This window comes from Xanthomonas translucens pv. undulosa (assembly GCF_017301775.1).
In the GTDB taxonomy this organism is placed as follows: Bacteria; Pseudomonadota; Gammaproteobacteria; order Xanthomonadales; family Xanthomonadaceae; genus Xanthomonas_A; species Xanthomonas_A translucens.
Genome location: NZ_CP063993.1, coordinates 4,123,805 through 4,237,673 on the forward strand (window position 1 = coordinate 4,123,805; position 113,869 = coordinate 4,237,673).

Sequence of the window (113,869 nt, forward strand, 5' to 3'; positions counted from 1 at the left end):
TGCGCGCCAGCAAGGCCGCATCCAGCGGATCGGTCTTGGCGGTTGTGCCCAAGGCCGTGGCGAAAGCGCGTGCCCGGCGCGGATTGATCCGGGTCACCGGGATCCCTGCCGTGGCCAGTGCCGTCATCACCGCCCGTTCGTAGCCGCCGGTGGCCTCCAGCAGCGCGTTGCCGACGCAGTGCCCGGCAAGGTGGTCGCACAGGCGCTGGTGGCCCTGGGCGGTATTGGGAAAGGACAGCAACTGGTCCAGGGGAAGCACGTGGACGGCCAAGGTGTCCTTGGCCACATCGATACCGATCCAAAGAGGCATAAGCGTTAGGTAGACTAAGGGACAGGAGAGAGCCACCTCGTCGCTGCCCACGCTTGTGAAGTTCGAGCGAACGCTCGTTCAACTGTTCGGGCTAGGCAACGAGGTCGATGTGCGGCCGCCCTGGCTCCTACACGTGCTGGAACACTGCGGCCTGTCGGCGTGCCGCACATCGCTCTCCACTCAAACTGTAAAGCAACCTCTAGACACAAGCGGCTTCAGCCGCGACCGTATCGCCGGGGATTGCATCGAAACCCGGATAGCGCAGTTGCCGGCATGTCTGGCACCCTGCGTTCCTGTCGCGGCTGAAGCCGCTCCTACCGTGATTTCCTGTCATGACCGACGTTGTTGACTTCACCTGCGCATTGATCGCCCGCCCATCGGTCACTCCCGACGACGCCGGCTGCCAGGCGCTGATCGCGCAGCGGCTGGCGCGCGCCGGCTTCGCCATCGAACGGCTGCGCTTCGGCGACGTCGACAACCTGTGGGCCACGCATGGCAGCGGCGCGCCGGTGCTGGCGCTGCTCGGCCATACCGATGTGGTGCCGCCGGGGCCGCGCGAGGCCTGGGCCAGCGATCCGTTCGTGCCGCAGATCCGCGACGGGGTGCTGTACGGCCGCGGCGCCGCCGACATGAAGAGCGGGGTGGCCGCGTTCGTGGTCGCCGCCGAACAGTTCGCCGCCGCGCATCCGGACCATCCCGGCACGCTGGCGCTGCTGCTGACCTCCGACGAGGAAGGCGACGCGTTGGACGGCGTGCGCAAGGTCGCCGAGAGCTTCCGCGCGCGCGGCCAACGCATCGACTGGTGCATCACCGGCGAACCGTCCTCCACCGAACGGCTCGGCGACCTGCTGCGGGTCGGCCGCCGCGGCAGCCTGTCGGCCGCGCTCGTGGTGCAGGGCGTGCAGGGCCACGTGGCGTATCCGCACAAGGCGCGCAACCCGATCCACCTGGCCGCACCGGCGCTGGCGGAGCTGGTCGCACGGCATTGGGACGACGGTTACGAGAGTTTCCCGCCGACCAGCCTGCAGATCTCCAACCTGCATGCCGGTACCGGCGCCAACAACGTGATCCCCGGCGAGCTGCAGGTGGCCTTCAACCTGCGCTACAACCCGCACTGGGACGCGCCGCGGCTGGAAGCGGAGATCGCCGCGCTGCTCGATCGCCACGGCCTGGACTACACGCTGCGCTGGCACCGCAGCGGCGAGCCGTTCTACACCCCGGAAGGGCGCCTGCGCAGCGTCGCGCGCGCGGTGCTGGGGGACTTCGCCGGCGCGGCGCCGGAAGAGAGCACCGGCGGCGGCACCTCCGACGCGCGCTTCATCGCGCCGCTCGGCGCGCAGTGCATCGAGGTCGGCCCGGTCAACGCCAGCATCCACCAGGTGGACGAGCACGTGCGCGTCGCCGACCTGGAGGCGCTGCCAGGGCTGTATCTGGCATTGCTGGAGCAGCTGTTGCAGTGAACCTTCGGGGCGGCCGCCTGGGGCGGCCGCGGTTACCGGTGCGATCGCGCCGGACGCTCGCGGCCGCGACAGGGGGCGCCGCCCGCCTGCGCCTGGCCGCGCTTATTCCTTGGCCATCGGCGTCGGCGTCAAGGTCGTGGCACGGCCGCCCTGGATCGCCGTCACGCGCTGCTCCGCATCGCGCACCTGCGCCCGATCGGCGAGCAGGGTGTAGGTCAGTTCGAAGTCTGCATGCTGTCCTGGCTGCAACTGCTTCACCCGGCCCTGCGCGCGTTCGATCGTCACCGGGTAGGCATAGCTGGTGCCAGGTTCGATTCCGGTGACATAGCCCTGTTTTTCGGTATCGGTGTTCTTCCACAAGGTCAGCGCCGGCAACTGGTGGGTGTCGAAGGCGATGGACACGCCCTTGTCGCCGGCACGATTCACCAAGGCGGCCAAGGTCTTGCCGGCGCTGTCGGCATAGGGGGCGATGTTGAACACCTGCTCGTCGAAGCCGCGGGTCGGCCCCTGGTAGCGTTGCCATGCGCCCAGCCCGGCCTTGGCATAGTCGTTGAACGGCGACACCTCCCGCGCCGGCGCCAGCAGGCGCGCGCCTTGTTCGAGGATCGGCCGCCCGAAGTTGCTGTGGTAGATGATCTGGTAGTCCTGGGCATAGTCGCCGGCGTTGCTCAGCACGTCGTGGATGGTGAACGCGTTGCTGCCCGGGACGTAGCGCAATTCGGTCCAGGTTTCGAGGTTCGACTTCTTGAAGCTGTGCTCCTTGAGCAACCCGCGCACGCTGATCGCATATGGCGCGTGCTCGTCGATGTCCACGATCACCTTGGAGGCGGGCGTATTGCCGGCGCGGCCATGCAGGGTATACAGCATGCCTTGCGCGGTGACCGGATGGCCGGTCCATTCATAGCCGCAACGCACCAGCATCTCGTTGAAGCCTTGCAGCCAGCCCAGGCCGTTGCGGCTTTCCAGGGTGATGCTATTCGGATTGACCACCTCATCCACCGGGGAGTCCCAGCCCAGGCGGATGCCCTTGCCGGTGACGTGCAACAGGCCCATGCCGCGGGTCGGGCTCAGCACGATGACCAGGCCGTCCTCGCTGCGGATGGTGATGATCTTGCTGCCTTCCTGGCGGCCGCCGTGCAGCACGCTCTGTTCGATGCTGAAGTTGTGCTCATGGATTCCCAGCGCCTGGCTGTCGATGCGCCAGTCGCCTTGCGCCTGGTTGGCTTGCGTGTCGGTCAACACGATGCTGCGTGCCGCTGACGTGGTGGGCAGCAGCAGCGCCGCGGCCCAGATCAAACATATTTTCATCTATTGGCTACTCTGGAATTGCGGCGGTGGCATGGGACGCGACGGTCATTGGCCACGGCGTGATAGGGCAGGCAGGCGCGACGTTGCGCACGCGCCTTGCCGGTTGCCAAAAAATGGCGTGCGCTAGTGTAGCAAGCGCAGTGCCGCCAGTTGCTGCGAACCCCATGCGCTCGCTGCATTGGCTACGGCATGCACCGCGCGTCGGCGCTGCTCCTGCCTCGGTCGCCGCTGTGCAGCCGGGCGAGTGTTCATCGTTGCCCTTGAAACAGTTGCGCCATTGCGCCGGCCGGGTTACGTTCGCCGCATGATCTCCATGTCCGCCCTCCGCCCGATCATCGCCAACGGCCGCAATAATGCGCTGGCGAATAATCGTGCGCGGCCGATGCGGGTCTGCGACTAGGCGCTACCGAAACACCACGCCCAGTCTCAAGGAAACCCGCATCGGCCGATGCGGGTTTTTTTATGTGTGAGATTTTTTGTGTGAAATTTTTCGCCGCATCGCGCTGCCAGCCGGCAACCGCTGCAGACCATCGCCGCAACGACCTGTTACCCCCACACACCATCCAGGAGCTTTTCCATGTGTTCGATCTTCGGCATCTTCGGCCTGCAACCCGGCGACGACCTGCAGGCGCTGCGCCGGCAGGCGCTGGACTGCTCGCAGCGGCAGCGCCATCGCGGTCCGGACTGGAGCGGCGTGTATGTCGACGACGGCGCGATCCTGGTGCATGAGCGCCTGGCCATTGTCGATCCGGCCGGCGGCTCGCAGCCGTTGCTGTCCGCAGACGGGCAACTGGCGCTTGCGGTGAACGGCGAGATCTACAACCACCGCGAACTGAAGCAGCAGCTGACCCAGCCCTACGCGTTCCAGACCGGCTCGGATTGCGAAGTGATCAACGCGCTGTACCGCGAGCAGCCGCCGGCCGCGCTGCTCAACCGGCTCAACGGCATCTTCGCCTTCGCGCTGTGGGACAAGGCGGCCGGGCGCGTGCTGATCGCGCGCGATCCGATGGGCGTGTGCCCGCTGTACTGGGGCCACGACCAGCAGGGCCGGCTGCGCGTGGCCTCGGAAATGAAGTCGCTGGCCGACAGCTGCGCCGACGTTACCCAGTTCCCGCCCGGCCATTACTACGACAGCGCCAGCGGCGAACTGCGGCAGTACTACCGCAAGCCGTGGCGCGACTACGCCGCGGTGCAGGGCGTGCAGGTGAGCAAGCAGGAACTGCGCGAAGCCTTCGAGCGCGCCGTGCACCGTCAGCTGATGACCGACGTGCCGTACGGCGTGCTGCTGTCCGGTGGCCTGGATTCGTCGCTGGTCGCAGCGGTGGCGGCGCGTTTCGCGCGCAAGCGCATCGAGGACAACGACGAGGCCGAGGCCTGGTGGCCGCGCCTGCATTCGTTCGCGATCGGCCTGAAGGGGTCGCCCGACCTGGCCGCCGCGGCGATCGCCGCGCAGTCGCTGGGCACCGTGCACCACGGCTTCGAGTACACCTTCGAGGAAGGCCTGGACGCGCTGCCGGAGGTGATCCGGCATATCGAGACCTACGACGTCACCACCATCCGCGCCTCCACGCCGATGTTCCTGCTGGCGCGGCGGATCAAGGCGATGGGGGTGAAGATGGTGCTGTCCGGCGAGGGCAGCGACGAGATCTTCGGCGGCTATCTGTATTTTCACAAGGCGCCTAACGCGCGCGAGTTCCACGAGGAGCTGATCCGCAAGCTCGACGCGCTGCACAACTACGATTGCCTGCGCGCCAACAAGTCGATGATGGCCTGGGGCGTGGAGCCGCGGGTGCCGTTCCTGGACGTGGAATTCCTGGACGTGGCGATGCGCATGGACGCGCAGTACAAGATGATCGACAAGACCAGCAGTGGCGCGATGCGCATGGAAAAAGGCGTGCTGCGCGAGGCGTTCGAAGGCTATCTGCCCGATTCGATCCTGTGGCGGCAGAAGGAGCAGTTCAGCGACGGCGTCGGCTACGGCTGGATCGATGGGTTGAAGGCGCATGCCCAGACGCAGGTCAGCGACCGCGAACTGGCCGCGTCCAACAAGCGTTTCCCGGTCAATCCGCCGCTGACCAAGGAAGCCTATTACTACCGCACGCTGTTCGAGCGCGCGTTCCCCACGCCGGCCGCGGCCGAGACCGTGCCCGGCGGCAAGTCGATCGCCTGTTCCTCGCCGGCGGCGATCGCCTGGGATGCGAGCTTCGCCAACGCCGCCGACCCGTCCGGCCGCGCGGTGGCCGGGGTGCACGAGCAAGCTTTGGCTTCGTGAGCCGGCGCCTCCCGCCGGCAATGGGCCGGCGGGGGCGGGACCGGGGACCCGGAAAAGCCCGATAACGCGATCTGAAGCTCTACCGACTTCCGTTCTTCCGGTCCCGTGTCCCGAATCCCGGCAGCTATTCGAAACGCATGCAGCGCCCGTAACGCTCCGGCTGGATGTCCACGCCGGAGGCGTCGGCCTGGTTGTTCTTGCGCCACACGTTCTGGCGGAAGTCCGGACCGCTGCAGTTGGCGGCGCGGTCCACGCCGATCGTGTAGGTGTAGGGGTTGCCCTGGAAGGTGTTGTTCTCGAAGGTGTTGTCCTGGCTCATGCTGTTGTCCCAGCACAGGATCTCCGGGGTGCGCTGGCGGATCGAGCAGGCCAGGTAGATGCCGGCGCCCTTGTTGCCGGTGAACTGGTTGCCGACGAACAGGTTGCGCCGCGCATCGGCCATGTACACGCCCTGGCTGCCGTTGCGTTCCAGGCGGTTGTTGCGGATCTCGCTGTCTTCCAGGTGCTCGGTGGTGATGCCGGCGGCGACGTTGTCGTGGATGTAGTTGCCGATCAACTTGATCTTGGACGTGCGGTTGAACGACACGCCGTCCCAGATCGCGCCGGAGACGTCGTTGCGCTCGATCAGCAGGTCGCGGCTGTCGTACTCGCTGAGCAGGCAGGCGCTGCGGCACTTGCTCACGCGCAGCCCGGACAGGCGGATGTTCTGGCCGGCGCGCACCACCACCAGACTGTTGCTCAGGTAGGGGCGCTCGGGCATGAACTCCTTGTCGGCACTGCCGCCGACGATCTGCAACTGCTCGACCACGACATCGCGGATCGGCCGCTGCGGGCGTTCGTTCTGGTAGTCGCCGACCACGATCACCGGCTGCTGCACGCCGTCCTGCATGCGCAGCACGGTGGCATCGCCCTGGCCGCGCAGGCGCAGGCCGTCGCGCTGGATCGACAGCAACTTGGTCACGTGGAAATCGCCGGCGGTCAGGCATACCGTGGCCGGTTTGCCGTCGTTGGGCACGCGGTCCACCGCGGCCTGCAGGTCGTCGCCCGGCTCGGCGCGCACGCTGCAGTCGGTAGCGGCAGAGGCGGGGGCGGCGGCCGTGGCGCAGCCGCTCGACAGGCAGGCGGCGAGCGGTAACAGCAGGGCGAGCAGGGGACGGGAGTTCATTGGGGGACAGGCTCCGCTTGGGGGAGGGAAGGGCGCGGCGATCGGCCGCAGGCGCCGCGCGACGCTGGCGCGACAAGGCGTGCAGTGCCGTGCGCGGGTGGCGCGGCAATCGCTCATTGTCGCGCAGGTGGCCGTAGGCTCAGCGTGTAGCGGGCCGGGCCGGGCAGGAACGGCGAGGCCCGGCCTTGCACCCAGTCGTCGTGGCCGGCCCCCCAGAACGGCGACAGCGGATGCTCGCTCTGGCCGCCGGGCATGTGCGCGATGCCGTCGGCCTCGTGGCCGGGCGCGACCACCATGCGCTCGGAGGCGCCGAAGTCCGGACGCTGCACCCGCGGCATGTCGTTGTCGCCGGGCAAGGCCTCGGTCGGCATGCACAACCAGCGCCGCAGCACTCCCGGCAGCGAGCGCGCCAGCGGATGGCAGACCGCGGCGATGTTCTGCTCGCCCCAATGGCGCTGCGGCAACGGCGCGTCCTGGCCGGGTTGGTCGCGCACTTCGGTGGCGGCGTCTTCCAGCAAGGCCTGCCAGCTGGCGTAGCGGCGCGGCAGCAGATGCGACGGCTGCTGTTGCAGCATCGGCCAGGCCACCGCTTCCAGCTGCGGCAACGGCGGCATGGCGTAATCGGTTCCGAGCGCGGCGCGGGCCGGCGCGATCAGGCCGTCGCGGATCCGGCTCAGCAGCGCCAGGCGCCAGGCGCGCACCAGCCGGTAACTCACCGAGTCGGTGCTGGCGCGGCCTTCCCAGTGGTTGCTGGCCTGCGCCAGCGCGTGCAACGCCGGCGTGGCGGCGCCGCCGTCGCGTTGCTGCAGCAACGTCCACCAGCGTTGCAGCAACAAGGCGCGGTCGTCGAGCTGGATCGCCAGCAACTGGCGTTCGTCCAGTTGCGGATGCAGGCGCAGGTCGTCGCGGATCTGCTGCGCGCGTGCGCCCAGCGCGTAGCCGCCGTCGCCGAGCACTGCCAATTCGTCGCCGCCGCCGACGCGCGCATTGGCGGTCCACAGTTGCCCGTCGGCAGGATCGATCCGCTGCGGCGAATGTGCCGTGGAGACCGGCCACGGCGCGCAGCGCTGCGCTGCCGGCACCGCCGCGCTGACGTCGTGGACCAGGGCGTCGCTGAGGCAATTGGGTCCGCGCAGCGGCAGCGCGCCGAGTACGCGCCAGCCGATGTGCCCGGCGCTGTCGGCCAGCAGCATGTTCTGCGCCGGCATGGCGATGCGCTGCGCGCTGGCGAAGGCGCTGGCGAGGGAATCGGCGCGGGCCAGGTCGGCCAGGCCCAGGTTCAGCGCGCCGGGCAGCTGCGCCACCCAGCGTTGCGCCAATGCCGTGCCGTCCGGCTCGTGCTGCAGGATTGGGCCGTAGACGGTGTCTTCCACGTCCAGCGCGACATCCATTCCGCCGGCCACCTTGATCGGCTCGCGGTGGTGGACGACCGCGGTGCAGCCGGGCCGCGGCGTGGCCGCGCACGGCGTCAAACGGTACCAGTCGCTGCTGTCGGCGTAGCTGTTGGTGAAGCCCCAGGCGACGTGGCCGTTGCTGCCGACGATCACCGCCGGCAGACCCGGCAAGGAAAAGCCGGTGATGTCCACGCGGCCGCCAGGCGCTTGCGCGTCGGCGTAGCGCAGCCGCACCCGGAACCACAGGCTGGGCGCGCCCAGCTGCAGGTGCATGTCGTTGGCGACGATGGCGCGGCCGTCGGCACTGCGGCTGCCGGCGATGGCCCAGTTGTTGCTGCCGGGGGCGGCGTGGTCGGCGCTACTGCCGTCGGCGGCGGCATCGGGCAGCGTGCGCAGGTCGACCTGGCTGGCGTCGGGCAGCGTGGCGTCGCCGCGCGCCGGGGCGTCCAGCGCCGCGTCCCAACTGCTGCCGTCGTGACGCAGCAGCGCGAACAGCGGCGCCGGCAGGTGCTGCTGCAGCCGGTACAGCGACAGTTCGCGGCCGAGCTGGCGGCCTTGCAGGTCGAAATACATCGCGTCGCCGGCCAGCACCGAGTCCACCGGTTGCCAGTTGCGCGGCGCCTTGACCAGTAGCAGGTAGGGCCACGGCCGCACCCGCAGCGCATGCAGGCCGCGATTGACGCCAGCGCTGTAGGCCTGCAGCGCCGCGGCATGGCTGCCGCCGAAGCTCGCCAGTTGCGCGGCGGCGTGCGCGCGCAGGCGGTGCATGCGCCGCTGCTTGTCCACCCCGAGCGTGGCGTTGCCGACCAGCTCCGACAGTTCGCCGGCCGCGGCGCGGCGCATCAGGTCCATCTGGAAGTAGCGTTCCTGCGCATGCACGTAGCCGAGCGCGCGCATCGCATCGGCCTCGTTGCCGGCGTCGATGGTGACCGTGCCCAGCGCGTCGCGCTGGATCCGCACCGGCGCCGCCAACCCGTCCAGATCGACTTGGCCGTCGAGCGTGGCCAGACTGCCGCGCAGCAGCAGCCACATCGCCAGCAGCAGGCCGATCGCCAGCGCCGCCAGCCACAGCATCCTTCGTTTCCACTTGCGTTGCATCCAAGCATCTCCGCCGGCCAATCGTGGATTCTAGACGCGACTGCGTGTCGTTCTTGCGTACATCCGGCTGGTGCTCGCGTGCGGTTGGGGCGTGGTCAGCTTCGCCCGCGCCGCTGCGCCGCTGCAATCGGGATGCTAATGATTCCGATTGGAACGTGGGTCGCGCGGCTCGTGCACTATGGTGGCCTCAGTCGAGACGGAGCCTGCCCCATGAAGGGACATCCTGAAGTTGTGCAATGCCTGATCGCGTTGCTGCGCGGCGAACTCGCCGCACGCGACCAGTATTTCATCCACTCGCGGCGCTACGAGGATCAGGGCCTGCAGGCGCTGTACACGCGGATCAACCACGAGATGGAAGAAGAGACCGAGCATGCCGACGCGCTGCTGCGGCGCATCCTGTTCCTGGAAGGCGACCCGGACATGCGCCCGCATGCGTTCGAACCCGGACGCACGGTCGAAGAGATGCTGGAAAAAGACCTGAAGGTCGAATACGAAGTGCGCGCGAATCTGGCCGCCGGCATGAAGCTGTGCGAGCAGCACGGCGACTACGTCAGCCGCGACATCCTGCTCAAGCAGCTGCAGGACACCGAAGAAGACCACGCCTGGTGGCTGGAACAGCAACTGGGCCTGATCAAGCGGCTGGGCATGGCGCTGTATCAGACTTCGAAGATTGGTGGGAGTGTGGTGGGGGAGTAACGGGACTCGGGACTCGGGACTCGGGACTCGGGACTCGGGACTCGGGAGAGCCTCCCGCTGATTGCCGATGTATGGCGAGGCAAAAAAAATCGGCCCGAAAGGGCCGATTTGCTGTTCGCTGTTGCGAGTCCCGAGTCCCGGCCCCACCTCACTCCACCGCCAGATCATCCACCTTCTGCCACCCGCGCGGCAGCAATCCGCCGCGGCTGGCGCGCACGCCGAGGTAGGCGTCCAGGTCCTTGAACGACAGCGACATGGTGCGCTGCCCGCTCTTCACCAGCAGCGTGTTGCCCGGCGCGACCGCGGCGATCGCCACCACCCGCTCGGTGCCGAGCTTGGCCTTGGGGATGTCGATGATCTTGTTGCCCTTGCCCTTGTCCAGCTCGGGCAGGTCGGCGATCGGGAACGCCAGCAGGTGGCCGGCGCTGGTCACCGCGACGATGCGGTCGGTCTGTGCGTTGCCGACCGAGGCCGGCGGCAGCACCTTGGCGTTCGGGGTCAGGTTGAGCATCGCCTTGCCGGCCTTGTTGCGGCTGGTCAGGTTCTCGAAGCGGGTGACGAAGCCGTAGCCGTGCGAGGACGCCAGCACCAGCCGGCTGTCGTTCTCGCCGCTGGCCATGGCCTGAAATGAGGCGCCGGATGCGGGAGAGAAACGCCCGGTCAGCGGCTCGCCGTTGCCGCGCGCCGAGGGCAGCGAATGCGCCAGGGTGGAGTAGGCGCGGCCTTCCGAATCCAGGAACGCCACCTGCTGCGTGCTGCGCCCGCGCACCGCGGCCAATAAGCTGTCGCCGTCGCGGTAGGACAGGCCGGCCGGGTCCACGTCGTGGCCCTTGGCCGCGCGGATCCAGCCCTTCTCCGACATCACGATGGTCATCGGCTCGCTCGGCACCAGTTCGGTCTCGTCGATCGCCTGCGCCGCGCCACGCTGCACCAGCGGCGAGCGCCGCGCGTCGCCGAATTTCTTGGCGTCGGCGACGAGCTCGTCTTTGATCATCTTCTTCAGCCTGGTCTTGCTGGCCAGTACCGCCTGCAGCTGGTCGCGCTCCTTGGCCAGCGCGTCCTGCTCGCCGCGGATCTTCATTTCTTCCAGACGCGCCAGCTGGCGCAGGCGGGTTTCCAGGATGTAGTCGGCCTGTTCCTCGCTGAGCGCGAAGCGCGCGATCAGCGCCGGCTTCGGCTCGTCCTCGCTGCGGATGATGCGGATCACTTCGTCCAGGTTGAGGAACGCGACCAGCAGGCCTTCCAACAGGTGCAGGCGGCGCTCGACCTTCTCCAGCCGATGGTTGAGCCGGCGCACCACGGTGTCGCTGCGGAAGCGCAGCCATTCTTCCAGCAGGGTCTTGAGGTTCTTGACCTGCGGGCGGCCGTCCAGGCCGATCACGTTGAGGTTGACCCGGTAGCTGCGCTCCAGGTCGGTGGTCACGAACAGGTGGCCCATCAGTTGCTCGGCGTCGACCCGGTTGGAGCGCGGCACCAGCACCACCCGCACCGGATTGGCGTGGTCGGATTCGTCGCGGATGTCTTCCAGCCACGGCAGCTTCTTGGCGCGCATCTGCTGCGCGATCTGCTCGATCACCTTCGACGGCGACACCTGGTAGGGCAGCGCGGTGATCACGATGTTGGCGTGTTCCTTCTGGAACGTGGCGCGCGCGCGCACGCTGCCGTGGCCGGTTTCGTAGATCGCGCGCAGGTCGGCGGCGGGAGTGATGATCTCGGCGCTGGTCGGGTAGTCCGGGCCGCGCACGTGTTCGCACAGGTCGTCGACGCTGGCGTCGGGATCGTCGAGCAGGCGGATCAGCGCGCTGACGATCTCGTTGAGGTTGTGCGGCGGCACGTCGGTGGCCATGCCCACGGCGATGCCGGTGGTGCCGTTGAGCAGCAGGTGCGGCAGCCGCGCCGGCATCCAGGTCGGCTCGTCCATGGTGCCGTCGAAGTTCGGCGACCAGTCCACCGTGCCCTGGCCGAGTTCGCCGAGCAGCACCTCGGCGATCGGGGTCAGCTTGGATTCGGTGTAGCGCATCGCCGCGAACGACTTCGGGTCGTCGGTGGAGCCGAAGTTGCCCTGGCCTTCGATCAGCGGGTAGCGGTAGGAGAACGGCTGCGCCATCAGCACCAGCGCCTCGTAGCAGGCGCTGTCGCCATGCGGGTGGTACTTGCCGATCACGTCGCCGACGGTACGCGCGGACTTCTTCGGCTTGGCCCCGGCATTCAGGCCCAGCTCGCTCATGGCGTAGATGATGCGCCGCTGTACCGGTTTCAGGCCGTCGCCGAGGAACGGCAGGGCGCGGTCCAGCACCACGTACATGGAGTAGTCGAGGTAGGCGCGTTCGGCGTATTCGCGCAGCGGCAGCTGTTCGAAACCATGGAAGGCGGGGCGGGCGAGATCGGTCATGCGCGGGGAATACCTGTAGGGGAACGCGGCGGCGGGCGCCGCAGGTCAGCCGGTCGATTATCCGGATGCGGCCGGCGATGCCAAGCTGCGCGTCGCGCCGGCACCGCCGGCAGCGGCCGGATCGCGTGCCGGAGGATGGCCGCAATGGCTGCGCAAGTCGGTGACGAAGGCGTATAGCCGAGGTGGAGTGTGGCATCGGCGGCGCTGGCGCCGTCATTCAGCTGGCGCAGCGTCTCGGCCAGCCGTGCCTGCTATTGGCAGCCGGCGAAGCTGAACCCGGTCTCCTCGCGCAAATGCCGGCTCAGGTTGCTCGAGGACAGTCCGGCCCACTTTGCCCACTGCGACAGGCAGCGGCCATCGGCAGGGGCGAGCAATTGCGTGGTGATCCGCAGCAGGCGCCGGTCGCTGCGGTTCGGCAGGGGCAGGCGATCGAGCGGCGCCTGGCGCAGTGCGTCCAGCAGCACCGCGCAGATCCGCCGTGGTCCGCGTTCAGGGAGAGGGGCGACGCCAGCGTTGCGCGACTGCAACACAGCATTTACTTATTTTCGCGATATTTTCTTGACATATATTTCCAAATGAAAATAATTGGCGTCCATGAACTGCGCTCCCTCCCATCCCGGTCCGCCGTCGTTCGGCCTGCTGCTGCGGCAGGTCCGCGACGGGCTGATGCGCCGCCTGGACGATTCCATGGCCGAACTCGAGCTCGGCCTGGGCTTCAGCCACTACATCGGCATGAAGGCGCTGGCGTACATGTCGCCATGCACCGCCAACGAACTGGCCCAGGCCATCGACCAGAACCCCAGCGCGGTCACCCGCCTGCTGGACAAGCTCCAGGACCTGGGCTGGGTGCGCCGTGAAGTGCATGCGCAGGACCGCCGCGCGCTGCAGATCGTGCTGACCGACGAAGGCCGCGCGCTGTGGCAGCAGCTCAAGCGACGCGGCGACGACGCCATCGCCAGCGCCTTGCGCGATCTCTCCGCCGACGAGCGCGAGCACCTCACGTCGTTGCTGACCCGCGTCCGCGACTCCCTCAATTCGCCATGACTCCGCTTATGAACCTCTCCGCTTCGTCCCATCGCCTGCGCCCGTTCGCGGCCGCGGCCCTCACCCTGGCGCTGGCCGCCTGCGCCAGCAGCCGTGGCCTGGGACCGCAGGGCCGCCGGCTCGACGCCGACCGGCAACTGCAGGCCGGCAAGACCCTGGCCGCCGGCCAGCTGGCGCCGGCCGCCTGGCCGCAGCAGGACTGGTGGAAGGCGCTGGGCGACCCGCAACTGGATGCGCTGATCGCCGAGGCGCTGCAGGGCACGCCGAACCTGGACTTGGCCGACGCGCGGCTGCGCCTGGCCCAGGCCCAGGCCGGCGCGGCCAATGCCGACCGCGGCGCCAAGCTGTCGCTGTCGGCCGGCTATACCGGGCTGCAGTTGCCCAAGGGGCTGGCCGGCGACGAGATCGGCGGCAAGTACATCCATGCCGAGCAGGCAGTGCTGGATTTCAGCTACGGCTTCGACCTGTGGGGCGGCAAGCGCGCTGCCTGGGAAGCGGCGGTGGACCAGGCGCATGCGGCGCAGGTCGATGCGCAGGCCGCGCGCCTGGACCTGTCGGCCGGCGTGGCCCGCGCCTATGCGCAGCTCGGCTACGCCTGGCGCCTGTACGACCTGGCCGGCGAAGAACTGGCGCGCTCGGACAACAGCCTGAAGCTGGTGCGGCAGCGCCGCGACGCCGGCATCGACAGCAACCTGCAACTGCGCCAGGCCGAGGCGCGGGTGCCGGCGGCACGCCAGCAGCAGCAGGCCGCGCAGCAGCAGATCGACGAGGCGCGCACCGCGCTGGCGGCCTTGCTCGGCCGCGGCCCGGATCGCGGCCTGCAGATCGAGCGGCCGCGGCCGTTGGACCCGGTGGCGGTGCAACTGCCGTCGGTGCTGCCCAGCGACCTGCTCGGGCGCCGCCCCGACGTGGTCGCCGCGCGCTGGCGGGTCGAGGCCGCCTCGCAACGTATCGGCGCGGCCAAGGCGCAGTTCTATCCGAGCATCAACCTGCTCGCGCTGGGCGGCGTGGCCGCGGCCAATCCCGCCGACCTGTTCAAGGGCGATGCGCTGCTCGGCCTGTTTGCGCCGAGCGTGAGCCTGCCGCTGTTCGACAGCGGCCGCCTGCGCAGCCAGCTGGCCGAGCGCGACGCGCACTACGACCTGGCGGTGGCCAGCTACAACCAGGCGCTGGTGGCGGCGCTGCGCGAGGTCGCCGACCAGGTCAGCGCCGCGCGTTCGCTGGCGCAGCAGGCGCGGCAGCAGGCGCAGGCGGTGAGCACCGCGCAGGCCGCCTTCGACCTGGCGCAGCAGCGCTACCGCGCCGGTATCGGCAACTACCTGGACGTGCTGAGCGTGCAGCAACCGTTGCTCGAGGCGCAGCAGCGCCTGGCCTCGCTGCAGGCCAACCAGATCCTGGTCTCGGTGCGCCTGAACCAGGCGCTGGGCGGCGGCTACGACGCCACCCCCGCCGCCGACGCAACGTCGACCTCTTCCGCTTCCACGCATTCCTGAGACCGCTGCAATGAATCAGACAACGACTCCCGATTCCTCCGCTCCCGCCACCAGCCGCCGCGGCATGCTGCTGCGCGGCCTGGCCGTGCTGGTGGTGCTGGTGCTGATCGCGCTGGCGATCTGGTACTTCGTCTCCGGCCGCTGGCACGAAGACACCGACGATGCCTACGTGCAGGGCAACCTGGTGCAGATCACGCCGATGGTGACCGGCACCGTGGTCAGCATCGGTGCCGACGACGGCATGCGCGTGCAGCGCGGCCAGTTGCTGATCAAGCTCGACCCGGCCGACACCCAGGTCGCGCTGCAGCAGGCCGAGGCCAATCTGGCGCGCACCGTGCGCCAGGTGCGCGGCCTGTTCCGCAGCGTGGAAGGCGCGCAGGCCGAACTGTCGGCGCAGCAGGTGACCCTGCAGCGCGCGCGTGCCGACGTCGCCCGGCGCAGCAGCCTGGTCGCCACCGGCGCGATCTCCGCCGAGGAACTGGCGCATGCGCGCGACCAGCTGGCCGCCGCCGAGGCCGCGGTCAGCGGTTCGCGCGAGACAGTGGAGCGCAACCGCGCGCTGATCGACGACAACGGCGTGGCCCACCAGCCCGACGTGCAGGCCGCCGCCGCGCAGCTGCGCCAGGCGTTCCTCAACAATGCCCGCAGCGCGATCGTCGCGCCGGTCTCCGGCTACGTGGCGCGGCGCTCGGTGCAGGTCGGCCAGCGCGTGCAGCCCGGCACAGCGCTGATGGCGGTGGTGCCGCTGGAGCAGGTGTGGGTGGAAGCCAACTTCAAGGAAACCCAGCTCAAGCACATGCGCCTGGGCCAGCCGGTGGAACTGCAGTCGGACCTGTACGGCGGCGCGGTGCGCTATCAGGGCACGGTGCAGAGCCTGGGCCTGGGCACCGGCAGCGCGTTCTCGCTGCTGCCGGCGCAGAACGCCAGCGGCAACTGGATCAAGATTGTGCAGCGCGTGCCGGTGCGCATCGCCATCGATGCCAAGCAACTGGCGCAGAACCCGCTGCGCATCGGCCTGTCGATGAAGGTGGACGTGAACCTGCACCAGCAGGGCGGCGGCGTGCTGCCGAGCAAGTTCGCCACCGGCACGCTGCTGGACACCGACGTCTATGCGCAGCAGCTGGGCCAGGCCGACGCGACCATCGCGCAGATCATCCACGCCAACCTGCCCGACGCCGCCAAGGCGAACTGAGTCCGGCCATGTCCAACCAAGCTGCCACTCCTGCCGCGCCCGGAGCCCCGGACGCGGCGATGGGCTTCCGCCCGCCCAGCGTGGCGTTGTGCACGGTGGGCCTGGCGATGGCCTCGTTCATGCAGGTGCTCGACACCACCATCGCCAACGTCTCGCTGCCGACCATCGCCGGCAACCTCGGCGCCAGTTCGCAGCAGGCGACCTGGGTCATCACCTCGTTCGCGGTCAGCAACGCGATCGCGCTGCCGCTGACCGGCTTCCTGAGCCGGCGCTTCGGCGAGACCAAGCTGTTCGTGTGGGCCACGCTGGCCTTCACCATCGCCTCGCTGCTGTGCGGCCTGGCGCAGAGCATGGGCATGCTGGTGGTGTCGCGCGCGGTCCAGGGCTTCGTGTGCGGGCCGATGTACCCGATCACGCAGAGCCTGCTGGTGTCGATCTACCCGCGCGAGAAACGCGGCCAGGCCCTGGCGCTGCTGTCGATGATCACCGTGGTCGCGCCGATCGCCGGCCCGATCCTGGGCGGCTGGATCACCGACAACTACAGCTGGGAGTGGATCTTCCTGATCAACGTGCCGCTGGGCATCATCGCCGCGATCGTGGTCGGCTCGCAGCTGCGCGGCCGTCCGGAACCGACCGAGCGCCCGCGCATGGACTACGTCGGCCTGATCACCCTGATCATCGGCGTCGGCTGCCTGCAACTGGTGCTGGACCTGGGCAACGACGAGGACTGGTTCAGTTCGAACAAGATCGTGGTGCTGGCCGCGATCTCGGCGGTGGCGCTGGCGGTGTTCCTGATCTGGGAACTGACCGACAAGGATCCGATCGTCAACCTGCGCCTGTTCCGCCACCGCAACTTCCGCGCCGGCACGCTGGCGCTGATCGTGGCTTACGCCGCGTTCTTCAGCGTGTCGCTGCTGATCCCGCAGTGGCTGCAGCGCGACATGGGCTATACCGCGATCTGGGCCGGCCTGGCCACCGCGCCGATCGGCATCCTGCCGGTGCTGATGACCCCGTTCGTCGGCAAGTACGCCTCGCGCTTCGACCTGCGCATGCTCGCCAGCATCGCCTTCATCTTCATGGCGGTGACCAGCTTCATGCGCTCGGACTTCAGCGTGCGGGTCGATTTCGCCCACGTGGCCGGGGTGCAGTTGCTGATGGGCGTGGGCGTGGCGCTGTTCTTCATGCCGGTGCTGCAGATCCTGCTGTCGGACCTGGACGGGCGCGAGATCGCGGCCGGTTCCGGCCTGGCCACGTTCTTGCGCACGCTGGGCGGCAGCTTCGCCGCCTCGCTGACCACCTACCTGTGGGCCAAGCGCACGCAGATGCACCACGCGCACCTCACCGAGCATATCTCGGCCTATACGCCGGGCATGCAGGAGCAGGTGCAGGCGATGGGGCGGGGCGACCTGCAGACCGGGGCGGCCTTCCTCAACAACACCATCAACCACCAGGCCTCGCAGATGGGTTTCAACGACATCTTCTATTTGCTGGGCTGGACCTTCCTGGCGATCATCTTCTTCCTGTGGCTGGCCAGGCCGCCGTTCGCGGGCGGTGGCGGCGCGGCGGCCGCCGGCGGTCACTAAGTCCGGGCTGCCGGCTACGACGAAACCCCGCCTGCTGCGGGGGTTCGTTTGTGCGCCACGCTTGCCGCCGCAGCGCGCGGCGGACCAGAATGCGGCTTCCTCGCAGCCCTCGGCAGGTTCGGACATGCAGCGTTTTCTGCGCGCCTTGTGCGCTCGCTCGGACCGCTCGCGGCCGCGCCGCGCTGCTGCACGCACCTGGCCGCGTGCGGCGCTGCTGCTGCTGTGCCTGGGCGCCCTCGGCAGCGCCGCGGCGCAGGCCGATGCGGGCGTGGCCGCAACCACCCCGACCGACCGCCTGCACGAAGCCTGGTGGGCGCAGCGCCACCAGCAGGTGCTGGAGCAGACGCGCGCGCATCCGGACACGCCGCTGCTGCTGATCGGCGACTCGATCACCCACAACTACGACAAGGCGAACGCGCCGGACCAGGATTTCCAGCCGACCTGGCAGACCTTCTACGGCAGCCGCGGCGCGCTCAACCTGGGGTTCAGCGGCGATGCCACCGAGCACGTGCTGTGGCGGCTGCAGCACGGCGAGGTGGACGGCCTGCAGCCCAAGGTGGCGGTGCTGCTGATCGGCACCAACAACACCGGGCACGAGCAGCACAGCGCCGCCGACACCGTGCTCGGCATCGACGCGGTGGTGGCGACTCTGGAACAACGCCTGCCGACCACGCGCATCCTGCTGCTCGGGCTGCTGCCCAGCGCAGGCTTGGCGCAGAAGAACGCGCGCGACGCCGAGGTCAATCGCGCCCTGGCGGTGCGCTACGGCGACAATCCGCGCGTCGCCTATCTCGACATCGGCGCGGCGTTCCGCAAGGACGGCGCGCTCGACCAGCGCCTGTTCTACGATCCGCGGCTGCAGCCGCCCGGCCACGCGCTGCATCCGGACACGCGCGGCCAGCGGCGCATGGCCGAGGCGATCGAGCCGACCCTGGCGCGCCTGCTCGGCGAGCCGCCGCGGGTACCGCTGGCGGCGATGACCGCGGTCAATCCCGCGCTGATTCCGGTGCCGTGGCTGGAGCAGGATGCCTACGACTGGTACGCGCGTCACCACGCGGTGCTGGACGCGGCGCGCCGCGTGCAGCCGGAGGTGGTGATGCTCGGCGACTCGATCACCCATTTCTGGGGCGGGCCGCCGCAGGCCACCCGGGTCGGCGGTGCGCAGGCCTGGCAGCGCACCTTCGGCGCGCGCAAGGTGCTGAACCTGGGGTTCGGCTGGGACCGCACCCAGAACCTGCTGTGGCGGCTGCGCCAGGGCGAAGTGGATGGATTGGCGCCGCGCTGGGTGGTGATCAACATCGGCACCAACAACCTCACCGGCACCGAGCACGCCCGCGCGAGCACACCGCAGGAAGCCGCCGACGGCGTGGCCGCGGTGGTGGCCGAGGTGCGCCAGCGGCTGCCGCGCAGCAGGATCGTGCTGATGGGCATCCTGCCGCGCGGCTTCGCCGCCGACGCACCGCTGCGCGCGCCGATCGCGCAGACCAACCGCCTGCTGGCCGCGCGCTTCGGCCACGATCCTGCGGTGCGCTGGCTGGACATCGGCGCGCGCTTCCTGCAGCCCGACGGCGGCCTGCCGCAGGCGCTGATGCCCGACAGCACCCATCCCAGCGAGGACGGCTACCGGATCTGGGGCGACGCGCTGCGCGAGATCGGCGTAGGCGGTTGAAACGCGCTACCGCATTGATTGCCGTGCCACTGAAGCATCTGTAGAAGCGGCTTCAGCCGCGACAGCCATTTAACGAAGGTACCTGTCGCGGCTGAAGCCGCTCCTACAGGGGGGCCTTGCTGGCGGATGCGGCGCGCTCAGCCCTTGTCCGGCTTGAGCAGTTCCAGCACCGCTTCGCGGCGCCGTGCCGGCAGGTTGCGGTAACGGGTCAGCAGCGCCTGTTCGTGGGGGTCGTGCGCCTGCAGTGCGTAATCGGCCGGCATGTCCTGCAGGCGTGCGCTGCCCTGGCCGCAGATCAGCTCGTCCAGCGAGCGCTTGAGCGTGCCGCGCAGGTTGGGCAGCAGGCGGAAGCTGGGGGTTTCGCGATCGTTCTCCCATGCCGATACCGACGACTTGGTCACTCCCAGCGCGAAACCCAATTGTTCCTGGGTGAGCCCGGCGGCTTTCCTGGCCTCGCGCAATCGGTCGCCGAAGCTTTTCATCGCGGTGGACCTTGCAGAGACGGGGCCTACAAAGATATGGAGCATCCGTAACCTTGTCGTACAGCAACGCTTGACTCTAGATGTTCTGGGATCCGATACTTTGGCGGTGCGGGCCACGCCGACACGTGAGGGCACGCACGCCGGACAAGGACGATCGAGGAGTGCATGGTGTTTGGCCGAGTTTTCATCGCCGTCGCCGCGACGGCGCAATGCAGCGTAGTGGCGTTGCGCCAGGCGGCCGCAGCGGTGGCCAGCGATCGCTGCACGGTTGCAGCACAGGGTGGGGCATGGCCACCTACGAAGTAAAACTCAGGCGCGTGGCGCAGCTGGAGCCGGCGCTGTACGTGCTGGTCCACGCCGCCAATGCGTATCTGGCCGCGCGCGCCGCCGAGCGCCACAACCCGGGCTACCGGGCGTACATGGTGGCGGTGTGGGTGGACGGCGTGCGCGTGGACATCGGCGCGTTCCGGCCGCCGGATCGCTAGGCGAGCGAACGCGGGACGCGCGCACGAGGGCATGCACTGTGCGGTCCTTCTGCTGCACCGGTGGCGCACCGCCGCAGCGTCGCTGCGCCGTGATTTGCGCCGCATGGCCGCGCGGAGCGCTTGCGGCGAATCTGCATCACCACTCGCTGCGGCAGCAGCATCGATGCGCACGTTCTTGCAGGCATCCGCCGTGGCGGCCGCGCCTGCACAACATCGGGACCGATTTCTCCCCGCAAACGCCAGGCAAAAAAAATCCCGCCGAAGCGGGTTTTTTTTTCTGCTTGCTGTATCTGGTGCCCAGGAGAGGACTCGAACCTCCACGAAGTTGCCCCCGCTAGCACCTGAAGCTAGTGCGTCTACCAATTCCGCCACCTGGGCGATACAGTTCGAGAATTCTGTCGGTTGCGCGCACCGCTGTCAAGCGGCGTTTTGCATGCGCGCTTCGGCGGTGCGTGCGCCGTGGCTACAGCGCACGCACCGCCCGCCGGCGCCTCAGCTGGCGGTGAAGCGCAGGCCCTGATTAATCGCGCAGCGATAGCCGAGCGTGACGCCGTTTTGCTGGTAGCCAGGCAGGGCGAACACGGCCATGCTGAAGTCGACGCTGCTGTCCGGGTGCACCTGGTAGCGCAAGAATTGCTGGATCGGCTTGCCGTCGCGGCCCACGGTGAGGTGTTCGTCGGCGAAGGACAGGGTGCCGTCTGCGATCACCCGGTAGGCGCCGATGCGCAGGCCGCCGCGGGTCTGGGTCGGCGTGGCGCCGCCGGTAGTGGGCGTGCACTGGCTCAGGTCGACCGCGACCGCGACCGAGGCGCCGCTGTCCAGCGCGCGTTCGATCTCGGCGAGCGAATCCAGTGGCGTGGCGGCGCCAGGATGGGCGAAGGCGAGCGGCGTGGCGGCGAGCAGCGAAGCGGCGAGCAGCGACAGGGGCAGGGACTTCATGCGGAGCTCCGGAGCATGGGGGAAGGAGGGGCGGTTTGCCGCACGCACGCTAGTCCTTTGCGCTGCGCGGTCAACCGACAAAGTCGCGTTTTCGGGGATGCGTCACAGTGTTTGTTAGAAGCAGTTCCGCTTGCTCTGGCGCAGCTTGCGCGTCGTATCCGGATCCGCATGAAAGATGCGGTTTTTTGCCGAATGCGCCGCGCCTGCGCAGAGCGATCCGCCAGCAGGTGGCCGCTCGCGATCCGGCGCCGCCATGCGTTGCCGGTGGCGCCGTGGCCGAGCCATGCCGCAGCAGCAGGCGCGTCGCCCTGGCTGCCGGTTGGTGATCTGCGCGCCGCGCACTGCGCGCTGTGCCGGACGCCGCGTTGCGCGGAGGCATTGACAAGGCCGCGCGCTGCCCGCAGAATTCGCGGCCTTCAGCGCCCAGATGGCGGAATTGGTAGACGCACTAGCTTCAGGTGCTAGCGGGGGCAACTTCGTGGAGGTTCGAGTCCTCTTCTGGGCACCACATGCAAGACGCGGGAGCGCTGAACTCCCGCAACGACCGGCCCGCTGATGCGGGCCTCGTCGTTTCTGGGAACCGCCGCTGCACCTTGCGCCCGCCGGTTTGCCTGCGTTGACGACCCAGCGAGTACCATGGGCGGATGACCAATCGAAAAACCAAGTCCGGCAAGCCCGGCAAATCCGCATCCCACGACACGCCCGCCAGCAAGGCCGGCGCCCCGGTGGCTCCGCCTCCGCCGAAGAAATCCAGGATGCCGTCGTGGATGCCCAGCCTCCCCAGTTTCCTGCGGCGCAGCCCCAAGCCGCCGTTGCAGCCGCTGCCTCCGCCTGAGCCGGTGGCCGCCGCGTCCTCGCGCAAGAAGCCGGCCGCCGCGGTGGCCGATCCGTTCGCCGCCCGCGAGGCCGAGCGCTATGCCGAGCCGATCGCCAGCCGCGAAGCGATCCTGCAGCTGCTGGACCGCTGCGACGGCCCGCAGACGCTGGAAGAGCTGGCCGCGCAACTCGGCCTGACCGAGCCTTCGCGCAGGGAGGCGTTGAGCAAGCGCCTGGGCGCGATGCTGCGCGAGGCGCAACTGGTGCAGAACCGCCGCGGCGGCTACGCGCCGGTGCAGCAGACCAACCTGATCCCCGGCGTGGTGATCGCCAATCCCGACGGCTTCGGCTTCCTGCGTCCGGACGAAGGCGGCGACGACCTGTTCCTGCCGCCCTACGAAATGCGCAAGGTGCTGCATGGCGACCGCGCGCTGGCCAACGTCACCGGCATCGACCGCCGCGGCCGCCGCGAAGGCAGCATCGCGCGCGTGCTCGAGCGCGGCCTGAGCCGGCTGATCGGCCGTTTCAGTATGGAAGGCGGCATCGCCTACGTGGTGCCGGACGACAAGCGCATCCAGCGCAACATCCAGATCCCGACCGATGCGATCGGCGAGGCGCGCGACGGCCAGCTGGTGGTGTGCGAACTCACCTCCACCCCGGACGGGCGGCGCCCGCCGATCGGCAAGATCATCGCGGTGCTCGGCGACAAGCTGACCCCGTCGCTGGTGGTGGAAACCGCCATCCACGGCCGCGAGCTGCCCTACGAATTCCCGCAGGCGGTGCTCGACGAAGCCGCGGCGGTGCCGCTGACGGTGGAGCCGGCCGCGATCAAGGGCCGCGTGGACCTGCGGCAGACGCCGCTGGTGACCATCGACGGCGCCGACGCCAAGGACTTCGACGACGCGGTGTTCTGCGAACCGAACGCGGATGGCTTCCGCCTGGTGGTCGCCATCGCCGACGTGTCGCATTACGTGCGCCCGGGCACCCCGCTGGACGTTGAAGCGATCCGCCGCGCGACCTCGGTCTACTTCCCCGGCTTCGTGGTGCCGATGCTGCCGGAGACGCTGTCCAACGGCATCTGCTCGCTCAATCCCAAGGTCGACCGCATGTGCTTCGTCTGCGACATGCAGATCGATCGCCAGGGCGAGGTGGCCGGCGCGCGCTTCTACGAGGCGGTGATGAATTCGCACGCGCGGCTCACCTACGACCAGGTGTGGCAGGCGGTGGGCGAGAAAGACGAGCAGGTGCGCAAGGACGTGGCCGCGGTGCTGCCGCAGATCGAGCGCCTGTACCAGCTGTTCCAGGTGCTGGCCAAGGCGCGCTCGCGCCGCGGCGCGATCGAGTTCGAGACCTCGGAAGTGCGTTTCGTGCTCGACAACACCGGCGAGGTGACCCAGGCCGGCATGCTGGTGCGCAACGACGCGCACAAGCTGATCGAGGAATGCATGATCGCCGCCAACGTGGCCGCGGCGCGCCACCTGCTGGAGGCGCGCATTCCGGCACCGTACCGCGTGCACGAGCGGCCGCCGGAGTCCAAGTACGCCGACCTGCTGGAGTTCCTGAAGGAATTCAAGTTGAGCCTGCCGCCGTGGAGCAAGGTGGTGCCGGGCGACTACACCAAGCTGCTGAAGAAGGTGCGCGAGCGCCCGGACGCGGCGTTGCTGGAGTCGGTGCTGCTGCGCAGCCAGAGCATGGCGGTGTATTCGCCTGACAACGCCGGCCACTTCGGCCTGGCGCTGGAGGCGTATGCGCACTTCACCTCCCCGATCCGCCGCTATCCTGACCTGCTGGTGCACCGCGCGATCAAGTACGCGCTGACCCGCGGCGCGCCGGACAAATACCTATATTCGCCGCGCGAGATGGCGGCGCTGGCGCTGCAGTGCTCCGAGCGCGAACGCCGTGCCGACGAGGCCGAGCGCGAGGTCGACGAGCGCTACCGCGCGGCGTGGATGGAAAAGCACGTCGGCGGCCAGTTCGACGGCGTGGTCAGCGGCGTCACCAGCTTCGGCCTGTTCGTGGAGTTGGACCAGTCCAAGGTCAACGGCCTGATCCACGTGACCCAGCTGCCGCAGGACTATTACCAGTTCGACGCGGTGCGCAAGACCCTGTCCGGCGAGCGCCGCGGCATGCAGTTCCGGCTTGGCGACCGGGTCCGCATCCTGGTGCTGAAGGCAAGCATGGAGGAGCGCAAGATCGACTTCCGCCTGGTGGTGGAAGGCGAGCCGATGACCGATATGCCGCCGCCGCCGGAACGTGGGCAGCAGCCGGCCAAGCGCAAGAAAAAGAAGTACTGACGGTGTGGCGTCGCGGCGGGCCGCCTGGGGGACGCCGCGATCGTTCGCACCCTGCGCGCAGCGCACGGGGCGCGGCCCGCGCACTGCGGTTCGCAGCGGAGAGCCGACATGGAGCATGACGATTACAGCGGCGGTTGCCAGTGCGGCGCGGTGCGTTTTCGCGTGCGCGGCCGGCTCGACGACGCCTCGATCTGCCATTGCCGGATGTGCCAGAAGGCATTCGGCGCCTATTACGCGCCGCTGGTGTCCACGCGCGGTGCGCAACTGCTGTGGACGCGCGGGGCGCTGAAGTATTTCCAATCATCCAATCTGGTGCAGCGCGGCTTCTGCGCCGACTGCGGCACGCCGCTGACCTACGAGGCGCCGGACGGCGTCGCCGTGGCCGCCGGCGCGTTCGACGATCCGGCGGCGCTGCCGCCGCGGATCCAGTACGGGCTGGAACGCAAGCTGCCGTTCGTGGACGGCCTGCACAAGTTGCCGTCGATGCGCACCGAGGCCGATCTGGACGCGGCGCCGTTCCTGGCGCAGCTGGTGTCGCACCAGCATCCGGACCACGACACCGAGCGTTGGCCGGGCTGAGCGTGCTGGCGCCGTAGCGCGCCTGACGCCGGTCCTGGGTCTGCTCGCCGAGGTTTTCGCCGAAGGCCTGCGTGCCACGGACACCGAGCAGTGCCGCCGCATAGGCGTTCGGATGTGTCGCGTTTGCCGTGACAGGCGGGTTCTGTTCGTGCCGGGCGAGCGGGATTCCCATGCGCGCCGCTTGCTCGGCTCCGCTGCGTGGCGGCGGCTCCGTCGGGTCCCGAAGCCTGCTGCGCATGGCGCAGATGCCGGGTCGGCGTGGTCCTGTGGCGCAGGCGATGTGACGCGAGCGCCGGCAACGCCTACCATTCCCGCTTTCCTTATCTTGCAGCCCCGCCTCATGAGCAAGCAGAACCAGTGGATCGTCGGCGTCAACGCCGTGGCCTCGTCGATCGAGAACGATGCCGACAACGTGCGCGAAGTGCTGATCGAGGCGGGCAGCAAGAACCCGCGGCTGGTGGAGATCGAGGAGAACGCGCGGCGCAAGGGCATCGAGGTGCGGCGGGTCAACACCCAGGCGCTGGACGGCGTCGGCGGCTCGGTGCGGCATCAGGGCGTGGCTGCGCGCTATGCGGCCGCGCGCACCTGGGGCGAGAACGAACTGGAAGGCCTGGTTGCCGCCGCGGAAGGCCGCGCGCTGCTGCTGGTGCTCGACGGCGTGCAGGATCCGCACAACCTCGGCGCCTGCCTGCGCAGTGCGGCCGCGGCCGGCGCCACTGCGGTGGTGATCCCCAAGGACAAGTCGGCGCCGGTCAACGCCACCGTGCGCAAGACCTCGGCCGGCGCCGCCGACCGTATCCCGATCGTGGCGGTGACCAATCTGGCGCGCTGCCTGCGCGACCTGCAGAAGCAGGGCGTGTGGATCTACGGCCTGGTCGGCGAAGCCGAGACCTCCCTGTACGCGCAGGACCTGCGCGGCAACGTGGCGCTGGTGCTGGGCGGCGAATCCGACGGCCTGCGCCGGCTCACCCGCGAGCATTGCGACGGCCTGGTCAAGATCCCGATGCCGGGCGACATCGAGAGCCTCAACGTGTCGGTGGCCACCGGCGTGACCCTGTTCGAGGCGGTGCGGCAGCGCATTGGGTGAGGCGCCTGCGCGTCGCCGGCGTCGCGGTCATATTCGGTGGCGGCTGGTCACGCCGGGTGCGGAGCAGACGCAGGGCCAACTGCTGCAGCGTGCCGACGGAGCGTGGCGATGGGATGGGGTGTGCTGCGGCGCCTGAGTGCGGTCGTGCTGCGTTGCGTAGCGCAGCGCGACCGCCGCGAACGGATGTTCAGACCTCCTCGGCCGACAGCGATCCCAGGCTGAACCCGGACACCACGTTGATCTTGCCGCGCCACAGCACGCTGCGGTTGTTCGGCAAGGGTTGGCCGCCCGGCGAAAAGTGGCGCGATTCGATCAGGTGGATGAACTGCGGAGGAGACGGGGTCTGCGCGTCGTTTTCCGAGTCGTAGATCGACGCATGGCTGGCGAAGGCCTGGCGAATGCTTTCCTTGCCGTCGGCGTCGCCGGAATAGGCGGCGGAGAATCCTGAGCAATGTCTCGAAGTTTTTGGCCGCTGTGACCTGGCACCGGCGCCTGACGCAGACTTGGCTGCGTGCGACGTGGCGCCGGCCGCATCCCCGTCTTCTCTGGGCGCCTGCCTGGCACCGGCATCGTCGATCCCGGCGCTGCTGGAGCTGGCTGACAACGGCCGAGCTGCTGCGCTTCGGCAGGTACCCTCCGTGGCGGCCGTCTTCAGGCGGTGGCGGCGCCGGCGCGGCGCAACTGCTGGGCCAGTATCAGCGCGACCGCTAGCGCGAACAGATTCAGGCCGAGAAATATCGTCTTGACCGATTGGAACATGGTGAACACGAAGCTGCTGCCAAACATGAAGTCGACACCGAACTTGTTCGGCGCGAGCTGCACGCCGGCGGTGAGGCGAAAGCCGCAGGCGAAGCGGTAGCTGACCAGCGGGCTGGTGAAGGCCGGCACCTGTGCCAGCCAGAACGCCAGGTTGGCGCGTACCGCGTTCCGGTGTCCTTCCAGGAGTTTCGTGCCGCAGTAAATACCCCAAGCATATAGCGCCGCGAATCCGCCACAGATGGCCCAATCGGATGGGTGCAGCAGGGTCGGAAACTTGAGGGCGATGGATAAAATGCCGACGCATCCTCCAGCGATGGCGAGAATGCCGATAGTCCGGCGTTTCCACATTTGCATGATGTTGTCGCCTCTGTGCCTGCGCCTATGCCGTCGCAGCGCAAAGCGTAGCATGCGGGTATGACGCACCCTGGACGCGGCCGGTGTGCATTGCGTCCATCGCGACGCGGCCCGATCGGGATTCCGCGGTTGCCGGCCGACGTCGCGGGGCAGGCTTGGATCAGCGCGCAGCCAGGGAGCGTGGCACCTCGACGGTCAGCAGCCGCAGCAGCGCCGGATCCATGCAGGCGAAGTCGTCGGGGATGCCGCGGCAGACGATCCGCGCGCGGCTGAGGTGGCGCTTGAACTTGCGCGACAGCTTGGCGCGATGGGGCGGCTCCATGACGAAGACGGTGTCCGCTCATGCCAGCGGCTTCGGCGTGACCACGTTGTCCGCATCGTGGTCGACACCGGCCGAGGTCGACCACGGCGCAGGGAAGTTTGGGCGCCGGCGCCGGTGACGGCCTCCGCGCCAGTACCGGCGCGGCAGACAGGTCGGCCAGCAGCGCCAATAGCGCCCGCCAGACGCGGTAGGGCCGCAGCGCGGGCGGGGTGGCGATGGGCTTCAGCCGATCTGCGGCGCCGGCCAGGCGTTGGCGATCTTGCAGAACAGGCGCGCGGTCTGCTCGGTGTCGTAGACCGCGCTGTGCGCGTCGGCGGCGTTCCAGTCGAAACCGGCGGCCTGCACGGCGCGGGCCAGCACGGTCTGGCCGTAGGCGATGCCGGCCAGGGTCACGGTGTCGAACACGCTGAAGGGGTGGAACGGGTTGCGCTTGTGGCCGCAGCGGGCCACGGTGGCGTTGAGGAAGTTCAGGTCGAAGTGGGCGTTGTGGCCGACCAGGATCGCGCGCTGGCAGCCGTACTTCTTCACCGCCGCGCGCACCGGCGCGAACACGTGGTCCAGGGCTTCGCGTTCGGGCTTGGCGAAGCGGAACGGGTGGTCGAGGATGATGCCGGTGACTTCCAGCGACTTGGGGTCGATGGCGGTGCCGGGTGCCGGCACTACATGCGCGCTGGCAGTGGTGCCGGGATACAGCTGGCCGAAATCGTCCATCTCGATCGGCACCGCGGCGATCTCCAGCAGCGCGTGCCGGTTCCAGTCGAAACCACCGGTCTCCACATCCACCACCACCGGCAGATAGCCGCGGAAACGACGCGACATCGGGGCGGCGGCGAGGGGCTGGGACGGGCTGTCGACGTGATCGTTCATCCGGCAAGGGTAGCAGAGCGCGGCTAAACCTCCGCCGCGACAGGGCGCGCGTGGGCTTGGCGAAGACGGATCGGGACAGGCGCGCGCCTTCGACACAGGCGCCGCAGCACGTGGCGAGACCAATTTCTGCAGATCGGTGACGCGACGTCCAGATCGAGTGGGGGGGGGAGGGGCGCCGTCGGCGGGGTGTTGTGGGAGCGACTTCAGTCGCGACGGCTTTACCGTGAACGTCTGTCGCGACTGAAGTCGCTCCTTGTATCTGGACATAGGGCCCCTACGGCGTTATGTCTTCCGACTGATCATCGGAGGAGGTGCCGGAAGTCCAGTCGCTCCTGAAGCTTCGAGCTTGTGCTGTAGATCGGCTCCCGCCCTCCGTTTGCTGGCCCACGATGTCCGTACGGTATCCAGAGTCCGCCGCTGGCGTGAACTCGCATCCACAAGGCAGGACCGGGCGCAGCGATGATCGTGTTCACCCCACGATGGAGGAATCGCTCATGTCCCCAGTCGTCGGCATCGACGTCGCCAAACGCAGTTTCGACCTGGCTATCGACCTGGCCAACAGCAAGTACCGCACCAAGGCCAAGCTCCCCAACGATCCGAAGGGCTTTCAGATCCTGCAGACGTGGCTGCAAACCCATGCGCAGGCGGACAGCTGGATCGTGATGGAAGCCACCGGCACCCCACGAGGCCCTGGCCGAGTTCGTGTATGGGTTGGGATACCGCGTGTGCGTGCTCAATCCGGCGCAGATGGCGCTGTATGCACGCAGCCAGCTAACCCGGGTCAAGACCGACCGCAGCGATGCCAAGCTGATCGCCAGCTACGGCCAGCGCCATGCGGCCCAGCTGCGGCCCTGGCAGCCCGATCCGCCGGCGCTCAAGCGGCTCAAGGCGCTGGTGCGGCGCCGGGACGACCTGTTGCAGATGCTGCAGATGGAGCGCAACCGCTTAGACGTCGCAGCACTGGTGGTGCGCGACTCGCTCCTGGAGAACATCGGCCAGTTGCAGGCGCGCATCGCGCAGATCGAACGGGCCATCGACGACCAGATCGATCAGGACCCCACCTTGCGTGGGCAGCGCGAACTGCTGGTGAGCATCGACGGGATCGCCGGCACCAGCGCGGCGTTGATGCTGGCGGAACTGGGCAATGTGGAGCGCTTCGCCCATGCCTCGGCAGTGACCGCCTTTGCCGGGCTCAACCCCCGGCTGCAGGAGTCCGGCAAGCGTCAGGGCCAGGTCTGCATCTCCCGCACCGGCTCCCCGCGCCTGCGCGCCGGCCTGTTCCTGCCGGCCTTGGTCGCCATGACCCACAACCCAGTCGTCCGTGCGCTGAAGCAGCGCATGCGCGAGCGTGGCAAGGCCAACAAGCAGATCATCTGCGCCGCCATGCGCAAGCTGCTGCACATCGCCTACGGCGTGCTCAAATCACGCACGCCCTTCGATCCTCAAAAGACCCTTGTCTGTTAGGGAGGAAGACGGTATCTACAGTGGCACATGACCGGTGAACCGAAATGCCACCGTGCTTGCCTATCGCGTTGCGCGCCTCAGGCCGGTAGGCGGATGCCGAGCACGCTGTCCTGTTCGCGCAGGCGCTCGAGCAACGCCGCGCCGTCGTGCAGCAGCACAGCAGGGTCCTGGCCGTGCTCGGCGGCCAGGCGCAGCAGTAGGGCGCGCCCGCTGTGCTCGCCGTCGCGCAGCCGCTCGATCACGGCATGGGCTAACGGCGCCAGTTCGGCGAAGCGCGCCTGGCCGTCGGCATCGCGCCGCGCCAGCAGGCAGGTCGGCTGCGCCGGCGCCTCGCACGGTTGCCAGGCAGGGCCGATGCGCTGCACCGGCCAGCGATAGCGCAGCAGGCGCAGCCAGGGCGACAGCTGCGGAACGCCGCCGAGCAGGTCGCCGTGCGGGTCGTGCGGCGGCAGCGGCGTGTCGTCGATCTGCACCTCCAACTCGACCGTCTCGTAGTGCGCCAGTTCCGCCAGCCACGGCCGTTGCGCATCCGCCGTGCGCTGCTGCAGGAAGCGCACGAACTCGCCGCCCACGCGCGGGAACAGGGGGGTGCGGGCGCGGTGTTCGGCGCAGAACGCGTGCAGCAGGGCCTGCCATGCGTCCGCGTCGAGGGTGGCGCGCAGCACCGGGAAATGCGCGGCGAGCAGCTGCGCGATGTTGTCGAAGAACAGTGCGCGGTACACCGCCAGCCGCCGCGGTTCGATGTCCGCCGGCGGCGCATGCCGCTGCGGATCGCGCAGGTGCAGGGCCAGCGCGAACTGCTGCGCGTGCAGCGACTCAGCCATGCGCCAGCGGTGCCGCCTGCGTCGCCATGGCCCGCGCCTGCGCCTCGCGGATGCGTTGGACCTCGTGCAGCAGGTCGGACAGCGGCGGCAACTGGCTGTCGCGCTCCAGCAGGGTCGGGCGCACGCCATGCAGGCGATAGGCGGCGTCGAGCAGATCCCACACCTCGGTCGCCACGGCCGCGCCATGGGTGTCGATCTTCAGCGCGCTGGCGGCGTCGTCGCGATGCCCGGCGATGTGGTACGAGGCGATGCGTGCGCTCGGCATCGCGGCGAGGAAGGCGAGCGCGTCGTAACCGTGGTTGGCGGCGTTGACGCAGACGTTGTTGACGTCCAGCAGCAGGTCGCAGTCGGCTTCGGCCAGCACCGCGGCGACGAACGCCGCTTCGCTCAGCGCCTGGCCGGGCGCGGCGTAGTAGGACACGTTCTCCACCGCGATGCGTTGGCCCAGCGCGTCCTGCGCCTGGGCGATGCGCGCGCCGGCGTGGCGCACCGCCTCGTCGGTGAACGGCAGCGGCAGCAGTTCGTAGAGCTGGCCGTCGTCGGCGCTGTAGCTGAGGTGTTCGCTGTACAGCGCGACCTTGTGCCGATCCAGGAACTGCCGGGTCTGCCGCAGCAGCACCGCATCCAGCGGCGCCATGCCGCCCAGCGACAGCGACAGGCCATGGCAGCTCAGTGGATGGCGCGCGGCCAGCGTGTCCAGCATCGCGCCGAGGCGGCCGCCGACGCCGATCCAGTTGTCCGGCGCGCACTCCAGGAAATCGAACGCGGCCGGCGCTGCCTGCAGCAGTTCCGGCAGCAGGCCACGGCGCAGGCCGAGTCCGGCGCTCGCCGCGACCGGCCTGCGCGGCGCGGCATCAGCCGCCGCCACCGCACTTGCCTTCGCCGCACTTGCCTTCGGCCATCGCCTTGTCGTCGTGCTTGGCCGCGGCGGCGGCCGACTTGTCAGGCTTGGCCGCCGCGGCGTCCTGCGCATGCGCCGCGCCGGTGGCCTCGGTAGCCTTGCCGGCGCCTGCGGCATTGGCAGGCGTCGACGTGGACTTGGGCTGCGCCGGCAGCGTGCTCGCTGCCTTGTCGGCGTTCGGCGGCGCTGCGGCCTGTGCGCCGAGCGCATAGCCCTGGGCCAGCTCGGTCATCGCCAGTGCGGAGGCGGACAGGCCCAGGCCGCCGAGCAGGACGGCGCCGGCGAGGGCGGTGGACGGACGCGACGGGATGGACATGCGGACTCTCCAGGCAGGCGGGACAGGGCGCCGGCGTCGCCACGCCGGCCGTGTTCGCCAAGCGTACCCGCTGGCGAACACGGCCGCATGCGGGGCTACGCCGTCGTCTACGAAAAGGCCCCGCCGAAGCGGGGCCAGCTGTGCGTCGCGGTCGATGGGGGTGGTCACGGATCGACCGCATCCATCACGTGTCCATGCCGCGTGAGGCGGCGCTCAGATACCGGAGGTGGTGCTGGTCTCGTCGCGTTTGTCGCGCGGCGGCAGCGGCTGGTCGCCGTGCACCAGGAACCACACGTTCTCTGAGATGTTGGTGGCGTGGTCGCCGATCCGTTCCAGGTTCTTGGCCATGAACAGCAGGTGCGTGCACGGGGTGATGTTGCGCGGGTCTTCCATCATGTAGGTCAGCAGTTCGCGGAACAGCGCGGTGTACTGCGCGTCCAGCAGCGCATCGCTCTGGCGTACCCGCAGCGCGGCGTCGGCGTCGTTGCTACGGTAGGCGATCAGCGCTTCGCGCACCTGCTGCGCGGCCAGCTTGCCGAGCTGGCGCAGGCCCAGCGTCTGCGGCATCGGCGGCGAGGTGTTCAGCGCGATCGAGCGCTTGGCCACGTTCGCGGCGTAGTCGCCGATGCGCTCGATGTCGGCCGGGATGCGCAGGCCGGCGAGGATCTCGCGCAGGTCGCGGGCCATCGGTCCGCGCAGCGCCAGCCGCATCACGTCGCTGCTGATCGAATGCTCCAGCGCGTCGATCGCTTCGTCGTTGACGACGATACGCAGCGCGGCGTTGTCGTCGCGGCGCTCGACCACGTCCAGTGCCGCTTCCAGCTGCGCCACCGCGGTCTCGCCCATGCGCACGATCTCGGCGACAAGGCGCTGCTGTTCTTCGTCGTAGCTCTTCACGATGTGCTCGTTCGGCTGGGTGTTCATGTCGTAAGTACCTTGGATTCGTGAGTGTCGCCGCAGCCGTCCTGGCGGTGCGGGACTGGCATCGGAGCGTCTCAGCCGAAGCGACCCGTGATGTAGTCTTCGGTCTGCTGCTTGCTGGGCTGCGAGAAGATGATCTCGGTGCGGTCGTGTTCGATCAGGTCGCCCAGGTACATGAAGGCGGTGTAGTCGGACACGCGCGCGGCTTGCTGCATGTTGTGGGTGACGATGACGATGGTGTAGTCGGTCTTCAACTCTTCGACCAACTGCTCGATGCGGCTGGTGGAGATCGGGTCCAGCGCCGAGGTCGGCTCGTCGAGCAGCAGCACGTCCGGGCGCAGGGCCACCGCGCGGGCGATGCACAGGCGCTGCTGCTGGCCGCCGGACAGGCCCAGCGCGCTCTGCCCGAGCTTGTCCTTGACCTCGTCCCACAGAGCGCCCTGGCGCAGCGCCTGCTCGACGCGGTTGGTCATGTCCGCCTTGGAAAGCTTCTCGTGGTGGCGGATGCCGTAGGCGACGTTCTCGAAGATGGTCATCGGGAACGGCACCGGCTTCTGGAACACCATGCCGACCTTGCTGCGCAGGCGGTTCATCGGGTACTTCGGCGACAGGATGTTCTCGCCGTCCAGCAGCACCTCGCCGCGCGCCTCCAGCTTCGGATACAGCGCATAGATGCGGTTGAAGATGCGCAGCAGGGTCGACTTGCCGCAGCCGGACGGGCCGATCAACGCGGTGACGCGCTTTTCCGGCACCTCGATGTTGATGCCCTTCAGCGCGTGGTACTTGTCGTAGTAGAAGTCCAGGCCGCGTGCGGCCACCTTGACCGGCGACGGCGCCAGCGCGGTGTGTCCGGCGGGCATGGCGATGCGGTGCATCGGTGCGGTGTTGTGCTGATCGTTCATGGCCGGTTCCATAGGGGACTCAATCGTTGGAAGTCTTGTAGCGGCGCAGCAGGCCGCGCGCGCCGAGGCTGACCAGCAGCACGAACACGGTGAGTACCAGCGCGCCGGACCAGGCCAGCTGCTGCCAGCTCGGGTAGGGGCTGCCGGCGAAGGAGTTCATCACCACCGGCACGCTCGCCATCGGCTGCATCACATTGTTGTTCCAGTACTGGTTGCCGAATGCGGTGAACAGCAGCGGCGCGGTCTCGCCGCTGATCCGCGCCAGCGCCAGCAGCACGCCGGTGACGATGCCGGCCGAAGCGCTGCGGTACAGCACCTGCACCGTCACCTTCCACTGCGGAATGCCCAGCGACAGCGCCGCTTCGCGCATCTGCGACGGCACCAGGCGCAGCATTTCGTCGGTGGTGCGCACCACCACCGGCAGCACGATGAAGGCCAGCGACAGCGCGCCGGCCATCGCCGAGAAACGCCCGCCGGTCTGCATCACGTACAGCGTGTACACGAACAGGCCGAGCACGATCGACGGAGCCGACAGCAGGATGTCGTTGACGAAGCGCACCACCTGGCCGGTCTTGCGCGCGTTGCCGTATTCGGCCAGCCAGGTGCCGGCGGCCACGCCCAGCGGGGTGCCGATCAGCAGCGCCAGGCCGCACATCACCGCGCTGCCGAAGAACGCGTTGGCCAGGCCGCCTTCTTCGCCCGGCGGCGGTGTCATGCGGGTGAACAGGTCGATGTTGATGCCGGCGATGCCCTTGGACAGCAGGGTCCACAGGATCCAGCCCAGGAACGCCAGCCCGAACAGCGCGGTGAGGCAGGACAGCAGCAGCGCGAACACGTTGACCACGCGGCGGCGGTTGTACAGGCGGTCGGCGATGTCGGCGGCCATCAGTTGCCCTCCCGGCGCGACAGTTGCTGCAGCATCAGGCGGGCGATCGCCAGCACCACGAAGGTCACGATGAACAGCACGAAGCCCAGCAGCAGCAGCGCCGAGCGGTAGGTCTCGGTGGCCTCGCCGAAGTCGTTGGCGATCAGCGCGGCGATGGTGGTGCCCGGTTCCAGCAGCGACGGCGACAGCCGCACCGTGTTGCCGACCACGAACGCCACCGCCATGGTCTCGCCGAGCGCGCGGCCCAGGCCCAGGAAGATGCCGCCGATCACCGCCGAACGGGTGTAGGGCAGCACGATGTCCCAGCTCACTTCCCACTTGGTCGAACCCAGCGCGTAGGCCGATTCCTTCAGCCGCGTCGGCACGGTCAGGAACACTTCGCGCATCACCGAGGAGATGAACGGGATTACCATGATCGCCAGCACGAAGCCGGCGGTGAGCAAGCCGATGCCCAGCGGCGGTCCCTGGAACATCGGCCCGATCACCGGCAACGTGCCGATGTGGTCGTTGAGCCACGGGGTGCCGTATTCGGTCATCACCGGCACCAGCACGAACAGGCCCCACATGCCGTAGATGATCGACGGGATGCCGGCCAGCAGCTCGATGGCGGTGCCGATCGGGCCGCGCAGCCAGCGCGGCGACACTTCGGTGAGGAAGAACGCGATGCCGTAGCTCACCGGGACCGCGATCAGCATCGCGATCATGGCGGTGACCAGGGTGCCGTAGATCGGCGCCAGCGCACCGTACTTGTTCTCGACCGGGTTCCATTCGCTGGAGTAGAAGAAGCTCAGGCCCTGCATCTGCAAGGCATGGCGGCCGCCCCACAGCATCGACAGCGCCGCGCTGGCCAGGGCGACGAGAACGAAGACGACGGTGGCGGTGAGCGTCCAGCGGAACAGACGGTCGGCACGGGCGTCGCGCAGGTCGCGTCCGCCGGGCGCCGATATCGCTTCGGGAATGACAGTGGCGTTCATGGGCTCGGTGTGTGCCGGAACGCGCGCTGGCGCGGTCCGGTCGTTGCCGCGGCGGAAGTGGCCGCACGCGGTGGGTGGCTGCGTCGCTCCCGCGCAAGCGGGAACCCGAAAGTCCGGAATACGTGGTGCCGATCTGGCGCCCGCTGCCGACTGCAGCGGCGCCGGGCGCGATTCACCTGCGCGGCGCGTACCGCGTCCGCGCGCCTGCTTCCGCCGGCGAAGGCGGAAGCGCGCGTGCGCTTACTTGAACTCTTTGGCCCAGTACGCTTCGATCTGCTGAACCAGTTCCGGCGGCAGCGGCACGTAGTGCAGTTCGTTGGCCTGCGGCTGGCCCTTCTCGAACGCCCACTTGAAGAACGCCAGGGTCGCCTTGCTGCGCGCCGCATCCTTCGGCTGCTTGTGCATCAGCATGAAGTTGGTGGCGGTGATCGGCCACGCCTGCGCGCCGCTGGCGTTGGTGATGACCAGATTGAAGTCCTTGGCGTTGGCCCAGTCGGCCGACGCGGCGGCCGCGGCGAAGCTGTCGGCGTTGGGCTGCACCCAGTTGCCGGCCGCATTCTGCATCGAGGCGTACGGCATCTTGTTCTGCAGCGCGTAGGCCAGTTCGACGTAGCCGATCGAGCCCTTGATCTGCTGCACGTACGAGGCCACGCCTTCGTTGCCCTTGCCGCCGACGCCGCCCGGCCACTGCACCGAGGTGCCTTCGCCGACCTTGCTCTTCCACTCCGGGCTGACCTTGGACAGGTAGTTGGTGAAGTTGAAGCTGGTGCCCGAGCCGTCGGAACGGTGCACCAGGTTGATCTTGGTGCTGGGCAGGGTGGTGCCGGGGTTCAGCGCGACGATCGCCGGATCGTTCCAGGTGGTGACCTTGCCGAGGAAGATGTCGGCCAGCACCGCGCCGGTCAGCTTCAGCTTGCCGGCTTCCATGCCGTCCAGGTTGACCACCGGCACAACCCCCCCAATCGCCGAGGGGAACTGGCCGAGGCCGGCGGCGGCCAGCTCGGCGCTGTCCAGCGGCTTGTCGGAAGAGCCGAAATCGACCGTGCCGGCCTTGATCTGGGCGATGCCGCCGCCGGAGCCGATGGACTGGTAGTTGATCTTGTTGCCGGTGGCGGTGTGGTAATCGGCCGACCACTTGGACACCAGCGGATAGATGAAGGACGCGCCGGCGCCGGAGATCTCCGCGGCGGTCTTGGCGCCGTCGGCCGCAGCGGCTGCGGGTGCGCCACCTGCCGCATCGGCGGCACCCTGCGGCTTGTCGCCATTGCCCGGCTGGCAGGCAGTGACGGCGAAGGCGAGGGCCAGGGACAGAACGGCAAAGCGTGCCGGCTGCAGTTTCATGGGGTCACTCCGTAGCGAAGAGGGCCGGAAGCTCCGGCGGATGCTCGCTATGAAATGATGTTTTTGTTACAGCCTCATGACGCGGCTGCCCGTGCGTGAAATTGATCAAGGAAAACAGCAGCTTCGCTCCCCTCTCTCGTCGGGAGGGGGCGGGGGTGAGGGGACGGGCGCAGCCTCGTGCGGATCGGCGGAATCGCTGCGCTGGCGCTCGCCTCCTGGGTATCTGGGCGGCTCTTGTGCGTCTGCGACTTCCGGCACCGCGTCGCGCTCCTGCATGTCCTGCGGTATCAGGCTGCGGCGTCCTCACCAGGACACCGCTTCCCGCCTGTCCTGATCCGCCCTGTGGGCACCTTCGTCCGGAAAGGGGGCCATGGTTCCGATGGGAGAAGGGGAGCATGTTGGTGGAGAAGGAATAAAAAACGCGGACCCCGTGAGGGGTCCGCGTCGGGTAACAATCGGCGGAGAGAGAGAACGCCGATCAATACTTCAGGTTGGCGCTCCAGTAAGCGTCGATCTGCTTGACCAGCGCGTCCGGCAGCGGCACGTAGTCCAGCTGCTTGGCCTGGGCGTCGCCGTTGGCGTAGACCCACTTGAAGAAGTCCTTGGTGGCCTTGGCGCTGGCCGGGTTCTTCGGCTGCTTGTGGACCAGGATGAAGTTGGTCGCGGTGATCGGCCACGCGGCCTCGCCCGGGGCGTTGGTCATCACCAGGTAGAAGTCCTTGGCGTTGGCCCAGTCGGCGCTGGCGGCCGCGGCGGCGAAGCTCTCGTCGCTGGGCTGCACGAACTTGCCGGCGGCGTTCTTCATCGCGGTGTAGGCCATCTTGTTCTGCAGCGCATACGACAGCTCGACGTAGCCGATGCCGCCCTTGATCTGCTTGACGTAGGCGGCGACGCCTTCGTTGCCCTTACCGCCGATGCCGACCGGCCACTGCACCGCGGTGCCTTCGCCGACCTTGCTCTTCCAGTCCGGGTTGACCTTTGACAGGTAGTTGGTGAAGTTGAAGCTGGTGCCCGAGCCGTCGGAACGGTGCACCACGGTGATCTTGGCGTCGGGCAGCTTCGCGCCCGGGTTCAGGGCGACGATCGCCGGGTCGTTCCAGGTCTTGACCTTGCCCAGGAAGATGTCGGCCAGGGTCTTGCCGTCGAGCTTCAGCGCGCCCGGGGCGATGCCCTGCACGTTGACCACCGGCACCACGCCGCCGATCACCGACGGGAACTGGGCCAGGCCGGACGCGGCCAGCTCGTCCGGCTTGAGCGGCGCATCGGACGAACCGAAGTCGACCGTGGCCGCCTTGATCTGGGCGATACCGCCGCCGGAACCGATCGACTGGTAATTGACCTTCTTCCCGGTGGCGGTGTTGTAGTCGGCCGACCACTTGGACATGACAGGATAGATGAACGAGGCGCCCGCGCCGGTGACATCGGCGGCATTGGCGGCATTGGCGGCAAACACGAACGAGGCGACGACGGCGGCAGCCGCGACGCGGGATTTGAGCGAGAGGATCACGGAGGAAGCTCCTGAAGGGGGGTATGCGGGGCACCGCATGCGGTCATTACATAACCGTTCGATGACGATGCCGGGGCTGGTACATGACGGAAACATGACGCTGCGATGGAGCATGGCGCCGATGCAGCGCACGGCCTGCGCCGCGCACTGCAGCGGGCCGCGGCGATTACCAGTAGAACTGCGCGCGCGCTTCGAGGATGTTCGGCTTGTCGCTGACGTTGCCGCGGGTGGTGCTGCTGTACTTGCTGCTGTCCACCATCACGTAGTTCAGCGCCAGCTTGAAGTTGGAACGCCAGTACCAGTTGGCGCCGACCGTCCAGGTGCTCATCTTGCCGCCGAGCACCCCGTCGACCAGCGGTGCGCCGACCGGACGCGCGACCAGATCGCCGTCGTTCAGATCGATGCTGTCGTAGCGCAGGCCCAGCTGCCACATGCCGCTGGCCGGCTCGTTCGGCAGCGGGGTGGTCGGCACGCCGGCCTTGTAGCCCCAGGTCTCGCCGGTGATGTTCCACACGCCGCTGAGGTACCAGCCGTCGCTGCTGTAGTTGTCGCTGGAGCCGTAGCGCTCGACCTTGGCGTTGTAGTACTCGGCCTGCGTTTTGAACGGGCCGGTGACCCACATCGCTTCGCCGCCGATCACGCCGATGCGGTCGGTGTTGGTCAGGTTGCCGCTGTCGACCAGGCGCACCGAGGCCAGGTCCGCGTCCGGACGTGCTCGCAGGCGCAGCGTGTCGGCGTCGGTGTCGTAGTTCACGTAGCTCAGGCCGAAGTGCAGGATGTTGCCCGCCTCGTTGATCGGCGCGAAAGTGCCGCGCGCGCCGTAGCCGCTGCCATGCGCCAGGTTGCGGGTCAGCTCGCGGCCGAACACGCTGCCGACCACGCTCCAGTTGCTGTCGCCGTAGCCGACCGCGCCGCCGAGGCGACGCGACACCGCGTAGGTGTTGGTGACCGAGGCCTTGGAGATGAAGTCGTTGTTCTTGGTGCTGGAAAGTTCTTCCAGGCTGTTGGGCTGCTTGTACTGGCCAAGCTGCAGGAAGTTGTTGGCGTTGCCGCCGAACTTGTATTTGATGTTGTTGTCCAGGAACTTGCCGGTGCTGCGCACGGTGGTGCCGTTGTTGGCCGACTCGCGCAGGACGCTGGCGTCGTAGCCGACCACCCACTCGTAGTTGCCCGGGCCCTTGCCCTTGGCGACCAGCTCTGCGCGGCGGATGCCGAACTCGGCGTTCTTGCCGTTGTTGCCGGTGGTGCCGTTGAGGTCCTGGACGTCGTTGTCGTACCAGTTGCCGTCGGCCTGGACCAGGCCTTCGAAAGAGACTTCCGAACCGCCGATCACGTCGATGGCGATTTCGGCGTGCGCGGCAGGCGCGAACACGGCGGTGAGCACGGCTGCCGAGAGGAGGGTGCGAGACAGTTTCATGGGGTGCCTGGGCGGTTGGAAGATGCGCGCAGGCTAATATGTAAAGATTGCGTAAATATGACACTCGGCAGACATCTGCCGCGCACGCCAATGCGCGCCATCGCGTCGTCTGCGCTATTGGACGCGCCGCATGTTGCGATCCGATGGCGCGCAGATGAAACGCCGCATGGCGGTTGTCGCCGACGACGGGCATCACAAAGCGGGATATCGTCTCGCGATCGCACCACCGATCGGTCTTTTTGTGCGCCGCACCACTTGTCGATGCCGAAAACGCTGGGTAGCGTGGGGCCATGAATTCGCATGCCCGCAATCGGATGCCGATGCTGGCCGCCCTGCTGCTGACCGCGCTGCTGGCGCTGATTGCGGTGTCGCGCCCGGCAGCGACGACGTTGGCGCCTGCGCTGACCGACAGCGGTCTGCTGGCAGCGCCGGAATTGCCGGCAGCCGACGCGCAGGCCGAATTGCGCAACATCGCCGATCCGCTCGACGACTACGACAGCGCAGTGGTGCCGCCGGCGCCCTGGCGGCAGGCGCGCTTGACCATGTCAGGTTGGCCCGAGCCAGCCGCCTGGCGCGGTGCGGGCACCCATCCGCAGCCACGGTTGCGACCTCCCAGCGCCTGAGCCGCTGGATCCGGACTCGCCTGGCTCACGGCCGCGGCGAGCTCGATCACCTCGATCGCCGTTCCGGCAGCGTCCGCACCCAGCGCCAGATGCGATGACGCGCTGGCGACGGCGCGGTCGCCGCCTTGCATCCCCGTTCCCACGTTCTGCGGCATCCGCCGCGGCGACGTCGTTCCCTTGCCCCTTTGTTCCGAGGTATTCCCATGGACAGTCTTCTCGATGGTTTCCGCCACTTCCGCAAAGAGGTCTACCCGCGCCAGCGCGGCCTGTTCCGGCAACTGGCCGGCGGCCAGACCCCGCATACGCTGTTCATCACCTGCGCCGATTCGCGGGTGATGCCGGAACTGATGTTCGCCGCGCAGCCCGGCGAACTGTTCGTCTACCGCAACATCGGCAACGTGGTGCCGCCGTACTCGCAGCACGTCAGCGGCGTGGTCGCGGCGATCGAGTACGCGGTGGCGGTGCTGCAGGTGAAGCACATCGTGGTCTGCGGCCACACCGACTGCGGCGCGATGAAGGCGGTGCTCAATCCCGACTCGCTGCGCGAGGTGCCGAACGTGGCCGCGTGGCTCAAGCACACCGACAGCGCGCGCCAGGTCGCCGCGCAGCACGATCATGCCGGGCATCCCGAGGACGCGCTGCACTGCCTGACCGAGGAGAACGTGGTGGCGCAGCTGGACCACCTGCGCACCCAGCCGGTGGTGGCGGCGCGGCTGGCCCGCGGCGCGCTGCGCATCCATGGCTGGATCTACGATATCGCCCACGGCGAGATCCGCGCCTTCGACACCGAGCAGGGGCGTTTCCTGCCGCTGCTGCCGGAAGAGGGCAAGCGCGCGCCCGAAGCCACCCCGCGGCCGCGCCTGGTGCCGGTCCTGCGAAACGTCGCGGTCTGAAGGAGTCGACCATGCGAACCATGACAGAATCCTCACGCGCCGGTGCGTCGGCGCTCGCCGGCTATCTGCGCAACGGCGTGTTCGGCCGCGACCTACTGGCCTCGGTGGTGGTGTTCCTGGTCGCGCTGCCGCTGTGCATGGGCATCGCCATTGCTTCGGGCATGCCGCCGGCCGCCGGCCTGATCACCGGCATCGTTGGCGGCCTGGTGGTCGGCCTGATCGCCGGCTCGCCGCTGCAGGTCAGCGGCCCGGCCGCCGGCCTGGCCGTGCTGGTGTTCGAACTCGTGCGCCAACATGGCGTGGCCGCGTTGGGGCCGGTGATCCTGCTGGCTGGCGCGATCCAACTGGTCGCCGGGCTATGCCGGGCTGGTGTGTGGTTCCGCATGACCTCGCCGGCGGTGGTCGCCGGCATGCTGTCGGGCATCGGCATCCTGATCGTCGCCTCGCAATCGCACGTGCTGATGGATGTGGCACCGAAGGCGCGCGGGCTGGAGAATTTCGCCGCCTTGCCGGCGGTGCTGTGGCAGGCGCTGGATACGGGCGTAGGCCGCGCCGCGCTGTTGGTCGGCCTGGGCACCATCGCGATCATGCTGGCCTGGGAGCGGCTGCACCCGCAGCGGCTGCGCTTCGTGCCCGGCGCGTTGCTGGCGGTGGTGGCGATGACCGCGCTGGTGCAGCTGCAGGGCATGGACGTACGCAAGGTCGACGTGACGGCCAACCTGTTCTCGGCGATCCAGACCCCGACCCTGGCCGAGATGCTGGGTGTGTTCGACGCAACGCTGCTGTTGTCCGCCTTTACCTTCGCCTTCATCGCCAGCGCGGAGACCTTGCTGTCGGCCGCCGCGGTGGACCGCATGCACAACGGCCCGCGCACCGACTACGACCGCGAACTGGCCGCGCAGGGTGTGGGCAACATGCTGTGCGGGTTTCTCGGCGCGTTGCCGATGACCGGGGTGATCGTGCGCAGCGCGGCCAACGTGCAGGCCGGCGCCGCCACGCGCATGTCCACCATCCTGCACGCCGGCTGGCTGCTGGTGTTCGCGCTGCTGCTGCCGTGGCTGCTGCGGATGACCCCGGTGGCGTGCCTGGCCGGCATCCTGGTCTATACCGGGCTGAAGATGGTCAAGCTCAGGCAGGTGCGCGATCTGGCCGTCTACGGCCGCGGCACCGCCGCGATCTACCTGGCGACCACCTTCGCCATCGTCGCCACCGACCTGCTCACCGGCGTGCTGATCGGTTTCGCGTTGTCGCTGCTGCGGCTGGCGCTGCAGCAGTCGCGGCTGAAGGTCGGCGTGCATGCGCACGAGGACGGCGCCGGCAGTGCGGCGGTGGGTACCGGCAAGCTGCGCCTGTCGCTGGAGGGCTCGGCCACCTTCCTGCGCGTGCCGACCATGGCGCGGACCCTGGAGCGGCTGCCGCCCAACACCGAACTGCACCTGGACGTGGCGCGGCTGCACCACGTCGACCATGCCTGCCTGGAACTGCTGCGCGACTGGAGCCGTAACGCCGCCGCTCGCGGCTGCGCGCTGGTGGTGGACTGGAAGGAACTGGACCGGCGCGTGGAGGGGCGGCGCGCGGCGTAGCGTGCCGCGTTGTTCTGATGCGCATCCCCGGCAATCGTGCAGGCGTGGCTTCGGTCGCGACGAGCGCCGCGGTGGGCCTTCCGGCTTCGGAGTTTGTCGCGGCTGAAGCCGCTCCTACAGTGCACCCTGCCGGCTATTTGCAGGCTGTTGTAGGAGCGGCTTCAGCCGCGACGAGCGCGGTAGCGAATGTTCCGAACCTGCATGCCGTCGGGACTGACGTCCCTCCCACAAGAGGCCTCGCCGCTCCGCTGCGCCGGTGGAGCCATTGTGGGAGCGACGTCAGGCGCGACGAGCGCAGCGGTGGGCCTGCCGGCTGCGGCCGTTGTCGCGGCTGAAGCCGCTCCAGTGCAGCTGAGCGCCGCTACGACGGCTGTCGTTCGAACGGCCTCACTCCGGCGTCTTGTCCTTGAACCGGCACAGGTCGCGGATCACACAGCGCGGGCATTCCGGCTTGCGCGCCTTGCACACGTAGCGGCCGTGCAGGATCAGCCAATGATGCGCATCGTGCATGAACTGCGCCGGCACCCGCTTGAGCAGGCCGTCCTCGACCGTGCGCACGTCCTTGCCCGGGGCCAGGCCGGTGCGGTTGGCGACGCGGAAGATATGCGTGTCCACGGCGATGGTTGGCTCGCCGAAGGCGGTGTTGAGCACCACGTTGGCGGTCTTGCGGCCGACCCCGGGCAAGGCTTCCAGCGCGGCGCGCTCGCGCGGCACGTCGCCGGCATACTGTTCGACCAGGATGCGGCAGGTGGCGATCACGTTCTTGGCCTTCGCGTTGAACAGGCCGATGGTAGAGATGTAGCGCTTCAGGCCGTCCTCGCCCAGTGCCAGGATCGCCGCCGGCGTGTTCGCCACCCGATACAGACGACGCGTGGCCTTGTTGACCCCGACGTCGGTGGCCTGCGCCGACAGGATCACCGCGATCAGCAGCTCGAACGGGGTGCTGTAGTCCAGCTCGGTGGTCGGCGTTGGATTGAGTTCGGACAGGCGCGAGAACAGTTCGTGAATCTCGGCCTTGCGCAACGTGGGGCCACGCCGCGGCACGGCGACCGCTGCGCTCATTGCGGACCCCGCGCGGCGGCCTTGGCCTTGGCCCGGGCCAGGATCGCTGCCGCGGCCGGTGGCAGCGACGGCGCCGCGGCGGCGCCGGTCGCTGGCGGCGCGCGCCGTGCCTGGCGTGCGGCGGCGCGGCGTCCCAGGCGGGCGCTGCGCGCGCGGTAGCGTTCGCGTGCGGCCCAGGCCTCGCGCAGGCGCTGTTGCGCCGCGAGCAGCTGCGCGCGCAGTTGCGGATGCGCCGGATCGAGCCGGTCGTCGTCGTCGGCGCCGACGTACGCCATCAGGCCGCCGTCGATGGCCGCATCCAGATCGTCGTCAAGCACCCAGCGCAGCAGTTGCAGCGGCGATGCGGGGGAGGGCAGGTCGGACATCGGGGCGCGCGGCTCAGCGATTGCGGAACAGCGGCGGGCGCCGCTCCAGGAACGCACGCGTGCCTTCGCGCATGTCCTCGCTGGAGAACAGCAGGCCGAACTGCGCGGTCTCGTATTCGAGGCCTTGTTCGATCGCCGATTCGGCGCCGACCTGGATCGCGTCGAGGATGCCGCGCAGCGCCAGCGGCGCGGCGGCAGCCAGTTGCTGCGCCAGCTGCAGCGTGGCCGCGCGTAACTCGGGCGCAGGCACCACGCGGTTGACCAGGCCCAGTTGCAGCGCGCGCGCCGCATCGATCGGCGTGCCGAGCAGGCACAGTTCCAGCGCCGCGGCGCGGCCGGCCAGGCGCACCAGGCGCTGGGTGCCGCCGAAGCCGGGGATCAGTCCGAGGGTGATCTCCGGTTGGCCGAGCCGGGCGCCATCGGCGGCGATGCGCAGATGGCAGGCCATGGCCAGTTCCAGTCCGCCGCCGAGCACGAACCCGTTGACCATCGCCAGCACCGGCTTGGACAGGCGCTCGATGCGGCGCATCAGGCGCTGGCCCAGTTGCGAGAAATCGCGGCCCTGAACCGGTGTGAGTTCGTTCATTTCGGCGATGTCGGCACCGGCCACGAAGGCCTTCTCGCCGGCACCGGTCAGTACCACCACGCGGATCGCGGGGTCGGTTTCGGCCTCGGCGAAGGCCGCGTCCAGCGCCTGTAATGTTTGCCGATTCAACGCGTTGAGCTTGTCGGCGCGGTTCACGGTGATGATGCGGATTGCATCCTGGGTCGCGGTGACGACCGGCGTGCCGGACATGGTCATTCCTAAAAATGTAAAAAAAGAGTGAGGGGAACTCCGGCGGCGCAAGGTTGTCAGAGTTGCGTCGTCGGTAGCGGATATGCGCCGCGGCGGCTATCCTAACGCGTCATCTCAGGCGGCACAGGCCGCCCCGTGCCACCACCCTGGAGAATTGTTTGATGAAGTTGCGTTCTATTGCGGTCGCCGTGGCGGCCCTTGCCCTGAGCGGCAATGCGTTCGCCCAGGACACCTCGTCCGAGAAGGGCAAGCTGAGCTATTACTTCGGTTACGACTACGGCAACAACCTTGCCGAACTGTCGGGCCGTGGCGAGCAGCTCGATATCAATGCGGTGGTGAAGGGCTTGCAGGATGCCTACGCCAAGAAGCAGCCGGCGGTCGCCGCCGACCAGCTGAAGCCGGCGGTCGAAGCGTTCCAGAAGCGCGAGCAGGGCCGTGCCCAGCAGGCCAAGGCCGACTACGAGAAGGCCGCTGCCGAGAACAAGACCAAGAGCGAGCAGTTCATCGCGCAGAACAAGGCCAAGGCCGGCGTGCAGACGCTGCCCAGCGGCGTGCAGTACCGCGTGATCGAAGCCGGCAAGGGCGCCAAGCCGACCCAGGCCAGCACCGTGCAGCTGGAAGTGGCCGGTCCGTACGCGTTCGGCCAGCGCCCGGCGCAGGCGCGTCCGGCGCAGCAGATCCCGTCGATCAAGGTCAGCGAAGTCGAGATGCAGGCCATGCGCGACACGCTGCTGCAGATGCCGGCCGGTTCCAAGTGGGAAGTGACCCTGCCACCGGACAAGGCCTATGGCGCCGACCCGCGCACGCCGTTCCCGCCGAACGTGGCGGTGCAGTTCGAGATCAAGCTGATCAGCGTCAAGTAAGCGCGCTGCGCAGTGCATCACGATTGCGCCGGCGGCAACGCTGGCGCAATTTTTTTGCGTCAAGGGAAGTGCCGCTGCCGGCGAATCGCGCTAGTCTGATCAGGTGTCGAACCCGATGGATCCCGTCCCCCATGCACTGCTCACGCCCTGCATCGGCATCTGCGCCCTTGACGCGCATGGTTACTGCGCGGGCTGCCTGCGCAACGGCGACGAGATCGCGCGTTGGCGCGGCATGAGCGACGCCGAGCGCCAGCGCTACATGCAGGAGATATTGCCGCAGCGCGGCTGGTCGCCCACGCCAGGCCAGCGCCTGGCCGAGCGCACGCGCCTGCTGCGCGCGCTGCATCCGCTGCAACTGCCGCCCGGCGGCCCCGGCTGGAACCACCACGAACTGCACGATCTGCTGCCCGACGGCGCACCGGCCGAGGCGGCGGTGCTGGTCGGGCTGTTGCCGCGCGCCGACGGCACCCACGTGCTGCTCACCCGCCGCACCGACAGCCTGCGCCACCACGGTGGCCAGGTCAGTTTTCCCGGTGGCCGCATCGAAGCCGACGACGCCGATGCGGTGGCCGCCGCGATCCGCGAGAGCGAGGAAGAAATCGCGCTGTCCGCAACGCAGGTGGAAGCGTTGGGCTATCTCGATCCATTCGTGACCATCAGCGGTTTCCGGGTGATGCCGGTGGTGGCCGCGCTGGATCCAGCGTTCGTGCCGCAGCCGCATCCCGGCGAAGTGGCCGAAGTGTTCGAAGTGCCGCTGGCCTATCTGATGGCACCGCACAACCTGCGCAGCATCGAGACCGACTACCGCGGGCGGCCGCGGGTGGTGCTGGAATACGGCTGGCCGGGGCAGCGGATCTGGGGTGCGACCGCGGCGATCCTGCTCAACCTGCGCCGACGACTGGAGCAAACCGCATGAGCGCACCGTCACCCGACTGGCAACGGCTGGTTGATGCGCCGACCCTGGCCGCCGCGCTCGGCCACCCGGACCTGCGCATCGTGGATGCGCGTTTCGCCGCCGCCGCGCTTGCCGATCCGCAGGCCGCGCAGCTCGCGCGCCAGGCCTACACGCAGTCGCATCTGCCCGCTGCGGTGTACGCCGATCTCAACACGGATCTGTCCGACCTGGGCCGTCCGGGCCTGGGCCGGCATCCGTTGCCCGAGGCCGATGCGTTCGCGCAGACGCTTGGGTGCTTGGGTATCGCGCCGCACACCCAGGTGGTCATCTACGACGCCGGCGACGGCAGCATGGCCGCCGCGCGGCTGTGGTGGATGCTGACCCTGCTCGGGCATCGCCGCGTCGCCGTGCTCGACGGCGGCCTGGCCGAATGGCGCCGGCATGGCTTGCCGGAAACCGAAGCCGCCGCAACGCCGTCGCCGCTGCCGCCGTATCCGCAACGCTTCGATGCCAGCCGTATCGTCGCTGCCGACGAAATCGCCGCGCGCCTGCACGAGGCGCCGGGCTGGTTGCTGGATGCACGCGCCGCTGAGCGCTTCCGCGGCGAGGTCGAACCGATCGATCCGATCGCCGGACACGTGCCTGGCGCGATCAACCGCCCGCTGGGCCAGAACCTGCGCGATGGGCGCCTGCGCCCGCCGCAGGAATTGCGCACGGAACTGGAGCCGCTGCTGCACGGGCGCGATCCGCGCGAGGTGGTGCTGATGTGCGGATCGGGCGTGACCGCCTGCCATCTGCTGTTGGCGCTGGAGCATGCCGGCCTGCACGGTGCGCGCGTGTATGCCGGATCGTGGAGCGGCTGGATCGCCGATCCGGCGCGGCCGCGTGCCAGCGGCTAGCCGCTGCGGGTGCGCGTCGGTGTTGGCGTGGAGGAGGCATGGGTGGCAAGTACAGGGGCTGAGGTGATGCGCTGTCGTGGGATGTGGATGTGGATGTGGATGCTGACGGTGGCGCTGAGCCTGGCCGCTTGCGGCGAACGTCCGCGCACGGCCGGCGCCGACGCCTCGCCGCGCTCGCAAGCCGACGCGCACTATCGGATGGCGGTGGAGCAGCACCGCGCGCAGCGGGTGGCGCGGCTGCGTGCAGCGGGCGGCTGGCTCAGCTATACCGGCTCCGGCCGCCTGTACAGCGGCGTGCACCAGGTGGGCAGCGCCGCAGACAACGACGTGCAACTGCCGGCCGGTCCCGCGCACCTGGGCAGCTTGCGCATCGATGCCGATGCCGGTGTGGTGTTCGAGGCCGCGGCGGACGCCGCGCCGACGGTGCGCGGGCAGCCGTTCCGGGCCGGTCGCCTCGGCACCGATGCGGCGCACGGCACCGAGACGCGGCTGGCGCTGGGCGAGCAGGAGTTCTACGTGGTGCGCACCGGCAACCTGTTCGGTTGGCGCTTCCGCGATCCGCACGCTGCCGCACGCAGCAGCTTCCACGGCATCGACTATTTTCCGATCGATCCACGCTGGCGGGTGGTCGCCGACTGGCATCCGGCGCCGCTGCCGCGCGCGCTGGTGCTGCTCACCTCGATCGGCACGCCGCAGCCGCTGACGCTGGCGGGCAGCGCCGAATTCACCCTCGGCGGCCGCCGCTACCGGCTGCAGGCGCTGCGCGACGACGATGGCAAGCGGCTGTTCTTCCCGTTCACCGACCGTACCAGCGGCCGCGAGAGCTACGGCGGCGCGCGCTATCTGTTCGTCGAGCCGGCGAAGGGCAGGCGCATCGTGCTGGACTTCAACCTGGCGCAGAACCCGCCCTGCGCGTTCACCGCGCACGTGGTGTGCCCGCTGGCGCCGGTCGGCAATCGCCTGGAGCAGGCGGTGACCGCGGGCGAGAAGAACTATCTCGGTCTGCGCTAAGCCTGCCAGTTCGGAACATTCACCACTTCGCTCGTCGCGGCTGAAGCCGCTCCTACAACAGCTTGCGCATAGCCGGCTGTGTGCACTGTAGGGGCGGCTTCAGCCGCGACAATTTCCGAAGCAGGAAGGCCCGCCGCTGCGCTCGTCGCGGCTGAAGCCGCTCCTACAGGGGCGGTGTCAGCGGTCGGAAAGCGCATTCGCCGAAGGCGCATACGGCGTCAGCGCGACTGCCTCCAGCACCTGCGGCCACGGAAAGCGCGGGCCGGGATCGAGCTTGCGCTGCACCTGCAGGGCCGGGTCGTCGCTGGCGGTTTCGCGGCTGCGGTCCAGCGCGTCGTGGCCGGCGATATGGCGCAGCTGCGGCAGCTCGGCCTGCAACTGTTGCAGCAGCGCGATCAGCGCCTGGATCTGTGCCGGCGGGTAGCGTTCATGCATCGCCTGGTGGCGCGAATCCAGCCAGTGCGGATAGCGCCCGCGGTTGACCAGTTCGATGCCCAGCGACTGCGGGTTGTAGCCGCGCACGTGGTGCGCCACCCGCTGCAGCGGCACGTAATGGTGCACGCTGCCGTCGCGGTCGATGTAGAAGTGGCCGCTGTTGCCGGTGCCCGACGCATACAGCACGCGTTCGCCGTAGGCGCGCGCGGCGGCCAGGTCGGGCAGTTCGGTGCAATGGATCACCGCCAGGTCGATCGCGTCGAGGGTTCGTGCCTGCAACCGTTCGACGTAGGGCAGGGGGGCATCGTGGATCGGCAACGGCGGGATCTGCGGCATGCACGGATGCTAGCATTCGCCGATCACTGTGAATCCCGATGATGACTCTGAATCCCGATAGCCCGCTGGCGACGCTGCTCGCCACGTTGCCGCGCGCCGGACGCGTGGACTGGATAGGCCTGCGCCCGGCGCGCGATGTGCCGATGCTGGAAGTGGCGCAGGCGGTGGCGCATGCCGATGGCGGCCTGTTCGGCGACCGCTACGCCGGCCGCAACGGCAGGCGCGGGCTGACCCTGATCCAGGCCGAGCACCTGCCGGCGATCGCCGCGTTGGCCGGCCATGCGCAAGTGCCACCGGCGACGCTGCGGCGCAATCTGGTCGTCTCCGGCATCCCGCTGATCGCGTTGAAGGGGCGCCGTTTCCGCATCGGCGAGGTCGAGCTGGAAGGCATCGCGCCGTGCGATCCGTGCTCGCGGATGGAGGACGCGCTGGGTCCGGGCGGCTACAACGCGATGCGCGGCCATGGCGGCCTGTGTGCGCGGATCGTGCACGGCGGCACGCTGCGGCTCGGCGATGCGGTGCTGGCGCTGTGAGCCGCGGCCACTGCATCCTCGCGCACGGGTTCGAGAGCGGTCCAGACGCGATCAAGGTCACGGCATTGGCCGAGGTCGCGCAGCGCCTGGGCTGGAGCCATGAGCGCCCGGATTTCACCGACCTGGACGCGCGCCGCGAGGTCAGCCAGCTCGGCGACGTGCCGGCGCGGCTGCAGCGCCTGCTGGGGGTGGCGCAGGCCGCTGCGCAGCGCGGACCGGTGGTGCTGGCCGGGTCCAGCCTGGGCGCGTACATCGCCGCGCAGGTGTCGCTGCAGGTGCCGGTGCGCGGCCTGTTCCTGATGGTGCCGCCGACGCGGATGGGCTGGATGCCGGCGCTGGACGCGGCGCCGGTGCCGATCTCGATCGTGCACGCCTGGCACGACGAGCTGATTCCCGCCGCCGAGGTGATCGCCTGGGCGCAGGCGCGCGCGGCGCGGCTGCTGCTGGTCGACGACATGCATCGGCTGGGCGGCCATGTCGAAGCGTCGGCGCGCGCATTCGCCGAACTGTTGGAAACGCTGTGAGCTTCGTGTTCCGCGCAGCAGACTGCATCAACCGGAGCCACCGATGGAACTGAACATCCGCGCCGAGACCCAAGCCGACCACGCCGCGATCGAGGCGCTGACCCTGGTCGCGTTCTTCCGCGTCGCGCACAGCCGCCACGACGAACAGCAGATCATCGAACGGCTGCGCGCGGACGGCGCGCTGACCCTGTCGCTGGTGGTCGAACACGATGGCTACATCGTCGGCCATGTGGCGGTGTCGCCGCTGCAACTGTCCGACGGCAGCCGCGGCTGGTACGCGCTGGGACCGCTGTCAGTGGGGCCGGGCCACCAGCGCCAGGGGCTGGGCACACGGCTGGTGCGCGAGGCGCTGGCGCAGCTACAGGCGCTGGGCGCGGCCGGCTGCGTGGTGCTCGGCGAGCCGGCGTTCTACGCGCGCTTCGGCTTCGCGCCGGAACCGGGACTGGTGCTGCCGGGCGTGCCGGCCGGGGACTTCCAGGCGATCGGTTTCGGCGACCGTCTGCCGCCGGTGGCCGAGGCCGAGTACCACGACGCGTTCCTGGTCGGAGGCTGAGCGTCGCCGCTGCGGTTGTACCGCAGCCGCGGATACACGGGTTACCATCGTGTCTGCGATGAGCGAGCCGAGGATTTCTCCGAAACGATCCGGCCGACTTCGGCTCGCTGGGCGAGTGCTGGGACATCGCCCTGCGGCTGCGCGCCGCGGGCTCGGCCCCGTGACCGCGCAGCGGCCGGCGGCCGAACGCAGCGGCTGCGAAGCGAAGCGATGCGCGTGCCGCTGCTCGGCGCCTGGCTGTCCGACGCCGATGTGCTGATCCCGGCCGAACCGAGCAACCAACTCGACCGTGCGCAGCGCCGGCAACCAGGCGTGGACCGCGCCCCGGGCTGGTAATGGTGGGCGCGATGGCCGACCATTCGCGTCTTGCCGTCCGTTGCCGCCGCCCGCCCGCCGTGGGCCGCGCTGCCGCGATACGCGCAGGGCGGGTCTGGCGCCCGCCCGCGCATCCCTTCTTCTTCGTGTGGTCCGCATTCCCGTGAAATTCTTCGTCTCCTGCGCCAAGGGCCTGGAATACCTGCTCGTCGACGAGCTGCTCGCGCTCGGCGTCGCCAAAGCCACCGCCACCGTGTCCGGGGTCAATAGCGAGGGCGAGCTGCGCGATGCGCAGCGTGCGGTGTTGTGGTCGCGCCTGGCCAGCCGCGTGCTGTGGCCGCTGGACGAGTTCGACTGTCCCGACGAGACTGCGCTGTATGCCGGCGTGGCGGCGTTGCCGTGGCGCCAGCACCTGACCTCGCAGCACACCCTGGCGGTGGACGCGCACGTGTCCGGTACCGCGATCACCCATGCGCGCTATGCCGCCCAGCGGGTCAAGGACGCGGTGGTGGACACGCTGCGCGGCGAAGGCCTGGAGCGGCCGTCGGTGGACGTGGAGGATCCGGATCTGCGCCTGAACCTGTCGCTGCGCAAGGGCCGCGCCACGCTGTCGGTGGACCTGGGCGGCGGCTCGCTGCACCGGCGCGGCTGGCGCCAGGTGCAGAACGCAGCGCCGCTGAAGGAGAACCTGGCCGCGGCGGTGCTGCTGCGCGGGCAATGGCCGCAGCTGTACGCGCAGGGCGGCGGTCTGCTGGATCCGATGTGCGGCAGCGGCACGCTGCTGATCGAAGGCGCGCTGATGGCCGCCGATGTGGCGCCGGGCCTGTTGCGCGGCGATCTGGCCGCCGCGCGCCGTGGCGACGCCGGGCCGCTGTCATTCAGCGCCGCGCCGAGCCGCTGGCTGGGCTTCGACCAGGAGACCTGGCGCGCCCTGTTGACCGAGGCACGGCAGCGCGAGGCCGCCGGCCGCGCCGCGCTGCAGCCGGTGATCCATGGCAGCGACATCGATCCGCATGCGATCCGCGCCGCGCGCGAGAACGCGCAGGCGGCCGGTGTTGCCGCGGCGATCGTGTTCGAGGTGCGCGATGTCGCCGATCTGCGCACGCCGGCGCAGTCGCTGGGCACGGTGGTGTGCAATCCGCCGTACGACGAACGCCTGGCCGCCGACACCGCGCTGTACCGGCGCCTGGGCGAGGCGCTCAAGCGCGCAGTGCCGCAGTGGCGCGCCAGCCTGCTGTGCGGCAATGCCGACCTGGCTTATGCCAGCGGCCTGCGCGCGGCGAAGAAATACCAGATGTTCAATGGCGCGCTGGAATGCCCGTTGATCGTCTGCGACCCGATCGCGGTGGCGCCGCGCGCGCCGGCCGAGGCGCCGCGCGCGCTCAGCGACGGCGCACAGATGGTCGCCAATCGCTTGCGCAAGAATCTGCGCAAGTTCAAGAGCTGGCGCGCGCGCGAACGGGTCAGTTGTTTCCGCGCCTACGATGCCGACCTGCCCGAGTACGCGGCGGCGATCGACGTGTACCAGGAAGACGGCGGCCAGGCGCGCACCTACCTGCACGTGCAGGAGTACGCCGCGCCGGAGGAAATCCCCGATGCCGACGTGCGCCGCCGCCGCAACGAGTTGCTGGCTGCCGTGCGCGAGGTGTTCGAGGTGCCGGCCGAGCGCGTGGCGCTGAAGTCGCGCGAGCGCGGCAAGGGCGGCAGCAAGTACGGGCGCTTCGAACAGCGCGGCGAGTTCCTGGTGGTGCGCGAACACGACGCGCTGCTGCGGGTGAACCTGTTCGATTACCTGGATACCGGCCTGTTCCTGGACCACCGCCCGCTGCGCGGGGCGATGGCGCAGCAGGCGCGCGGCAAGCGTTTCCTCAACCTGTTCTGCTACACCGGCGTGGCCAGCGTGCAGGCGGCGGTGGCCGGCGCCGATTCCACCACCAGCGTGGACCTGTCCGGCACCTACCTGCAGTGGTGCGCCGACAACCTGGGCTTCAACGGCAAGGGCGGCGCCCAGCACCGGCTGGTGCAGGCCGACGCGCTGACCTGGCTGGAGGCGGAGAAGAACCGCTACGACGTGATCTTCTGCGATCCGCCGACCTTCTCCAACTCCGCGCGTGCCGAGGATTTCGATCTGCAGCGCGAACACGTGCGGCTGCTGCGCGCGGCGGTGGCGCGGCTGATGCCGGAGGGCGTGCTGTACTTCTCCAACAATTTCCGCCGCTTCAAGCTGGACCAGGACGCGCTGGGCGAATTCGCGTCGTGCGAGGAGATCACCGCGCAGACCATCGCCCCGGATTTCGAGCGCAATCCGCGGATTCACCGCGCCTGGCGCTTGCAACGGCGCTGAGCGGGCGGGCGTCGCGACGTTTTTGTCTTGGTCTCGCTGTTGTAGGAGCGGCTTCAGCCGCGACAGGCGCTACGGAGAGCGCCTGTCGCGGCTGAAGCCGCTCCTACATCGGGTGTAGCGGCGGCCGCGCGGCTCAGCCGTCGCTGTGCCGCGTCGGGTCGTGCGTGCTGGCGCGCTGCGGTACGTCCTCGCCCGGCTCGCGTTTGCTCCAGTAGTCCTGAATCTGCAGGATCTGCGGCAGGATCTCGGTGAACAGGCTGACCAGGCGCGGCTCGAACTGGGCGCCGGCCTGCTGCTGAAACAGCTCCATCACCTTCGCCAACGGCCATGCGTCCTTGTACGGACGCTGCGTGGTCAGCGCATCGAACACGTCGGCCACGGCCACGATCCGCGCCGACTCGGGAATGCACTCGCCGGCCAGGCCGGCCGGATAGCCTCTGCCGTCCCAGTGCTCGTGGTGGTACAGCGCGACCTCGGCGGCGAGCCGGAACAGCGGCGCGCTGCTGCGGCTGAGGATGTCGTAGCCGATCTGCGGATGCCGCTTCATCACCGTCCATTCGTCCGCATCCAGCGGCCCGGGCTTCTGCAAGATCGCGTCGGGAATGCCGATCTTGCCGGTGTCGTGCATCGGCGCGGCCTGCTCGAGCAGCTTGGCGTCCTCGCCCGACCAGCCGGCGGCGATCGCCAGCGCGCGCGCATAGGCGGCCATCCGCCAGATATGGGTGCCGGTGTCCGAGTCGCTGTAGTGGCCGGCCATGCCCAGCATCTGGATCGCGTCGCGATGGCTGCTGGCCAGGCTGGCGGCGCTAACCAGCGACAGGTGGGTGCGCACCCGCGCGCGCAGGATGCTCGGCGAATACGGCTTGGTGATGTAGTCCACGCCGCCTGCTTCGAAGCCGATGCTCTCGTCGGCGTCCTTGTCCTTGGCGGTGAGGAAGATGATCGGGATCGCCGCGGTGCGCGGGTCCTGTTTCAGGGTGCGGGCGATGGTGTAGCCGTCCAGGTCGGGCAGGTCGACGTCGAGCAGGATCAGCGCCGGGCGATGCTTGACCACCGCGCGTAGCGCCTCGGCGCCGTTCTTGGCGAAGGTCAGCGGGTAGTCCTCGCGCAGGATCTGGCGGATCAGCGCCAGGTTGCTGGCTTCGTCGTCTACGCACAGGATGGGGGACTGGACCATCGTCGTTCCTTGTCGTGTGCACCCAATGGCAGCTGGATTGGACCGGCGCTGCGAATGCTATTGAATCGCATCGGCCTGCCAGCGCCTGACTTTGGCCTCGGCCTCGCGGAACGAAAAACTCTCGACCAGCTGCGTCAGCTCGGTGGCCATCGCCACCGGCAGCGCTGGCGCCAAACCATGCAGCACGCGCTCGACGCGGTCCGGATCGTCGCTGTCCAGAGCCTGCAGCAGCTGCTGCAACTGCTGCTGCAGCGGCAGCGCCGACGCGGCAACGCCGCCCGCAGCGCCATCGCTGGCAGTGGGCGCGTCCAGCAAGGCCTGCGCCGCCTCGGCCTCGGCCGCGGCCACGAAGCGCTGGATTGCCGCGGCCGTCGCCTGCATTGCCGTGCCCAGCGCGGCGATCGCGGCGTCGGCCTGCGCCGGTGCGTCGCCGAGCCGTTCCTCCAGCGCGGCGCTGGCCGCGACCAGCGCCGGCAGCGCCAGCGAGCCGGCCGAGCCGCGCAGCTTGTGCACATAGGAGATCGCCGCCGCCGGTGCCTGCTGATCCAGCAACGCCTGCAGCGTCGCCACCGGATCTGGCGTGTCCTGCAGCAATTTCAGCAGGTAGCGCTGGTAGGGCGCGCGTTCGCTCCACAGGCGCTGCGCCTGCTCGGCGTCGAGCAGGTGCGGATCGGCATTGGGCCAGACCTCGGCCGCGGCGGCCGGCAGCGGCTCCAGCGCCGGCGGCAGCCGCAGCGGCAGGAACTGGCGGATGATCGCGATCAGTTCCTCGACCTGGAACGGTTTGGCGATGAAGCCGTTCATGCCGCTGGCCAGTGCCAGTTCCTGTTGCTGGCGGTAGGCACCGGCGGTCAGTGCGATCACCGGCAGGCCGGCCAGGCGCGGGTCTTCGCGCAGCAGGCGGGTGGCCTCGTAGCCGTCCAGGGTCGGCATCTGCACGTCCATCAGCACCAGCTGGAAGCGGCTGGGATCGCGCCGCAGCCGTTGCAGCGCCTGCTCGCCGTCGTGGGCCAGTTCCACCAGCGCGCCTTCGCCTTCGAGGATGCGCTGCGCGACCTCGCAATTGATCTCGCTGTCGTCCACCACCAGCAGCCGCGCGCCGGCCAGGCGCGGGGTGCCGTCGCCGCTGAGCAAGGGCGCAGGGCCGTCGCCGCGGCGCAGTGCCAACAGGGTGGCGATGGTGCGGTACAGCGCCGAGGCGGTGACCGGCTTGGTCATCACCGCGTCCACGTCACTGGGCGCGTGGTGCTGCTCTTCCAGCAGGCGGCGCTCGTAGGCGGTGACCATGACGATGATCGGCTGCCGGTCCGCCGCCGATTGCGCGCGGATGCGCTGCGCCACGCTTAGCCCGTCCAGGTCGGGCATGCGCCAGTCGAGCAGGATCACGTCGAAGCCCTCGCGTTCCGGGCAGGCCGCGGCGATCGCATCGGTGCCGTTGGCCACCGCTTCCACCTGCCAGCCGAAGCCGCTGGCGATGCTGCTCAGGTTGCTGCGCACCAGGTCGTGGTCGTCGGCGATCAGTACCCGCCGCGCCTCGGGATGCTCGGCCTCGGCGGCCGGCGCCGGCAGCACCGGGAAGCTGATCGCGAAATAGAAATCGCTGCCGCGGCCCGGCGTGCTCTGCACTTCCAGCTGGCCGCCCATCAGTTCCACCAGGCGCCGGCTGATGGTCAGGCCCAGGCCGCTGCCGCCGTAGCGGCGGCTGGTGGAGGTGTCGGCCTGCAGAAACGGCGAGAAGATCAGACTCTGCTTGTCGCGGGCGATGCCGATGCCGGTGTCGCGCACCGAGAAGAACAGCTTGATCTTGCCAGGTTCGCCGCTGGGGAAGCTGCGCACCGACAACGCCACTTCGCCCTGTTCGGTGAACTTGATGGCGTTACCGACCAGGTTGATCAGCACCTGGTTCAGGCGCAGCGCATCGCCGCGCAGCCAGCGGCAGCCGGCCGGCAGCGGTTCGACGATCATCTCCACCGGCTTGGCGCTGATCGCCGAGGTCATCAGCGCGGCGATGTTCTCCAGCAGCTGGTTCAGGTCGAACGGTTCCGATTCCAGGTCGATGCGCCCGGATTCGATCTTGGAGAAGTCGAGGATGTCGTTGATGATCTCCAGCAGCGCACGCGCCGACGCGTCGCTCTTCTGGATCATGTCCTTGGCCGCCTGCGGCAGTTCGCTGTGCTGCAGTAGGTACAGCATGCCCAGGATCGCGTTCATCGGCGTGCGGATCTCGTGGCTCATGTTGGCCAGGAAATCGCTCTTGGACTGGTTGGCGGTTTCCGCCGCGTCGATCGCCAGGCGCAGTTCGCGCTCGCGGCGCTTCTGCTCGGTCAGATCGACGGCGATGCCGAGATAGCCGATCACCTGGTCGTTTTCGTCGCGCAGCGTGCTCAGCGTCAGCAGCACCGGGAACGGGCGGCCGTCCTTGCTGACGTAGGTCCATTCGCGGGTGTCGCTGCGCCCCAGCGTGGACAGCGCGGCCACCGACTCGAACGCCGGCGCCACCGCCATGCCCGATTGCGCGGCCATGTGTTCTGCGCGCCTGGCCAGTTGCTCCGGATCCAGGAACAGGCCGGTGGCCTTGCGCCCGATCATCTCGTGCGCGGGATAGCCGAGCATGGTCTCGGCGGCGGGGTTGAACAGGGTGATGGTGCCGTCCGGGTCGGTGGCCACGATCGCGTAGCCGGCGTTGGCCAGGATCGCGCGCTGCAGCGCCGAATAGGTGACCAGTTCGCTGGTGCGCTGCGCCACTTGTTGTTCCAGCGTCGCGTTGAGTTCCAGCACCCGCGCCTCGGCACGCACCCGCTCGGACACGTCGTGCAGCAGGTGCGAATGGCCGACGACGTCGCCGTCGTTGTCCGCGATCGGCGAGGCGCTGGCCAGCACGTTGAGCATATGGCCGTCGCGATGCCGCAGCTTGCGCAGCTGTGTGCCGTTGCCGCTGGCGTCGCGCACCTGCGCGCCGAGCAACTCCTGCAGTGGCTGGCCGATGGCCTGCGCAGCGGCGTAACCGAAGATGCGTTCGGCGGCTGGATTCCAGTGGGTGATGCGGCCATGCAGGTCCTCGGCGACGATCGCCTCGCTGGAGCTGCCGACCAGCGCGGCCAGTTGGCTCTGCTCGCGCAGGATCAGGTCGCGACGGTGGCGGCCGGTCAGGTACAGGTACAGCAGCGCGGCGAGCAGCGCTGAAATGCCGCTGGCCAGGCCGCCGGCCAGCAGCGGCGAGGTCTGATTGAGCGAGCGCACGAAGCTCGGCGTCGCCTGCGCGCTCAGCAGCCAGCGGCGGCCGTAGACCGGCAGGCTGCGTTCTGCATGCAACTGTGCTGTCGGCGCCTGCGTGGCCGCGGCGCCGCGGCGATAGAAGGGTTGGGTGCCGTTCTCGCTGTCAGCCAGGGTCAGCTGCAATTCGTGGGCGTGGTTGGGCGAGGCCGCCAGCACCTCGTCGATGTTCAACGGTGCATAGGCCCAGCCGGTGGTGGCCTGCCAGCGCTGCTCCGGGGTCTGCAGCGGCACGCCTTCGCGGTAGACCGGCAGCAGCAGCAGGAAGCCGCTGTTGCCGCCCCCGGGATGCTGTACCAGGCGGATCGGCGCGGTGATGGTCGGCTGCCCCGAGCGTGCCGCGGCGAGTGCCGCCGCGCGCCGCGCGGGCTCGGAGGCGATGTCGACGCCTTGCGCAGGATTGTTGAGCCGCAGCGGCTGGATATACAGGATCACGAAGCGCTCGCCGTCGTGCGGCGTCAGCTGACGGATCTGCAGCGACGGCGCACCGTCGCTGCGCGCCTGCTGCAGGAAGCCGGCTTCGTCGGCCTGGGTCACTCGGCGGATATAGCCGAAGCCGCGCACTCCGGGAAATTCACGCCGGTATTCGCGCGAGTTGCTGTAGCGCTCGAAGCGTTCGCGGCTGATGTGGTCGCCGCCAGCGGCGATAACGGCACCGCGCGCGCCGCGCAGGCCGTGTTCGTAGACGTTGAGGCGTTGCTGCAGTTCGCCGGTGACGTGCGTGGCGAGCTGCTGAAAGCGGTCGCGGGCTTCTTGCAGATTGCGTTGCTGCAGGCCGCGCACGATCAGCGCCGCCGCCAGCAGGCCGAGCACCAGCACCGCCAGCGCGGCGCCGAGCGCCGACCGTGCGGGGCCGGCGGCAGGTGTCCAGCGGTTCTTCGGCATGCGCCCCTTTCCTTTGGCGAAGGCTGGCGATGCGCAGGCATCGGCGTCCTTTCGGTCCGTACGGGATGGCTTTCACGATTGAAGCGACGGCCCTGCAGGCGCCTTGCAACGCACGCTAGCGCGATCGTCGCTGCCTTACCAGCACCAGCGGCGCACAGCAGGGATACCCGTCTAAAACCTTCATGGAATCAGCGTGACGGCTGCGTGCAGCACGACCCCGATCAGGCCGCCGACCAGGGTGCCGTTGAAACGGATGTACTGCAGGTCGCGGCCGACGCTCAGCTCCAGCTGCTCCACCAGATGACGTTCGTCCCAGCCTTTCACGGTCTGCGCGATGTGCTCGGTGACGCCGCTGCGCAGACGTTGGGTCAGCTTCTCCGCACCGCCGAGCAAGTGCTGGTTGAGCGCGTCGCGCAGGGCGCGGTCCTGGGACAAGGACTCCCCCAGCGCGCCCAGCGAGCGTTGCAGATGCTGCACCAGCACCCCGTCGCTGCGCGACAGGTCCCCGCGCAGGCTGGCGTGGATCTGCTCCCACAGGCCTTGCACGTAGTCCTGCACGCCAGGATGTTCGATCAGCCGCTGCTTCATCGCCTGCAGCTTGTCGGCGGTGGCCGGGTCGTCGCGCAGGCGTTGCACGTAGCCGCCAAGCCAGCGCTCGTAGTCCTGGCGCAGCGGGTGCTGCGGCTGCGACAGCACGTCCTGCAGTTCGTCCAGCAGGGCATGCGCCAGGCGTTCGGCCAGGGTGTCGGCGATGCCTTCCACCGGCTTGACCCATTCCAACGTGCCGACCAGCTTGGGCCATTCGCGGCGCGCGTACTTGACGATCATCGCCGACACGCGCTGCTTCACCGTCGCATCGTCCAGATGCCGGCCGAGCCGGGTCAATGCTTCGTCGAGCAGCGCCTGGTGGCGGCCATCGGCGGTGAGCAGGCCGAGGATCTCGCCGGCGGTCGCGGCCGCGTTCCATTCGTGCAGGCGCGCCACCACGAAGCCGTGGATGCGGCGCCGTACCGCGACCTCGTCGAGCAGGTCCAGCGCCTGCAGCGCCCAGCCGCGGGCGAGGTCGGCCAGCTTGCCGGCCTGCGCCGGTTCGGCCAGCCACTGGCCCAGCCGCTTGGCCGGATCGAACGCGCTGAGCTTGGCCAGCAGCGCCGTCGGCTCAAGGAAATGGTCGCGCACGAACAGCGCCAGGCTGTCGGCGATGCGCGCCTTGCCGTGCGGGATGATTGCGGTGTGCGGGATCGGCAGCCCCAGCGGATGGCGGAACAGCGCCACCACCGCGAACCAGTCGGCCAGCGCGCCGACCGTGGCCGCCTCGCAGAACGCGCCGATCCAGGCCCAGGTGCCGTGCATGCCCATGACGTGGCTGAGCAGGAAGCCGGCCAGCATGGCCAGCAGCAACAGCGCCGCCAGCAGTTTCATGCGCCGCAGCTGCGCGCGGCGCGGATCGGGCAGCATCGATGGGGAAGACACGCTCATGCCGGCCAGTGTACGCAGCGCGGGGTTAGGTGGATTTCATTGTGTGGGCAAGGCTGGCTGCGTGTCGCGCGGCAAGCGCCTGCGAACGATGGCCTTTGCACGTGTCATCGCGGTGTGTGGCATCCCCCGTGGCACGCGGGCAGCGTCCCTGTGGGAGGGACGTCAGTCCCGACGCGGCATTGCCGGGAACGCCCCCGGGACGGAAGTCCCTGCTGCATGTGCGGCGCATCGGACCGATGCGTGGCGGGCCGATGCCGGATCACTCCTGCAACTGCGCGCGCAATGCCGCCACTTCCTCGCGCAGCGCCCGATTCTCGGCGTCGAGCTCGGCCACACGCTGGCGCAGTGCGGCCAGTTCGCTGCCGCCGTGCGCTGCATCGGACTCGCTCTCCGGTCCGGGGGCCGCGATTTCGCGCGGCTTGCGCCTGGACGCGCGGGCGCGCTTGGCCGCCTGCTTGAGTTCGTCCTTGCCGGCGATGGCCGCGGCGCGCTGCTCGTCCTCGGGCAGGCTGGCCACTGCGGCCGCGGCGTTGATCGAGATCGTGCCGGACTTCACCGCTTCCACCACTTCGGCGGCGGCCTGCTTCTGGATCTTCTCGATCTGCAGCACCTGGCTGTTGCTGAGCCGCGCGGCGCGCGCCAGGTCGGCACGGCTCAGCGGCGCCGGCATCGCCTCGACGCTCGCGCCGTCCGCGCCGGCCGGCGCATCGGCCCAGGGCGCGGCATCGTCGTGCGCATCGGTTGCCGCGGCATCGGTGCCGTCGGCGGATTGCGTAGGCGGCGCGGCGGCACGGCGGCGGCGTTCGGCCAGGATTTCGCGCTTGCGCAGCGCCAGCACGCCGCGCTGGAAATCGGACACGCTGCGCCGGCCCAGGTGCTGGTCGATCATCCACAGGTGCACGTCCTGCAGCGACTGGAAGCGGGTGTTCTGCACGGTCTGGAACGGCAGCCCGTGCTTCTGGCAGATGCCGTAGCGGTTGTGCCCGTCCACCAGGATCTCGCCCCACAGCACCAGCGCATCGCGGCAGCCTTCGGCGAGCAGGCTGCGCTCCAGCGCCGCGTACTCGTCGGCGGTGAGCGGATCGATGTAGGCCTTGAGGTCTTCTTTGACGACGATGTTCATTGGGGGAAGGGCACGGCGTTGCGGCGGGGGCGGCATTGTAGAAGAACGGGACTCGGGACTCGAACAGCAAAGCACACTACGCGCGTCGCCTAAACGAGCCGCGCTTTCCCGAGTCCCGAGTCCCGAGTCCCGCGGCGCGCGCCTCAGCCGACCACCACCTCGCTGATCTGCATCACCGGAGTCAGATCGGTGTAATTCTTGATATCGCCGAGGATTTCCTCGGCGTGCGGGCCGAAGCCGGCCTGGAACGCTTCCACCGAGTCGCTGAAGATGTGGCACATGCCGACATAGGTCGGGTCGCTGCCGGGGGTGCCGCCGGACAGACCCTTGTCCACGGTATAGCGCTTGCAGGCCGCGCCCATGCGTGCCTGCAGCAGCGGCATGTGCGTGTCGCGGTAGTAGGCGTGGTCGAAACGGGCGCCGGGCGTATACGGGTACATCACGCTGACCTTGATCATGGAGCCACTCCTGTGGTTGCGGCGGTAGGGCCGGGGGTCGCGCAAGGCTACAGTGCCGCGGCGCCGCGTCCGTGCTGCGTTGCGGCGCCGCGCGGCTCAGCGCATCGTCGGCATCGCGAACTCGGCATCGCGCGCCGCCGCCGGCCAGCGCGCGGTGACGGTTTTTAGCCGGGTGTAGAAGCGCACGCCGTCCGGGCCGTGCACGTGCAGCGGGCCGAACAGCGAGCGCTTCCAGCCGCCGAAGCTGTGGAACGCCATCGGCACCGGGATCGGCACGTTGATGCCGACCATGCCGGCCTGCACGCGCCGGGCGAAGGCGCGCGCGGCGCCGCCGTCGCGGGTGAACACCGCCGCGCCGTTGCCGTAGTCGTGCGCGTCGATCAGCTGCAGCGCGGCCTCGGCGTCGGCCACGCGCACCACGCACAGCACCGGGCCGAAGATTTCCTCGCAGTAGATGCGCATGTCGGCGCGGACGTGATCGAACAGGCTGCCGCCGAGGAAGAAGCCACCCGCCTGCGCCGCCGCCTGCGCGGCGCGGCCATCCACCACCAGCGTGGCGCCGTCGGCCACGCCGCTGTCGATGTAGCCGCGCACGCGCTCGCGGTGCGCGGCGCTGATCAGCGGGCCCATGTCCGGTTCGTCGGCGCCGGCGCCCAGGCTCAGCGCGGCCACGCGCGGCGCTAGCCTGGCGACCAGTGCGTCGGCCAGCGCATCGCCCACGCACACCGCCACCGAGATCGCCATGCAGCGTTCGCCGGCCGAGCCGTAGCCGGCGCCGAGCAGGGCGGACACGACGTCGTCCAGGTCGGCGTCGGGCAGCACCACCAGGTGGTTCTTGGCCCCGCCCAGCGCCTGCACGCGTTTGCCCAGCGCCGCGCCGCGCGCATACAGGTCGGCGGCGACCGGGGTGGAGCCGACGAAACTCAGCGCCTGCACCTGCGGGTGCGCCAGCAGCGCGTCCACCGCCGTCTTGGCACCGTGCACGACGTTGCATACGCCGTCCGGCAGGCCGGCCTCGTGTAGCCAGTCGGCCAGCAGCAGCGAGGCCGACGGAGCGCGCTCGGAGGGCTTGAGCACGAAGCTGTTGCCGCAGGCCAGCGCCACCGGCAGCATCCACAGCGGCACCATCGCCGGGAAGTTGAACGGGGTGACGCCGGCGACCACGCCCAGTGGCGCGTACTCGCTCCATGAATCCACGCCGCGGCCGACATCGACCGAATGCTCGCCCTTGAGCAGATGCGGCATGCCACAGGCGAATTCCACCACCTCCATGCCGCGGGTGACCTCGCCGCGCGCATCGGACACCACCTTGCCGTGCTCGGCGCTGATGCAGCGGGCCAGGGTGTCGGCATGCCGTTCGAGCAGGTCGCGTAAGCGGAACAGCACCCGCGCGCGCTGCAGCGGCGGGGTCGCCGCCCAGGCCGGGAACGCCTGCGTCGCGGCCGCCACCGCCATCTCGACCGCATGCGCATCGCCCAGCGGCACGCGCCGCGCCACCGCGCCGCTGGCCGGGTCGAATACCTCGGCGTAGTCGCCGTTGCGGAAATCGACGCGGCGGCCGCCGATGTAGTGGGACAAGGAGTCGGTCATGGTCGGTGTTCCTCGAAGCAAAGGCTCAGCCCAGCGCGTCCAGCGGCCGCACGAACTCCGCGCCCAGCGCCTGCGCCACCGCGCGGTGGGTGAGCTTGCCGGCGTGCACGTTGAGGCCGTTGCGCAGGTCCTGGTCGTCGCGCAGCGCCTGCAGGCCGTGCTCGGCCAACTGCAGCACGAACGGCAAGGTGGCGTTGGTCAGGGCGAAGGTGGAGGTGCGCGCCACGCCGCCGGGCATGTTGGCCACGCAGTAGTGGACGATGCCGTCCACTTCGTAGGTCGGCTGCTGGTGGGTGGTGGCGCGGCTGGTCTCGAAGCAGCCGCCCTGGTCGATCGCCACGTCCACCAGCACCGAACCCGGCCGCGGCAGCGCCAACTGCGCGCGCGACACCAGCTTGGGCGCGGCGGCGCCGGGGATCAGCACCGCGCCGATCACCAGGTCGGTGTGCGGCAGGCAGTGCTCGATCGCATCGCGGGTGGAATACAGCGTGGTCAGCTGGTGGCCGTACAGTTCGTCCAGGTACTTTAGCCGTTCCAGCGAACGGTCCAGCACCGTCACCCGCGCGTGCAGGCCCATCGCCATGCGCGCAGCGTTGATCCCGACCACGCCGCCGCCGATCACCAGCACTTCCGCCGGCTTGACCCCGGGCACGCCGCCGAGCAGCACGCCGCAGCCGCCCTGCGCCTTTTCCAGCGCATGCGCGCCGGCCTGGATCGCCATGCGCCCGGCCACCTCGCTCATCGGCGCCAGCAGCGGCAGCCCGCCGTGGCCGTCGGTGACGGTTTCGTAGGCGATGGCGGTGCAGCCGGACTGCAGCAGCGCGTTGGCCTGCGCCGGGTCCGGCGCCAGGTGCAGGTAGGTGAATAGCAGTTGCCCCGTGCGCAGCAGCGCGCATTCGTCCGGCTGCGGTTCCTTGACCTTGACGATCATCTCGGCCTGCGCGAACACGCTGGCCGCATCGTCGGCCAGGCGCGCGCCGGCGCGTTCGTAGTCGGCGTCTGTGAGGCCGATGGCCTGGCCGCCGTCGCGCTGCACCAGCACCTGGTGGCCGTGCAGCACCAGTTCGCGGACCCCGGCCGGGGTCAGCCCGATCCGGTATTCGTGGTTCTTGATCTCTTTCGGGACGCCGACCAGCATGAGCGGTTCTCCAGGCATGCGGCGCGCAGGGGGAGCGCGGAGCGGGTTTGAGGTGAGGGCGGGGATCAGGGCGTGCTGCAGATCATGTCGGCGAGCACCGCGAAGATGCGCTCGATGTGCTCGCGCTCCACGATCAGCGGCGGCGACAGCGCGATGGTGTCGCCGGTGACGCGGATCAGCAGGTCGCCCTCGTGGAAGCAGCGCTCGAAGATCTCGTAGGCGCGCGCGCCGGGCGCGCCGTGCCGCGGCGCCAGTTCGATCGCGCCGATCAGGCCGAAGTTGCGGATATCGATCACGTGCGGCAAGTCCTTCAGCGCGTGGATCGCCTGCTGCCAGTCCTCGCCCAGCGCGATGGCCTGTTCGAACAGCTGCTCTTCGGCATAGGTGTCCAGCGTCGCCAGCGCCGCAGCGCAGGCCAGCGGGTGGCCGGAATAGGTGTAGCCGTGGAACAGGTCGATGGCGCCGGCCGGGCCGTGCGCGAAGGCATCGTGGATAGCGCGCGAGACGAACACCGCGCCCATCGGCACGCAGCCGTTGGTCAGGCCCTTGGCGGTCGTCATCAGGTCCGGGGTGACGCCGAAGCGCTGCGCGGCGAAAGCCTTGCCCACGCGGCCGAAGCCGGTGATCACCTCGTCGAAGATCAGCACGATACCGTGCTTGTCGCACAGCTGGCGGATGCGCTGCAGATAGCCGTGCGGCGGCAGCACCACCCCGGCCGAGCCGGAGATCGGTTCGATGATCACCGCGGCGATGGTGGAGGCGTCGTGCAGCGTGACCAACCGTTCCAGATCTTCGGCCAGCTCTACGCCGTGTTCGGGCAGGCCTTGCGAGAACGCGTTGCGCTCCAGGTCCAGGGTATGCCGCAGATGGTCCACGCCGGGCAGCAGCGGCCCGAACCCCTTGCGGTTGTTGGGCAGCCCGCCGACCGAGATGCCGCCGAAGCCGACCCCGTGATAGCCCTTCTCGCGGCCGAGGAAGCGGGTGCGCTGGCCCTCGCCGCGCGCGCGGTGGTAGGCCAGCGCGATCTTCATCGCGGTGTCCACCGATTCGGAGCCGGAGTTGGTATAGAACACGTGATCCAGACCGGGCGGGGCGAGTTCGACCAGGCGTTCGGCGAGCACGAACGGCAGCGGCGACCCCATCTGGAAGCTCGGTGCGAAATCCAGCGTGGCGATCTGCCGGGACACCGCCTCGACGATGCGCGGCCGCGCGTGTCCGGCATTGCAGCACCACAACCCGGCGGTGCCGTCGAGGATCCGGCGCCCGTCCACGCTGCGGTAGTACATGCCCTCGGCCGAGGCCAGCAGCCGCGGCCATGCCTTGAACTGGCGGTTGGCGGTGAACGGCATCCAGAACGCGTCCATGTTCTCGGGCGCCTGCGTGGCCTGGGCCGCATAGTGATCGGCCAGCGCCTGGGAGGAGGAGGGCGGCTCGGGGCGCATCACAGGCTCCACGCGAAAGGGGTGTTGAAAAAACTTTACACCAACCCGGCCTGCGGTGGCAGGGGCAACGCCCGCGTTGCGCCGCTGGCGCGTCCGGGTGGCCGCGCCGTCGGCGTTGCGATGCGCGATCAGGCGGAAATGGCGCCGCCGCACGCCGGTCCAGGCGCCGCCGCCGCCGCCGCCCCCGGCACACGGCGCCTGGCAAATTGACCGCGCGGACCGGCTGTGTAAAGTATCCGGCAACACCTTCAAGGCTGTCCTCATCACGCGATGGATATCGGCGCCCGCCTGCACCGGGTTCGTACCGCCCACCGGCTGAGCCAGCGCGAGCTGGCCAAGCGGGTGGGCGTGACCAACAGCACCATCTCGCTGATCGAGCAGAACAAGGTCAGCCCGTCGGTGAGTTCGCTGAAGAAGGTGCTGGACGGCATCCCGATCTCGCTGGCCGATTTCTTCACCCAGGATCTGCAAATCGGCCCAGCCGATGCGCCGTTCTATGCTGCCGACGAACTGCCCGACGTGGGCAGCGACGGCATCCACTACTACCTGGTCGGGCAACATCGCCCGCAGCGGCAGATGTGCATCCTGCGCGAGGTGATGCCGCCGGGCAGCGACACCGGCAGCGCGATGCTGGTGCACCAGGGCGAGGAAGGCGGGGTGGTGGTGGCCGGCGAAGTGGAGATTACCGTTGGCGCGCAGGTGCGGGTGCTGCGTGCCGGCGAGGGGTATTATTTCGAGAGCCGGGTGCCGCACCGGTTCCGCAACGTCGGCAGCGAGGCGGTGGTGATCGTCAGCGCCAACACCCCGGCCACGTTCTGAGCGCCGCCTGCGCCGCGGCGCGCGCTCCCGCCTTGCCGCGACCGCACGCCACGCAGATCCGTTCCTTCCTCCCGACCCGGAGCTTCCGATGAACGCACCCCGCACCCGCGACGCATGGCAGGCGATGGCCGCCGCGCTGCACTTGCGCACCCAGGCCTTCATCGACGGCCGCTACGTCGACGCGGCCAGCGGCAAGACCTTCGACTGCATCAGCCCGATCGACGGCCGCGTGCTCGGCCGGGTCGCCGCGGGCGAGGCCGAGGACATCGCGCGCGCGGTCGCCGCGGCGCGGCGCAGTTTCGATGCCGGGCACTGGTCGCAGGCCAGGCCGGCGCAGCGCAAGAAGATACTGATCAAGCTGGCGCAACTGGTCGAACAGCATGCCGACGAGCTGGCGCTGCTGGAGTCTCTGGACATGGGCAAGCCGGTGCGCGACGCGCGCAGCGTGGACGTGGCGGCCACGGTGCGCTGCCTGGCCTGGACCGGCGAGGCGCTGGACAAGGTTTACGGCGAGGTGGCGCCGACCGGGCAGGACGAACTGGGCCTGATCACCCGCGAACCGCTGGGCGTGGTCGGCGCGATCGTGCCGTGGAATTTCCCGCTGTTGATGGCCGCGTGGAAAATCGCCCCGGCGCTGGCGGCGGGCAATTCGGTGGTGCTCAAGCCCTCGGAGAAATCGCCGTTGAGCGCGCTGCGCCTGGCCGAGCTGGTGGCCGAGGCCGGCATCCCGGACGGCGTATTCAACGTGGTGCCCGGTTTCGGCAAGAGCGCCGGCGAACCGCTGGCGCTGCACATGGACGTGGACGGACTGGTGTTCACCGGGTCCACCGCGGTCGGCAAGCGCCTGCTGCAATGCGCCGGGCTGTCGAACATGAAACGCGCCTACATGGAATGCGGCGGCAAGAGCCCGAACCTGGTGTTCGCCGATGCGCCGGACCTGGAGCAGGCGGCGCAGGCCGCGGCCGGCGCGATCTTCTACAACCAGGGCGAGGTCTGCACCGCGGCCTCGCGGCTGCTGGTGGAGCGCTCGATCAAGGATGAATTCGTCACCCGCGTGGTCGCCGCCGGGCGCGCGCTGCAGCCGCGGCATCCGTTCGACGACGACGCGGCGATGGGCGCGCTGGTGGACGAGGCGCAGACCCACCGCGTGCTCGATTACATCGCACGCGGCAACGATGAAGGCGCGCGGCTGCTGCTCGGCGGCAAGCGCGTGGAGGTGGTCGCCGGCGGCTGTTACGTGGAGCCGACCATCTTCGACGAGGTCGGCCACGAGCACACCATCGCCCGCGAGGAGATCTTCGGCCCGGTGCTGTCGGTGATCGCCTTCGACGACGAGGCGCATGCGTTGCGCATGGCCAACGACAGCGACTACGGCCTGGCCGCGGGCGTATGGACCCGCGACATCGGCCGCGCGCACCGCGTGGCGCGCAAGCTGCGCGCCGGCAGCGTGTGGGTGAACTACTGGGACGGCGGCGACATGACCGCGCCGTTCGGCGGCTATAAGCAATCGGGCAACGGCCGGGACAAGTCGCTGCATGCGTTCGACAAGTACACGGAGATGAAGGCGACTTGGATCAATTTGGCCGTTTAGTTCGGGACTCGGGACTCGGGACTCGGGACTCGGGACTCGGGACTCGGGACTCGGGATTTTCGCAAGTTCGGCGCATTTCTGCTTTTCTGTAGGAGGGGCTTCAGCCCCGACGCCTTACCGGTAACGCGTCGGGGCTGAAGCCCCTCCTACAGAAAAAGCAGCTGCGCCGGAGCTGCAAAAAAAAGCCGCTTTTTTTTTAAAAAAATCGACCCTTTTTGCATCAAATCGCTTGACATCGATTTACCCCGGGACATCATCCCGAGTCCCGAGTCCCGAGTCCCGAGTCCCGAGTCCCGAATTCAAACCCGCTCCACGCGGCAGGCGAAACAGCCCTGGCGCGCATTGTGCAGATGCAGGTAGCGCACGCGCGGATCGGCGAAGGCCTGCGCGATCGCCGCCGCGACCGTTTCGCCGGGATGCACGTCGGCGGCAAGCAGCATGTCGTCGGCAGCGTAGCCGCGCAGCGAGATCAAGCGCCTGCGGATCGCGTCGGGCACGTGGCCCGGTGCCACCATCGCGGTCTGCACGTGGCGGCGCACGTAGATCGGCCCGGCGGCGCGGTATGGCGTGTCGGCCGGCTGGTGCAGGTAGTGCAGCAGCAACAGTTCCTCGCCGGGTTGCGCGTCTTCCAGGCTGATCCGGCACGGGAAGCCCGGTGTCTGGTCGGCGCGGACGCGGCGCGCGCCGTGCGCATGCAACTGCGCATCATCGAGTGCGAACAGCGGTGCGAACGGCGCGGCAGGCAGGCCGATGCAGACGAAGCTGGACATGTGCGCTCCAAGAGAAGATCGAGCGCATAGCGTGCGCGCCGTTGCGGCGCCGCGCTGGCCGGATTCGGACGCGGCAGCCGCCGCCGGGCGGGGCGAAAGACCCCGGACGGCGGCCGCAAGCGAGCACCTCGATCTGGCACGCTGCCGGTTGCAGCCAACGCCTTCGCTACGTCCGGCTCAGTTGCAGGGCGTGCGCGCCGGTTGCGCGCGGACTCAGTCCGGCACGTACTCGGCAAAGGTAAGCGGATGCTTCGGATCGGCTGCATCCACCTTGTCCGCGGTCTTCTTCAACGCATCGGCGCCCGGCGCCGGATCCGGGTTCAGCTGCCAGCTCTGGCGGATGCGCTTGTCGAACAGCCAGGTCTTGCGTTCTGGTTCGTAGCGGAAGGTGATGAAGTAGGTCCAGTGCTGGCCGCAGGAGACGCCGTTCTGCACGGTGAAATAGCGGCCCTTGGCCGCGAACGGATCGTCGCTGTCGGTGAACGGATCGCACTGGCCGCCGTCGTCGCGCTTGAGCACCACGTGGTCGTTGCGCGCGGCCAGCCGGTAGTGGCCGTCGGCCTGCTGCACGAAGATCAGCAGCGGCCGTGCCGGCGCTGGTTAGCGCTCGGCTTCGCCGCGTTGCTGCAGCGCCAGCAGGTAGTCGGCGCGGCCGTCTCCGTCGAGATCGGTGCGCAGCTGTTGCAGCGGCAGGTAGCCGGCTGGCAGCTGGCGCAGCACGTCGGCGGGCAGGTCGGCGGCGCGTGCGCCATGCGTGGCGAGCAACGGGAAGCCAGCGGCGGCGACGCGAAGCGACATGGGCATTGGCATGGGAACGTTTCGGATGCGCAAGGGCGCAAAGCCTAACCGACCCTGCTCGCAAATGGCGCAATTGCGCTGCTGGCGTGCCGGTGTGCGTTGCCTTCCTCCTTGCGAATTTGCCAGAGCGTCCTGGTTCCGAACAGGCGTAGCCGGTAACAGCGTCGTGACTGAAGTCCCTCCCACGCGCAGTACGGAAGCGTCAAAGCGCAAGCGCCTCGGCGCCCCAATTCCGAATCCCCAATCCCCAATCCCCAATCCCGCCTCACGCCTCACGCCAACCCGGCAAACGCCTGCGCCAGCGCCTGCACCCCCTCGCAGTCGTGCGCGTCATAGCCGGGCAGCAGGCCGAGTTCGTGCTGGAAGCTATCGCTGCGCAGCGAATCCACGATCGGGGGGGGCAGGCGGCCGCTGTCCAGCGCCGCGCGACGGCACAGCAGGAAATAGCGCTCGCTGACGATCGGGATGAACGCCATGCCATAGCGCAGCGCCGGCGGTTCCAGGCCGAAGCCGGCATCGGCCAGACCGCTGGCGACGTAGGCGGCGACCGCGGCGTGGGTCAGTTCCTCCATGTCGGTGCCATTTAGGCCACGCAGCGGCAGGCTCTGCTGCGCCACCAGGCATTCCAGCAACACGCGCGTGCCCGAGCGGAGCTGGCGATGGATGAAGCGCACGTCGGCGCGCAGCAGCGGCTGCCCGAACAGGCGCCGCGCCTCGCGCAGCGTGCCCCAGGCATAGCGGTAGGACAGCCCGGTCTGGCGGCAGGCCGCGGCCAGCGAGCCGGTGTCGCGGATCGCCAGCAGCAGTTCCGCCAGCCGCGGCGGCAGGCGCTGCCCATCCTCGGTGTGCAGTTCCCACTGCGGCTGGATGGTCACCTTGTACACGCGGGTTGCGGCTCGCAATCGGCTTTCTACAGCCGATTATTAGACCATCCGACGCTCGGCGCCATCGTGCTTTTGTACTAGGCTCGCCACGCGTCGTCGTGTCTGCAATATGCGCTTCATCCCATAAAAAGCCGATGCGCTGTGAGGGCAACCCAATGAGCAACTTGAACGGCGCGGCGACTGCCGCGCACATCGCCCAGGCCGGCATGCTGTCGAAGGAACGCATCGTCGCCGGGCCGGGCTTCAATCGCTGGCTGGTGCCGCCGGCGGCGCTGGCGATCCATCTGTGCATCGGCATGGCCTACGGCTTCAGCGTGTTCTGGTTGCCCTTGTCCAAGGCGCTGGGGGTCACCGACGTGGTGGCGTGCCCGGCGGACATGGGCTTCCTGGCGCGCATCGTGTCGGCCAGCTGCGACTGGAAGATCAGCGAACTGCAGTGGATGTACACGCTGTTCTTCGTGCTGCTGGGCTGCTCGGCGGCGCTGTGGGGCGGATGGCTGGAACGCGCCGGGCCGCGCAAGGCCGGCGTGGTCTCGGCGCTGTGCTGGTGCGGCGGGTTGGTGATCTCGGCGCTGGGCATCCATCTGCATCAGATCTGGCTGCTGTGGCTGGGCTCGGGCGTGATCGGCGGCATCGGCCTGGGGTTGGGTTACATCTCGCCGGTCTCGACCCTGATCAAGTGGTTCCCGGACCGCCGCGGCATGGCCACCGGCATGGCGATCATGGGCTTCGGCGGCGGCGCGATGATCGGCAGCCCGCTGGCCGATGCGCTGATGCGCCATTTCGCCGGCCCGGCCTGGGTGGGGGTGATGGAAACCTTCCTGGTGATGGCCGCGCTGTATTTCGTGTTCATGATGGCCGGCGCGTTCGGCTACCGGGTGCCGCCGAGCGGTTGGACGCCGGCCGGCTGGACCGCGCCGACGGCCAGCGCCAACGCGATGATCACCGCCCACCACGTGCACGTGAGCAAGGTCTGGGGCATTCCGCAGTTCTGGCTGCTGTGGGGCGTGCTGTGCCTGAACGTGTCGGCCGGCATCGGCGTGATCGGCATGGCCTCGCCGATGCTGCAGGAAGTGTTCGGCGGCCGCCTGATCGGCGTGGATGCCGGCTTCGGCAGCCTGGATACCGCGCAGCTGGCGGCCATCGCCGCCATTGCCGCCGGCTTCACCGGCCTGCTCAGCCTGTTCAACATCGGCGGGCGCTTCTTCTGGGCCAGCATGTCCGACAAGCTCGGCCGCAAGAACACCTACAGCCTGTTCTTCGTGCTCGGCATCGCGCTGTTTGCGGCCGCCCCCTGGGCCGGCAAGGTCGGCGGCAGCGCGCTGTTCGTCGGCATCTTCTGCGTGATCGTGTCGATGTACGGCGGCGGCTTCGCCACCATCCCGGCCTGCCTGGCCGACCTGTTCGGCACGCAGATGGTCGGCGCGATCCATGGCCGCCTGCTGACCGCCTGGGCCACCGCTGGCATCCTCGGCCCGGTGGTGGTGGGCTATATGCGCGACTACCAGCTGGACCTGGGCGTGCCGCCGTCACAGGTGTACAACACCACCATGTACATCCTGGCCGTGATGCTGGTGCTGGGGCTGATCTGCAACCTGCTGGTGCGGCCGGTGGCAGCCAGGCACTTCATGACCGCGCAGGAGCTGGCCGCGGAGAAGCAGCTGGCGCACGAAAAAGTCGGCAGCAACGGCGGCGTGGCGCTGGATGCGGCGCAGCTGGCGCAGGTCGGCCACGGCGGCAATCCGCTGCTGGTGGCGCTGGCCTGGCTGGCGGTCGCGGTGCCGATGCTGTGGGGCATCTGGGTCACCTTGCAGAAGGCGTTCGTGCTGTTCCACTGAAGTTGCGGGAGGGAGGCGTCATCATGGACTCGCGTGCGTCTTCCCGGCCCGGCGCCGTCGCGCGCGGCGTGCGTCGTCATCGCGACGGGCGCACCGCGCTCACCCAGGACCTGGTGGCGGCCGAGGTGCCGGTGGCGTTCGCTTACAACGGCGAACCGTTCGTGGTGATGATGGCCACTCCGGAAGACCTGCACGATTTCGCATTGGGCTTCTCGCTCAGCGAAGGCATCGTCGAGGAGCCGGCGCAGTTGCGGATCGCCAGCGTGGACACCTTCCTGGAAGGGGTGTCGCTGCAACTGCAAATCCCGCCCGCGCATGCCGCGGCGCTGCAGGCGCGGCGCCGCAACCTGCATGGCCGCAGCGGTTGCGGGGTGTGCGGCAGCGAATCGATCGAGGCGGTGCTGCGCGCGCCGCAACCGCTGCCGGCCGGCGCCGCGATCGCGCCCGCGGCGCTGGCGCGGGCCTTGCGCGAGCTGCGCCAGCAGCAACCGCTCAACGCGATCACCGGCGCCACCCACGCCGCCGGATGGGCCGACGCGGACGGATGCGTGCAACTGGCGCGCGAGGACGTCGGCCGGCACAACGCACTGGACAAGCTGATCGGCGCACTGGCTACTGTCGGCCTGGACCCGGCCAGCGGCTTCGCCGTGGTCACCAGCCGCGCCAGCTACGAGATGGCGATGAAGGCGGCGCAGGCCGGCATCCCGCTGCTGGCGGCCATTTCCGCACCCACCGCGCTGGCGATCGCGCTGGCCGACAGCGCCGGCCTGACCCTGATCGGTTTCGCCCGCGACCACGATTACGTCGTCTACAGCCATCCGCAGCGCCTGCACCAGGCCGAGCACGCCGGAGAGCCCGCATGAGCAAGAAGACCATCCAACCCTATACGCAGCCGGCCGGAGGCTGGGGCGCGTTGCGCGCCGTCGCCAGCCACCTGCTGCAGCAGGACGTGGCGGTGCAGGGGGCCAAGACCCTGTTGCACGCCAACCAGCCCGACGGCTTCGATTGCCCCGGCTGCGCCTGGCCCGACCGCGACCACACCTCGACTTTCGAGTTCTGCGAGAACGGCGCCAAGGCGGTGGCCGCCGAAGCCACCGCGCGCCGCGCCACGCCGGAGCTGTTCGCCCAGCACAGCGTGACGCAACTGGCCAAGTACAGCGACTACTGGCTGGAAGGGCAGGGCCGGCTGACCCATCCGCTGCGCTACGACAGCGCCAGCGACCACTACGTGCCGGTGAACTGGGACGCCGCGTTCGCGCTGATCGCCACGCACCTCAACGGCCTGGCCTCGCCGGACGAGGCGATCTTCTACACCTCCGGGCGCACCAGCAACGAGGCCGCGTTCCTGTACCAGCTGTTCGTGCGCGAGTTCGGCACCAACAACTTCCCCGACTGTTCGAACATGTGCCACGAGCCGTCTGGCACCGCGCTCGAGTCGCAGATCGGGGTCGGCAAGGGCACCGTGTCGCTGCACGATTTCGAACTGGCCGACGCGATCTTCATCTTCGGCCAGAACCCCGGCACCAACCATCCGCGCATGCTCGGCGAGCTGCGCCAGGCGGCCAAGCGCGGCGCGGCGATCGTGTCGTTCAATCCGCTGCGCGAGCGCGGCCTGGAGAAGTTCGCCGATCCGCAGGACAAGCTGCAGATGCTGCACAACGGTTCGACGCGGATTTCCTCGGACTATTTCCAGCTGAAGATCGGCGGTGACCTGGCCGCGGTCAAGGGCATCATCAAGCACGTGCTGGAGCGCGATGCCGAGGCCGCGCGCGCGGCGCAACCGCGGCTGCTGGATCTGCAGTTCATCACCCAGCATACCGCCAACTTCGATGCCTTCGCTGCAGAGGTGATCGCCGAGCCGTGGGCGACCATCGTCGAGGAATCCGGGCTGAGCGAGGCCGAGCTGCGCCATGCCGGCGAGATCTACCTGAAATCCGAACGGCTGATCGCCTGCTGGGGCATGGGCATCACCCAGCACAAGCATTCGGTGGCCACGATCCACATGATCGCCAACCTGCTGCTGCTGCGCGGCCATCTGGGCCGCCCCGGCGCCGGCGCCTGCCCGGTGCGCGGCCACAGCAACGTGCAGGGCGATCGCACGATGATGATCTACGAGAAGCCGCCGGCCGCGTTCCTGGACCGGCTGCAGCAGGTGTTCGGTTTCGAGCCGCCGCGCGCCTCCGGTTTCGATACGGTCGGCGCGATCGAGGCGATGGGCGACGGCCGCGCCCGGACCTTCTTCGGCATGGGCGGCAACTTCGCCACCGCCACTCCCGACACCGAGGCCACGCATCGCGCGCTGCGCCGCTGCGACCTGACCGTGCACGTGACCACCAAGCTCAACCGCAGCCACCTGGTGCACGGCCGCGACGCGCTGATCCTGCCGTGCCTGGGCCGCACCGAGATCGACATCCAGGAAGGCGGGCCGCAGAGCGTCAGCGTCGAGGATTCGATGAGCATGGTGCACCTGTCGGCCGGCATCAATCCGCCGGCGTCGCCGGAACTGCTGTCGGAGCCGGCGATCGTCGCGCGCCTGGCCGAGGCCACCCTCGGCACGCGCAGCGCGATCCGCTGGCGCTGGCTGGTCGCCGACTACGACCGCATCCGCGAGCTGATCGCGCAGGTGTTCGAGGATTTCGCCGACTTCAATACGCGGGTGCGCGTGCCTGGCGGCTTCCGCCTGTCCAACACCGCGCGCGACCGCGTGTGGGACACGCCGGAAGGCCGCGCGGTGTTCAAGGTGCACGCGGTGCCGACCGACAACCCGATCCACCGCGCGCGCCGCCAGCACCCGCAGCAGCCAGTGTTCACCCTGGCCACCACGCGCTCGCACGACCAGTACAACACCACCATCTACGGCCTGGACGACCGCTACCGCGGCGTGTTCGGCGAGCGCCGGGTGCTGTTCATCAACGCCGCCGACATCGCCGACCTGGGCTTGCAGCCCGGCGCCTGGGTGGACCTGGAAAGCCTCGGCGAGGATGGCGTGCAGCGCCATGCCCGGCGCTTCCTGCTGGTCGCGTACAACATCCCGCGCGGCTGCTTGGCCGCTTACTACCCGGAAACCAATGGCCTGGTGCCGCTGTCCAGCTTCGCCGACGAGGCGCGCACGCCGACCTCCAAGTCGATCCCGGTGCTGGTGACCCCGCACCGGGCCGAGGCCGCCGACGCGGTGCCGCGCGACATCGGCGTGGCGCTTGTCCGCTGATCCGGCGCTGACCCAGGCGCTGTTCGAAGCGCTGGCGCCGGAGCCGGAAGGCGTCGCCCTGGCGCGGTTGTGCAAGCGCCTTGGCGTGCGCATGAGCGTGCTGCTGCGGACCCTGGCCTGGCTGGGCGAAGCCACCCTGGACGGGCGTGCGGGGCCGGGCTGGATCCGGGTGGAGACGCGCGGCGAACGCGAGGTGGCGGTGCTGACCGCGGCCGGGCGGGCGCAACTGGCGCGCTGAGCGCAAAACAGCCGCCATCCGACGCGACATCGCAGCGCCTGCGCGTGGCGATTCCGCTGCCTCGCCGAGCGCCTCGCGATGCGCGCTCGACGCGAGCGAACGCATCTTCCGGGACATCTTGGCGACGCTCGCCAGCGCAGCTGCGTGCGTATCCGTTGCCGCCTGGTGCAGCGGCCTGGTATCGCCTTGGGCGCGTGACGTCCAGTCGCTTGTTGCGTGACGGCAATCGGTTTTTCCGGATAGCGGATGATTCCGACGTTTCTTGCGAGAACTGCTGCGCGATAAAAAAGTCTATCAATTCTCGGTATGAATAAATGTAATTCCGATGATTTTAAAAGGGTCAGTGACCCAGTCCCTTTTTTGTAAATTTGGCGCGTGGAATTCTATTCGAGTCTCAATCTGTGAGATTGCCGGATTCGACGCTGCGAGTCGTTTCCACAAAGCAAGTCGGAGCGATCGGTCGAAGTGGCGGCATGCCGTGGCCTAGCTTTTGTTGCATGTAAAGTTTGGTTTATACGGCTTGAATGCCTGTTTCGTGGACACGCAGGAGGGGCTTGGCCAGGCGCGTCTGGCGATGGCCCAGGCTGGTTTTTTTGCCGCCAGAACGGATGCGACGCAGCGCGGTTTCCCGGCGTGTGGCCTGGGAAATACTCCGATTTTTCTTGTCGTATTTATAGTGAGGTAGTGTGATGATCGTTGAAAAGATTTTGGCATTGCGTACGTGCGCCAATAACATGGCCGACCACTGCGGGTTGATCTGGCCGATGGCCGGTCCCGTGGAATGCAAATTCTGGAAACCGTCGGGACTGCACGAAAATGGTCTTACCGGGCTGTTGTGGGGCAAGGGCGTCGGGGCGCATCTGAGTGCGCACGCCGATGCGCGCTGGGTCGTGTGCGAAGTCGCCGTCGACGAGATGCTGCAGTTGGCCGAAGAGGGGATGATCAAGTTCCCGCGCGCAACTGTGCTTTTCGTCGGAAATCGCAGCCAGGCGCTGGACTATATTGCAGCCAACATGCCGCTCTACGGCGCCGCTCCACAGCTGGCGGCACCCGCTGCGCCGGCGCATGTCCACATGCCCGCAGCGGAGCCGTCCGCGCCGGCAACGCAGGCGACCTCTGCAACCCTGCCGACCCCAGCCACCCCTTCCACCCAGGCCACCCCTTCCACTCAGTCAACTCAGTCAACTCAGTCAACCGAAGCGACCCAGTCAACCGAGGCGACCCCGGTTGCCACGGTCGCCGCAGCGCCGCCTCCTCCGGGACAGCAGCATGACGTGATGGCGAAGAAGACCGAAACCGGTGTCTATGGCAGCACACTCACAGGCGCCGACCAGAGCCGGCTCGTCGCAGGCTACGGCAGTACCGAAACCGCAGGCGATCACAGCGATCTGATCGCCGGCTATGGCAGCACCGGGACCGCCGGATCCGACAGTTCCATCCTGGCAGGGTATGGCAGCACGCAGACTGCCGCGGGCAGGAGCACGCTCACCGCCGGCTATGGCAGCACGCAGACGGCGCAGGAAGGCAGCCGTCTCACCTCCGGTTACGGCAGCACTGCGACCAGCGGTTCTGACAGCGCGGTGATCTCCGGCTACGGCAGCACGCAAACGGCCGGTAGCGAGAGTTCCTTGACCGCTGGCTACGGCAGCACGCAGACCGCGCGCAAGGGCAGCGACATCACCGCCGGCTATGGCAGTACCGGTACGGCCGGGTCGGACAGCGCGTTGATCGCCGGCTACGGCAGCACCCAGACCGCCGGCAGCGAGAGTTCCTTGACCGCCGGCTACGGCAGCACGCAGACCGCACGCAAGGGCAGCGACGTCACCGCCGGCTACGGCAGTACCGGCACGGCGGGTGCCGACAGCACCTTGATCGCGGGCTATGGCAGCACGCAGACCGCTGGCGGCGAAAGCTCTCTCACCGCCGGCTACGGCAGCACGCAGACGGCGCGGCAAGGCAGCGACATCACCGCCGGTTACGGCAGTACCGGCACTGCCGGTGCGGACAGCACGCTGATCGCCGGTTACGGCAGCACGCAAACCTCGGGCAGCGACAGCTCGCTGACAGCCGGTTATGGCAGCACGCAGACCGCGCGCAAGGGCAGCGACATCACTGCCGGCTACGGCAGCACCGGCACCGCCGGATCCGACAGTTCGTTGATCGCCGGCTACGGCAGCACGCAGACCGCTGGCAGCGAAAGTTCGCTGACGGCCGGCTACGGCAGCACGCAGACCGCCCAGCAAGACAGCTCGCTCACCACCGGCTACGGCAGTACCTCGACGGCGGGTCACGACAGTTCGCTGATCGCCGGCTATGGCAGCACCCAGACCGCCGGCTACGATAGCACCCTGACCGCCGGCTACGGCAGTACGCAGACCGCCCAACAAGACAGTTCGCTCACCACCGGTTACGGCAGTACCTCCACCGCCGGTGCCGACAGTACGCTGATCGCCGGCTACGGCAGTACGCAGACCGCTGGCAGCGACAGTTCGCTGACGGCCGGTTACGGCAGCACACAGACCGCACGCGAAGGCAGCGACGTCACCGCCGGCTACGGCAGCACCGGCACCGCGGGTGCGGACAGTACCTTGATCGCCGGCTACGGCAGCACGCAGACCTCCGGTAGCGACAGTTCGCTGACGGCCGGCTACGGCAGTACGCAGACCGCGCGCAAGGGCAGCGACGTCACCGCCGGCTATGGCAGCACCGGCACGGCGGGTGCGGACAGCACGCTGATCGCCGGCTACGGCAGCACGCAGACCTCCGGTAGCGACAGTTCGCTGACGGCCGGCTACGGCAGTACGCAGACCGCGCGCAAGGGCAGCGATGTCACCGCCGGCTACGGCAGCACCGGCACGGCGGGTGCGGACAGCACGCTGATCGCCGGCTACGGCAGCACGCAGACCTCGGGTAGCGACAGTTCGCTGACGGCCGGCTACGGCAGTACGCAGACCGCGCGCAAGGGCAGCGACGTCACCGCCGGCTACGGCAGCACCGGCACGGCGGGTGCGGACAGCACGCTGATCGCAGGTTACGGCAGCACGCAAACCTCGGGCAGCGACAGTTCGCTGACGGCCGGTTATGGCAGTACGCAGACCGCGCGCAAGGGCAGCGACATTACCGCCGGCTACGGCAGCACCGGCACCGCGGGCGCGGACAGCACCTTGATCGCGGGCTATGGCAGCACGCAGACCTCCGGCAGCGACAGTTCGCTGACCGCCGGTTACGGCAGCACGCAGACCGCACGCGAAGGCAGCGACGTCACCGCCGGTTACGGCAGCACCGGCACGGCGGGCGCGGACAGCACCCTGATCTCCGGCTACGGCAGCACGCAAACGGCCGGCAGCGACAGTTCGCTGACCGCCGGCTACGGCAGTACGCAGACTGCGCGCAAGGGCAGCGACGTCACCGCCGGTTACGGCAGTACCGGCACCGCGGGTGCGGACAGCACCTTGATCGCGGGCTACGGCAGCACGCAGACCTCCGGCAGCGACAGTTCGCTGACCGCCGGTTACGGCAGTACGCAGACCGCGCGCAAGGGCAGCGACATGACCGCCGGCTACGGCAGTACCGGCACCGCTGGCGCGGATAGCACCTTGATCGCGGGCTACGGCAGCACGCAGACGTCCGGCAGCGACAGCTCGCTGACGGCCGGTTACGGCAGCACGCAGACCGCACGCGAAGGCAGCGACGTCACCGCCGGTTACGGCAGCACCGGCACGGCGGGCGCGGACAGCACCCTGATCGCCGGCTACGGCAGCACGCAAACGGCCGGCAGCGACAGTTCGCTGACCGCCGGCTATGGCAGCACGCAGACGGCACGGCAGGGCAGCGACGTCACCGCCGGCTACGGCAGTACCGGTACCGCGGGCGCGGACAGCACCCTGATCGCCGGCTACGGCAGCACGCAAACGGCCGGCAGCGACAGTTCGCTGACCGCCGGCTATGGCAGCACGCAGACGGCACGGCAGGGCAGCGACATCACCGCCGGCTATGGCAGTACCGGGACCGCGGGCGCCGACAGTTCGTTGATCGCCGGCTATGGCAGCACCCAGACCGCCGGCTACGACAGCAACCTCACTGCCGGTTACGGCAGCACGCAGACGGCGCGCGAGGACAGCTCGCTCACTGCTGGCTACGGCAGCACGTCCACCGCCGGTCATGACAGTTCGCTGATCGCCGGCTATGGCAGTACCCAGACCGCTGGCTACAACAGCATCCTGACCACCGGCTATGGCAGTACCCAGACTGCACAGGAGAGCAGTTCTCTCACTGCCGGCTACGGCAGCACCTCCACGGCCGGCTACGACAGCACCTTGACCGCCGGCTATGGCAGTACCCAAACCGCCGGCTACAAAAGCACGCTGACCGCGGGTTATGGCAGCAACTCGACCGCCGGCCACGAGAGCTCGTTGATCGCCGGCTACGGTAGCACCCAGATCGCTGGATACGAGAGCACCTTGACCGCGGGCTACGGCAGTTCGCTGACCACGCAGCAGAACAGTTCGCTGACTGCCGGCTACGGCAGCACCGAGATCGCCGGCTATGCCAGTACGCTGATGGCCGGCTACGGCAGTTCCCAGACCGCCGGTTACGAGAGCACGCTGACCGCCGGCTATGGCAGCACCCAGATGGCCGAGCACAGCAGTTCGCTCACTGCCGGTTATGGAAGCACCGGCATCGCGGGGCAGGACAGTTCGCTGATCGCCGGCTACGGCAGCAGTCTGACCAGCGGGGTACGCAGCTTTCTGACCGCCGGCTACGGCAGCAACATGATCGCCAGCTACGGAAGCTCGCTGATCGCCGGCCATGAGTGCACCCAGATCGCCGGCCACAAAAGCATGCTGATCGCGGGCAAGGGCAGTTTCCAGACCGCGGGGGCTCGCAGCACGCTCATTGGCGGTGCCGCCAGCGTGCAGACCGCCGGCGACCGCAGCAAGCTGATCGCGGGCGCCGACAGCACCCAGACCGCCGGCGACCGCAGCAAACTGTTGGCCGGACGCAACAGCTATCTCACCGCCGGCGACAGGAGCAAGCTGACCGCCGGCGACGACAGTACGTTGATGGCTGGCGATCGCAGCAAGCTGACCGCCGGCAAGAACAGCGTGCTGACCGCCGGCGCCAACAGCAGGCTCATCGGCAGTCTGGGTTCGACGCTGAGCGGCGGGGAGAATTCGACGCTCATTTTCCGTTGCTGGGACGGCGAGCGCTACACCAATCTCGTGGTCAGGACAGGGGAGCAGGGCGTGGAATCGGACATCCCCTATCAGGTCGACGACGAAGGAAATCTGGTAGGAAAAGCGGATGACGATCTGGTGCTGGATTACGACCCTGGCATGATCCTGGATGGGCAGTGCAGTCCCGGCACTGGCGAGGAACTGCGCGATGTCTGAGCGGCGCGGTGGCCGCGCAATCGGCGCTCGCCGCAGGACGTGGGGCGCATCGGTGACGATATGGCTGCGCCGATAGAGTTCGGCTAGCGCGTTGCCGTGGCTTCTGGATGTGCTCGTGCGCGTCGCGCATGGGCACATCCGCAGGCCGTTGCGGCCATGCTCGTGGCGTCGCTTGTGCGGCGTCGCGCGTGTTGCATGGCTGGCGCGGTATCGGCGGTGTTGCATTGCCGGCAATCGAGATCCCACGCACGCAATGGCGCATGGGCGCTTTCGCGTGTGGGCAACTGTGCGAAGCATGCGCCACACATGCTGGGCCGATCTGCCAGAATTGGCTGGTTTCCCGCCGACACCCAATCCATGACTGCTGCCGCGCTTCCCGCTTCGCCCATCAATTCGCAGCACCGCGTGCTGCTGGCCAGTCTGGTCGGCACCACCATCGAGTTCTTCGACTTCTACATCTACGCCACCGCCGCGGTGCTGGTGTTCCCGACCCTGTTCTTCCCGGCCGGCGACGCCGACGCGGCGCGGCTGCAGTCGCTGGCCACGTTCGCGGTGGCGTTCGTGGCGCGGCCGGTCGGCTCGGCGCTGTTCGGCCATTTCGGCGACCGCATCGGGCGCAAGGCAACGCTGGTGGCCGCGCTGCTGACCATGGGCCTGTCCACCGTGGTGATCGGGTTGCTGCCCGGTTATGCCAGCATCGGCGTGTGGGCGCCGGCGCTGCTGACGCTGTGCCGCTTCGGCCAGGGCCTGGGCCTGGGCGGGGAATGGGGCGGTGCGGTGTTGCTGGCCACCGAGAACGCACCGCCGGGCAGGCGCGCCTGGTACGGCATGTTCCCGCAACTGGGCGCGCCGCTGGGCTTCCTGCTGTCCTCCGGGATCTTCCTGCTGCTCGATGCGGTGCTCGACGATGCGCAGTTCATGCGCTGGGGCTGGCGCATCCCGTTCGTGGCCAGTGCGTTGCTGGTGGTGACCGGGCTGTGGGTGCGCCTGCGCATCCATGAAACCCCGGATTTCCGCAAGGCGCTGGAGCGCAACGCGCGGGTGGCCCTGCCGATGTGGACGGTGCTGTCGCGGCATGCCGGCGCGCTGCTGCTCGGCAGCTTCGGCGTGTTCGCGACCTTCATGCTGTTCTATCTGATCACGGTGTTCGCGCTGGGCTACGGCACCTCGGTGCTCGGCTACGGCCGCGAGCAGTTCCTGCTGCTGCAGATGGTCGGCATCCTGTTCTTGGCCGCCGGCATTCCGCTGTCGGCGCATTGCGGCGACCGCTACGGCACGCACCGGGTGATGATCGCCGCTTCCCTTCTCATCATCCTGTTCGGGCTGGGCTTCGCGCCGCTGTTCGGCGCCGCGCATCCGTGGCAGCTGCTGGCGTTCCTGTCGCTGGGGTCGTTGTTCATGGGCCTGACCTACGGCCCCTGCGGTACCTTGCTGGCCGAGCTATACCCGGTTCAGGTGCGTTACACCGGCGCCTCGCTGTCGTTCAATCTGGCCGGGATCATCGGTGCGGCACCGGCGCCGTACGTAGCCAGCTGGCTGGCCAAGCACTACGGGCTGCCATGGGTCGGCTACTACCTCAGTGCCGGCGCGGCGCTGAGCCTGTTCGCGCTGCTGGCGATCGGCGCCAGGCGCCGCTGAGGCCGGCGCCGCCGTTCAGCGCGCGTGCTCGACCCGGTTGCGGCCGCCGGCCTTGGCAAGGTACAAGTGCTTGTCGGCTTCGGACAGCAGCGGATGCAGCGCATCGTGCTGTGCGTCGCTGCGGGACACGCCGATGCTGATGGTGATGCGCAGCGTCTGCTCGCCCACCTGCACCTGCAGCGCATCGATGCGCTGGCGCAAGGTCTCGAAATAGGCGCTGGCCGCCGGCGCATCCAGGCCCGGCACCAGCATGCAGAATTCCTCGCCGCCGAAGCGTGCCACCAGGTCCTGCGGGCGCGCATGCGCGGCCACCGTCGTCGCCACCGCGCGCAGCGCGTGGTCGCCGGCCTCATGGCCCCAGCTGTCGTTGATGTGCTTGAAGTGGTCGATGTCGAGCATCGCCACGCTGACCGTGTCGCTGCGCGCCAGCCATTGCGGCAGCAGGCGCTGGCTCTGCTCCAGGAAATGCCGGCGGTTGGGCAGGCCGGTGAGGAAGTCGCGCGTGGCCAGGTCCTGCAGCGTGCCGATCAGTTCCAGCTGTTCCACGTTCTGCGACACGCGGCAGAAGAACTCTTCGCGCGAAAAGGGTTTGCGCAGGAAATCGTTGGCGCCGTTCTTGAGGAAGCGCGGCACCAGCGACGGGTCGCTGTTGCCGGACAGGCCGATCACCGCCAGCTTGTCGCGGGCGCGGATCGCGCGCAGCCGGCGGGTGAACTCCACCCCTTCCATGCCCGGCATTTCCTGGTCCACCACCGCCAGGCGGATCGCCGGATTGGCCTCCACCGCCTTCAGCCCGGCGGCGCCGTCGGCGGCTTCCACCACCTGGTAGCCGTACATCGCCAGCAGGCTCGCGGCGTAGGCGCGCGCCGAGCGCGAATCGTCCACCACCAGCGCGGCGATGCTGCGGTTGCGCGCCAGCCGCTGCACCAGCCAGGCCAGGTAATCGATGCTGCCGGGCGCGTTCTTCAATACGAAGTCGATGATCTGCTGGGTCAGCACGCGCTTGCGCAGGCTTTCGTCGTAGACCCCGCTGACCACCACCGTGGGCAGGCCGCGGGCGACGAAGAAGTCCACCACCGTGTCGCGGTCGCCGTCGGCCAGCACCAGTCCGGTCAGGGCCAGGAACCAGGAACCGCCGCCGTCCAGCGCGTCCGCCGCTTCGGCCAGGGTCGAGACCACGGTGACCGGCAGTTCCACCCGCTGCTCGATCGCCTCGCGCAGCAGTCCGGTGAACGTGCGCGAATTCTCCACCAGCAGGATGCGCTGCTGGGCAGCCCCGCTTTCGCTGGCGATCGGGTAGGCCGGCAACGGTTGCAGCATGCGAGCCGCGCAAGGCGTCCTCGGGGAGTAGACCCCAGGTAGCGGCCGCGGCGGCGGCAACTTTAGCCGTCGCCGCGCGGCGCACTCACCACAGCGCGTCGCGTAGCTTGTACCAGGACATCGCCGCCACCAGCAGCGGCGTGCGCAGCGCACGGCCGCCGGGGAACGGCGCGTGCGGAATCCTGGCGAACAGGTCCAGGCGCTGCGACTGCCCGTCGATGGCGGCGGCGATGACCTCGCCGGCCAGGCCGGTGGCGGCCACGCCATGGCCGGAAAAGCCCTGCGCGAAGTACACGTTCGGGGTCAGCCGGCCCCAGTGCGGGGCGCGATTGCGGGTGATGTCGACATAGCCGCCCCACACGTAGTCCAGTTCGACCTCGCGCAGTTGCGGAAACACCTGGCGCATGCGCCGGGTCATCACCCCGCGCAGGCCCGGCGGCGGCAGCGACGAATAGCTGGCGCGGCCGCCGAACAGCAGGCGGTGGTCGCGGCTGAGGCGGAAATAGTCCAGCGCCCAGTTCACGTCGGCCACCGCCATGTCGTTGCCGATCAGTTCGCACGCCAGCGCTGCGCCCAGCGGCGCGCTGGCGCCGATGTAGGTGCCGACCGGCATGATCCGCGATTCCAGTTCCGGCGCGATGCCACGCAGCCAGGCGTTGCCGGCCAGCACCGCGAAATCGGCCTGGACCTCGCCGTGCGCCGTGCGCAGCATCGGCCGCGCGCCGCGCACCAGCGCGGTCACCGGCGAGTGCTCGTAGATGCGCACGCCGGCGGCCAGCGCCGCGCGCGCCAGACCGTGCGCGTACTCGAGCGGGTGCAGGTGGCCGCTGGCCGGGTCGTACATCGCGCCCAGGTAGCGCTCGCTGCGCAGGTGTTCGCGCAACTGCTCGCGGTCCCACCACTGCAGCGGATAGTCGTAGCGCTGCGCCATCTCGGCGATGCCAGCCTGCAACGCCCGCACCTGGCGCGGCTTGATCGCCACGTGCGCATGGCCGTCGCGCCAGTCGCAGGCGATGGCGTGGCGCTGGATGCGCTCGCGCAGCAGCCGCATGCCGTCGCGCGAGAAGTCGAACAGCAGCCGCGCCTCGGCGTGGCCGAGCAGCGTTTCCAGCGTGCGCTGCTCGCAGCCGTAACCGACGATGGCCTGGCCGCCGTTACGCCCGGACGCGCCCCAACCCACGCGCTGCGCCTCCACGATCGCGACCTGGTAGCCGGCCTCGGCCAGCGCCAGCGCCGCGCTCAGTCCGGTATAACCGGCGCCGAGGATGCACACGTCGGCCTGCACCTGGCCGCGCAGCGGCGGCTGCGGCGGGAAGGGCGTGGCGCTGGCGGTGTACCAGGAGGTGTCGGGACGCGGGACTCGGGACTCGGGGGCGAGGCCGGGACTCGGGACGCGGGACGCGGGACTCGTTGGAGAGCGGGTCATGGCAACGCGTTGCTGGAGAGGAAAAACATCGGGTCAGCCTCCGGATGCTTGGCTTTTGCTTTCCGAGTCCCGAGTCCCGCGTCCCGAGTCCCGGCTCCACTCACACTGTCCGCAAATACCATCGGTAATCCAGATCGCTCACCTGCGCATGGAAATCCAGCATCTCGCGGCGTTTCTGCTGGCCGTAGATGTGCCGGAAGCGGGCGCCGAACCGATCGGCGACGAAGTCGCTGGCGAGGAAGTCGGCGATCGCGCCGCGCCAGTCCGGATGGCGAATCCGGGTCTGTGCGTAGGCGTTGCCCTGCACCGGCGGGCCGGGGTCGAAGCCATGCTGCAGGCCGTGCTCGATGCCGGCCAGCACCGCTGCGGCGACCAGGTAGGGATTGGCGTCGGCACCGGCGATGCGGTGTTCGATGCGGGTGTTGGCCGGATCGCTGTGCGGCACCCGCATCGCCACGGTGCGGTTGTTGAAGCCCCAGCTGTCGTTGAGCGGCACGAACGCATTGGGCACGAAGCGGCGGTAGCTGTTGGCGTGCGGGGCGAACAGCAGCAGGCAGTCGTCGGCGCTGCGCTGCAGGCCGCCGATGGCGTGGCGCAGCGCATCGGCCGGCGCCTGCGCGGTGCCGGCGAAGACGTTGTCGCCGGCAGCGTCGAGCAGGCTCACGTGCAAGTGCAGGCCGCTGCCGGACTGCGCGGCGAACGGCTTGGCCATGAAGCTGGCGAGCAGGCACTGCTGCTGCGCGATCGCCTTGATCGCGCGCTTGAGCATCAGCGCGTCGTCGCAGGCGGCGAGCGCGTCGCTGCGGTGCTTGAGGTTGATCTCGAACTGGCCGGGCGCGTATTCGGCGACTGCGGTATCGGCGGGGATGCCCTGCGCGCGGCAGGCCTGCGCGACCGCGTCGGTGAAGCCGCGCTGGTCGTCCAGTTCCTGCATGTAATAGACCTGGGTGCTGTCGTTGCGCAGCCCGGTGTGCGCCTGCAGCGGCGGCTGCGGCCGGCCGTCGACGTCGGCGCGCGGATCGAACAGGTAGAACTCCAGCTCCACCGCGATCACCGGTGTGAGCCCACGTGCGCGTAGCCGCGCCAGCACCCGTGCCAGCACTTCGCGCGGCGCGAATTCCAGCGGGCTGCCAGCGTCGTCTTGCATCGCCAGCAGCAGCTGCGCCGAGGGTACCGGCGCCCACGGCACCGGCTGCAGCGTGCCGGGGACCGGGAAGCACAGCCGGTCCTCGTCGCCGATGTCGTAGCCCAGGCCGGTTTCCTCGACCGTATTGCCGGTGATGTCGGTGGCGATCAGCGACATCGGCAGGCAGACCCCGTCGCGATAGACCTTGTCCAGCGCGTCGCGGGTGATGCGCTTGCCGCGCAGCAGGCCATTGCTGTCCGGCAGCAGCAGGTCGATCTGTTCGCAGCCGGGGATGCGCTGCAGGGCCTGGGCGGCGTCCGGAGGCAGGGGCGGAGCGTCGTGGGTGCGGGTCATGATGGCGGCCTGCGGGAGTGCGACGAGCTTAGCAGAGCCGGGTTCGCGTCAAGAATACTCAACAGGCGCCTGCGTTCGACGCCGAAACGCGCGCCGCGCGCCGGGTCGGCCTGCCTGCCGCTGCGTACTGTAATAAAGCGCACGCTGTCTGCTGCGGGCATGGCCGGCAGGCGTGCGCCGGCCGCTTCGCACCGCTGCGGCGTGTTGTAAAAATAAAACGCCCGGGGTAAGTTGCGGCCACGCCACACGAGCTTTTCGCATGGCTGTATCGCCTCTGGTCGGCCTGTCGACCGATCGTAAGCCCATCGGCCAGCATCCGTTCCTGGTCGCCGGGGAAAAGTATCTGCGGGCCGCGGTCGATGGTGCCGGGGTGACGCCGGTATTGCTGCCGTCGCTGCAGCCGCCGGTCGCGGCGTGCGACTGGCTGGCACGCCTGGACGGCCTGTTGCTGACCGGTGCGGTCAGCAACATCGAGCCGTATCACTACGGCGACGAACCCAGCTGGCCGGGCAATCCGCACGATCCGGCACGCGATGCCACCACCCTGGACCTGATCCCGCAGGCGATTGCGCTTGGCCTGCCGATCCTTGCGATCTGCCGCGGTTTCCAGGAGGTCAACGTGGCCCTGGGCGGCACCCTGCACCAGAAGGTGCATGCGCTGCCCTGGCTGTCCGATCATCGCGAAGATCCCCAGGCGCCGCTGGACCAGCAGTACGCGCCGGTGCACGAGGTGACCCTGAGCGAGGGCGGCTGGCTGGCCGACATCGCCGGCAAGCAGCGGGTGCGGGTCAATTCGCTGCACGGGCAGGGCGTGGCGCAACTCGGCGGCGATCTCATCGTCGAGGCGCTGGCGTCGGACGGACTGATCGAAGCGTTTCGCGGCATCGGTCCGGGCTTCCTGCTAGGCGTACAGTGGCACCCGGAATGGCGCGTGCTCGACGACCCGTTCTATCTCGGCATCTTCCAGGCCTTCGGCGACGCCTGTCGCCATTACGCGGCTCGCCGCACGCACTGAATCGACATTCCCATGGCCAGCCGACCACGCTCCCGCAAGAACACCCCCGAACAGCAGGAAAGCTCGCTGCGCCGTTGGCTGAAGGACCGCCACATCACCGAAGTCGAGTGCCTGGTGCCGGACATCACCGGCAATGCGCGCGGCAAGATCATTCCCGCGGCCAAGTTCTCCCACGACTACGGCACGCGCCTGCCCGAGGGCATTTTCGCCACCACCGTCACCGGCGAGTACCCCGACGACTATTACGACCTGACCTCGCCGTCGGACTCGGACATGCAACTGCGCCCGGACCCGGACACGGTGCGGATGGTGCCGTGGGCCACCGACCCGACCGCGCAGGTGATCCACGACTGCTACACCAAGGACGGCCAGCCGCACGAGCTGGCGCCGCGCAACGTGTTGCGCGGGGTGCTGCAGGCGTATGCGGCGATCGGCTTCAAGCCGGTGGTGGCGCCGGAGCTGGAGTTCTTCCTGGTGCAGAAGAACACCGACCCGGACTTCCCGCTGCTGCCGCCGGCCGGGCGCTCGGGGCGGCCGGAGACGGCGCGGCAGTCGTACTCGATCGACGCGGTCAACGAGTTCGATCCGATCCTGGATCTGATGTACGACTATTGCGACGCGATGGAACTGGATGTGGACACCTTGATCCACGAATCCGGCGCGGCGCAGCTGGAGGTCAACTTCACCCATTCCGATGCGCTCTCGCGCGCCGATCAGGTGTTCCTGTTCAAGCGTACGATGCGCGAAGCGGCGATGCGCCACGGCGTCTACGCCACGTTCCTGGCCAAGCCGATGGAGAACGAGCCGGGCAGTGCGATGCACATCCACCAGAGCCTGGTCGACAAGCACGGCAAGAACGTGTTCAGCGGCCGCCGCGCGGGCGAGTACAGCCGCACCTTCGGGCATTACCTGGCCGGCCTGCAGAAGTACGTGCCGATGGCGATGGCGGTGCTGGCGCCGAACGTCAATTCCTACCGCCGGCTGATGTTCGGCGAGGTGTCGCCGAGCAACGTGCTGTGGGGCTTCGACAACCGCACCTGCGGGCTGCGGGTGCCGATCGACACGATCGAGAACATGCGTGTGGAGAGCCGCTTCGCCGGCTCCGACGCCAATCCGTATCTGGCGATGGCGGCGACGCTGGCCTGCGGGTTGCTGGGCATCCGCGAGAAGCTGGAGCCGAGTGCGCCGATCAGCGGCAACGGCAAGGAGATGGGCTATCAGTTGCCGCGTTCGCTGGGCGAGGCGCTGGACGAGCTGGAGCGGTGTACGCCGTTGCAGGAAATGCTGGGGCCGCGTTTCGTGCGCGCCTATATTTCGGTCAAGCGCAAGGAATACGAGACGTTCTTCCGGGTAATCAGTTCGTGGGAGCGGGAGTTCTTGTTGTTGAACGTGTGAGTCCGCTCTTGCTTGCGATGGCGAATCGAGAGGGCTGCAAGCTGTTGCTGTTGCTGTTGCTTTGCTTTTGATCTACCGGGTCCCCTCAGCGCGGCAGACCCGGCGGGCGAATACCCGAAGGGCGGCGCGCAGGATGCGCGACGTTTTTCGTTGGCACATGGATGTGCCATCGAAAAATGCCCGTTGGGGCTGCGGACCCGGAGCGCGTAGCGCGGAGGGCGCGCTGCGGGGTGTGCTTTCTTTTGGTTACTTTTCTTTGCACAAGCAAAGAAAAGTGACCCGCGTAGCGGAAGCTTTTGCTCCTGCTTTTGCTCCTGCTGTTGCTCAAGGTTTAGTGGAAAAAACAACGCGAAGCGAAGGCAAAGGCAAAAGCTTTCGCGCTTGGGCGCGAGTCACTTTTCTTTGCTCGCGCAAAGAAAAGTAACCAAAAGAAAGCGCGCCCTGCCTCGCGCCTTCCGCGCTGCGCGCTCCAGGTCCGCGTCCATGACGGGGATTCGCGGAAGGGGCATCCTGCCCCTGCCGCGAACGGCGCACATCCATGTGCGCCGCCCCTTCGGGGTTTTTCCCCGCCATGGCCGCCGCTGCGGAAGGGAACCCGGTAAGTCAAAAGCAATTGTAAAGGCAACAGCCAAAGCCAAAGCGACAGCAAGAGCAGGAATAGCAAGAGCAAGAAGAGCAGCAGCCACAACAACAGCGGCAGCAACAGGCATAGCAACTAGCACGGAGTGGACATGGATCGGATAGAGACGCGGGCCCTGCAGGATCTGGATGCGGCGCATCACCTGCACCCGTTCAACGACAACGCCGCGCTTGCACAGAAAGGCACGCGCATCCTCACCCGCGGCGACGGCGCCTACGTCTGGGATGCCGACGGCAACAAGCTGCTCGACGCCTTCGCCGGGCTGTGGTGCGTCAACCTCGGCTACGGGCGCAAGGAACTCGGCCAGGCCGCCGCGCGGCAGATGGAACAGCTGGCGTACTACAACAGCTTCTTCCAGTGCACCACCGAGCCGACCATCCGCCTCGCCGCCAAACTCGCCGAACTCACCCCCTGCGATCTCGACCATGCCTTCTTCACCAATTCCGGCTCCGAGGCCAACGACACCATCCTGCGCCTGGTGCGGCACTTCTGGGCGGTGCAGGACCAGCCGCAGAAGAACATCTTCATCGGCCGCCACGACGGCTACCACGGCACCACCATGGCCGGCGCCAGCCTCGGCGGGATGAAGGGCATGCACCGCCAGGGCGGGCTGCCGATCCCCGACATCCACCATATCGACCCGCCATACCCGTTCGGCGACGGCGGCGACCTGGACCCGGAGGAATACGGTCTGCTGGCCGCGCGCCGGCTCGAGGACAAGATCCTGGAACTGGGGCCGCAGCGCGTGGCCGCGTTCATCGGTGAGCCGATCATGGGCGCCATCGGCGTGTACATCCCGCCGCGCAGCTACTGGCCGGAGATCGAGCGCATCTGCCGCCGCTACGACGTGCTGCTGGTCGCCGACGAGGTGATCTGCGGTTTCGGCCGCACCGGCGAATGGTTCGGCGCGCAGCACTTCGGGTTCCAGCCGGACGTGATGACCATCGCCAAGGGCATCACCTCCGGCTATATCCCGCTTGGCGCGGCGATGTTCGGCAAGCGCGTGGCCACGGTGCTGAAGGAGCAGGGCGGCGAGCTGGCGCACGGTTGCACCTATTCGGGGCATCCGGTGTGCGCGGCGGTAGCGCTGGAGAACCTGCGCCTGCTGCAGGACGAGGGTATCGTCGAACGCGCGCGCCGCGAGATCGCGCCGTACCTGGCGCAGCGCTGGGCCGAACTGGGCGAGCACCGGCTGGTCGGGCAGGCGCGCATCGTCGGCATGATCGGCGCGCTGGAACTGGTGCCGGACAAGCCGCGTCGGCAGTATTTCCCCGACCGCGGCAAGGTCGGCGCGCTGTGCCGCGACCATGCGCTGCGCCGCGGCCTGATCCTGCGCGCGACCAACGATGCGATGCTGCTATCGCCGCCGTTGATCCTGAGCCGCGCCCAGGTCGACGAACTGTTCGACAAGGCCTGGCTGGCGCTGCAGGACACCGCGCAGGCGCTGGGCAAATAGCCCGGCGCTGGTTAGTCTGGATGGGTCGTCTCGCGTCGGCCGCGCGACACCGCGGCGTGTATTTTCCGATCTTCCCCATGGACCTGCGGAGACCTGCAATGAAGCTGCGACTGCTCACCCTTTCCCTCGCTGCGGCGCTGCTCGCCTCCTGTGGCGGTTCCGCTGGCGGCGAGGGCGGCGAGCCCGCGGCGGGCGAGGACCAGGTCCTCAACGTATACAACTATTCGGACTACATCGCCGAGAACACCGTGCCCACGTTCGAGAAGGCCAGCGGGGTCACTGTCACCTACGACGTGTTCGACAGCGACGAGATGGTCGAGACCAAGTTGCTGGCCGGCGGCAGCGGCTACGACGTGGTGGTGCCGACGCTGAACTTCTTCGGCCGGCAGATCCAGGCCGGCGTGTTCCTGCCGCTGGACAAGCGCCAGATCCCGAACCTGGCCAACCTGGATCCGGAAATCATGCGGCGCATCGCGCAGCAGGATCCGGGCAACACGTACGGCGTGCCGTACATGGTCGGCACCACCGGCATCGGCTACAACGTGGACAAGGTCAAGGCCGCGTTCGGCAGCACCGACATCGCCAACAGCTGGGACCTGGTGTTCAAGCCGGAGAACATCGCCAAACTCAAGGACTGCGGCGTCACCATCCTGGACACGCCGTCGGACCTGATCCCGATCGCGCTGCACTACCAGGGCGAGGATCCGCACACCACCGATACCGCCAAGATCGAGCAGGCCGCGGCGCTGATCAAACGCATCCGACCGTACGTGCAGAATTTCCACTCCTCGCAGTACGTGACCTCGCTGGCCAACGGCAGCACCTGCCTGGCGGTGGGCTGGTCGGGCGACATCATCCAGGCGCGCGACCGCGCCGAGGAAGCCAAGAACGGCGTGCACGTGGCCTATTCGATTCCCAGGGAAGGCGCGCCGCAGTGGTTCGACATGCTGGCGATCCCGAAGGATGCCAAGCATCCGCAGAACGCCTACAAGTTCATCAACTACCTGCTGACGCCGGAGGTGGCCGCGGCCAATAGCAACTTCATCCACTACGCCAACCCGGTGCCGAAGGCGACGCCGCTGGTGGATGCGGCGATCCGCAACGACCCGACCATCTATCCGCCGCCAGAGGTGGCGGCGAAGATGTTCACTTATTCGATCAACCCGCCCGAGGTGGACAAGCTGTACACCCGCCTGTGGACGGAGATCAAGACCGGCCGCTGAGCCAGTCGTGTCCGTGGTCCATGGCGTGGCGCCACGGCGCGGGGCCTGCACGCATTACGGCCGCGCCGCGCGCGGCCGCCGAAGGGGAGGACTACCTGGACGCGCGCCAGCGCGGCGTCCCGCCAACCGCTGCCCGCACGGGCGGCATGGAGACGACGATGAAGCGGCGCGCGATAGCGGGGATGGTGGCGGTGCTGGGCCTGGCCGGCTGCGGCGGATCGGGCCAGGGGGATGGCGCGGCGGCGGCGGCCGGCGCTGGCGAAGCGACGCAGTTGAACGTCTACAACTGGTCGGACTACATCGCCGAAGACACCGTGCCCGGCTTCGAGCGGCATAGCGGTGTCCACGTCACCTACGACGTGTTCGACAGCAACGAGGTGCTGGAGGCCAAGTTGCTGGCGGGCGGCAGCGGCTACGACGTGGTGGTGCCGTCGCTGAGTTTTCTCGGCCGGCAGATCCAGGCCGGCGTGTTCCTGCCGCTGGACAAGCGCAAGATCCCCACCCTGGCCAATCTGGACCCGGCGATGATGCAGCGCATCGCGCAGCAGGACCCGGGCAACAGCTACGCGGTACCGTACCTGTAGGGTACCACCGGCATCGGCTACAACGTCGACAAGATCCAGGCCGCGTTCGGCAGCACCGAGGTGGTCGACAGCTGGGACCTGGTGTTCAAACCGGAGAATCTGGCCAGGCTCAAGGACTGCGGGGTGACCTTCCTCGACACCGCCTCGGAGATCGTGCCGACGGTGCTGCACTATCTGGGCGAGGATCCGAACAGCACCGACCCGAAGGTGATCGAGAAGGCCGCGGCCAAGCTCAAGGAAATCCGCCCCTATATACAGAACTTCCATTCCTCGCAGTACATCGACGCGCTGGCCAAGGGCAGCACCTGTCTGGTGGTGGGCTGGTCCGGCGACATCCTGCAGGCGCGCGACCGCGCCGAGGAAGCCAGGAACGGCGTGCGCATCGCCTATTCGATCCCGAAGGAGGGCGCGCTGCAGTTCTTCGACATGCTGGCCATCCCCAAGGACGCCAAGCATCCGGAGAACGCCTACCAGTTCATCAACTACCTGCTGACCCCGGAAGTGGCCGCGGCCAACACCAACTTCGTCAGCTATCCGAACGCGGTGCCCAAGTCGCTGCCGCTGATCGATGCGGCGATCAGCGGCGACCGCACCCTCTACCCGCCGGCGGAGGTGCAGGCCAAGCTGTTCGCGCTGGCGGTGATGCCGCCGGAGGTGGACCGCCAGTACACGCGGCTGTGGACGGAGTTGAAGACGGGGCGCTGAGGGGATTGCGCGTGGGGAAGGTGTAGGCCGCGGTGGGCGCAGTTTGTGACATGCATTCAGTTTCGAGATTGGATAGACCGCTTGTCCCGGACCCTCATCCGCCCTTTGGGCACCTTCTCCCGACGGGAGAAGGAGGGGTAGGGGGGAGGGGACGGCGCAAGCGGAAGGCCTGCACCAGGCTGCACTCGATGCGCCTGACCACACACCATGGGCCATCGCCGTGGTGGACAAGCATCGGGTGAGGAAATCGCAGCAGGGCGCCTGAACGCTGCCGCCAGGCGCATTCACACAATCTGGACCCACTGGTAGAAATACTTGTAAAGTTTTCCGTACGCCCCCGTCTGGTTGGCGCGTCGCCCGGCAGTGCATCGCTGTTCCTGCACCGTCAAGCGCACTGGCGACGATGGTCCCCACACCCAGGAACCTGCGACTTTGAGCACCCACGACCCAGATCCCACGCAGACGCAACGGCAGGCCACTTCGGACGAAGCACGCGCCGCGCCGGCCCAGGACGACGCCAGGCAGCCCGACGAGCCGTCGCCGCTGAAGAATCCCAAGGTGAAATGGACGCTGCTGCTGATCGGCCTGGTCGTGCTGATCGCCCTGCTGGCGTGGCTGGTCTATTACCTGACCACCGGCCGCTACCTGCAGGAAACCAACAACGCCTATCTGCAGGCCGATGCGGTGGCGGTGGCGCCGCGGGTCAACGGCTACGTGACCGGCGTGTTCGTCGGCGACAACCAGACGGTCAAGGCCGGGCAGCCGCTGCTGCAGATCGACGCGCGCAGCTACCGCGCCACCCAGCAGCAGGCGCAGGCGGTGGTCGCGGTACGCCAGGCCGATATCGCCGCCGCCGAGGCCGGCCTGCAGGCGCAACGCGCGACCCTGCTGCAGGCGCGCACCCAGATCACTGCCGCTGCCGCCAGCCTGCGCTTCGCCCAGGCCGAGGCCAAGCGCTTCGCGCCGCTGGCCGCGTCCGGCGCCGACACCCACGAGCACTACGAGAGCATCGTCCACGACCGCGACCGCGCGCAGGCCCAGTACGACGCGGCCAAGGCCCAGGTCGTCGCCGCCGAGAGTCAGGTGCAGGGCGCGGGCGCGCAGTTGGACCAGGCCCGCGCCGGTCTGCAGCAGGCGCAGGCCGACGCCGACCAGGCACAGGTGGCGATGGAGGACACGCGGCTGACCGCGCGCATCGACGGCCGTATCGGCGACAAGACCGTGCAGGTCGGCCAGTTCGTCGCCGCCGGTACGCGGCTGATGAGCGTGGTGCCGGTCGATGCGCTGTATCTGAGCGCCAATTTCAAGGAAACCCAGGTCGGACTGATGCGGCCCGGGCAGCCGGCGCGGATCGAGGTCGATGCGCTGTCGGGCGTCGAGCTGGACGGCGTGGTCGAAAGCATCGCGCCGGGTACCGGCTCGCAGTTCGCGCTGCTGCCACCGGAGAACGCCACCGGCAACTTCACCAAGGTCGTGCAGCGGGTGCCGGTGCGGATCCGGCTCAAGGCCGGCGCGGAGGCGCGCAAGGTGCTGGTGCCGGGCATGTCGGCGACGGTCACGGTGGATACGCGCGCGGCCAAGGACGCCAAGGAGCGGGTCGAGCAGGAAGGCAAGCAGGACGAGGGCAGGCCGTGAACGAAGCCGCCGCTGCGCCGGCGGCGGGTGCCGGCGCACAGCAGAAGGCCGATGTCGGCGCGTGGCTGGCGGTGGCCGCCGGCACCATCGGCTCGTTCATGGCGACGCTGGATATTTCCATCGTCAACGCCGCGTTGCCGACCATCCAGGGCGAGGTCGGCGCCAGCGGCACAGAGGGCACCTGGATCTCCACCGCCTATCTGGTTGCCGAGATCGTGATGATTCCGCTCACCGGCTGGTTCGTGCGCACCCTGGGATTGCGCAACTTCCTGCTGATCTGCGCGCTGCTGTTCACGTTCTTCTCGGTGGTGTGCGGCCTGTCCAACAGCCTGCCGATGATGATCCTCGGCCGCATCGGCCAGGGCTTCGCCGGCGGCGCGCTGATCCCCACCGCGCTGACCATCGTCGCTACGCGCCTGCCGCCGGCGCAGCAGCCCATGGGCACCGCGCTGTTCGGCATGACCGTGATCCTGGGGCCGGTGATCGGGCCGCTGCTCGGCGGTTGGCTGACCGAGAACGTCAGCTGGCACTACGCGTTTTTCATCAACGTGCCGATCTGCGCCGGGCTGGTGGCGTTGCTGCTGCTCGGCCTGCCGCACGAGCGCATGCACCTGCGCGGGCTGCTCGACGCCGACTGGCTCGGCATCTTCGGGCTCACCGCCGGACTCGGCGCGCTGACCGTGGTGCTGGAGGAGGGCCAGCGCGAGCGCTGGTTCGAGTCCTCCGAGATCGTGCTGCTGAGCCTGCTCTCGCTGCTCGGCTTGGGCGCGCTGGTCGCCTCGCAGTTCCTCAGCCGGCAGCCGGTGATCCGCCTGTCGATCCTGCTGCAGCGCAGTTTCGGCGCGGTGTTCGTGATAATGCTCGCGGTGGGCATGATCCTGTTCGGGATCATGTACATGATCCCGCAATTCCTGGCCACGATCTCCGGCTACAACGCCGAGCAGGCCGGCTACGTGGTACTGCTGTCCGGCGTGCCGACGGTGCTGCTGATGCCGTTGATGCCGAAGATGCTGATGTGCGTGGATGTGCGCATCCTGGTGATCGGCGGGCTCAGCTGTTTCGCCGTCGCCTGCTTCGTCGACATGAACCTCAGCGCCGATTCGGTCGGCACGCATTTCGTGATCGGCCAGTTGCTGCGGGGCTGCGGCCTGGCGCTGGCGATGATGTCGCTGAACCAGGCCGCCATCTCGTCGGTCCCGCCGGAACTGGCTGGCGACGCGTCCGGGCTGTTCAACGCCGCACGCAACATGGGCGGCTCGATCGGCCTGGCGCTGATCTCCACCTTCCAGGAGCGGCGCATGGTGTTCCACACGCAGATGATGGGCAGCGGCACCAGCGCCAATTCGCCGCTGGCGCAGGATGACCTGCATGGCCTGGCCGCGCAGCTGCAGTCCGCTTCCGGCGCCGGTGCGGCGCTGCAGTCGGTGGCGCAGCTGGCGCGCATGGTGCAGCAGCAGGCGCTGGTGATGACCTACAACGACCTGTTTTGGATCTTCGGGTGGATCGTGGTGTGCACGATTCCGCTGGGGTTGTTGCTCAAACCGCTGCCCAAGGGCGGCGCTCCGCTTGCGATGCATTGAGGATTCCATGGCTCAGCGTTTTTCCCGTGTGCTCGTCCCCGCCGCGTTGCCGCTGCTGCTGTCGGCCTGCGTGCTCGGCCCGAATTACGTGAAGCCGCCACCGGTGGCCGCGGCGGCGCAGGCGCAGCCGCAACTGCATCGCGCCGATGCGGTCGCCGCGGCGGCCGGCGTGGTGCCGGCCGCGCCGCCGCAGCGTTGGTGGGAGGCGCTGCAGGATCCGCAATTGAACGGTCTGGTCGAGCAGGCGTTGCAGAACAGCCCGAACCTGCGCGCCGCGCAGGCCAAGCTGCGCGCCTCGCGCGCGCTGGTGCAGCAGCGCCATGCCGAACAGCTGCCAAGCGTTGGCGCCAATGCCGCCTACCTCAACGCCAGGGCGCCGGACGCGCTGGCCGACGGCCTGGGCAGCGTCGCCGCCGGCAGCGGCCAGCCACTGTCCATCGATCCGCATGCGCAGCTGTACAACGTCGGCTTCGATGCGAGCTGGGAACTGGATTTCTTCGGCCGCCGCCGCCGCGCCAGCGAAGGCGCACTGGCCGATGCGCAGGCCGACGAGGCCGAGCTGGCCGACACCCAGGTGCAGCTGGCCGCGGAAGTGGGGCAGGCCTATCTGGGTTATCGCGGCACCCGCGAGCGCATCGCCATCGCCCAGCGCAACCTGGAAGCGGCGCGGCAGACCCTGCAATTGACCCGGCAGCGCCGCGAGCGCGGCGCCGACGCCGACCTGAAGGTGGAGCGCGCGCAGGCGCAGCTGCAGCAGCAGGAAGCGGTGTTGCCCGATCTGCAGGCACAGGCGAAGGAGGCGCTGGACCAACTGGCGCTGATGATCGGCCGCGAGCCGGGTGCGCTCGACGCCGCGCTGGCCGCCGACCGGCCGCTGCCGATGCTGCCGGCGGTGGTGCCGGTGGACGATGCGGGTGCCTTGATCCGCCGCCGCCCGGACGTGCGCCGCGCCGAACGCCAGCTGGCGTCTTCTTCGGCGCAGATCGGGCAGGCGCTGAGCGCGTACTTCCCGCAGGTGACCCTGCTCGGCAACATCGGCATGGCCGCGACCTCGCTGAGCGGCTTGGGCAGCGATGCGATCAACAGCGTAGTGGCGCCGTTCCTGCGCTGGTCGCTCTTCGATTTCGGTGCGACCAAGGCCAAGGTCGCGCAGGCGCGCGCCGGCAACGACGCACGCCTGGCCGCCTACGAAGGCACCGTGCTGGCGGCATTGCAGGACGCCAACAGCGCGCTGGCGCGGTTCGGCGCCGCGCGCCAGCAGGCCTTGGCCGCGGCCAAGGCCGAAGCGTCGGCCGACCGTTCCGCGGCGCTGCTGCAGCAGCGCTACGCGGCCGGCGCCTCGTCGCTGATCGATGCGTTGGACGTGCAGCGCCAGCAGGCCTCGGCGCAGGACAGCGCGGTGCAGGCGCGCACCCAGGTGCTGCTGCGCTACGTGGCCCTGCAGAAGAGCCTGGGCCTGGGCTGGGCGGCGGCGCCAGCGCAGACACCGACACAGACACCGGCACAGCCGCGATAAACGCCTGCGCTGCGGTATCGCCGACGCGGCGGCCGCGGCTACACTGGGCCGTAACGTACGGGAATTGGCCGCGTAATCCCGGCAGCATCGGCGAACGCGCGCTGCGGTGTCTTCCACGGGGAGCAACAGATGGCGTTGAGCGCAGCGAGACCCGATCTTCCGCCGGCCGCGATCGCGGCCGCCGCGGCGCCGCCGGAAAAGGGCAGCGGTTACCTGTCCATCGCCGGCTTGCGCAAGGAATTCGATGGCTTCGTCGCGCTCGACGACGTCGATCTAGATATCCGCCAGGGCGAGATCTTCGCCCTGCTCGGCGGCTCGGGCAGCGGTAAGTCCACCCTGCTGCGCTGCCTGGGCGGGTTCGAACAACCCAGTCGCGGCCGCATCGTGCTCGATGGCCAGCCGCTGGACGATCTGCCGCCGTACGAGCGCCCGCTCAACATGATGTTCCAGTCCTACGCGCTGTTCCCGCACATGACCGTGGAGCAGAACATCGCCTTCGGCCTGAAGCAGGACGGGCTGTCGCGCGCGGCCATCGCCAGGCGCGTCGGCGAGATGCTGGAGCTGGTGCAACTGGGCAAGCTCGGCAAGCGCAAGCCGCACCAGCTCTACGGCGGCCAGCAGCAGCGCGTGGCCTTGGCGCGCTCGCTGGCCAAGGGGCCGAAGCTGCTGCTGCTGGACGAGCCGATGGGCGCGCTGGACAAGAAGCTGCGCTCGCAGATGCAGCTGGAACTGGTCGGCATCATCGAAACCTCCGGAGTGACCTGCGTGATGGTCACCCACGACCAGGAGGAGGCGATGACCATGGCCACCCGCATCGCGCTGATGGACGCCGGCTGGATCCAGCAGGTCGGCACCCCGGACGAGATCTACGAGCAGCCGGCCAACCGCTTTGCCGCCGAGTTCATCGGCTCGGTCAATCTGATCGAGGCGGTCATCGACCAGGACCTGCCGGACTACGTGACCCTGCGCAGCGGCGCGTTCTCCGACAGCATCTACGTCGGTCACGGCATCACCGGCATCAGCGGGCAGCCGGTGTCGTTCGCGGTGCGCCCGGAGAAGCTGGGCATCGGCAAGGATGCGCCGGATCAGGCGCACAACAAGGCGCAGGGCACGATCGAGGACATCGCCTACTTCGGCAGCCATTCGGTCTACCACGTGCGCCTGCCCAGCGGGGTCAAGCTGATGGCCAACTTCGCCAACCGGCAGCGCTGGGCCAGCGACAACCTGACCTGGGGCGACGCGGTGTGGGTGTGGTGGGGCGACACCGACGGCGTGGTGCTGACCGCATGAGTGCGCCCGTCGCCGCCGCATCTGCTGCCGCGCAACCCGCGGCGTCACCGCGCACGCTGCTGCAGCGCCTGCGCCAGCGGCGCCTGCTCGGCGCGCGCTGGCTGGTGATCGCCGCACCGTATCTGTGGTTGCTGCTGTTCTTCGCGATCCCGTTCCTGATCGTGCTGCGCATCTCCTTCGCCGAACAGGCGATCAGCAGCCCGCCGTACAGCGCGCTGGTGGACTACAAGGACGGCGTGCTGACGCTGAAGTTCACCCTGCAGAACTACCTGGCGCTGGTGCGCGACAACCAGTACATCGAAGCCTACTGGGGCTCGATCAAGATCGCCGGGATCTCCACCCTGTTGACCTTGCTGATCGGCTATCCGATGGCCTACGTGATCGCGCGCCTGTCGCCGTCGGCGCGCAACATCGCGATGATGCTGGTGGTGCTGCCGTCGTGGACCTCGTTCCTGATCCGCGTCTACGCCTGGATCGGCATCCTCGACAGCAACGGCGTGCTCAACCGCACGCTGCTGGCGCTGGGCCTGATCGAGCAGCCGCTGCGCATCCTGTACACCCCGATCGCCGCCTACATCGGCATCGTCTACTGCTATCTGCCGTTCATGGTGCTGCCGCTGTACGCCACGCTGGTCAAGCAGGACCACCGCCTGCTGGAAGCCGCCTACGACCTGGGCGCGCGGCCATGGAAGGCGTTCGCGACCATCACCTTGCCGATGTCGCGCCCGGGCATCGTCGCCGGCTGCATGCTGGTGATGATCCCGGCGGTGGGCGAATTCGTGATCCCGGAAATGCTCGGCGGGCCGAACACGCTGATGATCGGCCGGGTGCTATGGGGCGAGTTCTTCAACAACCGCGACTGGCCGGCGGCCTCGGCGGTGGCGATCGCGATGCTGTTGCTGCTGATGGTGCCGATCCTGATCTTCAACCGCTACCAGCAGCGCCAGCTCGCCGGCGGCCTGGCATGAGCGCGCTGCGCGGCGGGCCGGTGCTGCGCTGGGCGGTGCTGGGCGGCGGCTTCGCCTTCCTGTACCTACCGATCCTGCTGCTGATGGTGTACTCGTTCAATTCTTCCAAGCTGGCCACGGTGTGGGCGGGGTTCTCGACCAAGTGGTACGGCGAACTGCTGCGCGACCGGCAGATCCTGCAGGCGGCGTGGATCAGCCTGAAGGTGGCGTTCTGGACCGCGACCGCATCGATGGTGATCGGCACGCTGGCGGCGATGGTGATGACCCGTTTCCGCCGCTTCCCCAGCAAGAGCCTGTTCGGCGCGCTGGTGACCGCGCCGCTGGTGATGCCGGAAGTGATCATCGGCCTGTCGATCATGATGATGCTGGTGTCGATGGGCGGGCTGATCGGCATCCCGCCCAAGGGCGTCACCGCGATCTGGGCCGCGCACGTCACCTTCACCCTGTCCTTCGTCACCGTGGTGGTGTCCTCGCGCCTGCAGGAACTGGACCGCTCGCTGGAAGAGGCGGCGATGGACCTGGGCGCGAACCGGCTCAAGGTGTTCTTCCTGATCACCTTGCCGATCATCGCCCCGGCGCTGGTGTCGGGCTGGCTGCTGGCCTTCACCCTGTCGCTGGACGACGTGGTGATCGCCAACTTCGTGGCCGGACCCAACTCGACCACGCTGCCGATGACGGTGTTTTCCTCGGTGCGGATGGGCTTGAAGCCGAAGATCAACGCGCTGGCCACGCTGATGGTGCTGGCGGTGTCGATCGCCGCCTTCGTCGGCTGGTGGCTGATGGCGCGCAGCGAGAAGCGCCGCCAGCGCGACATCCAGCTGGCGCTGCAGCAGGGCGGTTAGCGGAGCGCTGCGTTTCTGTAGGAGCAGCTTCAGCCGCGACAGGCATTGTCGGTAAGGCCGGTCGCGGCTGAAGCCGCTCCTACAAAAGCTGCGGCCAGCGCGGAACGCTGTGGTCCATCGCGATCGCCGTGTCGCCACGCCAGCGCAACCTGCGCAGCGCTAGGCTGGCCGGACTTTTTCCAGGAGTTCGTCGCGATGCCCTACGACACCGTCAATCCCGCCACCGGCCAGGTCGACTACCGCCTGGAGCTGATGGATGCCGCCGCCGTCGAGCGGCGCCTGGCCGCGTCCGCGCAGGCGTTTCCCGCCTGGGCGGAAACGTCGCTTGCGCAGCGCGGCGCGCTGTTGCGGCAGGTCGGCGCCCAGTTGCGCGCGCGCCGCGAGCAGATCCAGCGGCTGATGACCGCGGAGATGGGCAAGCTGCGCCAGGAGGCGCTGGCCGAGATCGACAAGTGCGCCGATGCCTGCGACTACTACGCCGAACATGCGGCCGACTACCTGCGCGAGCAGCCGATCGCCACCGATGCGCAGCGCAGCTACGTGCGCTACGAGCCGCTGGGCTGCGTGCTGGCAGTGATGCCGTGGAATTTCCCGCTCTGGCAGGTGTTCCGCTTCCTGGCGCCGGCGCTGATGGCCGGCAACGTGGCGCTGCTCAAGCACGCCAGCAACGTGCCGCGCTGCGCCGATGCGATCCACGCCGCGCTGGCCGCCGCCGGGGTGCCTGACGGCGTGTTCGACGTGCTGCACATCGACAACGACCAGGCCGCCGCGGTGCTGCGCGACGCGCGCATCGCCGCGGTGACGCTGACCGGCAGCGAGCGTGCCGGCCGCTCCATCGCCGCCAACGCCGGCGAACAGCTGAAGAAGTGCGTGATGGAACTCGGCGGCAGCGACGCCTTCGTGGTGCTGGACGACGCCGATCTGGACATCACCGTGGCGGCGGCGGTGAAGTCGCGCTTCGACAATGCCGGGCAGACCTGCATCGCGGCCAAGCGCTTCGTAGTGGTCGATGCCATCGCCGACGACTTCGTGCGCCGCTTCGTCGCCGCGGCGGTCGAGCGCCGGCTCGGCGATCCGCAGGACGCAGCGACCACGCTGGCGCCGATGGCGCGGCAGGACCTGCGCGACGAGCTGCACAAGCAGGTGCAGGCCAGCATCGCCAAGGGCGCGGTGGCCTTGCTAGGCGGCGCGCCGGACACCGCCACCCACGCCGGCTATCCGGCCTCGATCCTGGACCACGTGGTGCCGGGCATGCCGGCCTACGACGAAGAGCTGTTCGGCCCGGTCGCCGCGATCCTGCGCGTGGCTGACGAGGCCGAGGCGGTACGCGTGGCCAACGACACCAGCTTCGGCCTGGGCGGCAGCGTGTGGAGCGCCGACCGCGCCCGCGGCGAGCGCGTCGCCCGCCAGTTGCAGTGCGGCGCTGCCTTCGTCAACGCCATCGTCAAGAGCGACGTACGCCTGCCGTTCGGCGGCATCAAGCGCTCCGGCTTCGGTCGCGAACTGGCCGAGCACGGGATTCATGAGTTCATGAATATCAAGTCGGTGTACGTGGGGTGAGGCTCGGGACTCGGGACCCCGGACTCGTGAACAGTAACAGCGTGCGCTGACGCACCGCCCGAAGCGCTATCGGCCATGGGAATGCGCTTTTACGAGTCCCGAGTCCCGGATCCCGACCTACAACCACCTTGCCCGCTTGAACGCCAGATACAGTCCCAGGCAGACCGCGGCCACACCGCCGACCATCAGCGGGTAGGCCCAGGGCCATTCCAGTTCCGGCATCTGTTTGAAATTCATGCCGTACCAGCTGGTGATCAGGGTTGGCGCGGCCAATAGCGCGGCCCAGGCGCCGAGGCGCTTGACCGTCTCGCCCTGGGCCAGGGTCACCAGCGACAGGTTCACGCTCAGCGCGGTGCCGAGCATCTCGCGCAAGGTGTCGATCGCTTCGTTGGTGCGCACCGCGTGGTCGAGCACGTCGCGCACGTACAGCCGCACTTCGTCGGGGATCAGCGGGCCGGGGTTGCGCTTGAGGTGGGACAGCACGTCCTGCAGCGGCGCCACGCCCAGGCGCATCTGGTTGAGTTCACGCTTGAGTTCGTACAGACGGATCGCGGTGTCGCGCCGGTAGGCCTCGGCGAAGATGTCCTTTTCCAGGCGCTCCAGGCTCTGCCGGAATTCGTCCAGGATCGGCTGGTAGTTGTCGACGATGTAGTCCAGCACCGCGTACAGCGCGTAGGACGGGCCGAGCTGCATCAGCGCCGCCTCGCGCTCCAGGCGTTCGCGCACCGGCGCGTACGGCAGCGAGGCGCCGTGGCGCACGGTCAGCAGGAAGCGCGCGCCGAGGAAGGCGTGGGTCTCGCCGTAGACGATGCGTTCGTCGATCACCTGCGCGGTGTGCACGGCCAGGAACAGCGAATTGCCGTAGGCCTCGACCTTGGGCCGCTGGTGCGCCTTGCGCGTGTCCTCGATCGCCAGGTCGTGCAGCTGGAATTCGTCCTGCAGCTGCTGCAGCACATGGTCGGCGGGTTCGTACATGCCGACCCAGACGAAGCCGTCGCCGCCGGCCAGCACGTCGCTGATCTGCTCCAGAGCGATGTCGTGGCGGCGACCATCGCCATCGTAGTGCACGCAGTTGATGACGCAGGCGGGATTTTCGGGGACGGTAGCCATGGGCGGGAATCGTGTGCGGGCGGGATCAGCGCTGCAAGCGGCGCCGGGTGAACGCCCAGGCGAGCGCGGCGTGCACCGGCAGCAGCAGGGCGATCCACTGCAGGTTGAATTGCGGCTGCAGCATCGACAGCCAATGGATCAGCAAGGCCGCGCCGGCCAGGGCGACCACCAGCCACAGCACGATGCCGAACCAGCGTCCGGGCTGGCGGCCGCGCAGCTGCGCGATGGCTCCCCCGACCAGCAGCAGGCACAGCGGGTCGAGCAGCAGCAGGTTGCGATTGGCCCAGGCCGCACGGTGGTCGCTGCAGCCCCACAGATACAGCAGCACGCCGCCGCCGAGCGCACACAGCAGCCAGAACGGCAACCCCAGTGCCGCCAGCCAGCGCGGCCGCCGTGCCAGCGCGATCACGCCGGTGGCGACCACCAGCCCGGCCAGCAGCCACGGCCACCAGTGCCGCGCCTGTTCGGTCGGTTCCGGCGCCAGCCGCTGCGGCAGCACCTGCTGGCGCGTTTGCACCAGCGGGCGCCCGGCGCGGTTGCGCACTTCGCCCAGGCTCTCGGCCAGGCGCATCGGTACGAACGCCTCTTCCCAACGCGACAGCGGCTTGTCGGCGAACGGCCCCAGGCCCAGGTCGAAGCCCAGCCACATCCATGGCGCAGGCGAGGCCAGGCGGACCGATTCGCTGCGGTAGGTGTTGCCGCGCGAACGCCCGGACAGCTGCGCGTGCAGCGTGCCGCCCAGCGCCCGGTCCAGTGCGTCGCGCACCATCGTGGCGCAGTTGGCGGTGTAGTAGTTGTAGCGGTAGCGCGCATTCTCCGGCCGTGCGCGCCAGGCCAGCGCCTGCTGCAGCGCGCGCGCCTGCGCCGGTTCCATGTCCAGCCACTGGATGTCCACGCCGCGGCCGGCGTCGCGGTACTGCGCCAGGTCTTCCTGCAACGGCAGCGCGACCAGGTAATACCGCATGTCGCCGGCGGCGAAGCGGCTCACGAAGTCCGGTTCGCCGGGATCGAAGAAGCCGAAGTTGTACGAAGTGGCCTGGCCGCTGCGCGGATCCATCACCACGATCGCATCGTGGCCGAAGCGCTCGAAGAACACCTCGCCCGGCTGCATCGTGGCCACGCCGATGCGCGGCGCCGGTGCCGACGCGTCGCCGCCGGGCGGACCGGCGACGGGCGCCGCGGCGGCCGCGGGCGCCAGCGCGCGCGGTGCGGCCAGGTCCGCGGCGCCGGCCTGCGCGAACGCCAGCGCCGCGCAGCCGGCCAGCAGCGTACCCAGCAGCCAGTGCGGCCAGCCGCGTGCCGGCCCGCGCGGCAGCGCACGCGCGATCAAGCGTCTTCCTGCGGGTCGGGCGGCAGGATGGTGACGTGGAAGGCCTGCACCCTGCGCGCGTCGGCGCGCGCCACGCGGAATGCGAAGCGCCCCAGGGTCAGCTCCTCGCCGGTTTCCGGCAGATGGCCGATGGCCTCGGTGACCAGGCCGCCGACGGTGTCGTAGTCGTCGTCGGAGAAGTCGGCGCCGAAACGCTCGTTGAAATCCTCGATCGGGGTCAGCGCATCGACCACATACTGGCCATCGGCCTGTGCGGCGATCAGCGACGCTTCGTCCTCGGCGTCGTCGTGCTCGTCGTCGATCTCGCCGACGATCTGCTCCAGCACGTCCTCGATGGTGACCAGCCCGGCGACGCCGCCGTACTCGTCCACCACGATCGCCATGTGGTTGCGCGAGAGCCGGAACTCCTTGAGCAGCACGTTGAGCTTCTTCGACTCGGGGATCAGCACCGCCGGGCGCAGCAGTTCGCGCACCGTGCCCGGACCGTGGTCGGCGACCACGCCGCGCAGCAGGTCCTTGGCCAGCAGGATGCCGAGGATGTCGTCCTTGTTCTCGCCATGCACCGGGAAGCGCGAATGGCCGGATTCGACCACCTGCTGCATCAGGTCGAGAAAGCGCGCTTCGGCCGACAGCGACACCATCTGCGAGCGCGAGATCATCACGTCGCCGACGGTGAGTTCGGACACCGACAGCGCGCCTTCCATCATGCGCAAGGTGTCGGCGGCGATCAGCCCGTCGTGCTGGGCGTCGCGCAGCACCTCGACCAGGTCGTCGCGGGTGTGCGGGTCGCTGGAGAAGACCGAACTCAGCCGTTCCAGCCAGCCGCGGCGTTTTTCGTGGGTTTCCGGAGCGGAGCTACTAGAGTCGTCTTCTGACATGTTCTGTGGATACGGCACCCGGTCTGCCGGGCGATGGGCGCAAGTCTAGCAGGGCCAATGGGACAGAGCCGCGACGCCGATGGCGGCCGCGGCGGTGGGCGTGGGGACGGATTCAGCCGCCGCTGGCGGGCGCGTGCAGCGGGTCCGGCGCCGGCGCGGCGGCCGGATCCTCCGGCAGATCCAGGCTGTAGCTGCAGCCGGCCAGGGTCTTGCCCGGATGCGACTGCACCGTGGACAGACTGAGGATGATCGATTCGATCATCGGTTCGCCGGTCTTCGGGTCGGTCACGTCGCGGCTGACCACTTCGCGGCCGAACATGGCTTTCTGCGGTGTATCCACCGCCGCCTCCAGCTGCAACTGCCTGGCCAGCGGGCGCGGATCGGCCAGGTCCAGGATCGCCATCACGCTGGCGCCGGCCACACCGATGCGCGTGGTGCTGTGGCCGAACACCTGGATCGGCCGCACCAGTTCGTATTCGCTCATGAACAGGTTGGATTGCGGCAACGGCCGCCAGCCCTGTGCCACCGCTTTCAGCGGATCGGCCAGCAACGGCCCCAGCGCAGCGAAGTCGGCCACGCCCTGGCGGCATTCGAGCAGCGCCGGCAGGTCGATGGCGGGGGCGGGGGCGGCCGCCGCGGGCAGCGCGGCCGCGAGCGCGAGCACAAGCAAGGATGGACGGATCAACGCGCTGGACCTCGGGCCGGTGAGCGGAGTGGCGCGGCGCGGTGGCCGCGCGGCAACGGTAGCGCCCGCGCCCGCGCTTGACCAGCCATCGCCAGCCTCAGCGTTCCCCGGCGTAGGGGTCGCCCACGCCCAGGTCGGCCAGGATCTCGCGCTCCAGCTGCTCCATCGCGTCGGCTTCCTTGTCGTCCTCGTGGTCCCAGCCGAGCAGGTGCAGCACGCCGTGCACGGTCAGGTGCGCGTAGTGGGCGTTGAGCGGCTTGCCCTGTTCGGCGGCCTCGCGCGCCACCACCGGCGCGCAGATCACCAGGTCGCCGAGCAGTGGCAGCTTGACGCCTTTGGGCAGGCCTTCGGGCAGCTCGGCCGGGAAGCTGAGCACGTTGGTGGCGTAGTCCTTGCCGCGGTAGTGGTGGTTGAGCGCGCGGCCTTCCTTGGCGTCGACCAGGCGGATCGCCAGGTCGGCTTCGCGGATGCGGCTCTTCAGCGCGGCGGCCACCCATTTGCGGAAGCTCGCCGCCGCCGGCAGCCCGGCGCGGGGCAGGGCGTAGCTGACGCCGACATCGAGGCGAACCGGACCTTTGGTCATGGCGCCGGCCCGGTCGTCTTGTCGATGATGTCGCGTTTCTCGTAGGCGGTGACGATGCGCGCCACCAGCGGATGCCGCACCACGTCGCGCGCCTCGAAGAAGGTGAAGCTGACGCCTTCGACCTCATGCAGCACCTCGATCGCGTCGCGCAGGCCGGACTTGACGTGCTTGGGCAGGTCGATCTGGGTCAGGTCGCCGGTGACCACCGCGGTGGAGCCGAAGCCGAGCCGGGTCAGGAACATCTTCATCTGTTCGATGGTGGTGTTCTGCGCCTCGTCCAGGATCACGTAGGCGTCGTTGAGCGTGCGTCCGCGCATGTAGGCCAGCGGCGCGATCTCGATGACGTTCTTCTCCAGCAGCTTGATCACTTTCTCCACGCCGAGCATCTCGTACAGCGCGTCGTACAGCGGGCGCAAGTAGGGATCGACCTTCTGGCTCAGGTCGCCGGGCAGGAAGCCGAGCTTCTCGCCGGCTTCCACCGCCGGGCGCACCAGGATCAGCCGCTGCACGCGCGATTCGTTCAGCGCCTCGACCGCGCTGGCCACCGCCAGAAAGGTCTTGCCGGTGCCGGCCGGGCCGATGCCGAAATTGATGTCATGGCTGGCGATGGCGTGCAGGTACCTGGCCTGGTTGGCGCCGCGGCCGCGCACGGTGCCGCGCTTGACCTTGATCGCCACGTCCTGCGGCGCGTAGGCGCGCTCGGCGACCAGATCGACATTGGCCTGGTTGAGCCGCAGGTGGATGGCCTGGTCGTCGAACACGACGCTGTCCGACTCGGCGTAGAGGGCCTGCAGCACGGTTTCGGCGGCGGCGGCCGCGGTGGCCGGGCCGGTCACCCGGTACACGTTGCCGCGGTTGGAGATCTCCACGCCCAGGCGCAGCTCGATCTGCCGCAGGTGCGCGTCGAACGGCCCGGCCAGGTTGGCCAGGCGTTCGCTGTCGGCGGGGTCCAGGGTGAAATCGCGTTGCGCGGGTAGGCTCATTCGGTGCGGACGCGGCGCGCGCGTGGCACGGCCGGGAGTCGTTCAGGACTGGGGATGGAAGCGTAGCGCGCGTGGCGGTGAAGGGCCAGTCGGCGCCGCCGCTGGCCGCTGCCGGCCCGCGTCGCTCAGGCGTCGTCGGCGACCACGCGGCCGCGCAGGGAATTGCTCAGCGCCTCGGTGATCGCCACCGCGACGAACTGGCCGACCAGACGCGGATGCCCGGGGAAGTTCACCGAGCGCATGTTCTCGGTCTTGCCGGTCAGTTCGGCCGGGTTCTTCTTCGACGGACCTTCGACCAGCACTGTCTGCACGCTGCCGACCATGGCGCGCGAGAGTTGCAGCGAGTGCGCGTTGATGTGCGCCTGCAGCCGCGCCAGCCGCGCGTGCTTGACCGCGTCGGGTGTGCTGTCTTCCAGGTCGGCCGCGGGCGTGCCCGGGCGGCGCGAGTAGATGAAGGAGAAGCTCTGGTCGAAGCCCACGTCCTCGATCAGCTGCATGGTCTTGTCGAAATCGGCGTCGGTCTCGCCGGGAAAGCCGACGATGAAGTCCGAGCTGATCGAGATGTCCGGGCGCACCGCGCGCAGCTTGCGGATCTTCTGCTTGAATTCCAGCGCGGTGTAGCCGCGCTTCATCGCGCTGAGAATGCGGTCGCTGCCGGCCTGCACCGGCAGATGCAGGTAGTTGGCCAGCTGCGGCACGTCGCGGTAGGCGTCCACCAGCGAATCGCTGAACTCCAGCGGGTGCGAAGTGGTGAAGCGGATGCGGCCGATGCCGTCGATCTGCGCGATGCTGCGGATCAGCAGGCCCAGGTCGGCGTACTGCGGCTGCTCGCCGGCCTCGGCGTCGGCGTAGGGCCCGCGGTAGGCGTTGACGTTCTGGCCGAGCAGGTTGATCTCGCGCACGCCCTGCGCGGCCAGCTGCGCCACTTCCACCAGCACGTCCTCGAACGGCCGGCTGATCTCCTCGCCGCGGGTGTAGGGCACCACGCAGAACGAGCAGTACTTGGAGCAGCCCTCCATGATCGACACGAATGCGGACGGGCCTTCGGCGCGCGGCTCCGGCAGGCGGTCGAACTTCTCGACCTCGGGGAAGCTGATGTCCACCTGCGGCTTGCCCGATGCGCGCCGCGCGCGGATCAGTTCCGGCAGCCGGTGCAGGGTCTGCGGGCCGAACACCAGGTCCACGTAGGGCGCGCGCTTGACGATCGCCTCGCCCTCCTGCGACGCCACGCAGCCGCCGACGCCGATGATCACCGGCTTGCCTCCGGCCTTCAGGGCCTTCCAGCGGCCGAGCTGGCTGAACACCTTCTCCTGCGCCTTCTCGCGGATCGAGCAGGTGTTGACCAGCACCACGTCGGCATCTTCGGGGTTGTCGGTCAGCTCCAGGCCTTCGGCGGCGGCGAGCACGTCGGCCATCTTGGCCGAGTCGTACTCGTTCATCTGGCAACCGTGGGTCTTGATGTACAGCTTGCCGCGGACCGCGGGCGCGGCAGCGGCCGGAGTGCCGGCGGAGGGCAGGGGATGCAGGGCGTTCCCGGTCATGGCGCTTAATCCAGGCGGGTGGCTGAGGAGAGCCGGCTAGTCTACCTGGGCCGGCTCCCTCGCGCAGGCCGCTCAGGCGGCGTCGGCGTCGATCGCCTGCGCGCGCTGCACTGCCGGCCGCGCCGCCATGCGTTCGACGTAGGCGCGGGTCGGCGCCGGCGGGTCGACCAGGCCGAAGCCGATCATCCAGCCCAGCGCGCTGCCCCACAGCACGTCGGCGGCGGTGCAGTGCGCGCCGAGCAGGTAGTCGCCGCGCGCCAGCTGGTCGTCGACCACGCCCATCACCGTGTCGCAGTCGGCGTATGGCGACATCGCCCGCGGCGGCGCCTCGCGCGTGAGTGCGCGGTCGATCACCGCCGGCTCGAATGCCGAGCCGTAGAACGCCAGCCAGCGCAGGTAGGGGCCGCGGCGCGGATCGCCCATCGCCGGGGCCAGCCCGGCTTCCGGGTACAGATCGGCCAGGTATTGGTAGATCGCCACCTGTTCGGTGACCACCGCGCCGGCGTGGTCGATCGCCGGCACCTTGCCCATCGGGTTGATCGCCAGGTACTCCGGTTCCAGCTGCGCGCCGCTGGCGAAGTCGATGCGTTGCAGCGCGTAGTCCGCGCCCAGTTCCTCGAGCAGGATCAGCACGCCTTTGGAGCGGGATTTGGGATTGTGGTACAGGGTCACATGGCGGTCGGCGATGGGCATGGCGGCTCTCCTCGGTGATCGAGCGCCCATGCTAGGCGCTATTGCGGACGGAGTCTGTCCGCAATTCCGTGCGCCATGGCGTCCCCTGTCTCACGCACCTTGCGCCTGATCGGCTTGCTGCACACCCGCCGGGTCCGGGCCGGCGCCGGCCACGCGCGAATGAGCCGGCCAGGCGCCAGGCGGGCCGGGCGGCGAAACGGGCGGCCGGTCGCGCCGCCGCCGCCGCGCACTTGGCAAGTGCCGGCGAAGTTGGGACACTCGCGGCCATGAAGGGGATGGCGGGGCTTGTGGGGCTGGCAATCGCAACGCTGTCGGTCATGCCGGCCAGCGCGGGTACCCTATACAAGTGCATCGGCGGCGACGGCGTACCCAGCTACGGCGGCAAGCGCGTGGCCGGCGCCACCTGCAGCGTGGTCGGCCGCTATGCGCCCGAGCGTCGTGCCGTGCGCGCGGCGCCCGTGCTTGCTCCCGCTTCGGCCGAGCGCGCGCCCAGCCGCGGGGGCATCGCCCTGGCCGCGGCGCAGGCCGGCGCCCCGGCCACCATCATCAGTCGTCCCCCGGTCGCGGCGCCGGCGCCGGTCGCCGCCAGCGTGGCGCCGACGCGGGTGGCGCCCGTGCCTGCGATGGCCGGCACCGCGCCGCGGCGGGTGGTCAGCGGCCAGGTCTATTCCTATATGAAGGACGGCGTGCGCCACTACACCAGCGCGCGGCCGACCCAGGTCGCCAGCCTCGGCACGGTGCGCACCATCCGCTATAGCTTCATCGAGACCTGCTACGCCTGTGCCAACCCGGGCCTGAACTTCGGCGCGGTGCGGCTGAACACCACCGCCTACCAGAGCGAGATCGCCGCCGCCGCGCGCGAGTACGGGGTCGACGAGGCGGTGGTGCGCGCCATCATCCATGCCGAATCGGCGTACAACCCGATGGCGCTGAGCCGTGCCGGCGCGCAGGGCCTGATGCAGCTGATGCCGCCGACCGCGCGCCGCTTCGGGGTCAGCGATGCGTTCGATGCGGCGCAGAACATCCGCGGCGGCGTGCAGTACCTGGCCTGGTTGCTGAAACGCTTCAACGGCAACCTGAGCCTGGCCGCCGCCGGCTACAACGCCGGAGAAGGCGCGGTAGACAAACACGGCGGGGTGCCGCCTTATAGCGAGACCCAGCGCTATGTGCAGCGCGTCGGCGTGCTCGCCGACCGCTACCGCGGCGTGCTGGCGACGTCGCATTGAGGCATTCTGGTTGCCGTCGCACCAATGCATTGTCTGCGCGTTAAGGGTTCCGCTACACTGCAGTGGATTTAATGCGGCTCGACCCCCACCGAGCCGCTGGCAGCCTCACGCTACCCAATCAAAATCGGAGTGCCGGATGGCCAACGATGGGGTCAACGATTCTGTTAATGCAGGACGCCGCCGCTTTCTCACTGCCACCACGGCGGTGGTGGGCGCGATGGGTGCGGGTTTCGTCGCGGTTCCTTTCATCAAGTCATGGAACCCCAGCGCCAAGGCCAAACTCGCCGGTGCGCCGGTCACCGCCGACATCAGCGCGTTACAGGAAGGCCAGCGCCTGATCCTGGAGTGGCGCGGTCAGCCGATCTGGATCGTCAAGCGCTCCAAGGCGATCCTGGACGCGCTGCCGACGCTGGACGGGCGGCTCAAGGACCCCAAGTCCGAGGTCACCGACCAGCAGCCGGCCTACATCAAGGGCGAAGGCCGCTCGATCAAGCCAGACATCTCGGTGCTGGTCGGGCTGTGCACGCACCTGGGCTGTTCGCCGGAAATGGTCGCCGAGATCCGCCCCGAACCCTACGATCCGGAGTGGAAGGGCGGCTACTTCTGCCCCTGCCACAAGTCGCGCTTCGACATGGCCGGCCGCGTGTTCCAGGGCGTGCCTGCGCCGATCAACCTGCTGGTGCCTCCGCATCACTACCAGGACGACAACACGCTGATCATCGGTGTCGATCCCAGTTCGTCCGCGAAGGGGGCAGCGTAAGCCATGGCCGACAATCTCCTCACCCGCACCGCGGGCAACGTGTTCGACTGGGTCAACGAACGCGCGCCGGGACTGATGCCGTTCTACCGCAAGCACGTCGGCGAGTACTACGCGCCGAAGAACTTCAACCTTTGGTACTACTTCGGTTCGCTGGCGATGG

98 protein-coding genes, 2 tRNA genes and 1 pseudogene (2 of these 101 cut by a window edge) are annotated in these 113,869 nt (G+C 68.9%); 50 read left to right on the forward strand and 51 right to left on the reverse strand.

The window, feature by feature from the left end; translation table 11 throughout:
• A protein-coding gene (locus ISN38_RS17540) for an IS110 family RNA-guided transposase (RefSeq protein WP_206711904.1) crosses the window boundary here: on the reverse strand, positions 1-361 show its 5' end (the start). 617 nt of this gene lie to the left of the window's left edge; only the first 361 of its 978 coding nucleotides appear in the window; the start codon lies at positions 359-361; the stop codon falls past the left edge of the window.
• 281 nt (positions 362-642) lie between these two features.
• Here ISN38_RS17540 and dapE point away from each other — a divergent pair, with 281 nt between their 5' ends.
• Positions 643-1,770, forward strand: coding sequence for a succinyl-diaminopimelate desuccinylase (gene dapE / locus ISN38_RS17545; RefSeq protein ID WP_003467174.1), 1,128 nt, complete (start codon positions 643-645; stop codon positions 1,768-1,770).
• Between the two features lie 102 nt (positions 1,771-1,872).
• Here dapE and ISN38_RS17550 read toward each other — a convergent pair whose 3' ends face one another.
• Positions 1,873-3,078 (reverse strand): aldose 1-epimerase family protein, encoded by a 1,206-nt coding sequence (locus ISN38_RS17550; RefSeq protein ID WP_058358811.1) that lies wholly within the window; start codon positions 3,076-3,078, stop codon positions 1,873-1,875.
• 577 nt (positions 3,079-3,655) lie between these two features.
• Here ISN38_RS17550 and asnB point away from each other — a divergent pair.
• Entirely contained in the window at positions 3,656-5,350 is a 1,695-nt protein-coding gene (gene asnB, locus ISN38_RS17555; RefSeq protein WP_108084847.1) for an asparagine synthase B, read from the forward strand.
• Positions 5,351-5,474: 124 nt separating this feature from the next.
• Here the strand turns inward: asnB and ISN38_RS17560 are convergent, their stop codons facing one another.
• Together ISN38_RS17560 and ISN38_RS17565 are read right to left on the reverse strand one after the other, a co-directional pair.
• On the reverse strand, positions 5,475-6,515 hold the full coding sequence (locus ISN38_RS17560; RefSeq protein ID WP_003467179.1) for a right-handed parallel beta-helix repeat-containing protein: 1,041 nt from the start codon (positions 6,513-6,515) through the stop codon (positions 5,475-5,477).
• A 113-nt stretch (positions 6,516-6,628) separates the two neighbouring features.
• Positions 6,629-9,007 carry a penicillin acylase family protein gene (locus ISN38_RS17565; protein WP_058362950.1) on the reverse strand — a complete coding sequence of 793 codons (2,379 nt, stop codon included), beginning with the start codon at positions 9,005-9,007 and terminating at the stop codon, positions 6,629-6,631.
• A 210-nt stretch (positions 9,008-9,217) separates the two neighbouring features.
• Between ISN38_RS17565 and bfr the strand changes: the two genes are divergently transcribed.
• Positions 9,218-9,703 carry a bacterioferritin gene (bfr, locus tag ISN38_RS17570; protein WP_206711942.1) on the forward strand — a complete coding sequence of 162 codons (486 nt, stop codon included), beginning with the start codon at positions 9,218-9,220 and terminating at the stop codon, positions 9,701-9,703.
• A gap of 148 nt (positions 9,704-9,851) precedes the next feature.
• On the opposite strand, the gene parC is transcribed toward bfr, so the two are convergent.
• On the reverse strand, positions 9,852-12,095 hold the full coding sequence (gene parC / locus ISN38_RS17575; protein WP_206711943.1) for a DNA topoisomerase IV subunit A: 2,244 nt from the start codon (positions 12,093-12,095) through the stop codon (positions 9,852-9,854).
• 251 nt (positions 12,096-12,346) lie between these two features.
• A complete protein-coding gene (locus ISN38_RS17580) occupies positions 12,347-12,559 on the reverse strand; it encodes a helix-turn-helix domain-containing protein (protein WP_003467195.1) in 213 nt (70 codons plus the stop codon).
• 130 nt (positions 12,560-12,689) lie between these two features.
• Here ISN38_RS17580 and ISN38_RS17585 point away from each other — a divergent pair, with 130 nt between their 5' ends.
• From ISN38_RS17585 to ISN38_RS17605, 5 genes are all read left to right on the forward strand, one after another.
• The gene (locus tag ISN38_RS17585; RefSeq protein WP_003467197.1) at positions 12,690-13,139 is read left to right on the forward strand and encodes a MarR family winged helix-turn-helix transcriptional regulator; all 450 of its coding nucleotides are present in this window, start codon (positions 12,690-12,692) and stop codon (positions 13,137-13,139) included.
• Between the two features lie 8 nt (positions 13,140-13,147).
• Positions 13,148-14,632, forward strand: coding sequence for an efflux transporter outer membrane subunit (locus tag ISN38_RS17590; RefSeq protein ID WP_206711944.1), 1,485 nt, complete (start codon positions 13,148-13,150; stop codon positions 14,630-14,632).
• A gap of 10 nt (positions 14,633-14,642) precedes the next feature.
• Positions 14,643-15,824 carry an HlyD/EmrA/EmrK family protein gene (locus ISN38_RS17595; protein ID WP_003478542.1) on the forward strand — a complete coding sequence of 394 codons (1,182 nt, stop codon included), beginning with the start codon at positions 14,643-14,645 and terminating at the stop codon, positions 15,822-15,824.
• 8 nt (positions 15,825-15,832) lie between these two features.
• Positions 15,833-17,407 carry a DHA2 family efflux MFS transporter permease subunit gene (locus tag ISN38_RS17600; RefSeq protein WP_038237100.1) on the forward strand — a complete coding sequence of 525 codons (1,575 nt, stop codon included), beginning with the start codon at positions 15,833-15,835 and terminating at the stop codon, positions 17,405-17,407.
• 124 nt (positions 17,408-17,531) lie between these two features.
• Positions 17,532-19,076, forward strand: a complete 1,545-nt coding sequence (locus ISN38_RS17605; RefSeq protein WP_047325060.1) for a GDSL-type esterase/lipase family protein — start codon at positions 17,532-17,534, stop codon at positions 19,074-19,076.
• A gap of 137 nt (positions 19,077-19,213) precedes the next feature.
• Here the strand turns inward: ISN38_RS17605 and ISN38_RS17610 are convergent, their stop codons facing one another.
• Positions 19,214-19,558: a helix-turn-helix domain-containing protein gene (locus ISN38_RS17610; protein WP_003467211.1), complete on the reverse strand. Its 345-nt coding sequence runs from the start codon at positions 19,556-19,558 to the stop codon at positions 19,214-19,216.
• 287 nt (positions 19,559-19,845) lie between these two features.
• Here ISN38_RS17610 and ISN38_RS17615 point away from each other — a divergent pair, with 287 nt between their 5' ends.
• On the forward strand, positions 19,846-20,043 hold the full coding sequence (locus ISN38_RS17615; protein WP_003467215.1) for a hypothetical protein: 198 nt from the start codon (positions 19,846-19,848) through the stop codon (positions 20,041-20,043).
• 291 nt (positions 20,044-20,334) lie between these two features.
• On the opposite strand, the gene ISN38_RS17620 is transcribed toward ISN38_RS17615, so the two are convergent.
• Positions 20,335-20,421, reverse strand: a tRNA-Leu gene (locus ISN38_RS17620).
• Positions 20,422-20,535: 114 nt separating this feature from the next.
• Positions 20,536-20,967, reverse strand: a complete 432-nt coding sequence (locus ISN38_RS17625) for a VirK family protein (RefSeq protein WP_399507513.1) — start codon at positions 20,965-20,967, stop codon at positions 20,536-20,538.
• 436 nt (positions 20,968-21,403) lie between these two features.
• On the opposite strand from ISN38_RS17625, the gene ISN38_RS17630 reads away from it, so the two are divergent.
• The 4 genes from ISN38_RS17630 to rlmB all read left to right on the forward strand — a co-directional run bounded on the left by ISN38_RS17630 (position 21,404) and on the right by rlmB (position 25,758).
• Positions 21,404-21,490, forward strand: a tRNA-Leu gene (locus tag ISN38_RS17630).
• A 136-nt stretch (positions 21,491-21,626) separates the two neighbouring features.
• Positions 21,627-24,092 carry a ribonuclease R gene (gene rnr, locus ISN38_RS17635; protein WP_080964784.1) on the forward strand — a complete coding sequence of 822 codons (2,466 nt, stop codon included), beginning with the start codon at positions 21,627-21,629 and terminating at the stop codon, positions 24,090-24,092.
• Between the two features lie 108 nt (positions 24,093-24,200).
• Entirely contained in the window at positions 24,201-24,671 is a 471-nt protein-coding gene (locus ISN38_RS17640) for a GFA family protein (protein ID WP_047325058.1), read from the forward strand.
• A gap of 340 nt (positions 24,672-25,011) precedes the next feature.
• Positions 25,012-25,758 carry a 23S rRNA (guanosine(2251)-2'-O)-methyltransferase RlmB gene (rlmB, locus tag ISN38_RS17645; protein ID WP_058361317.1) on the forward strand — a complete coding sequence of 249 codons (747 nt, stop codon included), beginning with the start codon at positions 25,012-25,014 and terminating at the stop codon, positions 25,756-25,758.
• A 187-nt stretch (positions 25,759-25,945) separates the two neighbouring features.
• Here rlmB and ISN38_RS20725 read toward each other — a convergent pair whose 3' ends face one another.
• The 4 genes from ISN38_RS20725 to rnt all read right to left on the reverse strand — a co-directional run bounded on the left by ISN38_RS20725 (position 25,946) and on the right by rnt (position 28,060).
• A complete protein-coding gene (locus ISN38_RS20725; protein ID WP_316604539.1) occupies positions 25,946-26,362 on the reverse strand; it encodes a hypothetical protein in 417 nt (138 codons plus the stop codon).
• A 47-nt stretch (positions 26,363-26,409) separates the two neighbouring features.
• Positions 26,410-26,871, reverse strand: a complete 462-nt coding sequence (locus tag ISN38_RS17655) for a hypothetical protein (protein ID WP_155616893.1) — start codon at positions 26,869-26,871, stop codon at positions 26,410-26,412.
• 160 nt (positions 26,872-27,031) lie between these two features.
• Positions 27,032-27,193: a hypothetical protein gene (locus ISN38_RS17660; protein ID WP_230938308.1), complete on the reverse strand. Its 162-nt coding sequence runs from the start codon at positions 27,191-27,193 to the stop codon at positions 27,032-27,034.
• A 222-nt stretch (positions 27,194-27,415) separates the two neighbouring features.
• The gene (gene rnt / locus ISN38_RS17665) at positions 27,416-28,060 is read right to left on the reverse strand and encodes a ribonuclease T (RefSeq protein WP_003467237.1); all 645 of its coding nucleotides are present in this window, start codon (positions 28,058-28,060) and stop codon (positions 27,416-27,418) included.
• Positions 28,061-28,783: 723 nt separating this feature from the next.
• Here rnt and ISN38_RS17670 point away from each other — a divergent pair.
• Positions 28,784-29,524 (forward strand): transposase, encoded by a 741-nt coding sequence (locus ISN38_RS17670; RefSeq protein WP_241753967.1) that lies wholly within the window; start codon positions 28,784-28,786, stop codon positions 29,522-29,524.
• Between the two features lie 77 nt (positions 29,525-29,601).
• Here ISN38_RS17670 and ISN38_RS17675 read toward each other — a convergent pair whose 3' ends face one another.
• The 10 genes from ISN38_RS17675 to ISN38_RS17720 form a co-directional block, all read right to left on the reverse strand.
• Positions 29,602-30,348 carry an HvfC family RiPP maturation protein gene (locus tag ISN38_RS17675; protein WP_047325056.1) on the reverse strand — a complete coding sequence of 249 codons (747 nt, stop codon included), beginning with the start codon at positions 30,346-30,348 and terminating at the stop codon, positions 29,602-29,604.
• The gene (locus ISN38_RS17680) at positions 30,341-31,216 is read right to left on the reverse strand and encodes an HvfB family MNIO-type RiPP peptide maturase (protein WP_108084851.1); all 876 of its coding nucleotides are present in this window, start codon (positions 31,214-31,216) and stop codon (positions 30,341-30,343) included. Before ISN38_RS17680 ends, ISN38_RS17675 begins: the two co-directional genes overlap by 8 nt.
• Positions 31,203-31,565, reverse strand: a complete 363-nt coding sequence (locus ISN38_RS17685) for an HvfA family oxazolone/thioamide-modified RiPP metallophore (RefSeq protein WP_003467247.1) — start codon at positions 31,563-31,565, stop codon at positions 31,203-31,205. The genes ISN38_RS17680 and ISN38_RS17685 overlap by 14 nt, the downstream gene beginning before the upstream one ends.
• 213 nt (positions 31,566-31,778) lie before the next feature.
• A complete protein-coding gene (gene phoU / locus ISN38_RS17690) occupies positions 31,779-32,489 on the reverse strand; it encodes a phosphate signaling complex protein PhoU (RefSeq protein ID WP_058358807.1) in 711 nt (236 codons plus the stop codon).
• A gap of 71 nt (positions 32,490-32,560) precedes the next feature.
• Positions 32,561-33,388 (reverse strand): phosphate ABC transporter ATP-binding protein PstB, encoded by an 828-nt coding sequence (gene pstB / locus ISN38_RS17695; protein ID WP_003467251.1) that lies wholly within the window; start codon positions 33,386-33,388, stop codon positions 32,561-32,563.
• Positions 33,389-33,407: 19 nt separating this feature from the next.
• A complete protein-coding gene (gene pstA, locus ISN38_RS17700) occupies positions 33,408-34,274 on the reverse strand; it encodes a phosphate ABC transporter permease PstA (RefSeq protein ID WP_003467254.1) in 867 nt (288 codons plus the stop codon).
• Entirely contained in the window at positions 34,274-35,248 is a 975-nt protein-coding gene (gene pstC, locus ISN38_RS17705; RefSeq protein WP_003467255.1) for a phosphate ABC transporter permease subunit PstC, read from the reverse strand. The genes pstA and pstC overlap by 1 nt, the downstream gene beginning before the upstream one ends.
• A 240-nt stretch (positions 35,249-35,488) precedes the next feature.
• A complete protein-coding gene (gene pstS, locus ISN38_RS17710; RefSeq protein ID WP_003467257.1) occupies positions 35,489-36,589 on the reverse strand; it encodes a phosphate ABC transporter substrate-binding protein PstS in 1,101 nt (366 codons plus the stop codon).
• Positions 36,590-37,067: 478 nt separating this feature from the next.
• Positions 37,068-38,096, reverse strand: coding sequence for a phosphate ABC transporter substrate-binding protein PstS (pstS, locus tag ISN38_RS17715; protein ID WP_199222590.1), 1,029 nt, complete (start codon positions 38,094-38,096; stop codon positions 37,068-37,070).
• Positions 38,097-38,262: 166 nt separating this feature from the next.
• Positions 38,263-39,513, reverse strand: a complete 1,251-nt coding sequence (locus ISN38_RS17720; RefSeq protein ID WP_003467259.1) for an OprO/OprP family phosphate-selective porin — start codon at positions 39,511-39,513, stop codon at positions 38,263-38,265.
• A gap of 290 nt (positions 39,514-39,803) precedes the next feature.
• On the opposite strand from ISN38_RS17720, the gene ISN38_RS17725 reads away from it, so the two are divergent.
• The 3 genes from ISN38_RS17725 (at position 39,804) to ISN38_RS17735 (ending at position 42,612) form a co-directional block, all read left to right on the forward strand.
• Positions 39,804-40,136, forward strand: a complete 333-nt coding sequence (locus ISN38_RS17725) for a hypothetical protein (protein ID WP_003467260.1) — start codon at positions 39,804-39,806, stop codon at positions 40,134-40,136.
• 203 nt (positions 40,137-40,339) lie between these two features.
• Complete coding sequence (locus ISN38_RS17730; RefSeq protein ID WP_003467261.1) at positions 40,340-41,029, forward strand: carbonic anhydrase; 690 nt, start codon at positions 40,340-40,342, stop codon at positions 41,027-41,029.
• An 11-nt stretch (positions 41,030-41,040) separates the two neighbouring features.
• Complete coding sequence (locus tag ISN38_RS17735; RefSeq protein WP_058358805.1) at positions 41,041-42,612, forward strand: SulP family inorganic anion transporter; 1,572 nt, start codon at positions 41,041-41,043, stop codon at positions 42,610-42,612.
• Positions 42,613-42,999: 387 nt separating this feature from the next.
• Here the strand turns inward: ISN38_RS17735 and nth are convergent, their stop codons facing one another.
• Genes nth through ISN38_RS17750 form a run of 3 tightly spaced genes read right to left on the reverse strand, consistent with a single transcriptional unit; the run spans position 43,000 to position 44,835 of the window.
• Positions 43,000-43,674 (reverse strand): endonuclease III, encoded by a 675-nt coding sequence (gene nth / locus ISN38_RS17740; protein WP_108084854.1) that lies wholly within the window; start codon positions 43,672-43,674, stop codon positions 43,000-43,002.
• Positions 43,671-44,039 (reverse strand): hypothetical protein, encoded by a 369-nt coding sequence (locus tag ISN38_RS17745; RefSeq protein ID WP_058358804.1) that lies wholly within the window; start codon positions 44,037-44,039, stop codon positions 43,671-43,673. Before ISN38_RS17745 ends, nth begins: the two co-directional genes overlap by 4 nt.
• Before the next feature lie 13 nt (positions 44,040-44,052).
• Positions 44,053-44,835, reverse strand: a complete 783-nt coding sequence (locus ISN38_RS17750; RefSeq protein WP_047325628.1) for an enoyl-CoA hydratase-related protein — start codon at positions 44,833-44,835, stop codon at positions 44,053-44,055.
• 161 nt (positions 44,836-44,996) lie between these two features.
• Here ISN38_RS17750 and ISN38_RS17755 point away from each other — a divergent pair, with 161 nt between their 5' ends.
• The 4 genes from ISN38_RS17755 to ISN38_RS17770 all read left to right on the forward strand — a co-directional run bounded on the left by ISN38_RS17755 (position 44,997) and on the right by ISN38_RS17770 (position 48,503).
• Positions 44,997-45,698 carry an FKBP-type peptidyl-prolyl cis-trans isomerase N-terminal domain-containing protein gene (locus tag ISN38_RS17755; protein WP_058364155.1) on the forward strand — a complete coding sequence of 234 codons (702 nt, stop codon included), beginning with the start codon at positions 44,997-44,999 and terminating at the stop codon, positions 45,696-45,698.
• 115 nt (positions 45,699-45,813) lie between these two features.
• Positions 45,814-46,614: an NUDIX hydrolase gene (locus ISN38_RS17760; RefSeq protein WP_003472899.1), complete on the forward strand. Its 801-nt coding sequence runs from the start codon at positions 45,814-45,816 to the stop codon at positions 46,612-46,614.
• Positions 46,611-47,492 carry a sulfurtransferase gene (locus ISN38_RS17765; RefSeq protein WP_003472902.1) on the forward strand — a complete coding sequence of 294 codons (882 nt, stop codon included), beginning with the start codon at positions 46,611-46,613 and terminating at the stop codon, positions 47,490-47,492. Before ISN38_RS17760 ends, ISN38_RS17765 begins: the two co-directional genes overlap by 4 nt.
• 87 nt (positions 47,493-47,579) lie before the next feature.
• On the forward strand, positions 47,580-48,503 hold the full coding sequence (locus ISN38_RS17770) for a DUF1684 domain-containing protein (protein WP_235048982.1): 924 nt from the start codon (positions 47,580-47,582) through the stop codon (positions 48,501-48,503).
• Positions 48,504-48,680: 177 nt separating this feature from the next.
• Here ISN38_RS17770 and ISN38_RS17775 read toward each other — a convergent pair whose 3' ends face one another.
• Positions 48,681-49,274, reverse strand: coding sequence for an N-acetylmuramoyl-L-alanine amidase (locus tag ISN38_RS17775; protein WP_003472908.1), 594 nt, complete (start codon positions 49,272-49,274; stop codon positions 48,681-48,683).
• A 41-nt stretch (positions 49,275-49,315) separates the two neighbouring features.
• Here ISN38_RS17775 and ISN38_RS17780 point away from each other — a divergent pair, with 41 nt between their 5' ends.
• The 5 genes from ISN38_RS17780 to rlmKL all read left to right on the forward strand — a co-directional run bounded on the left by ISN38_RS17780 (position 49,316) and on the right by rlmKL (position 53,543).
• Positions 49,316-49,807: an MOSC domain-containing protein gene (locus tag ISN38_RS17780; RefSeq protein WP_058361921.1), complete on the forward strand. Its 492-nt coding sequence runs from the start codon at positions 49,316-49,318 to the stop codon at positions 49,805-49,807.
• Entirely contained in the window at positions 49,804-50,331 is a 528-nt protein-coding gene (locus ISN38_RS17785) for an alpha/beta fold hydrolase (RefSeq protein WP_058358801.1), read from the forward strand. The genes ISN38_RS17780 and ISN38_RS17785 overlap by 4 nt, the downstream gene beginning before the upstream one ends.
• A 43-nt stretch (positions 50,332-50,374) precedes the next feature.
• Positions 50,375-50,884, forward strand: a complete 510-nt coding sequence (locus ISN38_RS17790) for a GNAT family N-acetyltransferase (protein ID WP_058358800.1) — start codon at positions 50,375-50,377, stop codon at positions 50,882-50,884.
• Between the two features lie 210 nt (positions 50,885-51,094).
• Entirely contained in the window at positions 51,095-51,220 is a 126-nt protein-coding gene (locus ISN38_RS17795; RefSeq protein WP_196479729.1) for an ABC transporter, read from the forward strand.
• 142 nt (positions 51,221-51,362) lie between these two features.
• On the forward strand, positions 51,363-53,543 hold the full coding sequence (gene rlmKL / locus ISN38_RS17800; protein WP_003472914.1) for a bifunctional 23S rRNA (guanine(2069)-N(7))-methyltransferase RlmK/23S rRNA (guanine(2445)-N(2))-methyltransferase RlmL: 2,181 nt from the start codon (positions 51,363-51,365) through the stop codon (positions 53,541-53,543).
• A 133-nt stretch (positions 53,544-53,676) separates the two neighbouring features.
• Here the strand turns inward: rlmKL and ISN38_RS17805 are convergent, their stop codons facing one another.
• From ISN38_RS17805 to aptA, 8 genes are all read right to left on the reverse strand, one after another.
• Positions 53,677-54,720: a response regulator gene (locus ISN38_RS17805; protein WP_206711945.1), complete on the reverse strand. Its 1,044-nt coding sequence runs from the start codon at positions 54,718-54,720 to the stop codon at positions 53,677-53,679.
• A gap of 57 nt (positions 54,721-54,777) precedes the next feature.
• Positions 54,778-58,878, reverse strand: a complete 4,101-nt coding sequence (locus tag ISN38_RS17810; protein ID WP_206711946.1) for a CHASE domain-containing hybrid sensor histidine kinase/response regulator — start codon at positions 58,876-58,878, stop codon at positions 54,778-54,780.
• A 180-nt stretch (positions 58,879-59,058) separates the two neighbouring features.
• Entirely contained in the window at positions 59,059-60,300 is a 1,242-nt protein-coding gene (locus tag ISN38_RS17815) for a DUF445 domain-containing protein (RefSeq protein WP_038240129.1), read from the reverse strand.
• A gap of 316 nt (positions 60,301-60,616) precedes the next feature.
• A complete protein-coding gene (locus ISN38_RS17820) occupies positions 60,617-61,480 on the reverse strand; it encodes a ParB N-terminal domain-containing protein (RefSeq protein ID WP_047325046.1) in 864 nt (287 codons plus the stop codon).
• Positions 61,481-61,623: 143 nt separating this feature from the next.
• Positions 61,624-61,938: an EthD family reductase gene (locus tag ISN38_RS17825; protein ID WP_038240236.1), complete on the reverse strand. Its 315-nt coding sequence runs from the start codon at positions 61,936-61,938 to the stop codon at positions 61,624-61,626.
• Positions 61,939-62,034: 96 nt separating this feature from the next.
• Positions 62,035-63,528, reverse strand: a complete 1,494-nt coding sequence (locus ISN38_RS17830; RefSeq protein ID WP_206711947.1) for a CoA-acylating methylmalonate-semialdehyde dehydrogenase — start codon at positions 63,526-63,528, stop codon at positions 62,035-62,037.
• Positions 63,529-63,553: 25 nt separating this feature from the next.
• Positions 63,554-64,666 carry an alanine dehydrogenase gene (gene ald, locus ISN38_RS17835; protein ID WP_206711948.1) on the reverse strand — a complete coding sequence of 371 codons (1,113 nt, stop codon included), beginning with the start codon at positions 64,664-64,666 and terminating at the stop codon, positions 63,554-63,556.
• A gap of 65 nt (positions 64,667-64,731) precedes the next feature.
• Entirely contained in the window at positions 64,732-66,108 is a 1,377-nt protein-coding gene (gene aptA, locus ISN38_RS17840) for an omega-aminotransferase AptA (protein ID WP_206711949.1), read from the reverse strand.
• Between the two features lie 270 nt (positions 66,109-66,378).
• On the opposite strand from aptA, the gene ISN38_RS17845 reads away from it, so the two are divergent.
• Positions 66,379-66,927, forward strand: coding sequence for a cupin domain-containing protein (locus ISN38_RS17845; RefSeq protein WP_003473023.1), 549 nt, complete (start codon positions 66,379-66,381; stop codon positions 66,925-66,927).
• 88 nt (positions 66,928-67,015) lie between these two features.
• Entirely contained in the window at positions 67,016-68,518 is a 1,503-nt protein-coding gene (locus tag ISN38_RS17850; protein WP_047325044.1) for an aldehyde dehydrogenase, read from the forward strand.
• Positions 68,519-68,817: 299 nt separating this feature from the next.
• On the opposite strand, the gene ISN38_RS17855 is transcribed toward ISN38_RS17850, so the two are convergent.
• From ISN38_RS17855 to ISN38_RS17865, 4 genes are all read right to left on the reverse strand, one after another.
• Complete coding sequence (locus ISN38_RS17855; RefSeq protein ID WP_003471257.1) at positions 68,818-69,288, reverse strand: DUF1203 domain-containing protein; 471 nt, start codon at positions 69,286-69,288, stop codon at positions 68,818-68,820.
• A gap of 213 nt (positions 69,289-69,501) precedes the next feature.
• Positions 69,502-69,858: a hypothetical protein gene (locus ISN38_RS20500; protein ID WP_003471255.1), complete on the reverse strand. Its 357-nt coding sequence runs from the start codon at positions 69,856-69,858 to the stop codon at positions 69,502-69,504.
• A 30-nt stretch (positions 69,859-69,888) separates the two neighbouring features.
• Entirely contained in the window at positions 69,889-70,086 is a 198-nt protein-coding gene (locus ISN38_RS20505; protein ID WP_230939150.1) for a hypothetical protein, read from the reverse strand.
• A 272-nt stretch (positions 70,087-70,358) separates the two neighbouring features.
• Positions 70,359-70,970 carry a substrate-binding domain-containing protein gene (locus ISN38_RS17865; protein ID WP_230940303.1) on the reverse strand — a complete coding sequence of 204 codons (612 nt, stop codon included), beginning with the start codon at positions 70,968-70,970 and terminating at the stop codon, positions 70,359-70,361.
• Positions 70,971-71,125: 155 nt separating this feature from the next.
• On the opposite strand from ISN38_RS17865, the gene ISN38_RS17870 reads away from it, so the two are divergent.
• Genes ISN38_RS17870 through ISN38_RS17885 form a run of 4 tightly spaced genes read left to right on the forward strand, consistent with a single transcriptional unit; the run spans position 71,126 to position 76,254 of the window.
• Positions 71,126-72,808 (forward strand): OFA family MFS transporter, encoded by a 1,683-nt coding sequence (locus tag ISN38_RS17870; RefSeq protein ID WP_206711950.1) that lies wholly within the window; start codon positions 71,126-71,128, stop codon positions 72,806-72,808.
• A gap of 23 nt (positions 72,809-72,831) precedes the next feature.
• Complete coding sequence (gene fdhD, locus ISN38_RS17875; protein ID WP_047325042.1) at positions 72,832-73,671, forward strand: formate dehydrogenase accessory sulfurtransferase FdhD; 840 nt, start codon at positions 72,832-72,834, stop codon at positions 73,669-73,671.
• On the forward strand, positions 73,668-76,016 hold the full coding sequence (locus tag ISN38_RS17880) for an FdhF/YdeP family oxidoreductase (RefSeq protein ID WP_047325041.1): 2,349 nt from the start codon (positions 73,668-73,670) through the stop codon (positions 76,014-76,016). The genes fdhD and ISN38_RS17880 overlap by 4 nt, the downstream gene beginning before the upstream one ends.
• On the forward strand, positions 76,006-76,254 hold the full coding sequence (locus ISN38_RS17885; RefSeq protein ID WP_003471240.1) for a hypothetical protein: 249 nt from the start codon (positions 76,006-76,008) through the stop codon (positions 76,252-76,254). The genes ISN38_RS17880 and ISN38_RS17885 overlap by 11 nt, the downstream gene beginning before the upstream one ends.
• A gap of 511 nt (positions 76,255-76,765) precedes the next feature.
• Here ISN38_RS17885 and ISN38_RS20510 read toward each other — a convergent pair.
• Entirely contained in the window at positions 76,766-77,098 is a 333-nt protein-coding gene (locus ISN38_RS20510) for a hypothetical protein (RefSeq protein ID WP_230811704.1), read from the reverse strand.
• Between ISN38_RS20510 and inaX the strand changes: the two genes are divergently transcribed.
• Both inaX and ISN38_RS17895 read left to right on the forward strand, forming a co-directional pair.
• Positions 76,989-81,647 (forward strand): beta strand repeat-containing protein, encoded by a 4,659-nt coding sequence (gene inaX, locus ISN38_RS17890; RefSeq protein ID WP_230940304.1) that lies wholly within the window; start codon positions 76,989-76,991, stop codon positions 81,645-81,647. The genes ISN38_RS20510 and inaX overlap by 110 nt on opposite strands.
• A 357-nt stretch (positions 81,648-82,004) precedes the next feature.
• A complete protein-coding gene (locus ISN38_RS17895) occupies positions 82,005-83,285 on the forward strand; it encodes an MFS transporter (RefSeq protein ID WP_003471230.1) in 1,281 nt (426 codons plus the stop codon).
• A gap of 15 nt (positions 83,286-83,300) precedes the next feature.
• On the opposite strand, the gene ISN38_RS17900 is transcribed toward ISN38_RS17895, so the two are convergent.
• The 3 genes from ISN38_RS17900 to ISN38_RS17910 form a co-directional block, all read right to left on the reverse strand.
• Positions 83,301-84,605 carry a diguanylate cyclase gene (locus ISN38_RS17900; RefSeq protein ID WP_003471228.1) on the reverse strand — a complete coding sequence of 435 codons (1,305 nt, stop codon included), beginning with the start codon at positions 84,603-84,605 and terminating at the stop codon, positions 83,301-83,303.
• Between the two features lie 85 nt (positions 84,606-84,690).
• Entirely contained in the window at positions 84,691-86,031 is a 1,341-nt protein-coding gene (locus tag ISN38_RS17905; protein ID WP_038239108.1) for an NAD(P)/FAD-dependent oxidoreductase, read from the reverse strand.
• A gap of 100 nt (positions 86,032-86,131) precedes the next feature.
• Positions 86,132-87,511 (reverse strand): glutamine synthetase family protein, encoded by a 1,380-nt coding sequence (locus ISN38_RS17910; protein WP_047325039.1) that lies wholly within the window; start codon positions 87,509-87,511, stop codon positions 86,132-86,134.
• Between the two features lie 259 nt (positions 87,512-87,770).
• Between ISN38_RS17910 and ISN38_RS17915 the strand changes: the two genes are divergently transcribed.
• The 13 genes and pseudogenes from ISN38_RS17915 to ISN38_RS17975 all read left to right on the forward strand — a co-directional run bounded on the left by ISN38_RS17915 (position 87,771) and on the right by ISN38_RS17975 (position 103,920).
• Complete coding sequence (locus ISN38_RS17915; protein ID WP_003471223.1) at positions 87,771-88,526, forward strand: gamma-glutamyl-gamma-aminobutyrate hydrolase family protein; 756 nt, start codon at positions 87,771-87,773, stop codon at positions 88,524-88,526.
• Between the two features lie 12 nt (positions 88,527-88,538).
• A complete protein-coding gene (locus ISN38_RS17920; protein ID WP_003471221.1) occupies positions 88,539-89,921 on the forward strand; it encodes a glutamine synthetase family protein in 1,383 nt (460 codons plus the stop codon).
• 133 nt (positions 89,922-90,054) lie between these two features.
• A complete protein-coding gene (locus tag ISN38_RS17925) occupies positions 90,055-90,345 on the forward strand; it encodes a hypothetical protein (RefSeq protein WP_155617080.1) in 291 nt (96 codons plus the stop codon).
• A 307-nt stretch (positions 90,346-90,652) separates the two neighbouring features.
• A complete protein-coding gene (locus tag ISN38_RS17930; protein WP_206711951.1) occupies positions 90,653-92,017 on the forward strand; it encodes an aspartate aminotransferase family protein in 1,365 nt (454 codons plus the stop codon).
• A gap of 98 nt (positions 92,018-92,115) precedes the next feature.
• Complete coding sequence (locus ISN38_RS17935) at positions 92,116-93,240, forward strand: polyamine ABC transporter substrate-binding protein (RefSeq protein WP_003471218.1); 1,125 nt, start codon at positions 92,116-92,118, stop codon at positions 93,238-93,240.
• 158 nt (positions 93,241-93,398) lie between these two features.
• A pseudogene (locus tag ISN38_RS17940) lies at positions 93,399-94,529 on the forward strand (polyamine ABC transporter substrate-binding protein).
• A gap of 432 nt (positions 94,530-94,961) precedes the next feature.
• The gene (locus ISN38_RS17945; protein ID WP_003471214.1) at positions 94,962-96,164 is read left to right on the forward strand and encodes an HlyD family secretion protein; all 1,203 of its coding nucleotides are present in this window, start codon (positions 94,962-94,964) and stop codon (positions 96,162-96,164) included.
• Positions 96,161-97,744, forward strand: coding sequence for an MDR family MFS transporter (locus ISN38_RS17950; RefSeq protein ID WP_206711952.1), 1,584 nt, complete (start codon positions 96,161-96,163; stop codon positions 97,742-97,744). The genes ISN38_RS17945 and ISN38_RS17950 overlap by 4 nt, the downstream gene beginning before the upstream one ends.
• Positions 97,745-97,751: 7 nt before the next feature.
• Positions 97,752-99,260, forward strand: a complete 1,509-nt coding sequence (locus ISN38_RS17955; RefSeq protein ID WP_058359035.1) for an efflux transporter outer membrane subunit — start codon at positions 97,752-97,754, stop codon at positions 99,258-99,260.
• A gap of 129 nt (positions 99,261-99,389) precedes the next feature.
• Positions 99,390-100,550, forward strand: a complete 1,161-nt coding sequence (locus ISN38_RS17960; RefSeq protein WP_108084868.1) for an ABC transporter ATP-binding protein — start codon at positions 99,390-99,392, stop codon at positions 100,548-100,550.
• A complete protein-coding gene (locus tag ISN38_RS17965) occupies positions 100,547-101,518 on the forward strand; it encodes an ABC transporter permease subunit (RefSeq protein WP_003471206.1) in 972 nt (323 codons plus the stop codon). Before ISN38_RS17960 ends, ISN38_RS17965 begins: the two co-directional genes overlap by 4 nt.
• Positions 101,515-102,360 carry an ABC transporter permease subunit gene (locus ISN38_RS17970; RefSeq protein ID WP_003471204.1) on the forward strand — a complete coding sequence of 282 codons (846 nt, stop codon included), beginning with the start codon at positions 101,515-101,517 and terminating at the stop codon, positions 102,358-102,360. The genes ISN38_RS17965 and ISN38_RS17970 overlap by 4 nt, the downstream gene beginning before the upstream one ends.
• Before the next feature lie 195 nt (positions 102,361-102,555).
• Positions 102,556-103,920: an NAD-dependent succinate-semialdehyde dehydrogenase gene (locus ISN38_RS17975; RefSeq protein WP_206711953.1), complete on the forward strand. Its 1,365-nt coding sequence runs from the start codon at positions 102,556-102,558 to the stop codon at positions 103,918-103,920.
• 117 nt (positions 103,921-104,037) lie between these two features.
• On the opposite strand, the gene ISN38_RS17980 is transcribed toward ISN38_RS17975, so the two are convergent.
• The 8 genes from ISN38_RS17980 to ISN38_RS18015 all read right to left on the reverse strand — a co-directional run bounded on the left by ISN38_RS17980 (position 104,038) and on the right by ISN38_RS18015 (position 111,723).
• Positions 104,038-105,030, reverse strand: coding sequence for a magnesium and cobalt transport protein CorA (locus ISN38_RS17980; protein WP_003471201.1), 993 nt, complete (start codon positions 105,028-105,030; stop codon positions 104,038-104,040).
• Positions 105,031-105,055: 25 nt separating this feature from the next.
• Entirely contained in the window at positions 105,056-106,276 is a 1,221-nt protein-coding gene (locus ISN38_RS17985) for a lipoprotein N-acyltransferase Lnb domain-containing protein (protein ID WP_407071142.1), read from the reverse strand.
• An 80-nt stretch (positions 106,277-106,356) separates the two neighbouring features.
• Positions 106,357-107,238 (reverse strand): CorC family transporter, encoded by an 882-nt coding sequence (locus ISN38_RS17990; protein ID WP_003471196.1) that lies wholly within the window; start codon positions 107,236-107,238, stop codon positions 106,357-106,359.
• A gap of 112 nt (positions 107,239-107,350) precedes the next feature.
• A complete protein-coding gene (locus tag ISN38_RS17995) occupies positions 107,351-107,923 on the reverse strand; it encodes a hypothetical protein (protein WP_038239104.1) in 573 nt (190 codons plus the stop codon).
• A gap of 97 nt (positions 107,924-108,020) precedes the next feature.
• Positions 108,021-108,506 carry an rRNA maturation RNase YbeY gene (gene ybeY, locus ISN38_RS18000; RefSeq protein ID WP_003471192.1) on the reverse strand — a complete coding sequence of 162 codons (486 nt, stop codon included), beginning with the start codon at positions 108,504-108,506 and terminating at the stop codon, positions 108,021-108,023.
• A complete protein-coding gene (locus tag ISN38_RS18005; protein ID WP_003471191.1) occupies positions 108,503-109,489 on the reverse strand; it encodes a PhoH family protein in 987 nt (328 codons plus the stop codon). Before ISN38_RS18005 ends, ybeY begins: the two co-directional genes overlap by 4 nt.
• Positions 109,490-109,614: 125 nt before the next feature.
• Entirely contained in the window at positions 109,615-111,030 is a 1,416-nt protein-coding gene (gene miaB, locus ISN38_RS18010) for a tRNA (N6-isopentenyl adenosine(37)-C2)-methylthiotransferase MiaB (RefSeq protein WP_003471189.1), read from the reverse strand.
• A gap of 72 nt (positions 111,031-111,102) precedes the next feature.
• A complete protein-coding gene (locus tag ISN38_RS18015) occupies positions 111,103-111,723 on the reverse strand; it encodes a glutathione S-transferase family protein (protein ID WP_058359092.1) in 621 nt (206 codons plus the stop codon).
• Between the two features lie 266 nt (positions 111,724-111,989).
• On the opposite strand from ISN38_RS18015, the gene ISN38_RS18020 reads away from it, so the two are divergent.
• The 3 genes from ISN38_RS18020 to ISN38_RS18030 form a co-directional block, all read left to right on the forward strand.
• Positions 111,990-112,949 (forward strand): lytic transglycosylase domain-containing protein, encoded by a 960-nt coding sequence (locus ISN38_RS18020; RefSeq protein WP_058359093.1) that lies wholly within the window; start codon positions 111,990-111,992, stop codon positions 112,947-112,949.
• A gap of 136 nt (positions 112,950-113,085) precedes the next feature.
• On the forward strand, positions 113,086-113,709 hold the full coding sequence (petA, locus tag ISN38_RS18025) for a ubiquinol-cytochrome c reductase iron-sulfur subunit (RefSeq protein WP_003468197.1): 624 nt from the start codon (positions 113,086-113,088) through the stop codon (positions 113,707-113,709).
• Positions 113,710-113,712: 3 nt separating this feature from the next.
• A protein-coding gene (locus ISN38_RS18030) for a cytochrome b (RefSeq protein ID WP_003468206.1) crosses the window boundary here: on the forward strand, positions 113,713-113,869 show its beginning. The gene runs 1,106 nt beyond the window's last position; only the first 157 of its 1,263 coding nucleotides appear in the window; its start codon is at positions 113,713-113,715; the stop codon falls past the right edge of the window.

Bases quoted from the DNA above. Each gene is read 5' to 3' on its own strand.
- ISN38_RS17760 (WP_003472899.1), top strand. From the start codon at position 45,814: ATGGATCCCGTCCCCCATGCACTGCTCACGCCCTGCATCGGCATCTGC.
- ISN38_RS17845 (WP_003473023.1), top strand. From the start codon at position 66,379: ATGGATATCGGCGCCCGCCTGCACCGGGTTCGTACCGCCCACCGGCTG.
- ISN38_RS17960 (WP_108084868.1), top strand. From the start codon at position 99,390: ATGGCGTTGAGCGCAGCGAGACCCGATCTTCCGCCGGCCGCGATCGCG.
- ISN38_RS17920 (WP_003471221.1), top strand. From the start codon at position 88,539: ATGGCCAGCCGACCACGCTCCCGCAAGAACACCCCCGAACAGCAGGAA.
- ISN38_RS17905 (WP_038239108.1), bottom strand. From the start codon at position 86,031: ATGACCCGCTCTCCAACGAGTCCCGCGTCCCGCGTCCCGAGTCCCGGC.
- ISN38_RS17880 (WP_047325041.1), top strand. From the start codon at position 73,668: ATGAGCAAGAAGACCATCCAACCCTATACGCAGCCGGCCGGAGGCTGG.
- ISN38_RS17590 (WP_206711944.1), top strand. From the start codon at position 13,148: ATGAACCTCTCCGCTTCGTCCCATCGCCTGCGCCCGTTCGCGGCCGCG.
- ISN38_RS17970 (WP_003471204.1), top strand. From the start codon at position 101,515: ATGAGCGCGCTGCGCGGCGGGCCGGTGCTGCGCTGGGCGGTGCTGGGC.
- ISN38_RS17900 (WP_003471228.1), bottom strand. From the start codon at position 84,605: ATGCTGCAACCGTTGCCGGCCTACCCGATCGCCAGCGAAAGCGGGGCT.
- ISN38_RS17815 (WP_038240129.1), bottom strand. From the start codon at position 60,300: ATGAAACTGCTGGCGGCGCTGTTGCTGCTGGCCATGCTGGCCGGCTTC.
- ISN38_RS17660 (WP_230938308.1), bottom strand. From the start codon at position 27,193: ATGGAGCCGCCCCATCGCGCCAAGCTGTCGCGCAAGTTCAAGCGCCAC.
- petA (WP_003468197.1), top strand. From the start codon at position 113,086: ATGGCCAACGATGGGGTCAACGATTCTGTTAATGCAGGACGCCGCCGC.
- ISN38_RS17765 (WP_003472902.1), top strand. From the start codon at position 46,611: ATGAGCGCACCGTCACCCGACTGGCAACGGCTGGTTGATGCGCCGACC.
- ISN38_RS17895 (WP_003471230.1), top strand. From the start codon at position 82,005: ATGACTGCTGCCGCGCTTCCCGCTTCGCCCATCAATTCGCAGCACCGC.
- ISN38_RS17795 (WP_196479729.1), top strand. From the start codon at position 51,095: ATGCGCGTGCCGCTGCTCGGCGCCTGGCTGTCCGACGCCGATGTGCTG.
- ISN38_RS17830 (WP_206711947.1), bottom strand. From the start codon at position 63,528: ATGACCGACTCCTTGTCCCACTACATCGGCGGCCGCCGCGTCGATTTC.
- ISN38_RS17745 (WP_058358804.1), bottom strand. From the start codon at position 44,039: ATGTCCGACCTGCCCTCCCCCGCATCGCCGCTGCAACTGCTGCGCTGG.
- ISN38_RS17750 (WP_047325628.1), bottom strand. From the start codon at position 44,835: ATGTCCGGCACGCCGGTCGTCACCGCGACCCAGGATGCAATCCGCATC.
- ISN38_RS17910 (WP_047325039.1), bottom strand. From the start codon at position 87,511: ATGACCCGCACCCACGACGCTCCGCCCCTGCCTCCGGACGCCGCCCAG.
- ISN38_RS18020 (WP_058359093.1), top strand. From the start codon at position 111,990: ATGAAGGGGATGGCGGGGCTTGTGGGGCTGGCAATCGCAACGCTGTCG.
- ISN38_RS17915 (WP_003471223.1), top strand. From the start codon at position 87,771: ATGGCTGTATCGCCTCTGGTCGGCCTGTCGACCGATCGTAAGCCCATC.
- ISN38_RS17775 (WP_003472908.1), bottom strand. From the start codon at position 49,274: ATGCCGCAGATCCCGCCGTTGCCGATCCACGATGCCCCCCTGCCCTAC.
- miaB (WP_003471189.1), bottom strand. From the start codon at position 111,030: ATGACCGGGAACGCCCTGCATCCCCTGCCCTCCGCCGGCACTCCGGCC.
- ISN38_RS17965 (WP_003471206.1), top strand. From the start codon at position 100,547: ATGAGTGCGCCCGTCGCCGCCGCATCTGCTGCCGCGCAACCCGCGGCG.
- ISN38_RS17560 (WP_003467179.1), bottom strand. From the start codon at position 6,515: ATGAACTCCCGTCCCCTGCTCGCCCTGCTGTTACCGCTCGCCGCCTGC.
- ald (WP_206711948.1), bottom strand. From the start codon at position 64,666: ATGCTGGTCGGCGTCCCGAAAGAGATCAAGAACCACGAATACCGGATC.
- ISN38_RS17605 (WP_047325060.1), top strand. From the start codon at position 17,532: ATGCAGCGTTTTCTGCGCGCCTTGTGCGCTCGCTCGGACCGCTCGCGG.
- ISN38_RS17655 (WP_155616893.1), bottom strand. From the start codon at position 26,871: ATGCAAATGTGGAAACGCCGGACTATCGGCATTCTCGCCATCGCTGGA.
- ISN38_RS17980 (WP_003471201.1), bottom strand. From the start codon at position 105,030: ATGGCTACCGTCCCCGAAAATCCCGCCTGCGTCATCAACTGCGTGCAC.
- pstB (WP_003467251.1), bottom strand. From the start codon at position 33,388: ATGAACGATCAGCACAACACCGCACCGATGCACCGCATCGCCATGCCC.
- pstS (WP_003467257.1), bottom strand. From the start codon at position 36,589: ATGAAACTGCAGCCGGCACGCTTTGCCGTTCTGTCCCTGGCCCTCGCC.
- ISN38_RS17585 (WP_003467197.1), top strand. From the start codon at position 12,690: ATGAACTGCGCTCCCTCCCATCCCGGTCCGCCGTCGTTCGGCCTGCTG.
- ISN38_RS17600 (WP_038237100.1), top strand. From the start codon at position 15,833: ATGTCCAACCAAGCTGCCACTCCTGCCGCGCCCGGAGCCCCGGACGCG.
- ybeY (WP_003471192.1), bottom strand. From the start codon at position 108,506: ATGACCAAAGGTCCGGTTCGCCTCGATGTCGGCGTCAGCTACGCCCTG.
- ISN38_RS17770 (WP_235048982.1), top strand. From the start codon at position 47,580: ATGTGGATGTGGATGCTGACGGTGGCGCTGAGCCTGGCCGCTTGCGGC.
- ISN38_RS17990 (WP_003471196.1), bottom strand. From the start codon at position 107,238: ATGTCAGAAGACGACTCTAGTAGCTCCGCTCCGGAAACCCACGAAAAA.
- ISN38_RS17725 (WP_003467260.1), top strand. From the start codon at position 39,804: ATGAATTCGCATGCCCGCAATCGGATGCCGATGCTGGCCGCCCTGCTG.
- ISN38_RS17595 (WP_003478542.1), top strand. From the start codon at position 14,643: ATGAATCAGACAACGACTCCCGATTCCTCCGCTCCCGCCACCAGCCGC.
- rlmB (WP_058361317.1), top strand. From the start codon at position 25,012: ATGAGCAAGCAGAACCAGTGGATCGTCGGCGTCAACGCCGTGGCCTCG.
- ISN38_RS17975 (WP_206711953.1), top strand. From the start codon at position 102,556: ATGCCCTACGACACCGTCAATCCCGCCACCGGCCAGGTCGACTACCGC.
- ISN38_RS17610 (WP_003467211.1), bottom strand. From the start codon at position 19,558: ATGAAAAGCTTCGGCGACCGATTGCGCGAGGCCAGGAAAGCCGCCGGG.
- ISN38_RS18005 (WP_003471191.1), bottom strand. From the start codon at position 109,489: ATGAGCCTACCCGCGCAACGCGATTTCACCCTGGACCCCGCCGACAGC.
- fdhD (WP_047325042.1), top strand. From the start codon at position 72,832: ATGGACTCGCGTGCGTCTTCCCGGCCCGGCGCCGTCGCGCGCGGCGTG.
- ISN38_RS17675 (WP_047325056.1), bottom strand. From the start codon at position 30,348: ATGGCTGAGTCGCTGCACGCGCAGCAGTTCGCGCTGGCCCTGCACCTG.
- ISN38_RS17550 (WP_058358811.1), bottom strand. From the start codon at position 3,078: ATGAAAATATGTTTGATCTGGGCCGCGGCGCTGCTGCTGCCCACCACG.
- ISN38_RS17755 (WP_058364155.1), top strand. From the start codon at position 44,997: ATGAAGTTGCGTTCTATTGCGGTCGCCGTGGCGGCCCTTGCCCTGAGC.
- ISN38_RS17615 (WP_003467215.1), top strand. From the start codon at position 19,846: ATGGCCACCTACGAAGTAAAACTCAGGCGCGTGGCGCAGCTGGAGCCG.
- ISN38_RS20505 (WP_230939150.1), bottom strand. From the start codon at position 70,086: ATGTCGCTTCGCGTCGCCGCCGCTGGCTTCCCGTTGCTCGCCACGCAT.
- rnr (WP_080964784.1), top strand. From the start codon at position 21,627: ATGACCAATCGAAAAACCAAGTCCGGCAAGCCCGGCAAATCCGCATCC.
- inaX (WP_230940304.1), top strand. From the start codon at position 76,989: ATGGCCGACCACTGCGGGTTGATCTGGCCGATGGCCGGTCCCGTGGAA.
- ISN38_RS17870 (WP_206711950.1), top strand. From the start codon at position 71,126: ATGAGCAACTTGAACGGCGCGGCGACTGCCGCGCACATCGCCCAGGCC.
- ISN38_RS17820 (WP_047325046.1), bottom strand. From the start codon at position 61,480: ATGAACATCGTCGTCAAAGAAGACCTCAAGGCCTACATCGATCCGCTC.
- ISN38_RS17810 (WP_206711946.1), bottom strand. From the start codon at position 58,878: ATGCCGAAGAACCGCTGGACACCTGCCGCCGGCCCCGCACGGTCGGCG.
- rnt (WP_003467237.1), bottom strand. From the start codon at position 28,060: ATGAACGATCACGTCGACAGCCCGTCCCAGCCCCTCGCCGCCGCCCCG.
- ISN38_RS17685 (WP_003467247.1), bottom strand. From the start codon at position 31,565: ATGTCCATCCCGTCGCGTCCGTCCACCGCCCTCGCCGGCGCCGTCCTG.
- pstC (WP_003467255.1), bottom strand. From the start codon at position 35,248: ATGAACGCCACTGTCATTCCCGAAGCGATATCGGCGCCCGGCGGACGC.
- ISN38_RS17955 (WP_058359035.1), top strand. From the start codon at position 97,752: ATGGCTCAGCGTTTTTCCCGTGTGCTCGTCCCCGCCGCGTTGCCGCTG.
- ISN38_RS17720 (WP_003467259.1), bottom strand. From the start codon at position 39,513: ATGAAACTGTCTCGCACCCTCCTCTCGGCAGCCGTGCTCACCGCCGTG.
- ISN38_RS17925 (WP_155617080.1), top strand. From the start codon at position 90,055: ATGCGCGACGTTTTTCGTTGGCACATGGATGTGCCATCGAAAAATGCC.
- ISN38_RS17805 (WP_206711945.1), bottom strand. From the start codon at position 54,720: ATGGTCCAGTCCCCCATCCTGTGCGTAGACGACGAAGCCAGCAACCTG.
- ISN38_RS17930 (WP_206711951.1), top strand. From the start codon at position 90,653: ATGGATCGGATAGAGACGCGGGCCCTGCAGGATCTGGATGCGGCGCAT.
- ISN38_RS17855 (WP_003471257.1), bottom strand. From the start codon at position 69,288: ATGTCCAGCTTCGTCTGCATCGGCCTGCCTGCCGCGCCGTTCGCACCG.
- ISN38_RS17935 (WP_003471218.1), top strand. From the start codon at position 92,116: ATGAAGCTGCGACTGCTCACCCTTTCCCTCGCTGCGGCGCTGCTCGCC.
- aptA (WP_206711949.1), bottom strand. From the start codon at position 66,108: ATGCGCCCCGAGCCGCCCTCCTCCTCCCAGGCGCTGGCCGATCACTAT.
- ISN38_RS17780 (WP_058361921.1), top strand. From the start codon at position 49,316: ATGACTCTGAATCCCGATAGCCCGCTGGCGACGCTGCTCGCCACGTTG.
- ISN38_RS17735 (WP_058358805.1), top strand. From the start codon at position 41,041: ATGCGAACCATGACAGAATCCTCACGCGCCGGTGCGTCGGCGCTCGCC.
- ISN38_RS17850 (WP_047325044.1), top strand. From the start codon at position 67,016: ATGAACGCACCCCGCACCCGCGACGCATGGCAGGCGATGGCCGCCGCG.
- ISN38_RS17825 (WP_038240236.1), bottom strand. From the start codon at position 61,938: ATGATCAAGGTCAGCGTGATGTACCCGTATACGCCCGGCGCCCGTTTC.
- ISN38_RS17790 (WP_058358800.1), top strand. From the start codon at position 50,375: ATGGAACTGAACATCCGCGCCGAGACCCAAGCCGACCACGCCGCGATC.
- phoU (WP_058358807.1), bottom strand. From the start codon at position 32,489: ATGAACACCCAGCCGAACGAGCACATCGTGAAGAGCTACGACGAAGAA.
- dapE (WP_003467174.1), top strand. From the start codon at position 643: ATGACCGACGTTGTTGACTTCACCTGCGCATTGATCGCCCGCCCATCG.
- ISN38_RS17565 (WP_058362950.1), bottom strand. From the start codon at position 9,007: ATGCAACGCAAGTGGAAACGAAGGATGCTGTGGCTGGCGGCGCTGGCG.
- pstA (WP_003467254.1), bottom strand. From the start codon at position 34,274: ATGGCCGCCGACATCGCCGACCGCCTGTACAACCGCCGCCGCGTGGTC.
- ISN38_RS18015 (WP_058359092.1), bottom strand. From the start codon at position 111,723: ATGCCCATCGCCGACCGCCATGTGACCCTGTACCACAATCCCAAATCC.
- ISN38_RS17730 (WP_003467261.1), top strand. From the start codon at position 40,340: ATGGACAGTCTTCTCGATGGTTTCCGCCACTTCCGCAAAGAGGTCTAC.
- bfr (WP_206711942.1), top strand. From the start codon at position 9,218: ATGAAGGGACATCCTGAAGTTGTGCAATGCCTGATCGCGTTGCTGCGC.
- nth (WP_108084854.1), bottom strand. From the start codon at position 43,674: ATGAGCGCAGCGGTCGCCGTGCCGCGGCGTGGCCCCACGTTGCGCAAG.
- asnB (WP_108084847.1), top strand. From the start codon at position 3,656: ATGTGTTCGATCTTCGGCATCTTCGGCCTGCAACCCGGCGACGACCTG.
- parC (WP_206711943.1), bottom strand. From the start codon at position 12,095: ATGACCGATCTCGCCCGCCCCGCCTTCCATGGTTTCGAACAGCTGCCG.
- ISN38_RS17640 (WP_047325058.1), top strand. From the start codon at position 24,201: ATGGAGCATGACGATTACAGCGGCGGTTGCCAGTGCGGCGCGGTGCGT.